At 54.3% G+C, this 112,705-nt stretch carries 120 protein-coding genes and 1 pseudogene (1 of these 121 cut by a window edge); 55 read left to right on the top strand and 66 right to left on the bottom strand.

The features are described 5' to 3' along the window. From PY793_RS10005 to PY793_RS09995, 3 genes are all read left to right on the top strand, one after another. Nucleotides 1-131 carry the final stretch of a hypothetical protein gene (locus PY793_RS10005; RefSeq protein ID WP_275177910.1) on the top strand. Its footprint begins 592 nt before the window's first position, so 131 of the gene's 723 nt are visible here — the last part of the coding sequence; the start codon falls outside the window, past its left edge; it ends in the stop codon at nt 129-131. Nucleotides 132-208: 77 nt separating this feature from the next. After that, nucleotides 209-526, top strand: coding sequence for a hypothetical protein (locus tag PY793_RS10000; RefSeq protein ID WP_275177909.1), 318 nt, complete (start codon nt 209-211; stop codon nt 524-526). Continuing rightward, nucleotides 510-854, top strand: coding sequence for a hypothetical protein (locus tag PY793_RS09995; RefSeq protein ID WP_275177908.1), 345 nt, complete (start codon nt 510-512; stop codon nt 852-854). Before PY793_RS10000 ends, PY793_RS09995 begins: the two co-directional genes overlap by 17 nt. 58 nt (nt 855-912) lie before the next feature. Here the strand turns inward: PY793_RS09995 and PY793_RS09990 are convergent, their stop codons facing one another. The 6 genes from PY793_RS09990 to PY793_RS09965 form a co-directional block, all read right to left on the bottom strand. Continuing rightward, a complete protein-coding gene (locus PY793_RS09990; protein ID WP_212348812.1) occupies nt 913-1,173 on the bottom strand; it encodes a DUF2312 domain-containing protein in 261 nt (86 codons plus the stop codon). A 649-nt stretch (nt 1,174-1,822) separates the two neighbouring features. Further along, complete coding sequence (locus tag PY793_RS09985) at nt 1,823-2,359, bottom strand: hypothetical protein (protein WP_275177907.1); 537 nt, start codon at nt 2,357-2,359, stop codon at nt 1,823-1,825. A gap of 39 nt (nt 2,360-2,398) precedes the next feature. Next, complete coding sequence (locus tag PY793_RS09980; RefSeq protein WP_275177906.1) at nt 2,399-3,046, bottom strand: HD-GYP domain-containing protein; 648 nt, start codon at nt 3,044-3,046, stop codon at nt 2,399-2,401. Between the two features lie 51 nt (nt 3,047-3,097). After that, the gene (locus PY793_RS09975; protein ID WP_275177905.1) at nt 3,098-5,119 is read right to left on the bottom strand and encodes an ATP-dependent helicase; all 2,022 of its coding nucleotides are present in this window, start codon (nt 5,117-5,119) and stop codon (nt 3,098-3,100) included. Further along, nucleotides 5,106-5,801 carry a hypothetical protein gene (locus PY793_RS09970; RefSeq protein WP_275177904.1) on the bottom strand — a complete coding sequence of 232 codons (696 nt, stop codon included), beginning with the start codon at nt 5,799-5,801 and terminating at the stop codon, nt 5,106-5,108. Before PY793_RS09970 ends, PY793_RS09975 begins: the two co-directional genes overlap by 14 nt. An 18-nt stretch (nt 5,802-5,819) precedes the next feature. Continuing rightward, nucleotides 5,820-6,785 (bottom strand): DUF3991 and TOPRIM domain-containing protein, encoded by a 966-nt coding sequence (locus PY793_RS09965; RefSeq protein WP_212348776.1) that lies wholly within the window; start codon nt 6,783-6,785, stop codon nt 5,820-5,822. 689 nt (nt 6,786-7,474) lie between these two features. On the opposite strand from PY793_RS09965, the gene PY793_RS09960 reads away from it, so the two are divergent. Together PY793_RS09960 and PY793_RS09955 are read left to right on the top strand one after the other, a co-directional pair. Further along, a complete protein-coding gene (locus tag PY793_RS09960) occupies nt 7,475-8,059 on the top strand; it encodes a hypothetical protein (protein ID WP_275177902.1) in 585 nt (194 codons plus the stop codon). 271 nt (nt 8,060-8,330) lie between these two features. Then, nucleotides 8,331-8,525: a WGR domain-containing protein gene (locus PY793_RS09955; RefSeq protein ID WP_253518906.1), complete on the top strand. Its 195-nt coding sequence runs from the start codon at nt 8,331-8,333 to the stop codon at nt 8,523-8,525. 229 nt (nt 8,526-8,754) lie between these two features. Here the strand turns inward: PY793_RS09955 and PY793_RS09950 are convergent. The 20 genes and pseudogenes from PY793_RS09950 to PY793_RS09855 all read right to left on the bottom strand — a co-directional run. Continuing rightward, nucleotides 8,755-9,021 (bottom strand): annotated as a pseudogene (locus PY793_RS09950) (HU family DNA-binding protein); the annotation flags it as partial. 25 nt (nt 9,022-9,046) lie between these two features. After that, nucleotides 9,047-9,292: a hypothetical protein gene (locus PY793_RS09945; RefSeq protein ID WP_212348785.1), complete on the bottom strand. Its 246-nt coding sequence runs from the start codon at nt 9,290-9,292 to the stop codon at nt 9,047-9,049. A gap of 3 nt (nt 9,293-9,295) precedes the next feature. Further along, nucleotides 9,296-10,186: a DNA/RNA non-specific endonuclease gene (locus tag PY793_RS09940; protein WP_275177901.1), complete on the bottom strand. Its 891-nt coding sequence runs from the start codon at nt 10,184-10,186 to the stop codon at nt 9,296-9,298. After that, nucleotides 10,183-10,416 (bottom strand): hypothetical protein, encoded by a 234-nt coding sequence (locus PY793_RS09935; RefSeq protein WP_095352006.1) that lies wholly within the window; start codon nt 10,414-10,416, stop codon nt 10,183-10,185. The genes PY793_RS09940 and PY793_RS09935 overlap by 4 nt, the downstream gene beginning before the upstream one ends. A 108-nt stretch (nt 10,417-10,524) precedes the next feature. Beyond that, nucleotides 10,525-11,049 (bottom strand): hypothetical protein, encoded by a 525-nt coding sequence (locus PY793_RS09930; RefSeq protein ID WP_275177900.1) that lies wholly within the window; start codon nt 11,047-11,049, stop codon nt 10,525-10,527. After that, the gene (locus PY793_RS09925; protein ID WP_275177899.1) at nt 11,046-11,447 is read right to left on the bottom strand and encodes a hypothetical protein; all 402 of its coding nucleotides are present in this window, start codon (nt 11,445-11,447) and stop codon (nt 11,046-11,048) included. Before PY793_RS09925 ends, PY793_RS09930 begins: the two co-directional genes overlap by 4 nt. Nucleotides 11,448-11,455: 8 nt before the next feature. Next, on the bottom strand, nt 11,456-11,914 hold the full coding sequence (locus PY793_RS09920) for a hypothetical protein (protein WP_275177898.1): 459 nt from the start codon (nt 11,912-11,914) through the stop codon (nt 11,456-11,458). Between the two features lie 240 nt (nt 11,915-12,154). Continuing rightward, entirely contained in the window at nt 12,155-12,478 is a 324-nt protein-coding gene (locus PY793_RS09915) for a hypothetical protein (protein WP_275177897.1), read from the bottom strand. A gap of 214 nt (nt 12,479-12,692) precedes the next feature. Beyond that, on the bottom strand, nt 12,693-13,376 hold the full coding sequence (locus tag PY793_RS09910) for an LPD29 domain-containing protein (protein ID WP_275177896.1): 684 nt from the start codon (nt 13,374-13,376) through the stop codon (nt 12,693-12,695). A 126-nt stretch (nt 13,377-13,502) separates the two neighbouring features. After that, on the bottom strand, nt 13,503-13,805 hold the full coding sequence (locus PY793_RS09905; RefSeq protein WP_275177894.1) for a hypothetical protein: 303 nt from the start codon (nt 13,803-13,805) through the stop codon (nt 13,503-13,505). Nucleotides 13,806-13,809: 4 nt separating this feature from the next. Next, nucleotides 13,810-14,283 carry a DUF3085 domain-containing protein gene (locus PY793_RS09900; protein ID WP_275177893.1) on the bottom strand — a complete coding sequence of 158 codons (474 nt, stop codon included), beginning with the start codon at nt 14,281-14,283 and terminating at the stop codon, nt 13,810-13,812. A gap of 175 nt (nt 14,284-14,458) precedes the next feature. Further along, on the bottom strand, nt 14,459-14,863 hold the full coding sequence (locus tag PY793_RS09895) for a DUF6876 family protein (protein WP_275177892.1): 405 nt from the start codon (nt 14,861-14,863) through the stop codon (nt 14,459-14,461). A gap of 229 nt (nt 14,864-15,092) precedes the next feature. Further along, entirely contained in the window at nt 15,093-15,473 is a 381-nt protein-coding gene (locus tag PY793_RS09890) for a DUF6915 family protein (protein WP_025828802.1), read from the bottom strand. Between the two features lie 15 nt (nt 15,474-15,488). Continuing rightward, nucleotides 15,489-15,932, bottom strand: a complete 444-nt coding sequence (locus tag PY793_RS09885) for a DUF6878 family protein (RefSeq protein ID WP_275177890.1) — start codon at nt 15,930-15,932, stop codon at nt 15,489-15,491. Nucleotides 15,933-15,996: 64 nt separating this feature from the next. Further along, on the bottom strand, nt 15,997-16,365 hold the full coding sequence (locus tag PY793_RS09880) for a hypothetical protein (RefSeq protein WP_275177889.1): 369 nt from the start codon (nt 16,363-16,365) through the stop codon (nt 15,997-15,999). A 167-nt stretch (nt 16,366-16,532) separates the two neighbouring features. Beyond that, complete coding sequence (locus PY793_RS09875) at nt 16,533-18,479, bottom strand: ParB/RepB/Spo0J family partition protein (RefSeq protein WP_275177888.1); 1,947 nt, start codon at nt 18,477-18,479, stop codon at nt 16,533-16,535. 322 nt (nt 18,480-18,801) lie between these two features. Next, nucleotides 18,802-19,131, bottom strand: coding sequence for a hypothetical protein (locus tag PY793_RS09870; RefSeq protein ID WP_275177887.1), 330 nt, complete (start codon nt 19,129-19,131; stop codon nt 18,802-18,804). A gap of 232 nt (nt 19,132-19,363) precedes the next feature. After that, nucleotides 19,364-24,493 carry a DEAD/DEAH box helicase family protein gene (locus PY793_RS09865; protein ID WP_275177886.1) on the bottom strand — a complete coding sequence of 1,710 codons (5,130 nt, stop codon included), beginning with the start codon at nt 24,491-24,493 and terminating at the stop codon, nt 19,364-19,366. A gap of 208 nt (nt 24,494-24,701) precedes the next feature. Next, entirely contained in the window at nt 24,702-24,962 is a 261-nt protein-coding gene (locus PY793_RS09860; protein ID WP_275177885.1) for a hypothetical protein, read from the bottom strand. Then, nucleotides 24,943-25,605 (bottom strand): hypothetical protein, encoded by a 663-nt coding sequence (locus PY793_RS09855; protein WP_275177884.1) that lies wholly within the window; start codon nt 25,603-25,605, stop codon nt 24,943-24,945. The genes PY793_RS09860 and PY793_RS09855 overlap by 20 nt, the downstream gene beginning before the upstream one ends. A 744-nt stretch (nt 25,606-26,349) precedes the next feature. On the opposite strand from PY793_RS09855, the gene PY793_RS09850 reads away from it, so the two are divergent. After that, complete coding sequence (locus PY793_RS09850; RefSeq protein WP_275177883.1) at nt 26,350-26,997, top strand: ParA family protein; 648 nt, start codon at nt 26,350-26,352, stop codon at nt 26,995-26,997. Beyond that, entirely contained in the window at nt 26,994-27,734 is a 741-nt protein-coding gene (locus tag PY793_RS09845) for a hypothetical protein (RefSeq protein ID WP_275177882.1), read from the top strand. Before PY793_RS09850 ends, PY793_RS09845 begins: the two co-directional genes overlap by 4 nt. A 41-nt stretch (nt 27,735-27,775) precedes the next feature. Here PY793_RS09845 and PY793_RS09840 read toward each other — a convergent pair whose 3' ends face one another. Continuing rightward, nucleotides 27,776-28,696 (bottom strand): replication protein RepA, encoded by a 921-nt coding sequence (locus tag PY793_RS09840; RefSeq protein ID WP_275177881.1) that lies wholly within the window; start codon nt 28,694-28,696, stop codon nt 27,776-27,778. Between the two features lie 404 nt (nt 28,697-29,100). Further along, on the bottom strand, nt 29,101-29,805 hold the full coding sequence (locus PY793_RS09835; RefSeq protein WP_095350465.1) for an IS6 family transposase: 705 nt from the start codon (nt 29,803-29,805) through the stop codon (nt 29,101-29,103). Between the two features lie 28 nt (nt 29,806-29,833). On the opposite strand from PY793_RS09835, the gene PY793_RS09830 reads away from it, so the two are divergent. Next, nucleotides 29,834-30,556 carry a phosphoadenosine phosphosulfate reductase domain-containing protein gene (locus tag PY793_RS09830; protein ID WP_275177880.1) on the top strand — a complete coding sequence of 241 codons (723 nt, stop codon included), beginning with the start codon at nt 29,834-29,836 and terminating at the stop codon, nt 30,554-30,556. Nucleotides 30,557-30,715: 159 nt separating this feature from the next. On the opposite strand, the gene chrA is transcribed toward PY793_RS09830, so the two are convergent. Then, the gene (chrA, locus tag PY793_RS09825) at nt 30,716-31,936 is read right to left on the bottom strand and encodes a chromate efflux transporter (RefSeq protein WP_039998682.1); all 1,221 of its coding nucleotides are present in this window, start codon (nt 31,934-31,936) and stop codon (nt 30,716-30,718) included. A 163-nt stretch (nt 31,937-32,099) separates the two neighbouring features. After that, the gene (locus PY793_RS09820; RefSeq protein WP_007397886.1) at nt 32,100-32,705 is read right to left on the bottom strand and encodes a cytochrome b; all 606 of its coding nucleotides are present in this window, start codon (nt 32,703-32,705) and stop codon (nt 32,100-32,102) included. Between the two features lie 157 nt (nt 32,706-32,862). Between PY793_RS09820 and PY793_RS09815 the strand changes: the two genes are divergently transcribed. The 6 genes from PY793_RS09815 to PY793_RS09790 all read left to right on the top strand — a co-directional run bounded on the left by PY793_RS09815 (nt 32,863) and on the right by PY793_RS09790 (nt 37,513). After that, nucleotides 32,863-33,558, top strand: a complete 696-nt coding sequence (locus tag PY793_RS09815) for a VIT1/CCC1 transporter family protein (protein ID WP_095350468.1) — start codon at nt 32,863-32,865, stop codon at nt 33,556-33,558. 77 nt (nt 33,559-33,635) lie between these two features. Beyond that, nucleotides 33,636-33,989: an ArsR/SmtB family transcription factor gene (locus PY793_RS09810; protein WP_007397884.1), complete on the top strand. Its 354-nt coding sequence runs from the start codon at nt 33,636-33,638 to the stop codon at nt 33,987-33,989. Then, nucleotides 33,986-34,408, top strand: coding sequence for an arsenate reductase (glutaredoxin) (gene arsC / locus PY793_RS09805; RefSeq protein ID WP_095350469.1), 423 nt, complete (start codon nt 33,986-33,988; stop codon nt 34,406-34,408). Before PY793_RS09810 ends, arsC begins: the two co-directional genes overlap by 4 nt. After that, entirely contained in the window at nt 34,408-35,703 is a 1,296-nt protein-coding gene (locus PY793_RS09800) for an arsenic transporter (protein WP_095350470.1), read from the top strand. The genes arsC and PY793_RS09800 overlap by 1 nt, the downstream gene beginning before the upstream one ends. Nucleotides 35,704-35,726: 23 nt before the next feature. Next, nucleotides 35,727-36,425 (top strand): arsenical resistance protein ArsH, encoded by a 699-nt coding sequence (gene arsH / locus PY793_RS09795; RefSeq protein ID WP_039998713.1) that lies wholly within the window; start codon nt 35,727-35,729, stop codon nt 36,423-36,425. Nucleotides 36,426-36,433: 8 nt separating this feature from the next. Further along, nucleotides 36,434-37,513: an ArsO family NAD(P)H-dependent flavin-containing monooxygenase gene (locus tag PY793_RS09790; protein ID WP_095350471.1), complete on the top strand. Its 1,080-nt coding sequence runs from the start codon at nt 36,434-36,436 to the stop codon at nt 37,511-37,513. Nucleotides 37,514-37,855: 342 nt separating this feature from the next. Here the strand turns inward: PY793_RS09790 and PY793_RS09785 are convergent, their stop codons facing one another. Next, nucleotides 37,856-38,878 (bottom strand): IS110 family RNA-guided transposase, encoded by a 1,023-nt coding sequence (locus PY793_RS09785; RefSeq protein WP_275177879.1) that lies wholly within the window; start codon nt 38,876-38,878, stop codon nt 37,856-37,858. Between the two features lie 361 nt (nt 38,879-39,239). Between PY793_RS09785 and PY793_RS09780 the strand changes: the two genes are divergently transcribed. Then, on the top strand, nt 39,240-39,797 hold the full coding sequence (locus PY793_RS09780; RefSeq protein ID WP_003618818.1) for a phosphate-starvation-inducible PsiE family protein: 558 nt from the start codon (nt 39,240-39,242) through the stop codon (nt 39,795-39,797). A gap of 48 nt (nt 39,798-39,845) precedes the next feature. On the opposite strand, the gene PY793_RS09775 is transcribed toward PY793_RS09780, so the two are convergent. The 13 genes from PY793_RS09775 to PY793_RS09715 all read right to left on the bottom strand — a co-directional run bounded on the left by PY793_RS09775 (nt 39,846) and on the right by PY793_RS09715 (nt 56,551). After that, entirely contained in the window at nt 39,846-40,187 is a 342-nt protein-coding gene (locus tag PY793_RS09775; protein ID WP_275177878.1) for a hypothetical protein, read from the bottom strand. Between the two features lie 78 nt (nt 40,188-40,265). Continuing rightward, nucleotides 40,266-40,748, bottom strand: coding sequence for an Hsp20 family protein (locus PY793_RS09770; protein ID WP_095351974.1), 483 nt, complete (start codon nt 40,746-40,748; stop codon nt 40,266-40,268). A gap of 721 nt (nt 40,749-41,469) precedes the next feature. Further along, complete coding sequence (locus PY793_RS09765; protein WP_212367863.1) at nt 41,470-42,732, bottom strand: cation:proton antiporter; 1,263 nt, start codon at nt 42,730-42,732, stop codon at nt 41,470-41,472. Nucleotides 42,733-42,986: 254 nt separating this feature from the next. Continuing rightward, a complete protein-coding gene (locus PY793_RS09760; RefSeq protein WP_042788997.1) occupies nt 42,987-43,670 on the bottom strand; it encodes a response regulator in 684 nt (227 codons plus the stop codon). After that, nucleotides 43,667-44,431: a sensor histidine kinase gene (locus PY793_RS09755; RefSeq protein ID WP_253518720.1), complete on the bottom strand. Its 765-nt coding sequence runs from the start codon at nt 44,429-44,431 to the stop codon at nt 43,667-43,669. Before PY793_RS09755 ends, PY793_RS09760 begins: the two co-directional genes overlap by 4 nt. Then, a complete protein-coding gene (locus tag PY793_RS09750) occupies nt 44,412-46,025 on the bottom strand; it encodes an ISL3 family transposase (RefSeq protein ID WP_075624942.1) in 1,614 nt (537 codons plus the stop codon). Before PY793_RS09750 ends, PY793_RS09755 begins: the two co-directional genes overlap by 20 nt. Nucleotides 46,026-46,189: 164 nt before the next feature. Then, on the bottom strand, nt 46,190-47,542 hold the full coding sequence (locus PY793_RS09745) for a sensor histidine kinase (protein WP_212367860.1): 1,353 nt from the start codon (nt 47,540-47,542) through the stop codon (nt 46,190-46,192). After that, the gene (locus PY793_RS09740) at nt 47,539-48,213 is read right to left on the bottom strand and encodes a response regulator transcription factor (protein ID WP_212367858.1); all 675 of its coding nucleotides are present in this window, start codon (nt 48,211-48,213) and stop codon (nt 47,539-47,541) included. The genes PY793_RS09745 and PY793_RS09740 overlap by 4 nt, the downstream gene beginning before the upstream one ends. Beyond that, complete coding sequence (locus PY793_RS09735; protein WP_212367855.1) at nt 48,213-51,284, bottom strand: efflux RND transporter permease subunit; 3,072 nt, start codon at nt 51,282-51,284, stop codon at nt 48,213-48,215. Before PY793_RS09735 ends, PY793_RS09740 begins: the two co-directional genes overlap by 1 nt. Beyond that, nucleotides 51,284-52,435, bottom strand: coding sequence for an efflux RND transporter periplasmic adaptor subunit (locus tag PY793_RS09730; protein WP_244983562.1), 1,152 nt, complete (start codon nt 52,433-52,435; stop codon nt 51,284-51,286). The genes PY793_RS09735 and PY793_RS09730 overlap by 1 nt, the downstream gene beginning before the upstream one ends. Continuing rightward, entirely contained in the window at nt 52,432-53,667 is a 1,236-nt protein-coding gene (locus PY793_RS09725) for a TolC family protein (protein ID WP_212367915.1), read from the bottom strand. The genes PY793_RS09730 and PY793_RS09725 overlap by 4 nt, the downstream gene beginning before the upstream one ends. 19 nt (nt 53,668-53,686) lie before the next feature. After that, on the bottom strand, nt 53,687-54,118 hold the full coding sequence (locus PY793_RS09720; protein WP_342356425.1) for a hypothetical protein: 432 nt from the start codon (nt 54,116-54,118) through the stop codon (nt 53,687-53,689). A 294-nt stretch (nt 54,119-54,412) separates the two neighbouring features. Continuing rightward, the gene (locus PY793_RS09715; protein ID WP_212367846.1) at nt 54,413-56,551 is read right to left on the bottom strand and encodes a heavy metal translocating P-type ATPase; all 2,139 of its coding nucleotides are present in this window, start codon (nt 56,549-56,551) and stop codon (nt 54,413-54,415) included. 75 nt (nt 56,552-56,626) lie between these two features. Here PY793_RS09715 and PY793_RS09710 point away from each other — a divergent pair, with 75 nt between their 5' ends. The 4 genes from PY793_RS09710 to PY793_RS09695 all read left to right on the top strand — a co-directional run bounded on the left by PY793_RS09710 (nt 56,627) and on the right by PY793_RS09695 (nt 59,107). After that, complete coding sequence (locus tag PY793_RS09710; RefSeq protein ID WP_212367843.1) at nt 56,627-57,070, top strand: MerR family transcriptional regulator; 444 nt, start codon at nt 56,627-56,629, stop codon at nt 57,068-57,070. Nucleotides 57,071-57,218: 148 nt separating this feature from the next. After that, nucleotides 57,219-57,596 (top strand): IS5 family transposase, encoded by a 378-nt coding sequence (locus tag PY793_RS09705; RefSeq protein ID WP_253518723.1) that lies wholly within the window; start codon nt 57,219-57,221, stop codon nt 57,594-57,596. Nucleotides 57,597-58,008: 412 nt separating this feature from the next. After that, on the top strand, nt 58,009-58,647 hold the full coding sequence (locus PY793_RS09700; RefSeq protein ID WP_095350432.1) for a DUF433 domain-containing protein: 639 nt from the start codon (nt 58,009-58,011) through the stop codon (nt 58,645-58,647). Then, nucleotides 58,640-59,107, top strand: coding sequence for a PIN domain-containing protein (locus PY793_RS09695; protein ID WP_218831238.1), 468 nt, complete (start codon nt 58,640-58,642; stop codon nt 59,105-59,107). The genes PY793_RS09700 and PY793_RS09695 overlap by 8 nt, the downstream gene beginning before the upstream one ends. Nucleotides 59,108-59,286: 179 nt before the next feature. Here the strand turns inward: PY793_RS09695 and PY793_RS09690 are convergent, their stop codons facing one another. The 5 genes from PY793_RS09690 to PY793_RS09670 all read right to left on the bottom strand — a co-directional run bounded on the left by PY793_RS09690 (nt 59,287) and on the right by PY793_RS09670 (nt 63,545). Then, entirely contained in the window at nt 59,287-59,922 is a 636-nt protein-coding gene (locus tag PY793_RS09690; RefSeq protein ID WP_275177877.1) for a hypothetical protein, read from the bottom strand. Beyond that, nucleotides 59,919-60,611: an HNH endonuclease gene (locus tag PY793_RS09685; RefSeq protein WP_143221944.1), complete on the bottom strand. Its 693-nt coding sequence runs from the start codon at nt 60,609-60,611 to the stop codon at nt 59,919-59,921. Before PY793_RS09685 ends, PY793_RS09690 begins: the two co-directional genes overlap by 4 nt. Then, complete coding sequence (repC, locus tag PY793_RS09680) at nt 60,608-61,954, bottom strand: replication initiation protein RepC (RefSeq protein WP_275177876.1); 1,347 nt, start codon at nt 61,952-61,954, stop codon at nt 60,608-60,610. Before repC ends, PY793_RS09685 begins: the two co-directional genes overlap by 4 nt. Before the next feature lie 378 nt (nt 61,955-62,332). Next, on the bottom strand, nt 62,333-63,109 hold the full coding sequence (locus tag PY793_RS09675) for a transglycosylase SLT domain-containing protein (protein ID WP_244896500.1): 777 nt from the start codon (nt 63,107-63,109) through the stop codon (nt 62,333-62,335). Beyond that, the gene (locus tag PY793_RS09670; protein ID WP_095350427.1) at nt 63,075-63,545 is read right to left on the bottom strand and encodes a hypothetical protein; all 471 of its coding nucleotides are present in this window, start codon (nt 63,543-63,545) and stop codon (nt 63,075-63,077) included. The genes PY793_RS09675 and PY793_RS09670 overlap by 35 nt, the downstream gene beginning before the upstream one ends. A gap of 134 nt (nt 63,546-63,679) precedes the next feature. Between PY793_RS09670 and PY793_RS09665 the strand changes: the two genes are divergently transcribed. Continuing rightward, on the top strand, nt 63,680-64,624 hold the full coding sequence (locus tag PY793_RS09665; RefSeq protein WP_275177875.1) for a DsbC family protein: 945 nt from the start codon (nt 63,680-63,682) through the stop codon (nt 64,622-64,624). Nucleotides 64,625-65,207: 583 nt separating this feature from the next. Here PY793_RS09665 and PY793_RS09660 read toward each other — a convergent pair. The 7 genes from PY793_RS09660 to PY793_RS09630 form a co-directional block, all read right to left on the bottom strand. Next, entirely contained in the window at nt 65,208-65,489 is a 282-nt protein-coding gene (locus PY793_RS09660; RefSeq protein ID WP_275177874.1) for a type II toxin-antitoxin system RelE/ParE family toxin, read from the bottom strand. Beyond that, complete coding sequence (locus PY793_RS09655; protein ID WP_275177873.1) at nt 65,486-65,665, bottom strand: CopG family transcriptional regulator; 180 nt, start codon at nt 65,663-65,665, stop codon at nt 65,486-65,488. Before PY793_RS09655 ends, PY793_RS09660 begins: the two co-directional genes overlap by 4 nt. Nucleotides 65,666-66,083: 418 nt before the next feature. Continuing rightward, the gene (locus tag PY793_RS09650; protein WP_275177872.1) at nt 66,084-66,554 is read right to left on the bottom strand and encodes a hypothetical protein; all 471 of its coding nucleotides are present in this window, start codon (nt 66,552-66,554) and stop codon (nt 66,084-66,086) included. Nucleotides 66,555-66,570: 16 nt separating this feature from the next. Further along, nucleotides 66,571-68,838 carry a DotA/TraY family protein gene (locus tag PY793_RS09645; protein WP_275177871.1) on the bottom strand — a complete coding sequence of 756 codons (2,268 nt, stop codon included), beginning with the start codon at nt 68,836-68,838 and terminating at the stop codon, nt 66,571-66,573. A 39-nt stretch (nt 68,839-68,877) separates the two neighbouring features. Beyond that, the gene (locus PY793_RS09640) at nt 68,878-70,272 is read right to left on the bottom strand and encodes a hypothetical protein (protein ID WP_275177870.1); all 1,395 of its coding nucleotides are present in this window, start codon (nt 70,270-70,272) and stop codon (nt 68,878-68,880) included. A 36-nt stretch (nt 70,273-70,308) separates the two neighbouring features. Continuing rightward, entirely contained in the window at nt 70,309-71,460 is a 1,152-nt protein-coding gene (locus PY793_RS09635; protein ID WP_275177869.1) for a hypothetical protein, read from the bottom strand. Beyond that, entirely contained in the window at nt 71,460-72,035 is a 576-nt protein-coding gene (locus PY793_RS09630) for a hypothetical protein (protein WP_275177868.1), read from the bottom strand. Before PY793_RS09630 ends, PY793_RS09635 begins: the two co-directional genes overlap by 1 nt. A 458-nt stretch (nt 72,036-72,493) precedes the next feature. Between PY793_RS09630 and PY793_RS09625 the strand changes: the two genes are divergently transcribed. Beyond that, entirely contained in the window at nt 72,494-72,823 is a 330-nt protein-coding gene (locus tag PY793_RS09625) for a hypothetical protein (protein WP_275177867.1), read from the top strand. A 152-nt stretch (nt 72,824-72,975) separates the two neighbouring features. Here the strand turns inward: PY793_RS09625 and PY793_RS09620 are convergent, their stop codons facing one another. Further along, on the bottom strand, nt 72,976-73,302 hold the full coding sequence (locus PY793_RS09620; RefSeq protein WP_275177866.1) for a hypothetical protein: 327 nt from the start codon (nt 73,300-73,302) through the stop codon (nt 72,976-72,978). Here PY793_RS09620 and PY793_RS09615 point away from each other — a divergent pair. From PY793_RS09615 to PY793_RS09605, 3 genes are read left to right on the top strand one after another with little or no spacing between them, the layout of a single operon-like run. After that, nucleotides 73,301-73,948: a DotI/IcmL/TraM family protein gene (locus PY793_RS09615; RefSeq protein ID WP_275177865.1), complete on the top strand. Its 648-nt coding sequence runs from the start codon at nt 73,301-73,303 to the stop codon at nt 73,946-73,948. The two genes, PY793_RS09620 and PY793_RS09615, sit on opposite strands and share 2 nt — an antisense overlap. A gap of 27 nt (nt 73,949-73,975) precedes the next feature. Then, on the top strand, nt 73,976-74,881 hold the full coding sequence (locus PY793_RS09610) for a DotH/IcmK family type IV secretion protein (protein WP_275177864.1): 906 nt from the start codon (nt 73,976-73,978) through the stop codon (nt 74,879-74,881). Next, nucleotides 74,874-76,148 carry a DotG/IcmE/VirB10 family type IV secretion system protein gene (locus PY793_RS09605; RefSeq protein ID WP_275177863.1) on the top strand — a complete coding sequence of 425 codons (1,275 nt, stop codon included), beginning with the start codon at nt 74,874-74,876 and terminating at the stop codon, nt 76,146-76,148. The genes PY793_RS09610 and PY793_RS09605 overlap by 8 nt, the downstream gene beginning before the upstream one ends. A gap of 301 nt (nt 76,149-76,449) precedes the next feature. On the opposite strand, the gene PY793_RS09600 is transcribed toward PY793_RS09605, so the two are convergent. Then, complete coding sequence (locus PY793_RS09600) at nt 76,450-76,614, bottom strand: hypothetical protein (protein ID WP_275177862.1); 165 nt, start codon at nt 76,612-76,614, stop codon at nt 76,450-76,452. 39 nt (nt 76,615-76,653) lie between these two features. On the opposite strand from PY793_RS09600, the gene PY793_RS09595 reads away from it, so the two are divergent. From PY793_RS09595 to PY793_RS09460, 28 genes are all read left to right on the top strand, one after another. Further along, nucleotides 76,654-77,391 carry a hypothetical protein gene (locus PY793_RS09595; protein ID WP_275177861.1) on the top strand — a complete coding sequence of 246 codons (738 nt, stop codon included), beginning with the start codon at nt 76,654-76,656 and terminating at the stop codon, nt 77,389-77,391. A gap of 14 nt (nt 77,392-77,405) precedes the next feature. Then, nucleotides 77,406-77,957: a hypothetical protein gene (locus tag PY793_RS09590; protein WP_275177860.1), complete on the top strand. Its 552-nt coding sequence runs from the start codon at nt 77,406-77,408 to the stop codon at nt 77,955-77,957. 29 nt (nt 77,958-77,986) lie between these two features. Continuing rightward, nucleotides 77,987-78,376 (top strand): hypothetical protein, encoded by a 390-nt coding sequence (locus PY793_RS09585; protein WP_275177859.1) that lies wholly within the window; start codon nt 77,987-77,989, stop codon nt 78,374-78,376. 194 nt (nt 78,377-78,570) lie between these two features. Further along, nucleotides 78,571-78,909, top strand: coding sequence for a hypothetical protein (locus PY793_RS09580; protein ID WP_275177858.1), 339 nt, complete (start codon nt 78,571-78,573; stop codon nt 78,907-78,909). A gap of 3 nt (nt 78,910-78,912) precedes the next feature. Then, nucleotides 78,913-82,002 (top strand): type IV secretion protein DotO, encoded by a 3,090-nt coding sequence (locus PY793_RS09575; protein ID WP_275177857.1) that lies wholly within the window; start codon nt 78,913-78,915, stop codon nt 82,000-82,002. Between the two features lie 41 nt (nt 82,003-82,043). Then, nucleotides 82,044-82,988 carry a TrbG/VirB9 family P-type conjugative transfer protein gene (locus PY793_RS09570; RefSeq protein WP_342803920.1) on the top strand — a complete coding sequence of 315 codons (945 nt, stop codon included), beginning with the start codon at nt 82,044-82,046 and terminating at the stop codon, nt 82,986-82,988. Beyond that, nucleotides 82,985-83,794 carry a toxin co-regulated pilus biosynthesis Q family protein gene (locus PY793_RS09565; RefSeq protein ID WP_275177856.1) on the top strand — a complete coding sequence of 270 codons (810 nt, stop codon included), beginning with the start codon at nt 82,985-82,987 and terminating at the stop codon, nt 83,792-83,794. Before PY793_RS09570 ends, PY793_RS09565 begins: the two co-directional genes overlap by 4 nt. Next, complete coding sequence (locus PY793_RS09560) at nt 83,791-85,527, top strand: pilus assembly protein PilN (protein ID WP_275177855.1); 1,737 nt, start codon at nt 83,791-83,793, stop codon at nt 85,525-85,527. Before PY793_RS09565 ends, PY793_RS09560 begins: the two co-directional genes overlap by 4 nt. Then, nucleotides 85,524-86,126 carry a hypothetical protein gene (locus tag PY793_RS09555; protein ID WP_275177854.1) on the top strand — a complete coding sequence of 201 codons (603 nt, stop codon included), beginning with the start codon at nt 85,524-85,526 and terminating at the stop codon, nt 86,124-86,126. The genes PY793_RS09560 and PY793_RS09555 overlap by 4 nt, the downstream gene beginning before the upstream one ends. Before the next feature lie 127 nt (nt 86,127-86,253). Beyond that, nucleotides 86,254-87,348, top strand: coding sequence for a type IV pilus inner membrane component PilO (locus PY793_RS09550; protein WP_275177853.1), 1,095 nt, complete (start codon nt 86,254-86,256; stop codon nt 87,346-87,348). A gap of 3 nt (nt 87,349-87,351) precedes the next feature. Beyond that, nucleotides 87,352-89,028, top strand: a complete 1,677-nt coding sequence (locus tag PY793_RS09545) for an ATPase, T2SS/T4P/T4SS family (protein WP_275177852.1) — start codon at nt 87,352-87,354, stop codon at nt 89,026-89,028. Then, on the top strand, nt 89,028-90,143 hold the full coding sequence (locus PY793_RS09540; RefSeq protein WP_275177851.1) for a type II secretion system F family protein: 1,116 nt from the start codon (nt 89,028-89,030) through the stop codon (nt 90,141-90,143). The genes PY793_RS09545 and PY793_RS09540 overlap by 1 nt, the downstream gene beginning before the upstream one ends. 33 nt (nt 90,144-90,176) lie before the next feature. Further along, the gene (locus tag PY793_RS09535; RefSeq protein ID WP_275177850.1) at nt 90,177-90,689 is read left to right on the top strand and encodes a type 4 pilus major pilin; all 513 of its coding nucleotides are present in this window, start codon (nt 90,177-90,179) and stop codon (nt 90,687-90,689) included. 5 nt (nt 90,690-90,694) lie between these two features. Next, a complete protein-coding gene (locus tag PY793_RS09530; protein ID WP_275177849.1) occupies nt 90,695-91,162 on the top strand; it encodes a type IV pilus biogenesis protein PilM in 468 nt (155 codons plus the stop codon). Further along, the gene (pilV, locus tag PY793_RS09525) at nt 91,163-92,296 is read left to right on the top strand and encodes a shufflon system plasmid conjugative transfer pilus tip adhesin PilV (protein WP_275177848.1); all 1,134 of its coding nucleotides are present in this window, start codon (nt 91,163-91,165) and stop codon (nt 92,294-92,296) included. Between the two features lie 28 nt (nt 92,297-92,324). Further along, nucleotides 92,325-93,032, top strand: a complete 708-nt coding sequence (locus PY793_RS09520) for a transglycosylase SLT domain-containing protein (RefSeq protein ID WP_275177847.1) — start codon at nt 92,325-92,327, stop codon at nt 93,030-93,032. A gap of 10 nt (nt 93,033-93,042) precedes the next feature. Beyond that, on the top strand, nt 93,043-93,480 hold the full coding sequence (locus tag PY793_RS09515) for a DotD/TraH family lipoprotein (RefSeq protein WP_212346471.1): 438 nt from the start codon (nt 93,043-93,045) through the stop codon (nt 93,478-93,480). Between the two features lie 205 nt (nt 93,481-93,685). Next, nucleotides 93,686-94,399 (top strand): type IV secretion system DotC family protein, encoded by a 714-nt coding sequence (locus PY793_RS09510; RefSeq protein WP_253518825.1) that lies wholly within the window; start codon nt 93,686-93,688, stop codon nt 94,397-94,399. Then, nucleotides 94,396-95,556 (top strand): secretion/conjugation apparatus DotM-related subunit, encoded by a 1,161-nt coding sequence (locus PY793_RS09505; RefSeq protein ID WP_275177846.1) that lies wholly within the window; start codon nt 94,396-94,398, stop codon nt 95,554-95,556. Before PY793_RS09510 ends, PY793_RS09505 begins: the two co-directional genes overlap by 4 nt. Then, on the top strand, nt 95,546-95,908 hold the full coding sequence (locus tag PY793_RS09500) for a hypothetical protein (RefSeq protein WP_253518829.1): 363 nt from the start codon (nt 95,546-95,548) through the stop codon (nt 95,906-95,908). Before PY793_RS09505 ends, PY793_RS09500 begins: the two co-directional genes overlap by 11 nt. Continuing rightward, complete coding sequence (locus PY793_RS09495) at nt 95,901-96,995, top strand: type IV pilus twitching motility protein PilT (protein ID WP_275177845.1); 1,095 nt, start codon at nt 95,901-95,903, stop codon at nt 96,993-96,995. The genes PY793_RS09500 and PY793_RS09495 overlap by 8 nt, the downstream gene beginning before the upstream one ends. 2 nt (nt 96,996-96,997) lie before the next feature. After that, nucleotides 96,998-97,246 (top strand): IcmT/TraK family protein, encoded by a 249-nt coding sequence (gene icmT / locus PY793_RS09490; protein WP_212346514.1) that lies wholly within the window; start codon nt 96,998-97,000, stop codon nt 97,244-97,246. Then, nucleotides 97,222-97,638, top strand: a complete 417-nt coding sequence (locus tag PY793_RS09485; protein ID WP_275177926.1) for a hypothetical protein — start codon at nt 97,222-97,224, stop codon at nt 97,636-97,638. Before icmT ends, PY793_RS09485 begins: the two co-directional genes overlap by 25 nt. Before the next feature lie 435 nt (nt 97,639-98,073). Next, the gene (locus PY793_RS09480) at nt 98,074-100,338 is read left to right on the top strand and encodes a type IV secretory system conjugative DNA transfer family protein (RefSeq protein WP_275177844.1); all 2,265 of its coding nucleotides are present in this window, start codon (nt 98,074-98,076) and stop codon (nt 100,336-100,338) included. 121 nt (nt 100,339-100,459) lie between these two features. Then, nucleotides 100,460-100,843 (top strand): LexA family protein, encoded by a 384-nt coding sequence (locus PY793_RS09475; protein ID WP_212346538.1) that lies wholly within the window; start codon nt 100,460-100,462, stop codon nt 100,841-100,843. Nucleotides 100,844-100,846: 3 nt separating this feature from the next. Further along, entirely contained in the window at nt 100,847-102,100 is a 1,254-nt protein-coding gene (locus PY793_RS09470) for a Y-family DNA polymerase (RefSeq protein WP_275177843.1), read from the top strand. Between the two features lie 54 nt (nt 102,101-102,154). Then, a complete protein-coding gene (locus tag PY793_RS09465) occupies nt 102,155-102,355 on the top strand; it encodes a hypothetical protein (protein ID WP_212346545.1) in 201 nt (66 codons plus the stop codon). Nucleotides 102,356-102,645: 290 nt separating this feature from the next. Further along, nucleotides 102,646-103,428, top strand: a complete 783-nt coding sequence (locus PY793_RS09460; RefSeq protein WP_275177842.1) for a hypothetical protein — start codon at nt 102,646-102,648, stop codon at nt 103,426-103,428. 173 nt (nt 103,429-103,601) lie between these two features. On the opposite strand, the gene PY793_RS09455 is transcribed toward PY793_RS09460, so the two are convergent. From PY793_RS09455 to PY793_RS09435, 5 genes are all read right to left on the bottom strand, one after another. Beyond that, nucleotides 103,602-103,922 carry a hypothetical protein gene (locus tag PY793_RS09455; protein ID WP_275177841.1) on the bottom strand — a complete coding sequence of 107 codons (321 nt, stop codon included), beginning with the start codon at nt 103,920-103,922 and terminating at the stop codon, nt 103,602-103,604. A gap of 15 nt (nt 103,923-103,937) precedes the next feature. After that, nucleotides 103,938-107,108, bottom strand: a complete 3,171-nt coding sequence (gene mobF, locus PY793_RS09450) for a MobF family relaxase (RefSeq protein WP_275177840.1) — start codon at nt 107,106-107,108, stop codon at nt 103,938-103,940. Beyond that, entirely contained in the window at nt 107,105-107,365 is a 261-nt protein-coding gene (locus PY793_RS09445) for a hypothetical protein (protein ID WP_212346598.1), read from the bottom strand. Before PY793_RS09445 ends, mobF begins: the two co-directional genes overlap by 4 nt. Before the next feature lie 70 nt (nt 107,366-107,435). Continuing rightward, nucleotides 107,436-107,819, bottom strand: coding sequence for a type II toxin-antitoxin system PemK/MazF family toxin (locus PY793_RS09440; RefSeq protein ID WP_212346601.1), 384 nt, complete (start codon nt 107,817-107,819; stop codon nt 107,436-107,438). Then, nucleotides 107,809-108,051 (bottom strand): hypothetical protein, encoded by a 243-nt coding sequence (locus PY793_RS09435; protein ID WP_249208575.1) that lies wholly within the window; start codon nt 108,049-108,051, stop codon nt 107,809-107,811. Before PY793_RS09435 ends, PY793_RS09440 begins: the two co-directional genes overlap by 11 nt. Nucleotides 108,052-108,476: 425 nt before the next feature. Between PY793_RS09435 and PY793_RS09430 the strand changes: the two genes are divergently transcribed. The 3 genes from PY793_RS09430 to PY793_RS09420 all read left to right on the top strand — a co-directional run bounded on the left by PY793_RS09430 (nt 108,477) and on the right by PY793_RS09420 (nt 110,965). Continuing rightward, nucleotides 108,477-109,352: a hypothetical protein gene (locus PY793_RS09430; RefSeq protein ID WP_275177839.1), complete on the top strand. Its 876-nt coding sequence runs from the start codon at nt 108,477-108,479 to the stop codon at nt 109,350-109,352. 68 nt (nt 109,353-109,420) lie between these two features. Continuing rightward, nucleotides 109,421-110,218, top strand: a complete 798-nt coding sequence (locus PY793_RS09425; protein WP_095350569.1) for a hypothetical protein — start codon at nt 109,421-109,423, stop codon at nt 110,216-110,218. A gap of 108 nt (nt 110,219-110,326) precedes the next feature. Continuing rightward, entirely contained in the window at nt 110,327-110,965 is a 639-nt protein-coding gene (locus tag PY793_RS09420; protein ID WP_275177838.1) for a hypothetical protein, read from the top strand. Nucleotides 110,966-111,247: 282 nt separating this feature from the next. On the opposite strand, the gene PY793_RS09415 is transcribed toward PY793_RS09420, so the two are convergent. From PY793_RS09415 to PY793_RS09405, 3 genes are read right to left on the bottom strand one after another with little or no spacing between them, the layout of a single operon-like run. Beyond that, nucleotides 111,248-111,379 (bottom strand): hypothetical protein, encoded by a 132-nt coding sequence (locus tag PY793_RS09415; protein ID WP_275177837.1) that lies wholly within the window; start codon nt 111,377-111,379, stop codon nt 111,248-111,250. A gap of 3 nt (nt 111,380-111,382) precedes the next feature. Then, nucleotides 111,383-111,664, bottom strand: a complete 282-nt coding sequence (locus PY793_RS09410) for a hypothetical protein (protein WP_275177836.1) — start codon at nt 111,662-111,664, stop codon at nt 111,383-111,385. A gap of 54 nt (nt 111,665-111,718) precedes the next feature. After that, nucleotides 111,719-112,396 carry a hypothetical protein gene (locus tag PY793_RS09405; protein ID WP_275177835.1) on the bottom strand — a complete coding sequence of 226 codons (678 nt, stop codon included), beginning with the start codon at nt 112,394-112,396 and terminating at the stop codon, nt 111,719-111,721. Nucleotides 112,397-112,705: the final 309 nt, after the last annotated feature.

Raw genomic sequence — 112,705 nt, 5'->3', positions numbered from 1 at the left:
TGGATGGCTGCACGCCCCAAAGCACGTGCCAGACCAGGATTCACTTGGGGGATACAGGAGCAGAACTGCTGCTGGGCATTCGAGCCAGCACCAGCAAGCCACCTGAATCACAGTCCCCATCCGTCCACTGAAATTTGTCCAACTGGACATCAGCCCCATTATACCTGTGGCTCTTCGCCACAGGCCTTATCACGTAAGGACCATGATCGTGGCAACACGTTCAAAGACTATCCCCACTTGCGACCCTCTCGACCGACTTTATCGCACACGTGATGGTCTGTTGCCGTCCCTGCTTTGCCTTCGCTTCAACGAGCAGGTACCTCCAGAAGCACGGATCGCGATGGATCAGGCGGGATGGCGTTATGATGCGGCACGGAACGAATGGCGTGTCGCATATCATGCCGCGCAGCGGGAGCAACGCGCACAGGAAATCCGGAACTTGATTGAACAATGGCAGTGCACGTTCTATCCACATTTCCCTCAAAGGCAGGCTACTCTGGATGATCTGTGTGAAAACTACGGTTAAAAACCTCAAGGGCCATCTCTGGTTTATCCAGCTTAGCCTCTGGCGTGCTCTTGTCGTGTTTGTTGCCGCGAAGCTGATCCTGTTTGTCGCACTAGGTTGTGCGGCCTATGCCGCCATGTTTCTGGCGGAAGCCAGAGCCAGCAGGCTCCTCCCATTGGCCTACTGCATGCAGCACTACGGGTTTTCACCCTTTCACTGGCTGGTTGTCCAACCAGGCACCCCGGCCTGGAACGGGATCAACGATCTGGCAATCTGCATCAGCGGGATTTATGTCGCATGGAGAGCGATCCGCTATTTCCCCACAAAACTCGCACTCTCAGCTCCTTGAGTAGTCTCTCGGCTCAGATGGCCTGCAAAGCAGGCCAGAGCTTTGAGGACAAAGATGCTTACATCCCAAGAGCGCGGCGGTAGATGTCCAACAGAGTTTCCTGCTCTTCCACTTCCGAGGGCTCCTGTTTGCGCAGACGGATAATCTGGCGGATAACCTTGACATCAAACCCTGCCGATTTGGCCTCGGTAAAAATGTCCTTTATGTCGCCTGCCAGCGCCTTGCGTTCTTCTTCAAGCCGTTCGACACGCTCGATAATACTTTTCAGACGATCTGCGGCAATGCCGCCAACTGCTGCGTCTTCATGCTGCTCTTGCATCACGTCTTCACCTACTGTTGCCAACATATCTCTGCCTTCTGCCTTAATTGAAGAAATTAGAAGATGCCACTGGAGAGGGATACGTCAGGTGTCCCAACTCCAGATAGCGCAACCAAAGGGATTCCTGTGTCGTAAGACTGCCGCCCTGAGCCAATGCCGCGCGGAAACGCGCACGGTTATGCCCCATCCGATGCACGGCCACGCGCTCCGAGCAGCCAATCACTAACAGAATTCTGTGGAACTCACGTCCCTTCATAGGGGGACGGTTCGTAGTATGGACCAGAGGCCTTGCCAGCGGTCTGGGCCAATCCTGATGCCATTTAGCCAAATCGGTGAGCCATTGGACAAATGGTGGATATGGCGCCTGTCCAGATAGCCAACGGCTGATCCTGTTCCGCCCGACCCCCGAACGCTTCTCTGCCTGCACAACTGTCCAGCCAATACATGCAAGGCTTCGACTGATCAGATCAGAGGCTTCAGATGGTGCAGACATGTCATGACTCACACTGCCCACATGTCCTGAGTGGAGTTCTCCACACGATTGTCCACCATTTCTGTGGATAAAGCCTTCGATACCATATGTCTGATCTCCTTCACTCACGCACCCGCTCCTTGCGTGAGCCCGCAGCTGGTGGGAAAGGTAATCCAGTCACCCATGGCGCACATCCGCAAAAATCCGGCCAGAGGCTCCCTGACGAATCTTTTGCGCCATCCGTGGACTGGCCAGACGATAGCGATGCTTCTGCCGCGTTTCCCGAATAAGGCCTGAGAGTTCCAGCGCCTCGAGCGCGCGACAGACATCATCTTTGGGCAAGATCAGGTCATCAGCCAGTTCCATGGCCGTCGCCCCCATCTTGATCGTATGCGACAAAGCTCCGAAGATGATGTCCTGTATCGCATCTGCACGCACAGGTTGCGTGACTGGCATCCATGGCACCTGCGCGTAAACGCTGTGCCCCATGGATGCGATCTCACCGGCCTTTATCATGCCATCAAGCACGATATGGAACGCCCCGAGATACTCTGGAGGCACACATGCTCTCAGCTCGAAAGCCGAATGGGGCCCTTTATGGAGCGTCTCCCTGATGAGTTTCAGAATAGTCCGTTGCGCGTTTTCGCGCTGCTTTTCAGACATGCTGGTATAGGGAACAACCCTCTCTGTCGTGGGTTTCCTGCCAGATACCATGGATTTTCCTCCCGGTTTTGTTCTGAGCATCAGTCTGGACTATCTGATTGTGAATGCTGAACGCGTATCAGCGCGCCATCGTGCCTGGATCAGTCGTTCCCAGATCAGCAAGGTGACCTCAGCAAGAGCGGGGTCGAACATCAACCCGCTTTCCCGGCCGACAAGATTCCTCACAATGGACATCGGAACCGCAGCTTTGTAGGAACGCGGTGAGGCCAACGCATCGATATAGTCAGCTATCGCTATGATGCGCGCAAAAAGAGGGATCCCCTCACCAGAGACCCCTGTCGGATACCCTTTCCCATCCCAGCGTTCGTGATGCAGCAGAACGCAGTCTGCAATATCCTGTGGCAGGCCCCTGACGGTCTGTTCGAGGAAATTCAGACCGCGGCGAGGATGCTCGCGCATCAACAGCCACTCAACCTGCGTCAGCCGCCGCGGGGCGTGCAGGATATTGAGGGGGATCTGTCTTTTACCAATGTCATGCAAAAGCCCCCCCAAAGCGAGAAGCACCCATTTATCGGTGTAATATCCTGACGCCAGTAGAATGAGCGGAACCATGCTGGCAACACGCCTGCCGTGTCCATCAAGTTCCTCACCAGCCTGTTTTGCCAGCTCCCACAACTGGCCTGACCGTGCACTGGGCGAGTTCTCAGCCCCATGCACGGAAGGGAAAATTACTGTCATGGCTACCATAGTAAGGTAGCCGGTTGTGAATACGGTCTGGTCCCGTTTTGTTCAGATCCCCAAAGCTGCGTCCTGTGCTGCTCTGGCAGCCTCACTCTGAGAATTCCTGTTCCCAGCGTTGCGCAGCCAACCTTTTGTCCAGACCGGCCTGGGCAGTTCCATCAGAAAAGGAGACGGCTGCGACTGGCGGCCATTCCGGTAGGAACACCATGTCACAGCCACCCGGCGGCGCCCGCGAGTCAATGCGACATATGCCAGACGCCGTTCTTCATCCTGATCAGCATTGGCATAACTTGGAAACATCTGCTCTTCCCAGCCCATGAGGAACACATGTGGGAACTCCAGCCCCTTGGAGGCATGGATCGTCATCAGCTTCACACGTCCCTGGACTGTGCTCCCGGCCGGAGTAGAACCCAGCGCTGCATGTTCGAACAGATCCTCAATGGCGGTGAAGTCGTTCATCAGGCCCAAAAGCTCATCAAGATTTTCTAGAGCAGAGTGCCCGTCCTCCCCTGCCAGCCGATACATCTCCATGTAACCTGTGCGTTCAAGCAGTGAGCGCATCCGTCCTGTAAGAGACGGATCCCCGGATAATTCTTCTTCCCGGATAACGCTCAGAAAAGAGCGGACTTTATCGACGCTCTTCCCTGTGGCCTCATGCACCAGCCGCTCCGCTGCGGCGAAGAGAGACAGATTCTGCTCCTCTGCCAGGGCCTCAATTTTGGCCAGTCTTTTCGCCCCAATCCCGCGCGCCGGCTGATTAATGACACGCCTGAACGCCTCATTGCTCTGGGCTTCTTCAGGCGCATTGGCCAGCCTCAGGAAAGCCAGCGCATCCTTGATCACAGCACGCTGCCAGAAGGCCGTATCATTGATCAGTTCATAAGGGATTCTGGCTTTGAGCAATTGCTCTTCCAAAATCCGTGAGAGGAAATTGTAGCGATACAGAACCGCCATATCATCGTAGCGAACCCCCTCATTGGCGCGGCGTCCCATTTCGGCAGCAAGCGCCTGAGCTTCCTCGACCCCGCCACTGCAGCCAATAATTTCCAGCTTCTCGCCGGGACCTTCTGAGGTGAAGAGGGTTTTCTTGAGCCTGTTCCTGTCGCCCGCGATGATGGCATTGGCTGCATCCAGAATGTGGCCGGCAGACCGAAAATTCTCCTCAAGGGCAATCATGCGCCCCCCCGGAAACTCCGAAAGAAAGTTCCGGATGAAAGCGACGTTGGCCCCACGCCATCCATAGATCGACTGTGCATCGTCACCGACTGCAAAGAGCTCCCCATGATCGCGCGAAAGAAGCTTGAGCCAGAGAAACTGAAGCCTGTTCACGTCCTGGAATTCATCTGCCAGCACCGCATCGAAGCGGTGTGCCCAATCCAGTCGGTATTTCTCATCGCGAAGCATGGTTATGGTTGGCCAGAGTAGCAGATCACCAAAGTCGGCCGTGTTCGTTTCGCGCAGGATCGCCTGATAGGCCGGATAGAGTGCCGCCGCCATTTCCCACGCCATGGCGTCATCAGGCTCCCCAGTCCCATGGCGGTCTTTAAATGTCTTGACCACGGCTGCGGCCTGCTCGGGGAGGACAAGATCATCCTTGAACATGGCGATATGATTTGTGATGGATTTGACCCGTTTTCCCAATTCATCGCCCGGGAGAGGGTCAAGAGCATCTTCTTCTATCGCCCTGAGTAGCAATCTGCGCACCAGGCGCCGACTGTCTTCTGCATCGCAGATATCAAACCCCGTACGCAGGAAGGCGATGTCCGGGTCTGATCGCAGCTGGCGACATCCGTGCGCATGGAATGTGCCGATCCAGGAGGGGGAACGCTCACGACCAAGAGCGAACCCAATCCTGTCGCGCATCTCCTGAGCTGCCTTGTTGGTAAACGTCACTGCCAGAATGCGATGCGCAGAGATGCCCCGACGTTCGATCCTGTCGACAACGCCACCGACAAGAGTGGAAGTCTTGCCAGTGCCAGCCCCGGCGAGCACCACAACAGCCCCTTCCTGTTGTGCAGCTTCCCGCTGGACCGGCGTGAGGCCATGCAGCACATCGTTAACGGATGACACGGGACTGATCTCCATCAAAGAGGATTTCCACCTTGCTGGCATTCCAGATATTGTGAGGCCGGTCATGACCAGAAGGGCTCAGCAGGACAAGATCCCCATCATAATCCCACTCCCCTGATGGCAGCCTGTCGCCATCAATGACCAGACCACGATAACGATCTGTGCCGTAGCAGAGCTCTATGAATGTCATGGGGGTTGTTCCCTTTCCCATACGCTCCAGCCATTCGTCTTGCAGACGCGGACTGGTCATCCATGCCTCAAGTGCTTGGGCATACTCCCGAAGCAAAACGGGTTTTTTAGGCTGACGCGGCCCAAATCCGGGCAAAGTCACGCTATGTCGGACATGATCTTCTCCAGCCTTGAGCGTGATGAAGGAGCCGATTTCTCCCAGCCATGCATCAAAAGCAACGACGTCCTGAGCGAGATCCCAGTTCTTGCCAGTCCAAAGACCACTGACAACTACGGCAGACCCTTTGCGACCATCCTGCTGGTACGTCACCGTGGTCCATGGAATTTCATAGCCCAGACCCACAGTCCTTTCGGTGCGCCCAAGAAACTCAGGATGCTCGTACAGAACAGTCAGATCATTGCGAAGTCCTTCGCCGGCACTGCTCAGGAGAGGATCTTCATCAAATTCTGCCCGACGACATTTCCGGGGATGGTTTTCTGATATCTGGGTCATCACGATTTTTCCTTCCGATCAGGCGGCCATACCGGCCATATTCTTCAGTGTCTGGTTAAAATCCTTGGCACGATCAGGTGGCAGGCGGCGCGCAAACGTCACGCCTGCATCAAAAGCGAACCCATACAACATGTCTGCAAAATGATTCCCGGCATCGTCATCGTCAGTGGCAATGACGAACAGACTTCCTTCGATCTGCGCCATATCAGCAAGATGCTCTTTCAAGGATGCGATGGTTTCTGGGCCCATAGCGCCCGCGATGGAGACATAAAGCGTGTCCGGCGTCCGTTCCTCATCAAGTGCGGCAAAAGAGAGAGCATCAATAGCGGCTTCGCAAACCACGAGGCGTTTGACCTGCGTGCCAGCTCCGGGTTTGAAACGGAACAGTGTCTTCACCGAGCCACCAAGACAGATATGCGTGTCAGGGCCACGGAGTTCAGCCCCACATACGGCACCGTTAGCATCAGTGTGCGCAAACCATGCGGCGTGATACCCGTCCCGAATGCAGCCCGCAGTCATGGCACGACGAACAACCCAGTCAGGGAGGCAGCGGTCTTTCGTCAGATAGTTCCAGACCTTGCCATTACGGTAGAGAGGCTTCTTTTCAGCCCAGCGCTCAGATGGCGCACGCAGATCTTCACGTTCTTTCTTCTGGGCAACATAGGCCGCACCTTCTGGTTCGATACCCACAAGGTTTCCCAATTCCACACAGACTTCACGAAACTTCAACTCAGGATTGAGCAGACGCATGAGATCAAACACATCACCCTTGCTCTGGTCGGCAATGCCGTAAACACCATACCAGCCACGATCACCATGGTTCACAATGATGATGTCCTGATTGTTGCGATACTTCAGGCATTTCCGGGTGCTTTTATCTTTGACCAGAAGATAACCGTGCCGCTCCAGAAGCAGAGCGCAGGACACACCATTGCGGATCTTCTGACGATCACCGTCGGTAAGTTCAAAACGCTGGTAAGCCATGTGTTCTCTCCGTCATTGAATAGAGAAAGAAAAGGGAAACCCTTGCCCCCGGAACATTACTCACAATACCGAAAACGCTAGGAAAACACAAGAAGAAAACGAAATATACATGCAATAAATAACAAGTTTTATTTGCCAAAATCCAGAGAATACCCCTTGATCAGTAAGTAAACATCGACTGTTTTACTAGACCATATCCTGCCGGGGTTCGGGGCGGCGAGCGCCCGAGGCGGTTCCGAGAGTGGAGGGGATGGAGGCGTTTTTCTGAGCCACATCCTGCCATCGGCCAAGACAGCGCTTTGACCAGCTCGTCAACACCGGAGCGTCCTGAACAAGCCGGTCAGCGTGCGGGCAGCGCGGGGCTCCTGCCCTGCGATGAACGCACGATGGCCCAGGTGCTGTGAGGGTCGCGCAGCCGCGACAGCGGGGGCCTTTGGCCCGTGTTGATGAGCTGGTCAAAGGGTTGTCATACTGAAGCTGGATGCTCGGCCGTAATCCCCGGAACGTGCCCCCCTGACGCGCTCTTGCGCGTCAGGGGGGTTGAGGAAACGCCCCGCTCCCCTAGCCCGCAGGATAATATCCGTGAACGGATGAACATTCATTCACAAGCGGATCGGAGAAAATAGGGAAGGTAATTTTGCCTGACGAAGATCCGGTTTCAAAACCGGCTCGGGAGACTACTGAATCTGATGTCCAATACTGATACCCCTGTTGAAACAGCCGATCTGAAAGCGATCGCCGAACTCCCAAGTGGGATCATCGTCGTTGTCGACAAAGACGGGAAAAACACTCTATCGACAATTAAGGATATCCTGCAACAACGCTCTGCTTTCATCCCTGAAGAGAAAATCTACCTTGTCGGTGACGGATTGAAAGCAGAAGATATCTGGCCACAGCAGATAGAAACAGACTCTCTGACAAGAGAGGCCGGCACGCTCATCATGCGCCAGAATTTCATTCTTTCTCTTGCTCAGAAAATGAACGCGGACATTTATGTCCTGATCCGGCTGCGTGATGAAAAAGAGTTTGTCTCCTGTCTGGAGTTAGCCATGTGCGGTCACTTCGTTATTCTGGGGGCACGATGGGAAAGCGGCACCCGGTTCCTTGAAGACATGACCCATCATATCAACCGGCAAGGCGACATCTCGGTTCTCGCTGCTTTCCAAAGCATGCTCAAAGCCGTGATAGAAGTCCAACCAGCAGCGGCGGAAGACCTAAACCCCAGAAAAACCATCGTGCGCAGGATACCGCTGAACACCCAACCTGATACCTGACAGCATCGGGGCACTCTGTCGCTTCCCCTCTGCTTGCGCAAAGGGGAAGCCCAGCATGCGAAGAGCCTCAACAGGCAGCGGAGATCTTCGCCGCAATGACATGGTTTGTGCCAGGCACTCTTAGCCTTGCATTGGAATAGAAATCAATGAGATACATCTCTGTAGAACAACAAAGTGGGTCCGCCCGACCGAGATGCAGTTCGCACTTTTCCCTGTCAGCCTGTACCTGCAACGCATCTGCGCAGAAAAGAATGAATGGCGGTATTATGCCATGAGCATTCAACCTGACCTTTTTGGCGGCGCATTCTTAATGCGCCGCTGGGGCAGGATCGGAACGGGCGGTCATTTACGCCTGGACCAGTATGCAGACGAAGGTGCTGCGACTAACGCCCTTGCTCATCTGGCCCAGAAAAAACTGAAACGCGGTTACAGGGTTATTGCGCAGGATGCGCTTTTGTTTTCGTAACGCGTTTTGAACCGGGTTTTGGCCCCGGTTTTTTGCGCGGCGGAGCTGCTGGCTGAAGCTCAGCTTCAACAACAGCAGGTTTGATTTTTTTGGGAGATTTCCGCTGCGGCTCCTGAACAGTCGCCATAAGCGTTTTACTCACCTTTGGCTGGCGTTCCGGTTTTTCGGCCGGTGCGGCGACTTTCACCGTTTTTCTGGCTACGGGCTGGCGACTACTGGTGGGACCTTCAACCAGTTTGCGCAGAACAGGAGACGCCTTGAAGCGCACAGTGGCATGATCTTCGACCATCACCTTTGCTCCGGTTCGCGGATTCAGGCGCTGACCACCTTTCGCTGTAGCCTTTTTAAACGTCCCAAAACTGGGGAGTGTGAAAAACCCTTCTTCTTTGATCTGCGATACGATGGCTTCAATCAGTTCATTCGCGGCTATATTGGCCTTCACACCGGTACACCCAATGCTATCCTGAAGAACGGCTGCGATAAATGCTTTGCTCATTATAATTTCTATTCCTGGTGAATAATCAAAATGGATTTTTCATCGCATGAGTTACCTCATCAGAAGCAACGTGAGATGGCAAGTGTTTTCCGGACAGGGTAGTAATAATGCTATCTATCTGTTCTTTAAGAGCAAGAAGGTTGTTAAGACTTTCCTGATCCTGCCGGATGTCCAGTTGACCATATAATGCGATCCTCGCACTCCCATTCTCCAGTGTGAGTCCACCAAAAGTGATACTTTCCCCCTGATCGTGGAAAGGGATAAACGACATGGTTTAATCCTCCATTATCTGCTTCAGCGCATGTAGGCCAAGACGTATTCCCTGTCTCTCGAGCCTGTTCTGATAAGACTGACTCTGCCGCGCTCGGTAAGGACTACTCTCAGGTTCGGGCAGGTCCATGGCGCGCGCCTTCATATCTGCGGGTAAGGACGGGAACGGATCAATACCAACCGCATGAATCAACGCCGCGACACTGACGATGGTGCAGGTCGGCGTATCATTATTTTTGCAGACATAAACCCCTGCCCCAGCACTGGCCGGATCATAGACAGCTTTCCATGTTGAACTGGGCACCAGAACATCATGTCCAATCCCGCGTGTACTGTCATGGAATGCTGGGCCTGTGACAACATACACGGCACCATCTCGTTGCGCGAGATGGCGGACTGCCATTTCCACACCTGTCCATATCCCTTCGTTGAGGGCGGCAGTCTGGGGCACGACATTTGCCAATGTAAACGTCTGTTCCTGTGCCTGAATAGTCGCCGCGTCCCCAGATGGCACCATGTGGCCTCGATCAAATCCAGATCGTCTGTAGTCCGACAGCACCGCGCCATCTCCTGCTGGAAGGCGTGCATCCGCATGAAATCGATTGGTCGTGCGCCCGATTGATGAGGCCGATGACACTGCACTGGCCGTGAGATATTCCGCAGACCAGAGTGGTTGATGCACCAGACCAGAGTTAAGAGACGCAAAGCCGTCATTGCACAACAAAGTTGTGCGTGGCGTCAGCTTCGGATTATCCAGCTCGGGCATAACGCCATCAGGACTGAACTGTGGACAGGATTGACTCTGTGCAATCGCTGAGGCTTCAGGCAGGAACCCCACACAGCAAACCATCAGAAACAGTGAGCCTGATTTACGAAATGCTGTAGCTCCGTTCATGCACGGGCATCCAGAATGAGACGGCACGCTGAACGCCGCGCCTTCAACGCCTGACGCCGCAATGATGCGCGCGCCGCATCACTCAGTGCATGATCACAGAGTTCGTCCGCCAGAACAGCCTCCTCCTGTAGATAGGTCCGAGCCGGACCAATACGTGGCACAGCAGAACTCCGGTGGAAAACAGGAGGAGCATACGTTGTGGTATCGAGGCGGGATAGAGATTCAAACATGGTCTTTTTTCCTGATGCCCTGGCGCCGCAGGCGTCAGGTTAATGTGACAGCGGGAAGTATCACCGCATTGGTTGTGAATGGGCTTACCCGCAGGATGCTGGCCCACCTCAGATCAGGCTGAGCTGCCGGGATCTACATGGCTGGGGTTGGGCAATAACCGGTGTGCTCGAAGTCTCCGGTCCTGTGTGATACTTCGCCATCAGGAATGCGAGCTGAGCACGCTCATGATGTTCGATGTCCTGTCTTTCCTGAAGCCTGTAAGCATCAGACAATCTGGCATCCCTGACACGACGCTGAATAATGGCTTCCACATCACACCATGTCCAACGCGGTGATCCGTGACAGCCAGCCCGTTCTATGGTCTCAAGAAAGCTGATACGGCCTTCTGTGCTGTTAAAATACCGCTCACCAAAACACTCCCGATTGTAATGCGCGATAAAGCCCCACATATTGGAAACCCGGCGATAAAGACGCTTGTTCCAACTCTGATGTGGCATTCCTTTTGCGATAAACCCAAGGATCGCGTTCCCCAGTTTCGCTTTCTCTTCCGCGCTGTCGTATTGTGTTGCCGTGAGGTCTGCCCCCTCTATGAGAGGCAAGCGCATTTTAAGGAAGCTGATGCCCTGCGTCATGCCGCCTCCTGATGTGGCATAACTCTGTAATGCCGATGAAAGCGTTGCACATCGGGCAGGTCCGGATAGTCCGTCCCACCCTGTTCCTCATCTAGGCAGAGGAGACGGGAAACTGAAATCTCCATTTCGAACCCATCCGACAGACGTCGTATGACAGCGGTATCTGATCGGCCTGAAATAAATCGATCCTGCCAGAAGCCTGTTTTGTGTTCGCGACAGGCTGCGGCATAAACGCCGTTTCGAAATGCGACCACAATCCATTTGAGGGGTGCATTGGACTGTCTGGCACGGTGCAACATCGATGGTAGCCGATAAATAGACCCCACACGGATCGGGCCAACACGCAGCGGATTGGAAGAGGGCGCAAACCAGCGCCCTGCATAATATTGTCTGAGCATGTTCTCTCCTAGCGTCCAGCCATGACAAACTGCTGCACCATCCGGACCGGATGATCTTCAGCGATGCCCGCGAGGAAGGTGGGCGCACACAAAATCATGACCATCGTCCCGGCAAGACCCAGTGCGCCGACTATAAACCCGGCACATTCGAGGTAATTTTTGGCTGCTGGCGACAGATGAATGTTTTTGCCAAGGTTTTTAGGCAGGCGTCTCAACCGGTAGCGCAGGGATTTTTCGGGATAGTCTTCTGCCGGAACGCTCAGAACCAGTGTTTCCCGATTGATCTGCATGAGGGTTTTCAGGCCCACTTCAACCAGATGTTCGCCTGTGACTTTCTGATACATCTTGCCACGCGGATTATGGGCAAGCCGGAAAAACGTGTTGATCCCCAGCATCCGGAACGGAACCGGTTTACGAAGGATTGTTCCATTGTGGATATTCGTATTTGCCGGAATGGTATCGGACATGACCGCATCTCCTCAGGTCTTTATTTATTTTCTGACCTGATCCGAGCCTCATGGGGCGATGGGCATGACAAGGGCGGCGCGTGCGCCGGGAGCTTGCGACGAACCCTTTTCATGCCCATCGCCCCATGAGAGCGATCCTTTATTTTTTTGTTTTTGTGTTGTTTTTGTTTTTTTGATTTCCGTCCAAATCTGCACGCTGAAGACCAACGTGCAGATTTGGACATTTCACTGACACGACAATCAGTGCGCCGGCACCAGATCAAATGGTGTCAGAATGGTCGCTCCAGTCCAGCCACAATGGTGCAACACCATGGGTACACCATCGACGACACTGTAATATCCGTGATTCTTTTTTCTCTGGATATCCTCTGCAGTTAACTTCGGGATGGCTCGTCGCACACCAAAATCAGATAATGCTGTGAGGCGATCTGGATAGGGGCCATGCCAACTGGTCGATAAAGGGGCGTCGTCCTGGGTGCGAATAAAGATACCGTTAGCCCCACATTTGATTTCAACACGTATGCCGGCATGCAAAATAAGTTCAGAGTTATTTGTATCTTTCACAACTCAATGCTTTCGTAAAACTCCCGCATCCGCGGGAGAACGGTTATACGCGCAGGAATAGGCCTGTTTAGCCACATTCTGCATTGGGCAGGGATCGTCCGGGATAAAGTCAGCAAGCCGTGCTGCAGGCACGGTGGGGGGATGCTGCTTCGCTGTGTAGGCTGCACTTAGTGCAGCCTGATCGGAAGAGTGGAAACTGCTCTGGAACCCGGGACTAAGGGCCATAAAGGCTGATATAACCAACTGAGCCGAATACTTCGGTCCACGGCGTAGAGACGTAGCGTTGACAATCAGATTGCAGGTCAAACTCTTTGTCAATGAACCGTGAGGTCCATTCTTCAACCTCGGAAGTCTCCGGACCATTCTCCCATTTAACAATCAGGCTGCCCCAGTGTGCCTTTCGGACACTGAATCTGGTTGCCGGAAAGTGCTTCTTGAGGAGTTTGCGAATGTTTTTCGCGGCAAGAACTCCCCCACTTTCTGTCCCCTGCTCCAGATCCACATACTCTGAACTGGTTTTCAACGCTTCAACTTTCTGGGCGAAAATGCGCGCTTTTTCCTGTGCCTGTTTTTCAGATTCCATCCTGATCTCTTCGGCATGATCCAGTAATTTCTTTATGTGATCAGCGTCCGCAAATCCCGCATCCGGATCAAAGATTGTCCACTGGACGCCATGCAGAATACATTCAGGAAGGCGTCTGGAAATGTGGCCGGAATCAAAAACAATATCAAACTCAGCCCGGCCTCCACTGGAGACCACACCCTGGCTCCAGGCACGGACAGTTTCAGGGCGTTGGTCACCATGGATATTAAACACATAACCGCGTCCACGATTGTAGAGGCAGGTTGAAACCATGGTTCCAATCGAAACATGAGGGCGGCTCACTGGATGGGACATCTGATCTTTCCTTTATTTTGATGATGTCCTTCGCGCGTTCATACATGCGGGGCCGGGTCAAAAGCGGTGGCTTGCCACCGGCGCTTGCGCTCCCTTTTGACCCGGCCCCGCATGTATGAGAGCCAATTATTTATCCGTTGGTGATTTCTCCATGATCGTTTTTCCGCTTTCAATGAAGATCTCGGTTTTATCGGGAAGTATCGCGACCAGATCAAAGGCATCAGGATCAACGTCGCAACCAGGTTCTGTGCTGCCAGACTGGATCGCATCCCGAACATTCGCTACAAAACTACGGAATGTATCACGCGCCTCATCAACGGTTTCAAATTGAAGTGCGATCTCATTTCCGGCATCATCTGTTTCGTGCCAGTTATTAAACCCGAGTTCGCGGCATTCGAATACTGTTCCAACAGGATACTGTGGTATCATTGGCTCAAATCCCGCTATTATCAGGTGCCAGTGATGGTGCAGAGATATACTGTGCAGTTACATTCAACCAGAATTTGCCATTCACCGTAGCTTCAAGTGCTTTACGAACGCATTCAGCGCTCAGGAATTCCGCGCCATCGTCAGCGCCAAAAGATGCCTGCTTCATGTCATACCAACCTTCGGGGTTGATCTGAGGATCGACTTCTTCAGCATACGCAACCAGATGATCGGTGCCCTTTTGCCCGGCGAGGCCCGGAGTGCCGTTTGACATGAGGTAGACACCGAGGTCGCCTACCAGCATCAAACCGGGTGGTATCTTCGTAAGGTCCAGATCTTCACTGGTGGGATATTTGGCCGTCACGCCTTCACGATGAAAGGTTTTGTCACACAACTGCGCAAAAGTTGGCGTGTGTTCTGTAGCCGCTTCTGCATGGGCAAGAAGGCGGGTGACCAGCGCGTGATCAAAATGCAATTTCATTGGTAATCCTTTGTATGTCCTGACATCAGGGCATAAAAAAAGGGTAGAGCATTCTACTGCCCCACCCTATTAAGATGTTCTGGTAAGCTGCCAATGTCCTGGCTGGTTCATGTGGCGACGGGTTGTGCTGAATTGTTTTTCATTTTTGACGGCACTGGCGTGGTATTGCTCTTGCTCAGTATTCGGATGTGAGCATGACGACCTTGCCGGGATCGCTATCGGCCACAACGTAAAGTTTCAGTTCTGCCAGAGGGAAATCCGTATAGCCTACAGGCTGGCGGTACAGGATGTTGGCCTCGCGCTCGCCGTTCCCGTCTGTGCAGACAACCTCGGCGCAGTGTTTGGTAAGATCCACCCTAAGCGTCCAGCACTCGAACTCAGCACGTCTGACGGCTGGAACCAGTCGCGCGCTCGCCACAATGTCCATCAGCCACGCCGCGCCATTTTTGGCCAGATACGCCGCCCCATCCGTCAGGATCAGACCCATTGTGTAGCGGTAATACCGGGTCGTGCCGATAAACTGCGCGAGCGTCTCGGCCGAGATTGTGTCAGGCTGAGTGTGTTCAAGTGTCGCAGACATGTCTTTATCCTTTATGGTTTTTTGACAGTCTGCTGCCTGCCGGGACGGCGGCCGTGCGCTCAAACGCGGCGCGCAGCGCCGGGAGCGAAGCCCCACCGTTTGAACGCACGGTCCCGGTCTGGCAGGCGCTCTTTGCTATTTTTGATGGGTTTTACTTGCTGATATTTTACTCAGCGCATTTGTGTCCATTGCTGCGCAGCAGTCGTCAGACACACGCTACACCAGCCAATTACGCAGCAATGGGCAAGGCCCCTATTGGAGAAGCAGACTGGACAGATGTTCCGTGCGGCGAACCACGCACCATCCATCGCGCAGGTGCAATCGCCCGCGCCCAGTCCGCGAAACTCGGGATATGGCCGAGGTCATCCAGAACATGCTGTTCGCCAATCAGGCGCACCGGAACGGTGCGCCCGGCCGAATTTGTGATGGTGACACCAAAAACCTGCTCGGCCATGAAAATACCTTCGGCATGATGGCGCAGCGCCCTGTGCCGCATGTCAGCCAGAATGGCTTTCGAACCATCAAACCAGTCATGGATTGCCTGATAATCCTCGGGAACGCCGCCCCATTTTTTTGCTGTAATGGATGCGTGGAAATAACTGTGCGCCATATCCGCCTGCCTGCCTCAATAAGTGTGCATGAAGTCTTCATGGGAAATATAGTTTTCGGTATGAGACACCGTGATCGTATCTGCGATCGGATCAAAGGCGACATTCCCTGAGCCTCCTTCGTTGTTTTCCCAACCACTATGCTCAACAGCCACATACTGCATGGCGAGTGTTTCCAATACCTCCCTTAACGGTGCTGTGTGACTGGTGGTCTCTGCCGACGACCAGTCAACGAGTTTTGTCTGCACAGGCACCGACAGGCTTTCCTGTCCTTGCCCACCTTCAACCCTGCATTCTTCCACACCGCCGGAATCACCATAACCATCGTAGCGGATAACGACTTTCGTGATGCCACACGCTTTTAGGGCCGCCATGACGGTCGCTCTGTCTTTAATCTGGCTTTCGCGTTTGAGGCGATTGTAGCGATCCATCTGTTCAAGCATCGTCTGTATTTCGCTCATGGTTTTCATTCCTTATTCTGTTTTTTCTGGATGCAGGCGGGCGGTTTGGCCTCCCTGCATTGGCTTAGGCAGCAAAACGACGGGCTGGAGGCGCACCACTCAGCACCGCGCGAGCGTAGGATGAACGGCTCAGAGAGAGCGTCAGGGGCTTGTCGTGGCGACCATCCCAGCTCAGCCCTTCACAGGGGATCAGCACCCCCGCCCTGCGCGCATCCTGATCACGCTGGAAGCATACGCGCTCGTTCCCGCCATCTGGACGGCGGCAGGGCTGCCCCGCAGGCGCTCCGCAGCCGCGACATGCCATCTGGTAGGCCGGGTCACCATCGGGCCATTCGTGATGGCAGCGCCGGCACGTTACGGAAGCATCCACACAGGCCCAGCGTGATGGAGCTGGCTTTTTGGGCGCAGGAGGCAGGAAGGTAATCGGACGCATGGCATTCTCCTTTTCTGAATACCTGCTGCCTGCCGGGACGGCGGCCGTGCGCTCAAACGCGGCGCGCAGCGCCGGGAGCGAAGCCCCACCGTTTGAACGCGCGGCCCCGTTCTGGCAGGCGCGCTTTTCGTCTGTGTTTTTGGGTTTTGGTCTTGAACCGACCGCCGTCAGGCGGCGATCCGCACCACCTCAAGATGGCTGTCCAGATGGGCTTTAATCGCGGCCCGCGCTTCCGGATCGGTATCGTCCGGCGACAGGACTTCGCTTGCCTGTTCAAGCAGGGCGGCTTTCAGGTCGGCTGTATCGTTTTCCGCCCCCCCAGACTCAGGGGTCTCGCCTGCGTCAGGGGTTTCCAACGCAATCCTCTCGGCCTCGTTCAGGTCGTATAGCTCACTTTCCGTTCTCCCTTCTTCGGTGGGAAGCAGATGCTCGAATTCGCCGTCCTCCTCATCGTCACCCGCAGGAGACTTATGAGCCTCTAATCTCCATGCCATACGTGCGAGTTTCGCTTTCCAAGCTTCAATCGCCGGCTCGAACCCTGCCTGTTCTGGTACCCAGCGCCCCTCAGGCCCTACATGCGCCATGATAGCGGTGCGCATCTCCTTGCCGGTGTTACGGGGCAGAAGGTTCAGCGCCTTGCCAGCCTCCATGATACCAGGCTTACTGAAGCATTTTAGGAAGTCATCAAAGGCCATGTTGGGCATCTGCGCATCGGCATCGAACAACAGTCCCATCAGCTGGGCCGTTACACCACTACCGCTGTGCTGGCTGGTCGTGCAGTTTGCAACATTCTTGAGAACCGCAACCGCTTCCTGCCGCAGCAATGCCGGGTCACGGATCAGCACCCCTTCGGGGAAGAGAGTAGCCAGAGCAGCGTCACGCTGCCCATAATGCGCATTTTCAGCGGTGTGTACTGAGACATTCTGGCCGCCAAGGGCCAGTAGCAGGGCAGCAACCAGATCCCACGGGTCTACGTCCTCAACAACAGCGTCGAGTGCTGCATGCAACGCCTGCGTACGGATTAGGCCCAGCATCGTCAGACCTGTGCCGGATATGGCTGCTCGCTCTTTAGGCGCAGCAACACTTGCGGGCGCGATGCTGCCCGGGGATGTGGTAACTTCCTGTTCTTCCTCCTCCTTCGGTCGCAACGGGATTTCGTCAATCTTCAGGGTGTTGGGATTGAGGAAGTACCCCATCACATCAGTCTCCTCAGCCTCTATCCAGTGCGGCAGACGGAGATAGCCCTCTGGGGTGGCCGCCCGTTCATACTCGCCCATTTCCAGCTTGACCCCGCCCTCGGGCAGACAATCAGCCAGCCACTGTTCCTGTGCTGCGGCATAAGCTGAACCATCCTCGGTAAAGCGGTTATCCTTCCCACCCTCGGCAAACAGGTCTTCGGTCCAGACCACGCCACAGGCTTTGGCCATGGCCTCATCAAAGCGGGCATCCACCGCCATATAGCGCGTCTGTTTCAGGAACCGGGCAAGATCACGCCAGGGCACAACGTCCTCGGGGTCTTCGGCATTCAGACGATACTCGGCCGGGTCAGCATCGTCCTCGACCATATCCTCAAACATTTCTGCCCATGCCGCGCGCTGCTCTTCCACCGGAGCTGCGGCGATCACCTTCAGATCATTGAAGTCCGGACCACGGCCCATATCGATGGCATGCAGGATCGGTTCGTGCAGACCCGCCAAAAGCGACAGCCGTTTCAGATAGGCAGGTGTAACCATCAGCGCGCGGGCAATCTGTGCGTCTGTATGCGATTTATCGCGGCGGGCCTTATCGACAAAACGCCATTGTTCGCTCTGCGTCATCGCCTCGCGGATGATGTTTTCGGAGCCTGCCGCCAGACCATCCAGTTTTTCGTCCGCGGACGTCACGATAACGTGCATTTCACGCATTTTCGCGAGGACACAAGCGCGACGGCGGCGATGGCCTGCCACGATCATCAACTGGCCGTCGGGCAGTTCGCGCACCAACGGGGCATGCAGAAGCCCCACCACCTTGATATTATGGGCAAGGCGTCGGTCGGCCTCGACATTGGGGGCTGAGGTGCGGGGGTTTTGGGGATTGTCGAGAAGGGTTTTCGGATCGACGACGCGCAGTTCCATGGAGAGGCTCCTGATCATGGGGAAAACTGGCAGGCGATTGCGTCTGAGCTGATCTGCTCTTTTTTCAATCTCCTGATGTTTTCCGCGCGGTCGCAGCTTGGGCGGGCGGGCAAGGCCGCGCCGTCAGGCGCGCACTGCCTGGCGCTTGCGCGCCCGCCCAAGCTGTGGCAGCCGTTCCTGTCTTTTTATATCTTGGTTATGTCTGCTTACGTCTAATTTATGTTTAAACAGTCGCTCCTAGAATAATCATGGCTTACCGATTCAGTCATTTTCACTCCATGGGCTTTTCTGGCCCGCCCTATTCACGAGCAAAATATCTTCTCTAAAACCATAAATAGGGAAAGTAGTCTTTTACGTATTTAAATCCACTTACAAATATTAAAATTATTATAGACCACAAAATAATAGCTAAGGCGCGTACATAGAATACGAGCTTTTTTTGTCCCTCTGTTATTCCGTCATTTTCAGGTTGAGTTATAGTTATATTTCGTGGGTTATATGGAACGCTATCAATATCCATATTTAGGTTTCGGGCTTTTTTCTTAAGGTAACGCATTTGGCTACGTGAAATGGGGTTTATACCCGCTCTGCCCATTCTGGCTTGAATATACAGCCAAAGAGCAAAGAAAAAAACCACCGCAATTATGTGCATTTTTTGTCTCTTACAAATATGTTTACCACTCTATAATATCAACTTCTTATTTCGGGACACCGAACAGAAAATTATTCCTGATACAAACTTTGTTGCCTTGCAATTGTTATTTCCCGTATAAATGATACTGAAGTATTTTATTCATTCCATCCTCATCCTCTTTAACAGCGTGTCATCCATTCCTGTTCCCATTGTGCCGTCCGACGTTGTGGCGCCGGACGGTCCGCGTGGCTCAGGCTGCGTCCCTGAGAGCGTTGGGGGCATCGTCCTCCTCTGTTATGGACGGGATGTCATCATTGGCCGGGGCCTCTTCCTCCCCTCCCCTGCTGGTGGCGGCAAGATCGGCTTCCAGCTCGGCCAGAGCGTTCCGCTTCTCATCGAGCAGCGCCTGATCGCGGAAGGGCGCTCCCAACCGGGCCTGATAGGCGGGCAGCCGTCGTGTAGCCTCATCACGGGTTTTCTGGGTGTCGGCCAGTTCCCCATCAAGACGCAGCACGAGGTTTTCGATGCGCGCGACCAGCCCCAGAGGTTTCGTGTCCTGATCCACGGTAATGTCCACTGTTCCATGCGCAAACGCCACGGACAGCCCCGCCTCAGTCACCACCCTGTCCTCTATGAAGCGCTGTCGGTTAATGGCATCCAGCGTCACGGCAAACCCGCCAATCCGCCCCAGCGTCCACCGACCTTCCTGCGCGTTCCTGACCGCCAGACGGAGCTGGGCCAGCAGGAACGCCCCCGCCTTCTCGCGCTCGGTGATCACACCGCGTTCGGTCTCGAAGCTGAAGGCCTCACCACGCGTGGGCACACGGGCCGCCAGATCAGCCTCGATCAGCGGGATCCGTGCCTGCGCCCATGCGATCTCGCGCTCAGCCTGCTGGACAGCCCGACGCACGGCGAACTGGTCATCGTAATGGGCCGCATAGAGACGTTCGAGCCGAGCGAGCTCTGCCTCCAGACCGGCTTTCTGCATGAGCCGCATATCCCCAGAGGCCAGCGCCTTGGCCATAGCGAACTGGTTGCCATCACTATCCAGATCTTCCACACGCCGGATGGAGCGATCACCAGACATGGCCATCGCGATGAAACGCAGCTTGCGTTCGAGGAGCTGCCAGTTGGTGGCGTCCACCGAGCCTTCCTGCGCATAGGCGTAAATCCGTATTTCGGGGTTCTGGTTGCCCTGGCGCTCGATGCGTCCTTCGCGCTGGATGATGTCGGAGACCAGCCACGGCACATCCAGATGGTGCAGGGCCAGAAGCCGCTGCTGGGCATTGACCCCCGTGCCCATGGTCTGTGTGCTGCCAATCAGGATACGCTTGCGTCCGGCGTTGAGGTCGCCGAACAGACGCTGCTTGGCTTCCGCCTTCTTGTAGTCCTGCATGAAGGCGATCTGCTCGCGCGGCACCCCCATGCGCACCAGCTCGTCACGCATCCACAGATAGGCGGAGAAGCCCCGCTTGCCTTGTGCTCCCACGGTGCCCAGATCGGAGAAAATCATCTGCACCGCACCGGGCAGGGCATAGGGTTGGCCAGTCTCTGGGTTGGTGTACCGGTTCTGCGCACTCTCCTCCCAGATGGCGAAGACGTTGCGGATCATCAGATCGAGCTTGCTGTCCTCCCCCTCCCCTGCCCGGCCCCAGCCGACAAAGCGCAGATCAAGAGCCGCATGACGGGCGTCCCCCATGACGGAGAGCAGGATGTCATCGCCTTTCTGGGGTTTGCCCTTGCGACGCTCGATCGCGGTAATCCGCTCGGCCAGCGTCTTCTGATAGGCACGGAAGCGGGCATGGACTGGTGCCACGACAATCTGGCGGTGCCCACCGCGCACGGCTGGCAAATTAACATAGCGGCGCAGATCGTCCTGCTGGACCACATCGGCGAAGTCACGATAGAGCGCCATGAGGTCGGCGACATTGACGAACTCGGTAAAGCGCGTGACGGGCTTGTAGAGACCACTGGGCTGCAATTCGAGTTCGGTCCGGGTCTCCCCGAAATTGGCGGCCCATGCGTCAAACTCATGCAGCCCACGACTACGCAGGGCATCAAGGGCCATGTAGCGCTGCACCGAATACAACTCGCCCAGTGTGTTGGTGATCGGGCTGCCTGACGCGAGCACCAGCGCGCGACCGGGATTGACCCGCTCCAGATACCGGGCCTTGACGAACAGGTCCCACGCGCGTTGCGAGCCTTCTGGGGCCACCCCCTTGAGATCGCCCTGATTGGTGGCAAAGCTCAGTTTGCGGAACTGCTGGGCCTCGTCCACGAGGATCTGATCAATCCCCAGTTCCCCCAGATGCAGCAGGTCATCCTTGACGCTCGCCAGCCCTTCGAGCTTCGCCTCCATGATTTCCTTCATGTGCTCGATACGCTTGCGCGACAGCCGGTCGTCTTTATCCATGTCGCAGAGCAGCGTGTCATAGGCGTCGATCTGTTCATCGATCATGCCGCGCTCAAAGGCCGCCTCTACGGCAATGAATTTGAAGGCGTCATGGGTGATGATGATCGCATCCCAGTTCCCCGTGGCCGCGCGGGCCAGAAACCGCTGGCGTTTGGCCTTCGCGAAATTCGTCTCATCGGCGACAAGGATTTTGGCAGTCGGATAGAGCATGAGAAACTCACGGGCCATCTGGGCCAGACAATGCCCTGGCACAACGATCATTGCCTTGCTGATCAGCCCCAGCCGTTTCTGCTCCATGACGGCGGCACACATGGAGAAGGTTTTGCCCGACCCCACGGCATGAGCGATGTAGGTGCTGCCCGCGGCGATGATCCGCCAGATCACACGCTTCTGATGTTCGCGCAGGGTGATGACTGTGCTTGCACCGGGCAGACGCAGATGATCGCCGTTGAAGGTGCGTGGCACCAGATTGTTGTAGGTATCGTTATACAGCCGCACCAGCCGGTCAGCCCGCTCAACGTCCTGCCAGACCCAGTTCTGGAACGCCTGACGGATAGCGGTCAGCTTTTCCTTCGCTGCTTCGGTTTCCTGCGTGTTCAGCACCCGGCTGTCGTTGCCGTTGGAATCCTTGATCGTGTCCCAGATTTTTGGCGAGGCCTGCGTGAGCGCGTCTTCGAGCAGTTCACCAGCGTGGCGGCGTTCCGTGCCCCAGACTGACGTCGCTTCGGCCCGCCCAAGAAAAGCACGTTTCTCGACACTCCAGCAGGCCACCTCGGCGGTATGGTGGATGACAGCCTCGACCCCCAATACCTCGCGGGTGAAGGCCATGATGTCGCTCACTGGCAGCCAGGGCGCACCCAGACGGGCGGTAATATCGGATGGTCTCAGATCCTCGGGCTGGGCCCGTTCCAGCGCTGCCGCCGTGCGGGCAAAACGCGGGTCGTTCTGTGCTGCGTCACGGGCTGCCGCAAGTTTGGTGCGCACGGCCCCTGAGAGCAGCTCGTCCGCCGCCACCCACACATCGCTGCCCGGGCACGAGGCCTCGGGATCGAGATAGACGGCCTCGCCCAGTGCGTTCAGGGCTGCCTCTACGGTGCAACCCGTCAGCTCGGCGATGAGGGGCAGATCGACACGCCCCACGTCATGCAGGCAGACCGCCAGCGCGTCATGAGCGGAGTGGATTTCGGGCTCTACCGGCGCATGGATAACACGCTCGGTAAACAGCGGCCCCGGCCGGGCTGTCTGGGTGGCCTCGTCATACTCTTCAATGGAGGAGACCAGCCAGACATCGGGATCATCATAGAACGGCTGAAGGTTGGGCCTGCGGCGGCTTTCGGTTTCTTCGCCCGTGGTCGGGTTCACCCTGACGGTCGTGTTGGTCAGATTGATCGGCCCGAACTGGCGGGTAAAACTCTGCCATGTCTGCCGAAGCCGATGCTGGTGCCGCCCGAAAGGCTGGTTGTCCATCTGGGCGCGCAGTACGGCTTTGGCCGCGTCCCGCACCGGGATCAGGGCTTCAATGATGCGTGCATGTTTCTGGAAGAGGCCTTCTTTCTGGTCCCCCTTACGGATGGGCACCTCCTGACCTGTGCCACCAACGATCTGATGCAGGGTGCGGTTGTGTAGATAGTAGCTGCCTTCCTTCAGATCAGCGCCTGAGGCCGCGGTGCCCACGCGCAGGCCATCCAGTTCGGGCCGCGTAATGCGTTGCTCTACAGGTGGGAGAAACCGGCTCTCGGGGGCAATGCAGGCCAGAGCGTCCGGCAACGCAGCCTGAAGGTCCACGCCCGCCACCGGCAGGCAGCAGTAATCCAGTCCGAACTGGCTGCTCGCCCAACCATGCCGCCCCAGAACCTGAGCGGGATTGTCGAGGAAATAACGGTTGATCCGCAGCGGCCCACGCCCTTCGTCACTGTCGGGTACGGGAGCTGTTTTCAGCCAGATCTGATCGCCTGGCATCTCGCCGATCATGCGCTTGCGGAACACCAGCAGATCGAGCACGACCTCGGTGCCGGCATCGGCACGCATGGCTCCTGCGGGCAGCCGCACGGCGCCCAGCAGGTCAGCCTCTTCGGCGATGTGCTGCCGTGCCTTCTGGTCAGTTTTGTCCAGCGTATGGCGTGACGTCACAAATGCTGCGAAGCCGCCCGGACGCAGGGCACCAACTGAGCGGGCGATAAACCAGTCATGAAGGCTGAACCCCCGCAGCTCACGATGATCCACCGCGTTGACCAGACGGTTGGAGAAGGGGGGATTGCCAATCGCCAGATCATAGGTGGTGGCCAGAGCGGACTTCGTGAAGTCTTCGTGCCTGATCCATTGTTTGGGGAACAGCTTGCGGGCAATCCGCGCGGCAATTCCATCGACCTCAATGCCGGTAAAGGCGATCTGGCCTTCGAGACGATCGGGCCTGAGGGCGATGAACTGGCCAACACCACAGCCGGGTTCCAGAACCGATCCGCCCTGAAAACCCCGTTTCATGAGCATGTCCCACAGCGCAGTCACAATGTATTCCGGAGTAAAATGCGCATACTGGGTGGAGCGGGCGAGGGCGGCATGGTCCGTCTCACTGCAGGCAGCCTCCAGTGCCTTGCCGATGCTCTCCCATCCTGAGCGGTAAGGCTCACCCGCACGGGGGAAGAGAGCGTTGGCCAGTTCACCCGCCCCAAAGCCAATAAACCGGCTCAGCACAGCCTGCTCGTCGGGGGTTGCATTACGGTCTTCGGTCTCAAGCGTTCCCAGGAGCTTAATGGCCGCGATATTATCCCGCGCGCGGTCTTTCCAGCTGGCGGCAAGCCCGCGGGTTCCGCTGAGGCGAAAATCGGTCTGGGGGATGACCAGCAGACTGTCTGAGACGGGGGAGGGGAGGGGGCTGTCTTCGCCTTCAAGCTCACCCCAGAACAGGTCTGCGGCACCGCTGAGGGAGGAAGAAGAGAACAGGCTGAGCTGATCATCGAACAGGGACATGAAAGGCTCCGGACAAACGCCGAACGCCGCCTGCGTCTGGGACGAGGCGGTGTTCGGGAGGATGGGACAACAGCAGGGAAGGGCAGCCTTTTAGTGGGCTTTCACCTATCCCCTGCTCTTTTCTGCAGGGAACGAGACAGTCGCGCGGGCAAGGCCGCGCCGCAGGCGCGCTCGGCTTGGCCTTGAGCGTGCGACCGCCTCGTGCCAGCTATTTTCTTGGTCTTGTGGGTTTGTTCTTTGCTGCGCTTACGCAGTTTCGTCGCGTAATACCTACTGAGGCGTCTCGTTGTCGGATGATCCCTTCGCTGTGTTGGTCCGTCTCGATCTGTTGGGGATGCTCAGTGCTCTCCATCGCTTCGAGAGCCTGGGCTTTCGCGACACTGACTGCTTCCGTGTCACTTCCGGCTTCGATATCGAAACCGTCGTAGGCACGCAGCCAGAAGCCGATCTTAACGCGATAGGCTGGCATTATGCGCCTCCCTCGGCGCGACGTACAAGGACGGCACACGTCGGAGAACTGGCACCCGGTCGTATTCTCTGCCGGACACTGTGGCCATATTGTAGACAGGCGTCTTGTCGAGATACCGAAACGCAAAAAGCAACGCTGCGTGCAAGGGCTCGTGAAACGGATAGAGTTTCCAGACCAGCACGCCATCGCTCTCGGCGGGCGACAAAAACGTGGTCAGTTGATCGATCTGTCGCCTCGTCCAGTCCGTCACGTCATCGGGCTGAACGGTAAGTGCCATCGAACAGGCCATCCCCGCCGCGCCGATGCCATCGGGCGTGAGACTAGACGCAAGGATGTTGCGGCACTTTCGGATGTAGGTTTCCGCCTGCGTACTGGCAGCGCCGGAAAACCGCATCCCGCCACCCTCGCATGAAGCGGCGAACCCTACGATTTCACGCATTACCTGCCAATTCTGGCCAATTCCGATCATGGACCAGGAACGGACGCGCGTGTTGCCGGTGCGGCCTGTATAAAGGTTGTTGTCGCCGCCAAGCTCAAAGAGCACGAGGTGGTCGGCATGAAAGCAATAATCGACAAGATGCCGCCGCAGCATTTCCGCCGGGAAACGCACAGCGACATGATCGTAGACGATACGATAGGACATAGCTCTGCTCCGGCTCAGTAGTGGCTGGTGAGGAGTCCAGACCTGGCGGCTGGCTCGTTACCGTGGAGGGTGGGCAAGGCGCGCCTGTCGAGCGGATAGCCGGAAGGCGGGAACGTCAGGCAACGGAGGACTCCGGCTGCAATGCCGGTAGGGAAGAGGGTTGAGAGCAGGCGAGGCTGAGAACCGAACAGGGACATAAAAGGCTCCGGACAAATACCGAACGCCGCCTGCGTCTGGGACGAGGCGAAGACCGGGGAGGGATGGATCACAGCAGGGACGGGAACTGAGCGCTGTCTCGCGTCAGATTTTCTTCTGCATGCTGTATCACGAACCGGGCCTGAGCGCCGCGCGCAAAGGCGGCGCCTGCGCCGGGATCGGGCTGGCTTCAGACAGACCGACCCACCCTTTGCGCGCGGCGCTCAGGGCTGGTCCTGAATCAGTTTTTATAAGGAAGTCATCTTTGATTTTCCTGCGGTCGAGGTAATTTTAAATTAAATGTTTTTTCTCATTCAGGCAGATGACATAGGAATCAAAGATAGTCAGTTCGAATTAACTTACCGTTCGATGCTAGCAAGCCAAATTGCGCGACTGACATTGCTATTTTTTACACGTGTAAAATTAGTCGTTTTGCCTATCCTTTGCATGGTTACGAGGTAGAAAAAATATATTTTTACACGTGTAAAAACTTGCATACCAACGGGAGAATAATGTACGCATAGCGAAGAATTTCATTAGGAGGCCATTGTGCTCGGGAAAACTATTCTGTTCGCCAGCGTAAAAGGTGGCACATCGAAATCGACGCTTTCTGAATGTATTTCTGTCTGCGCTGCCCGCGATGGCATGAAAGTTTCAGGGGTTGATTTTGACCCTCAAGCAACATTTCGTAACTGGGGGGACGCACGAGCGGCAACACAAAAATCCATCCCGTCGCTCACAAAAATTCCAGTAAAATCCTTATCATTATCGAAGTGGAAGGCTGTTGAAGATTATACTGACGAAAGCGATTTAGTCGTCATTGATACTCCGCCGGCTTTGGAAAATGACGCCGACGCTTTTTTAGGTCTTTCGCAACTCGCTGATGTGGTTCTTGTTCCGACGAGTGCTACACACAACGACATATCTAGTAATGCGCCGTATTTGTTGTCCCTAAAAAAGGCGGGGATTAGAGCTTTCGTCGTTTTTTCGAGAGTGAACAGACAAACTAAAAGCTTCAGAGAGGCTCGTCAGAGAGTTGCTAAATATGCGCGAGTTTTACCTGTGGAAATTCCGATCGCTGAGGATATGCACATTCATAATCATGGTGGATTGACGTCCGTTGATATTAAAGATGCGAGAGGGTCTAAGGACGTCGAGCTACTTTGGGATCTAATTAAGCACGAGATGGACTTATGAACGTAAAAATCTCAAAATCGCAGGCGAATAGAATTGCGTTGCGTGACGAGCCTCTGACTCAAGAACGTCAGGCGGCGCTCATGGCTGCAGATATTAGAAGTTCTGCCCAGAATGAATTACTCGAAATAGATGAAGCCCTATTAAACACCCTTAACGAAGTTTTTGGTGAAACGGAGCTTATGAGTGATCAAAAACGTCTTCAGACGATTGTCACTCAGAGAAAAATTATCTATCGAAATTTCGCACGAGCAGGGCACGCAGCCTTAGCTATGGGGAACGCGCTACTTGACATGGATGCGTCGCTCACTATTGGCGAACGAGAAAAACTCAAGCAAAGTGCCGATAAAATATTACCGTTCGGTGATACGGTGGCTTCAATGCTGAGGAGTGTTGCTCGTTTTGTGCAGACAGGGAAAGTTGCAGAAAACGATCTGCCAGCAAGTTATTCGGCAGCATACGTTCTGACGAATATGACAGACCCGGAACTCGATACCGCAAAAGAAGAGGGTTTAGTTCGGCCAGAAATTGGCCGAAGGAAACTGTTAAATTTTCGTAAAGATTATCGAGAGCGGACCGCCCCCAAAAAAGGGGAAAATGAGGCAATAGACCTAGAAAAACTAGAGAGCAAAAGGGATAAACTTCTCAATAAGCGAAAAAAACTTGCACTAGAATATTTTAAGTTGAGTCGTGAATTCCGTGAAATTCAAAAAGTTATACAGGCGATAAAAGGGCACTAATTTGGGTGTGAACTTTTAGGGCTCTTCACGCCTCATAAAACCTATTTTGTTATGGGCTTTATGAGGCGTGTGGTCTTTTGGGGCACTGGAGGTTTAGAGGCGTGTAAGATTAGGCCAACTTCTGTGGGAGTAACTTTTGCGTCAGGATAAACAGCCAAAGCTATTTTCAAACTCTCTAGAAAATTCTCTCTAAATTTCCTCAGTCGAGCATAACTTCGTCCGAATTGAGCATACAAAGATTTCCAAGTTATTTGGCAATCGCCAGTTAGCACATGTAAACGATAGGCGAGCCAACAATAAATATCTAATGCTTGGCTATTATTTGCTATGGCGCGAATTGCTGCATCTTGTAGCGGAACCGGATGTTTTTTTAACTGTTCAAAAAAACCTTCAGATAATTTAACAGTTTCTAATAGCCCCCCATTTTCATGGTGCATAAATAGCGCTGTATCAACAATGTTCTGATTCACAAATCCCGTCTGATTGCCTTTGGCGATTTGGAATGTCATTCTACACCGTGAGAGCCTTAGGGCTTGTTCACGTACATCTTTCATACTCTTTCCGCCAACAGAGACGCCTAATTTTTGAAGCCATCCTCGTAGGCTACGTCCAAGTGCAATTTCGCGGCTGTTTGTTTTAAGGGCCTCTGTTTGTAAATAGAGTAATATTAAACGGGCTCTGGACCCATAGGGAACTCCAATCCGGATTACGCCATCATCGGTAGCAACAGATCCAGGTTCAACCATTAGTTTAAGATGTTCTGTTTCAATAAGCCATATTTGGTCATCTGGTTGTTTTCGGTGTGGTAGAGCAGCTTGACACCATCCACTAAAGAGAAAACCAACACCGCTCTGTTCGTCCGACATGAAGTCGTAAGCAACTTCCACCTCTTTCCTATCATCTGAAAGAGCTAGCGCACCTTGGCGACCATGATCTTCGATAAGGCGGTGAATTCGTCCCATGGGCTTATTGATACGCTCTATGGGGTTCCAAGTCTCTGAGGACTTTTAGGGCGGAAAGCTATTTGTAAAGATATTAGAAGATTATAATAGTTTGAGCCCCAAAAGTCCCTAGCATAAAACGCACAACCCATTGAAAAAAAAGATTTCTTAAAAACGTGGCGCGCCCCAAAAGTTCCCGCTGGAGCCCCAAAAGTTCTCAACGAAATTGTTGGAGATACTACGCTCAGGCCGCCCTAAAAGTTCATAGATGCCGAGTCCATTAGGTCGACGATGGTTTAGACGTTCATGCGGATGTGAGGATAAGTAAAAAACGAGGACTTTTAGGGCGTGCAGCAAGCCATGGTCACAAGCCGGAGCTGTCACGTTAACTGTAGTGTGTTGAGTAACGCTCTGCCGTGAAGTTTTCAGGCTGTCAGCTGGGTGGCCTTGTTCCATTGGGCGAAGGCGCGGATACGATGGATGTGACGGTCCAGGGCGTTGTGGATGGAGGCTGGCGGGACGAAGAGGTTGCGGACCGCGGAGAAGACGGAGACGAAGCGCTGGCAGCCTCCGGGAGAGCGGAATTTCTGCATGACCCGTTCGCGTTTTCGCAGTGGCAGATGACTGTTCTCCGCCCTGTTGTTCAGTCCCTTGTGGGACAGATGCCTGAACGTGAGCTTCAGTTTCCGTCTGGCCGCACCGTAGGATCCCAGTTTGTCGGTGACCATGCGCGCGGGCCGGATACCCTGCTTTTTCAGCAGCCGCGTCAGCAGACGCCGGGCGGCTTTGGTGTTCCTGCGGCTCTGCAGGATCTCGTCAAGGATATAGCCATCCTGATCAACGGCGCGCCACAGCCAATGTGGCTGACCATGGATCACGATCTGGACCTCGTCGAGATGCCAGATATCACCGGCTCTGGCGGCCTTACGGCGCAGCGAGCGGGCAAAGGCCGCGCCGAACTTCTGGCTCCAGCGACGGATCGTTTCATACGACACAATGAGACCGCGTTCGAGCAGCATCTCCTCAATCAGGCGGAAACTCAGCGGAAACCGGAAATACAGCCATACCGCATGCGCGATCACTTCGCGTGGAAAACGATGCCTTTTGTAGCTCACAACCTCTTTGCTCATCACTCCTCTCTATCACACTACAGGTAACGTGACAGCTCCGCGCGATGGTGTGCCCACCGCCGCCGTGCTGTGCGAGACCCCCACAGGGCTGGTGCGCCGTGGCGGTGCAGGCCCAGTCGGTACCCGCCTGCGCTTTCCGCAGGTGAGTGCCAGCCTCAGCACACGCTATTGCAGTGCGACCGCCAAGATCGATGTGGCCGACATGGCCTTGAGGGGTCAGGACCGCTTTCTGGGAAGCCGGACGCTGTTTGTGACCGGGGAGCGGGCCGAGGAAAGCCCGAACCGGTCCCGTTACGCGGTGTTTGGACCACATCGCACCGACACACGCGACAGTCAGCGCAGGCGTCGGCATGTTGACCACTACAGGCCCGTACACGCATGGAGCGAAGCAGAAATCTGGGCCATCCTGCAAAGATATGGTGTTATTCCGGCACTCCCTTACCAGCTCGGTTTCGGGCGGCTTTCCTGCGCGTTATGCGTGTTCATGAGTGTGGATCAGGCAGCAACCCTGCGCCACATCATGCCCGAGCGTTTCGCCGCACTGGCTTCGCTGGAGCGGCAGTTTGGCTGTACCATGAAACGTGAATGCGACCTGAACCAGTATGCCGACAGGGGAACAGTCTATACAGCGACACTGGCCCGGCCGGATCTGGTGGCCCGCGCACTGGACCATCAGTGGCACGGGCCGGTTGTGACCTCACGATGGAGGATGCCCGCCGGAGCGTTTGGGGAAAGTGCGGGGCCGGGGTAGGCTGCTATGGGGGGGGTAAACTGCCTGTCCGTTTTCTGGCTGACTTACACAGGAAACGGCCGAAACATGGCCCTTATAACGACGCGCCATTATTGAAGTGTGCGTTGAAAAACGGTATGGCGATCACGCGTCGATGCACGTCGCTGACTGAACATTTCATTATGCCGCCTGCCCAATGACGACCCCTCCCAGCGCGCTGATACCGACTACCACCAGGGGTGGCGCCCGCCAGACGGTCAGCAGGACGAAACCGACCAGCACGATCCCGAAATCCGCCGCCGACCTGACCGCGCTCGTCCAGACCGGTGTATAGAGCGCCGCCCCCAGCAGGCCCACGACCGCTGCGTTGACGCCGCGCATCGTCGCCTGAACGGCCCGCTGGCTGCGGAAGGTGTCCCAGAAGGGCAAAGCTCCGATCAGGACCAGGATGCCCGGCAGAAAGATGCCGAAAAGACCGAAAGCGGCACCGGCAACACCGTGGGGAGATTGCCCGACGACCGCGCCGAGATAGGCCGCGAACGTGAAAAGCGGCCCCGGAACCGCCTGTGCCGCGCCATAACCGGCGAGAAAGGTGTCGTCGCTGACCCAGCCCGATGTCACGAAAGCCTCGTGCAGCAAGGGCAGCACGACATGACCGCCACCGAACACGAGCGCGCCTGACCGGTAGAAGGCGTCGAACAGGGAAACGCCCTCTGGTGCGCCATGGCAGGCGAGAACGGGCAGACCGAAGAGCAACGCCAGAAAGAGAGCCAGTGCGACGATCCCTGCACGATGCGATACGGGCACTGTAATATGCTCGCCATCTGACGTCTGCACAGAGCGGCAAAGCCACAAGCCGGCGAGGCCCCCGAGAACGATGGCCGCGATCTGGGCAAGCGGTGAGATGGCGAACAGAACGATGAGCGCGGCCGTGACCGCGATCGAAGCTCGCGTCCGGTCCGGACACAGCGTGCGCGCCATGCCCCATACGGCCTGTGCGACGATGGCGACGGCGACGAGTTTCAGTCCATGCAGAAGGCCTGCACCAGTCGGGCCGGCAAGCGCGTTCGCGCCATAGGCGAAGAGGACCAGTATAAGTGCCGAAGGCAGGGTGAACCCCGCCCACGCCGCAAGACCGCCTGCATAACCGGCCCGCATCAGGCCAATGGAAAATCCCACCTGGCTGCTCGCGGGACCGGGCAGGAACTGACACAGTCCGACGAGATCGGCATAGGCGCGCTCATTGAGCCACCGGCGTCGGACGACGAATTCGTCCCGGAAATACCCGATATGCGCGATCGGCCCGCCGAAGCAGGTGACGCCCAGCCTGAGAAAGATGAGGAGCACCTCAAGAGCCGACCCCGGTCTTTCTGGTCCCACGCCACGCGGCACGATCGTCATTGGGTCGTTACTTTCTTATTTTCCCGTTCGACAGGAGACAATTCCCATGAACCGGCATTCATGTGGAGCTGCTGATGACAACAAAAAATCATCACTTCTGGCTTGTTGGCGGCCCAGCATCACGGTGTGCCCAGTCATACAATCAGACAGGATACTGACCGCCTCACTGACGGAGCAAGAAACACTGCGGCAACATGCGCCCGAGAACTTTGTCCTTCAGGACGAACTGATGAAAAAGCGCCGCCGCGCCATGGCCTGTCGCAAAGCCCATGATCAGCCAGGCGTTCCACTCATGCAGCGTGTGAAGCCACGTCACGGTTTCCGCCGGGAACCGTGCAAACGGGGATGGGATCAGAAGGCCGAAAAAACTCATCGTCTGCCCGGCACCCCATCGCCAGAAGTAGCCCAGCAAAATTTCCGCCAGAAGCAGCCCATAGAGTGTGTACTCCGCCCCGAGAGCGCATACCCGGTCCACTGGACGGAGAAGGTCCGACAGATGCCGGCCTTTCGTCAGACGCCAGACTATGCGGAACGCCATGATCACCGTCAGCAGGATACCGACGGTCAGATGCGCGACGACCATCAGATGATGGACGGGTTTTGCCGGCCAGTTCCAGGTTTCGCCAAGAGCAAACTGAAGCAGCACCAGAAAGGCGGTGGTCCAGTGAAGGACGATCGTCGGCCTGTCGTAGCGCAGGGTGTCGGTAATGTCCGGCGTTGAACAAGGCATATGCGTCTCGGTGAAAAGGAACCCTGGATTCACTTCCATATCATGCTTACCTGACAGGATTCTGAACAGAGAATATTTTACGAAAATATAAATACTATTGAAAATAGCTCGCAATATCAGAATAAAATGCCTATTGCCGTGGCAAAAACAGGGGCCTAAATCTGGTTTGTATTTATCAGAAGCAACAGGTCACCTTATGTCGCGTCTCCATCCTCTGGCCGAACGCCATGCCGTCGAGAAACTGGGATGGCTGCGTGCGGCCGTTCTCGGCGCCAATGACGGAACGCTGTCGACCGGCAGCCTCATCGTCGGCGTTGCCAGCTCTCATGCGACACGCGGCAGCATTCTTGTCGCGGGACTGTCTGCGCTTGTCGCGGGCGCCCTGTCCATGGCGGCTGGCGAGTATGTCTCGGTCAGTTCCCAGGCCGATTCCGAACACGCCGACATCGCCCGCGAAAAACAGGAGCTGGCCACGGACTGGGAGGGGGAAGTCACCGAACTGGCTGGGATCTATCAGAAGAGAGGACTGGATGGAGACCTCTCGCGCAAGGTCGCCGTCGCCCTCATGAAGCATGATGCACTCGGCGCCCATGCCAGGGATGAACTGGGTCTGTCCGAGACCACGGCGGCAAGACCCATACAGGCGGCATTCGCCTCGGCAACCGCCTTTTCATCCGGAGCCTTGCTGCCCGTGCTCGCGGCGGTTCTGACCCCTGTGGCATGGGTGTCCTGGGGCGTGTCCCTGACGTCCGTCGTGGTTCTCGCTGTTCTGGGCGTCGTTGGCGCCATTGCCGGCGGTGCGGCGCCTTTGCGTCCAGCACTGCGTGTGACGTTCTGGGGTATTGTTGCGATGATCGTCACGGGCGGAATCGGCCGCCTGTTCGGCGTGTGACACCGTATTCCAGGTTTTGAACGAGGCATGTCCTCGGTAGTGTTGACTTCATCCAATATATCCACGATCGTCGATTCATGGATACAGAATCCGCCCTTGCCGCACTCGGCGCCCTGTCGCAGTCCACGCGGCTGGAGATCTTCCGCCTGCTGGTGCGCCACGAACCGGACGGCCTGCCGGCCGGAGATGTCGCGCGGCACCTCGATATGCCGCAGAACACGATCTCGGCCCATCTCGCCACCCTGACGCGCGCTGGCCTGCTGACCTCGCAACGCCATAGCCGACTGATCGTCTATCGCGCCTGTCTTTCTCGCCTGCACGACCTGATGCTTTTCCTCGTCAGGGACTGCTGTGCAGGCAGCCCAGAACTCTGTGCGCCCCTGATCGCGACCCTGTCCTCCTGCTGTCCGTCCCCGGAATCCTGCTCATGACCATCACGATCTATCACAACCCGGCCTGCGGCACGTCACGCAACGTGCTGGCACTGATCCGCAACAGCGGCGAGGAACCCCGGATCATCGAATATCTGAAAACCCCTCCCGGCCGTGCAGAACTGGTCGAGCTGATCGCCCGTATGGGGGTTCCGGTACGCTCGGTCCTGCGGAAAAAGGGCACGCCCTTTCACGAACTCGGCCTAGATAATCCGGCCCTGAGCGATGACGCGCTGATCGACGCCATGATCGCACACCCGATCCTGATGAACCGGCCGATCGTCGTCACCCCGCTGGGTGTTGCGCTCTGTCGTCCGTCCGAGGCGGTTCTGGACATCCTGCCCAACCCGCAGCGAGGCTCTTTCGTCAAAGAGGACGGGGAGAAGATCGTCGATGAATCCGGCAAACGGGTGTCCTGATGCTGGCTCTTCTGATTTTCGTTGTCACGCTCGTTTTTGTCATCTGGCAGCCTCGGGGGCTGGGTATCGGCTGGAGTGCAATGGCAGGTGCCGCCGTGGCCCTGGCGGCTGGTGTGATCCACTGGCACGACATTCCTGTCGTCTGGCACATCGTCTGGGACGCGACTTTCACCTTCATCGCGCTGATCGTCATCTCGCTGCTGCTGGATGAGGCCGGCTTCTTCCATTGGGCTGCCCTGCATGTCGTGCGTTGGGGCAAAGGACGGGGCCGGACGCTGTTCCCGCTGATCGTGGTGCTGGGAGCGGCCATTGCGGCGGTTTTCGCCAATGACGGCGCGGCCCTGCTGCTGACGCCCATCGTCATCGCCATCCTCACGCAGCTTCGCCTCAGTCCTGCTGCGGCGCTGGCCTTTATTATCGCCACTGGCTTCGTCGCGGATACCACCAGCCTGCCGCTCGTCATCTCCAACCTGGTGAACATCGTCATCGCCAATTTCTTTGGCATTGCGTTCGATCGCTATGCCACGATCATGGTGCCGGTCGATCTGGTGGCGCTGGGCGCGACGCTGGCTGTGCTTTGGCTGTGGTACCGGCGGCAGGTGCCTGCGACCTATCCCGTCGCCGAACTTCCGGCACCTGCGACCGCCATTCGTGACCACAATGTATTCCGGGCGGCATTTCCGCTGCTGGCACTCGTTCTGGCAGCCTATTTCCTGACAGCGCCGTTTCATATCCCGGTCTGTGTCGTAGCCTGTCTGGCCGCCGGAATCCTGTTGCTCGTCGCCGGATATGGCCGGGTGATTCCAGTTCGCAAGGTGCTGCGGGGCGCCCCGTGGCAGATCGTGATCTTCTCCCTGGGCATGTATCTGGTGGTCTATGGGCTGCGCAATGCCGGACTGACCGACTACCTTGCGACCGCACTGGTCTGGCTCGGTCATCAGGGACCGTTCACCGCCACGCTTGGCACCGGCTTTCTGGCGGCCCTGCTGTCCTCGGTCATGAACAATATGCCGAGTGTGCTGGTCGGGGCACTGGCGATCCAGCAGGCGCACGACATCACGCCGCTGACACGCGACCTGATGGTCTATGCCAACATCATCGGCTGCGACCTCGGGCCGAAATTCACGCCGATCGGCAGTCTCGCGACACTGCTCTGGCTGCATGTGCTGGCGTCCAGGAACCATCGGGTCACGTGGGGGCAATATATGAAGGTGGGTCTGGTGATCACACCTCCCGTCCTGCTGGTCACACTCCTGGCGCTGGCCCTGTGGCTGCCTCTAATCAGCCAGCCGTAATGCATGAATGGACCGATATCACAATGACCGAACCTGACTTGCCGGCCCTTCACCCCGAATATCTTGAACAGGTCGATCTCGCGCGGCTGGAACCGCAACCGCGTGTGGATCATCCGCCGCGTATCCTTCTGCTCTACGGCTCTTTACGCCCCCGATCTTTCAGCCGGTTGCTGGTGCTTGAGGCGGAACGCATCCTGAAGGTGCTGGGGGCCGAGACACGGGTGTTCGACCCGACCGGCCTGCCGGTAGCGGATTCCGTGCCCGCAACCCACCCGAAAGTGCAGGAACTGCGGGAACTCTCGATCTGGTCGGAAGGCCAGGTCTGGTGCAGCCCCGAACGGCACGGCAACATCACTGCCGTGTTCAAGAACCAGATCGACTGGTTGCCCCTGACCGAAGGCTCGATCCGCCCGACGCAGGGCCGCACGCTGGCGGTCATGCAGGTTTCAGGCGGATCGCAGAGCTTCAATTCCGTCAATGCGCTGCGGGTTCTGGGCCGGTGGATGCGGATGTTCACCATCCCCAACCAGTCCAGCGTGCCAGTGGCCTATACGCAGTTCGGTGACGATGACCGCATGAAGCCGTCCCCCCTCTATGACCGCATGGTGGATGTCATGGAGGAACTGATGAAGTTCACATGGCTGCTGCGCGACCGGGCCGACTACCTCGTGGATCGCTACAGTGAACGCAAGGCGGAATTTCGTCTCCCGGAAAGTCTGTGAGCCGGGCAATGGCGGAACCGTTCGATGTCGTGATCGTGGGCGGCGGTCAGGCAGCGCTCGCCGCGTCCTATTTCCTGCGCCGGACCGGGCTGACCTACGTCATTCTGGACAACGGGACGCAGGCGGGAGGGGCATGGGTCCACGGCTGGGACTCCCTGCATCTGTTTTCACCCGCGTCCTACAGTTCACTGCCCGGCTGGCCGATGCCCGACACGCCCGATGGCAGCTACCCGACCCGCGACGAGGTGCTTGACTATCTGCACCGCTACGAGGCGCGCTATGCGCCGCCGATCCACCGCCCCGTAATGGTCGGACGTGTGGAACGCACTGACCAGAAATTCCTGAATGTCAGAACCAGCGTGGGTGATTTCGTAAGCCGCGCGGTCATCGGCGCAACCGGCACATGGTCTGCGCCCTTCATCCCCGATTATCCGGGTCGCGAATTGTTTGTCAGAACGCAAATCCACTCCTCCCATTACCGCAACGCACTACCATTTGCCGGTCAGCGTCTGCTCGTGGTGGGTGGGGGCAACTCCGGTGCGCAGATTATGGCGGAGCTGTCCCTTGTCGCCCAGGCAACATGGGTCACGCAGCACGATCCTGTCTTCTTACCTGACGATGTGGACGGACGGGTGCTGTTCGAGCGGGCGACCGCTCGCGTTCTCGGCGGCCCGTCGGCCATGCCCACCGGCGGTTTTGGCGACATCGTCATGGTGCCGCCCGTGCGAGCCGCCCGGGAGCGGGGCGTGCTCCACGCGGTGCGCCAGTTTGTACGCATGACGGCGACGGGCGTTGTCTGGCCCGACGGGCGAGAAGAAGCCATTGACGCGATCATCTGGTGTACGGGCTTCAGGCCCGCGCTCTCTATGTTTGCGCCGCTCGACGTGATCGAGCCGGACGGGCTGATCCGCGTTAACGGGCAGCAGGCCGTCAGGGAGCCACGTCTCTGGCTGCTGGGTTATGGCTCCTGGTGCGGCCCCGCATCCGCAACCCTCCTAGGGGCGGGCCGCGTTGCGCGATCCATGGTCCGGCAACTGGCGGCCTGGCTTGCGTCACCGGCACAGGGTGTCCGCTTACCAAAACCTTGACCAGGAAAAAGACCAGGGATATGACGTCCTCATGCGTCGGGCGGCTGACCACCGGATTTATGATCGGATTTCTTCTGTGGTTGCCGTCCGTTATGCAAGAGTTTTCTGACCCATATTGACGTGTGATCGTGTGCGGTCTTCTGTAAGGCCTGTTGATGTGGCCTTTCAGAAGCCACTGGCCAGTATGGTGATCAGCGGATCAGATCCAAATCTCACAGGCGTGCTTTAAAGCACAGAGAAATCCACTGGTTTTTCCGATCCGGATCAAACGATCATGCGCCCATTCAGGTCATCGCCCTCTCACACCCCTACCGGTTCCATCCGCGGGAGCCGAGCCATCGCTCAGGCTGCCACGGACAGGGCCGGATCCCGATAATCCTCCTGTTTTGTTGCCATGGCCCAGATGGCTCGTGCCATCCTGTTGGCCAGCGCAATGGCTACCAGCATACGGGGCTTGCGGGCCAGCATCCGTGCCAGCCAGCTTCCCGGTGCAGGGGCCTTACGGCTGGCCCAGTTCACCTGGGTCATGGCGCCCATGATGAGAAGCCTGCGGATATCAGCCTGCCCGGCTTTTGATATCTTCCCCAGCCTTTCCTTTCCGCCAGATGAGAACTGACGGGGCACCAGCCCCAGCCACGCAGCAAAGTCGCGCCCGCGCCGGAAGCTCTGCAGGTCAGGCGCAAAAGCTTCAATCGCAAGAGCGGTCAGAGGACCCACTCCAGGCATGCTCTGCAATCTGCAGGTGTTTTCACTTTCCTGGGCAAGCATCCTGATCTTCTTTGTTCTGACATCAATCCGCACACTCTGCTCCGAAATCTGTCGCAGCAGATCAAGGCATTCCTGCTTCACAGCCTCTGGCAGAACCGCCTCATCCAGCATGGCTTCAATGTGTCTGATATGCGCAATCCCCTGTGGCACGACGAGACCGAATTCATACAGAACGGCACGCAGGGCATTCACCAGTTCCGTGCGCTGGTGCACCAGACGCTGCCGGGCCCGGAAAAGAACGCCATGCGCCTGCTGCGCTTCAGTGCGTGGTTCGACAAAGCGCATTTCCGGCTGACGGGCCGCAATGACGATCGCTTCCGCATCAGCAGCATCGTTCTTCTGGCGCTTCACGAAAGGCTTCACATACTGCGGAGCGATCAGTCTGACCTCGTGACCAGCTCCTGTCAGTTCGCGAGCCCAGTAATGCGCGCTCCCGCACGCTTCAAGAACGACCAGAGCAGGCGGCTGCGTGGCCATGAACTGCATAAACTGCTGACGACGCAGCTTTTTGCGAAACATCACCTCGCCCGCACGCGAAGCTCCATGAACCTGGAAAATGTTCTTTGCCAGATCAACGCCTATCACTGTATCCTTCATCTGCCGTCCTTTCGCGCAGTCGTTTCTTTCAACGACCATTCTGGCACATTGCGATGCCGTGCGGGGAGGACGGCAACCACCCCATCTCGCTGGAGAACCGCGTCTTATCCGGAAGTGACGACCGTCGCCGTGGTCCGAAAACTCCTGCCTGTCGCTGACCGCACGCACATGGCTAAGACCTTGGGTATGTCGTTGGGAGACCTCGAAAACCAGCTGACATTAGCCTTGCCAAAAGGCGTGCGAGACCATGCCAGAACATTGTCCTGTCGCCTGCCACGCTGGCAGCGGCTTTGAACCGGATGTGCGCCGGAAGGGCCACGACGTAGGAACTATAACTCAATTCATAGATGGGAAAACGGCTATGGAAGACCTCTCCATGAAACGTTCCTGGCAGAGCAGGGACTGGTCCCGCTTTATCAAGCTGTTCAGGGGCCTGACATTCTACGAGCGTTTTGAACAGGCGATCATTCTGACCCTGATTGCGCTCATCATGCTGGTCACCGCCATCGCGACGATTCATCTGATCGGCGCGGTATGGCATCTGGTCGTCGATGTCGGAATCGATCCGATCAACCAGACGATCTTCCAGGCGATTTTTGGCGCGATCTTTACTGTTATCATCGCTCTTGAGTTCAAACACTCCCTGCTGGTCGTTCTTGCCCAGCATGAGAACGTCATCCGGGTGCGGACCATCGTCCTGATCGCACTCCTGGCGATTGCCCGCAAATTCATCCTGCTGGATCTGCATGATGTGACTGCCATGGAACTGTTCGCTCTCTCGGCGGCTGTTCTGGCGCTGGGCATCGTCTACTGGCTGGTCCGCGAGCAGGATGCGCGTGTCGCGCGCGATGCCAGGGAACAGGCGCATCTCGAAGATAATCCTGCGGCCCGCTGTGAGCCTGAAGGGTCTTCATCCTGAAGAATCGAGGTAAAGGCGGTCTATAACGCCGCCTTTACTCAATCCCCACTACGTCCCGTGCGATGAGGACGTCTTCTCCGGCGTCTCTGGCCCTGACGGTGCCAGATGATCTGTGTCGATGGGCCGGAACGGCGGAATGGGTTGTCCGGGATAATAGACCGGCCCCTTGTAGTTCTGATCCAACTGGCTTGCGTTCAAGCTGTCGACCAGCATATCACCCGTGCCGTCTTCGTAATGAGTGCGAGCCCCGGTTTTGGGGATTGTGGACGTTCCCTCAGTCGCCCTCGCATCGAACGATGTTGCAGTCGTCCGGACAATATCACCAGCATGTGCGCCCGACTGGCTCAGTAGAGACAAGCTCAGAGCAGCGCACGACAGAGATATTTTCATCCTCTTCATGCTCATGACCTTTCGAGATTCCCCCCCCCCGGCCGGATGAATGGCCGGGGGAGAGTTTTCGTCACGCCATCAGGCTGCCTCTTTCCGCGCCTCAATCTGGGGCACGGCTTCCTCCGCACGTGCTGTAGAGGACGTAATCGCGATACGACGCGGCTTCATCGCTTCGGGTATCTCACGTTTCAGAGTAATGGACAGAAGTCCGTTCTCGAAGTGCGCATCGGTGACTTTCATATGCTCGGCCAGATCGAAGCGGCGTTCGAATTCTCTGCCCGCAATACCCCGATGGAGATATTCGGCGGCGCTTTGCGACTCCGGCGCCTTTCGTCCTGTCACGACAAGAGTATTGCGCTCCTGTGTGATCGTAAGGTCGGCCTCGGCAAGTCCGGCAACCGCCATGTCGATCCGGTAATCATCCTCACCGGTCTTGACGATATCGTAAGGCGGCCAGTTATCGACCGCTGGAATCCGGCTGGCGAGATCAAGGGCGTTGAGCATTCTGTCAAAACCCACGCTCGAACGGAACAGGGGAGCAAAATCAACGGTGGCTCTCATAGCCATATCCTCCTTTGAGCAACATGGACACAAGATCAAAACTGATAGTTCTGTCTGCCGACCCCTTTGGCGGCCGGCAGATTCAATCTGGGCACTCCGTGCATGGTGTCAAGAGGTATCAAAAATGCAGAAAGGCAGGTTTGGGCGTCCTCAATCGTTCGCGTGTTCAGAGTGGACCAGAACAATGCCTGATAGCATCGGATGGAAGTTGCTAGCCGCGGCATTCGCCGCGACCATGCTGAGTGCCGCTCCGGCGGAGGCCTGGCCGTGGATTTATGCTGGACCACCAATTGTCGTTCCACCACCAGTCGTGGTCGCGCCGCTAGCTGTCAGTTGGGGTGGGCGGTCTCCTTCAGAAGGTTTATCAACCGCCGGTATGGCACATCAATGCCGCAAGGAGGCCTTCCACCCCATCTGACAGGTCTTGTTCTATGATACGTTCTCAGAAGGGGCTGCTTTTATGCAGCCGAGCGGAGAATGCACTCGGGTGGGAGGAAACTCCATCAGCTCATGGTGATTGCGGACTGTCCGCTTAGGAGCTTGGCGAATGGGGGCTTGTATGTCCGGGATGAAGGCGACTGCCGCCTGTCTGCTCCTGTATCACTGAGCAGACAGGCGGATCAGGGGGGAAAGCGGAAGGTCCGCTATTTGTTAAAAAACATGATCAAGCTGTCATTATTTTCCTTCTTACGGAACCGCCCTTCAAATAATCAGAGCCGTATTATTGAGACCTAAGCGTAGAGGGCGGATAAAGTCTGCGGGCAACCCGCTCCATCGTTAGTCCCTGCACGATGATGGTGAACACGACGACGCCGTAACAGACAGGCAGCAGCAGGTCGCGCAAGTTTCCGGGCGGGAGTCCAAGCGCCAGCGAAACCGAAATGCCGCCACGCAGACCGCCCCAGGTCAGGATACCAAGAACACGACCTCGTTCCCATTGCCTGAGGTGAACCGGAAGCGTTGAAAACAGCACGCTCAATGCTCGCACGGCAATGGAGAGCGGGATCACGGCAAGTGTTGCCAGCACCGTAAACAGATGAGGCGTGATCTCCAGGATTTCAAAGCCGATCAGCATGAACAGCAGGACGTTCAGCACCTCGTCAATAAGTGTCCATGCGACGTCGAGTTCTTTGCGGGATACCTCATCGAAAACGGAATGGCTGTAGCTTGTTCCAAAGCACAGTCCCGCCACCACGACGGCAATCGCCCCCGACATGCCAAGCTGGTTGGCAATACTGAAGGTTCCAGTCGCCAAGGCCAATGATGTCAGCAAGTCAATGTGCGGGTCGCGCTGTCCTTTAAGCACACGGAGTGCAATCCATCCGGTCAGTGCGCCCAGCAGGCCGCCACCAATCGCCTCGCGGCAGAAGCTGAGAGCAATCCCGGAAGCGGTCACTCCCTGACTGTTCCCGGTCGCCAGTCCGATCGTGACGCCAAAAATTACCACGCCCACGCCGTCATTGAACAGGCTCTCCCCTGCGAAAACGGCCTGAAGGGGGCCGGGCAGTCCGAGACGTTTCAGCATACCGACAACTGAAACGGGATCAGTCGGTGCGAGGATGGCCCCAAGGACGATGCACCACGTGAAAGGAATAGCATGACCCAACAGGGGGAAGACATACCACGCCGCGATTGCCAGAAAGGCAACAGCCAGAACGGTTCCCAGAACAGAGAGAGCGGCCACGGAGGCAAGCTTTGCGCGCAGATGTCTGACATCTACCTGTGTGGCCCCGGCAAACAGAAGCAGGGACAGCGCGCCATTCAGAAGGGCCGTGGGAAGATTGATGGCTCCGAGCACAGATCGCGGGAGAGCCTGAAGGTCATAGGCCGGTATCAGCGGATTCAGGATCATGACCAGCAAGGAAGCCAGCAATGAGAAGACCAGCACACCGATCGTCACAGGAAGGCGAAACGTGTGGTGATTGAGAATGCTGAATCCTGCCGAGAGGGTCAGAAGCAGAGCGAAGAGGCTGATGGTATCCATGCCTTCACCGCTGGCCGCTGCCGTTCCCCACGTCAAGAAAAAACGGCAGTGTGTGCTTCCCGGAACCGATATGTTTTCTTCTGTGATAAAGATGAGGGTGGCTACCGCCTATCTACTTCATATTCCTTGAATGGACAGGCAGCATAAGGGGGAAGCAAGAATTTCAGTTTCCACATAACATTCGCTTGAATTAGGCTCAATTTATTTCAATTCATAAAATAATGTTGATGTGTGAAGAGGAGATCAGAAAATTTTTACAATTGAACCATCCGGTAACCGACGCCCGTTTCAGTGATGATATGACGTGGCCTCTCCGGATCGATTTCGATCTTCTGACGTATCTGTCGGATATAGACACGAAGTTGCTGGACATCTCCTGTTGCGCCCCACAACTGACCCATGATGGTCTGATGGGTCAGGACACGCCCTGTATAACGAACCAGCATGCGCAGAATATCCCATTCACGCGGTGAAAGTCGGATTTCACTTTCGCCACGAAATATCTGGCGACGCACGAGATCAATACTCAAATCTCCCGACAGGAACAGCGGGATGGTGCCTTCCTGCTGGAGTGCATGTCGCAATGCGTTACGCATGCGCGCGACAAGTTCAGCCATGCTGAATGGTTTGGTCACATAGTCATCAGCACCTGCTTCAAGTGCCGCGACCTTGCCCCGTTCGTCATCTCGAACCGAGAGGATTACGACAGGCAAAGTTGGATGAGCACTTCTCAGGCATCGAAGAACGTCCACGCCATCCATGTCAGGAAGCCCCAGATCAAGCACAACGATGTCCGGCACGACTTCCATGGCCATGTTCAGGGCCATTTTCCCCGTCCGGGCTTCCGTTACCCGCCAGGACTGACTGACGAGCGACGTTCTGAGAAGTCGACGAATGGCAGGCTCGTCATCCACAATCAGAACCGATGGATCACTCATTTTGTGTTTTTCTCACCCAAAGGAAACATCATAATCAACTCTGCTCCAGAGCAGTCCTTTCGATTGCGTGACACAATCTTTCCTCCCATGGCTTCAATGAAACCCCGAGAGATGGCAAGCCCTAAACCAGTTCCAGGACGAGACCGATCAGCAGATTTAAAACGTTTGAACTTACTGAAAGCGGTTTCCGGATCGTGAGCCGCAAATCCCTCGCCCTCATCTGACACACGAATAAGCAGAGTATCAGCAGCGATGGATGCCGTGACGACTATTTTCGTCCCAAGAGGCGTATATTTCCCAGCGTTGTCGAGGATATTGAAAAGTGCCTGTTCCAGAAGAACGTCGTCTAGAAGCGGCATTGGCAAATCCGGTTCAATGACCATTTCTGTCTCGTGATCAGATAGCAAACGAGCCGCACGGGAGAGAGCACTGGCGATCACTTCGCCAACATCCACACGTTCCTTACGAGGCTGGAGCGCTCCGGCTTCAAGACGGGTCATGTCGAGCAGATTGGCGACAAACCGATTGAGCCGCTCGGCTTCGTCATGAATGGTTGAGAGCAGTTCCTTGCGCGCTGTTTCGTCGAACTCCTCGCCATAACTTTCGAGGCTGGATGTTGCGCCCAGAATGGAGGCCAGAGGTGTTCTCAAATCGTGGGAAATCGACGTCAATAATGCCCCGCGTTGTTGATTTTCGTTGAGAACTGGGTTCTTCCGCACTTTTCGTGATGATGTTTTTTGATTATGCGGGCTGAAGGACACGCGCCCTGAGGAGTTCGAAGCCTGCTCTTCCGAACATGGTTCGCTTGATCATTTTCAGTCGGCTGATCTGTCCTTCAACCGGGCTGGTTGTCCAAGGTGTGACAAGAGACGCTTCAATGGCAGCCGCATCCCGTTCAAGCGCGGGAATCAGACGTGACAGCAGCGTCGTCTTTCCTTCTTCCAGCAGAGCCTTCAGATCGCCTCCCGTGCAGGTGTCACCCCTTTTACAGAGCAGGGTCTGCATTTTCCTGAGCCAGCAGAGTGTGACGGCAAGGTGCGGTTCAGCTTCCAGAAGGGCAGGAACCAGCAGTCCCTCCTGTCCGGCAGATAACGGATCCTCTGCGAGGAGAAGCCGCGCAAGTCTGCGTCCCCGAGGTGCAACGACATGCGCGGAAGGAACGGGTTTCGCGGAACATCCCTGTCGCGTCGCCACCCATTTCCAGACGGTGCCATATTGTCCTGCAAAGCCCTGCTCCAGGAGTTCCCGCCATAGCTGACGACTATTGCGACATCCTTCGGACCATCTCTTTTCCAGGTGGGCTGCGTAAGGCACGAGTATGCTGCGTAGCGGAACCGTCCTTTTCCATGGTGGTGCATGGCCCCGCTGAAACCAGCGCCGCACGGTTTTTCTCTCTACCCCGATCGTTGTGGCGATAGCCTGAATGCTGTGTCCCTCTGCTTTCAGGGCAAGAGCTTCCTTGAAAAGAATATCACGTCGTTCCCCAGAGGCTGACCTGACGACCGCCTGCGCCTCTTCTGGATGCGCTCTGATTGTTTCAGATATTTTGCTTACTGCCGTTGATACGTTCAGCTGTCGTGTCAGGGTCCTCACTGTTGTCGTAAAACGGTCCAGAATGCTGACAAAAGCGTCTGACAGGTTCTTCAGCAGATGCCAGCGGTCTGTCACCTGAAGAGCGGATGGTGCGCCTCTGCGGCATCCGTCTGCATAAGCACCGGCACGGTCTCTGGCAATGATTTCAATACCGGGATGGACCTGCAGCCATCGGGCAAGGGTATCAGCGTCCCGATCTGGCAGGAGGTCAATGACATCATTTTTCTCAAGATCAACCACAATCGTTCCATAGTGATGTCCCCGCCGCCATGCCCAGTCATCCACCCCCACCACACGTGTACGGGCCATGCCTTTTGTGGTGTTCTGCGCACGTGAGAGAAGACGGCGGACAAGAGTATCGGCGCTGATGGGGCAACACAGGCGCACGGTCATTCGTGCTCCAGCGGAACCGCCCAGGGTATGGGCGATATAATAATGAAGATCGGCAAGACGTGTGGTCTGTCTGCCATGACGCACGGTTATCCCCTCAAGGGGCATGACAAACGTCCGACGTGGACAAAGCATCGTCTGGCAGAAAAAGCGCGGCACAGAAACGATCAGCGTGGCTGGACGGCCCTGCCATGGAAGATCCGCGAGTTTTCTCTGATAGAAACTGTGAATGCGTCGTGTCGGGCACTGACAGTCCGGACACACTGCACTCCGCTTTCGCAGACTGACTTCGATCTCCACTCTGTTGTCCAGTGCAACAACACGACGAACGACGAGGGAACGGGGAAGATCAAGAGACCGAAGGCGTGACACTGGGGAATATCCATGAAAGTGAACGACTTTCTGGATTTCCCAGTTCCGGAACCTAAGTACAAGATACCCATCACGAAAAGTGCGGAAGAACCCAGTTCTCGGTGAAAATCAACAATCATGGTTACCCATAGAGTCAGAACTCAACACAAAATGCAACTGTAGTGCTAGTCGTCCTGATTATCAGTCTGGGTTTCCAGATCAGGAAAACGGATGGAAACACCAAAACCACGTGTTGTTCCGGCAAGAGGGGAACAGAGCGAGAGCGTGGCGTCCATTTGTTGGGCAATATTGCTGGCAATAGCCAGCCCCAGTCCGCTGCCATACACTGTATGGCTTCCACGCACAAATGGGTTTGTTAATCTGGCAAGAGTTTCAGGGGATAATGCGGCACAATCGTTCGTAATATCAATACAGCCGTCAGGCAGAATGGTTACAACAACGGGTCTTGCGATATTGCGGTGTAACAGGGCATTTTCCAGAAGATTACGGATTAGAATACCCGTTGCATCCATGTCTCCGTAGACAAATATTTTTGATATTCTGTTTGTTTTTAAAATAATATGCACGTCATCATAGACATTGCACGTAAGGTCATCGACCAGAACGTGTATGACAGCCAAAAGATCAAAACGGTCTCGGCGGAATGCAATGCCGGACGATGCGCGCGATAATTGCAGCAGTTTTTCTACAGTCCGGGCTAGTCTGCGGGTCCGGCTGGCTATGAGTTCCACCCGTTCATCCAGCTCCGAGCCAGCGGGGAGCATACGGCCGAGCATTTGCACCTGTGCCATAAGTGCCCCCAGTGGATTACGGAGTTCATGGGCTGCACTGGCGGCAAAAGCACGTTCAGTTGATAAAGCAGTTTCCAGCCGTTCCATAAGTGTGTTGACGGAGCGCTGGATGGGGAGCAGCTCATCTGGCAGGTTCAGGGAGAGAATGGGGCGCAGGTTCCCACTCCCACGAGCGCGCATTTCATCGTGCAGGCGGTCCATGGGGCGCAGGGCTCGGTATACAATCAAACGTACCAGCAACCAGATGACCGGCATAAAAAACAGCATCGGGACGATGGAAATCATGATGGCCCGTCGGACAGCTTCCTGTCGGTGGAATGTAGGTTCTCCCACAAGAACATGATAGTGATCAGTCGAAGGGGCCGCGACATAAACACGAAACTGCGCCACGTTGACAAACCCGACCTTGCCACCCTGCACAAACGGAGTGGTGGGGGCATTCTGTGAGCGCAGTACAATATGCCCCGTATCATCAAGCACCTGATACGCCAGTGTTCGGGGGCCAGCTTCTGGTAACCATGCGACGGAAACAGAGGTCTGGTTGCGCATTCGGTCTGCTACAACTGTCTGCAGGCGTTCGGAGACTTCCTGCAAGGAATTATCCAGTCTTTCCGTCACCTCATAACGGGTAAACCCACCCACGGCCGTGCTCAGCAGCAGCATGCCCAGCATGACCACCATCAAAATACCGCTGACAATGCGCGTTGAAAGCTTCCAGCTTTTCATGCGTTGTGTGTCTTGTCATTCAGGCAGTACCCACGGCCACGAATGGTTCGTATGGCCGTATTCCCTACCTTTCTGCGCAAACGGCTGATAAAAACCTCCACGGTGTTACTGTCCACCTCATGGTCGAGGGCGTAGAGTGCTGTATCAATCTGCTGGCGCGAATAAATCCTGCCCGGATTGCGCGACAGCAGTTCCATGATCGTCCATTCGCGGGCTGTCAGGTCCAGTCTCTGGTTATTGCGTGAGACAGATTGGTTTTCGCGGTCAATTGTCAGGTCATCCAGGTGGTGGATTATCTGCTTACGAGGAGCAACATATCTGCGCGCGACAGCCGCAATCCGTGCAACCAGTTCATTCAGATCATATGGTTTGACAATGTAATCATCCGCCCCATCAGACAGGCCGGTAATCCGGTCACTAATCTGGTCTTCTGCCGTGGTAATCAGGATGGCAACATTGCGCGATGTCTGGCGGATTTCACGCAGTAATTCGCGCCCATGGCCATCTGGTAATCCCATATCCAGCAAGATGAAGTCATACTCTACCGCATCGAGGGCTGCCCGGGCGTCCTCCAGTGTCATGAACCAGTCCACGGCATGCCCTTCCAGACCAATCCGTTCCTGTACCGCTGTACCCAGATCCTGTTCATCTTCAACGATAAGGATACGCATTAACTCTGCTCCTTTTCCCGCACGGTCCGGGCATATAGCAAGGGGAGCACCAGAAGCGTCAGCAGAGTGGAGGATACAAGCCCACCGATGACAACACTGGCCAATGGCCGTTCCACTTCTGCTCCGGCACTCTGGGAAAACGCCATGGGGAAAAATCCGAGGCTTGCCACAAGAGCTGTAGCCATGACCGGCCGGAAGCGCGACTGGGCAGCCCTGAAAGCAGCCTGGGCAACCTGCATGCCTCTGGCGCGCAAAGCTGATATTTCACTGACCAGCACAACACCATTGAGAATAGCAACACCAAATAGGGCAATGAACCCGATGCCTGCAGAAATACTGAACGGCATCCCCCTGAGTGTGAGGGCAATAACGCCGCCGGTTGCAGCTACCGGCAGGTTGATAAACACGAGCAGGGCCGGAAGTAGGGCACCAAATGCGAGGACCAGCAACGCAAAGATCAGCCCCAGAGCAATGGGCAGAACAAGCTCCAGCCGACGTGTGGCAGATTGCAGGTTCTGGAACTGACCCTGCCATTCCATTGTGTAACCTGCAGGGAGTTTGACCTCCTGCCTGACGCGGGCCTGTGCCTGCGCCACGTAGGAAGCAAGGTCCCTGCCCCTGACATTGGCCTGTATGACCATGCGCCTGCGCACCCTGTCCCGGCTGATGCGTGGTGGACCGTCCACCTCATGCACATGCGCAACCTGTGACAGCATGACACGCCCCAGACCATCGGCCCGCCGGATCTGTAGTGTGCTGATGGCAGCAATGGACGCGACCTGACGGGCATCAAACCGGACCTGGGTGCTGATCATGGCATTACCCACAGTCACAGGGCGCCCTATGTGGCCACCGACAGCTTCTACCGTATCCAGAATATCCTGCATGGCAACATTCCGGCTGGCCGCCTGAATGCGGTCCACGTCAATGACAATCAGCGGCACGGTGCCATTACCCGCAGGGGCTACGTCTGCTGCTCCCTGCACGCCAGACATGACCGCAGCCACCTGATCGCCTAATCTGGCAAGGGTTTGCAGGTTGTCACCATAAATGGAAACAGCAATCTGGGTTCTGACACCCGACAGAAGGTCGTCCATACGCATCTGGACAGGCTGGCTCCATGAGTAAAGCGCATCGGGAAGTTCCCGCCGCAGGGTTTCATCCATTGCGGCAACCAGTCCGGCCTGAGTGTGTGCGGTTTTCCATGTTGAAGGGTCATTGAGGAAAATAAAACTGTCTGTTTCATTCACGCCCATTGGGTCGGTTGGTATGGCGGAGGTGCCAGTATTGCTGACCACGGCTTTGACCTCAGGAAAACGGCGGAGGATCTGCTCCTGCAGAGAAACGGATGCAAGTACCGTGTTTAAGGATGCCGAAGGAAGGCGCGTTGTTGTTACTGTGAGCGCCCCTTCATCCAGTTGGGGAATAAACTCTCCGCCCAGCCGCATTGCCAATCCGGCGGAGAGCACCAGAATGGCCAGAGTGCCACCAAACAGAATGCGGGGATGGTCTTTCCCCCATTTGACCATGATGGCGTATGGCGCGCGCAGGGTGGTTATCAGATACGTCTCGCCTTTGGGGTGCACACGTCCCAGCAGCAAAACGGAAAGAACGGGAACACAGGTGAAGCAGTACAGCAGGGAAGCCAGAAGCGCCATAATGACAGTCTGCGCCATAGGGCGAAACATATGTCCTTCTATGCCCTGTAACGTCAGCACCGGCAGATACACCATGATGATAACAAGTATGGCAAACCCTACCGGGCGTATGACCTGTTGCACGGATGAGATAACCAGAGCCGTGAAGTCCACATCAGGTTCTTCTTCCCGTCGTGCGAGAATATGCTCGACCACAACAAGAGAGCCATCAACAATCATGCCAAAATCAATGGCGCCAAGGCTCAGCAGATTGGCTGAAATGCCAAAATACCGCATGCCAGCCATGGTTGTGACAAGAGCGACCGGAATAACGGATGCAATAACCAGAGCCGCCCGCCAGTTGCCGATCACGACAATCAGCACGCCCACCACCAGCACGGCCCCCATAAGCAGGTTGTCACGCACAGTGGCAATGGTGGTGTCGGTCAATGTGGCGCGGGTGTAATAGGGGTCAAGCGTAACGCCTTCCGGCAGGGATTGCCGGATGCGGGGCAGGGCGTCCTTTATGGCCGCCAGCGTTGCATTCGAGCTTGCCCTGCTTTCCATCATCACTACACCAATGACGATTTCACCCTGTCCATCGCGGGTGACTGCGCCAAGGCGGGTGCGCATTCCCATGCCAACGTGCCCAAGGTCACGCAGGCGCAGGATAGATCCATCGCTATTGCTTCGAACAGGAATGTTCCCAAAATCATCCAGGCCGCGCACCAGACCACGACCGACAACAATCTGCTGCTCCGCATGGTGTGTAATCCACCCACCACCAGATGCGGCATTGTTGCCATCTATCGCGCGGTAGACATCTCCAGCAGAAAGATTGCTGGCAACCAGTCGTGCCTGGTCCAGTGTGACCTCATATGTTTCCTCTCCACCCCCGTTCACGTTTACATCCACCACACCAGGCACCAGACGCATCTGGGGCACCACGACCCAGTTCATCAGATGGTTCAGTTCTGTAAGTGAATGCCCCGCTCCCTTGATCTGGAATTGCATGATCTCACCCATGCCGGTGGCAAGTGGCCCCATGCTGAGTGTAATACCGGGGACGGATATGGTCGTTCGGGCCTGCTGCATCCGTTCATTAACACGTGTGCGATCGAGGTTGATGTCCGTATCATCGGCAAACTGTGCGTAAACGACTGAAACCCCGCTGCGGGAAACAGAGCGTAGATCCGTCATGCCGGGAATGCCGGTCATGCTTGTTTCCACGGGGAATGTAATCAGTTTTTCCACCTCTTCGGTCGCAAGACCGGGGGCGACAACAGACACAAGGACCTGCTTGGGAGAAATATCGGGTACGGCCTCCACCGGCAGACCCATGACCACCATAACCCCGGCAGCCATGAACAGGCTCAGCCCGCCCATGACCAGCAGACGGCTGCGCAGCAATGCGTGCAGGTATTTGAGCACCATCAGTCTGCGTCCATCCCGGCCAGTTCCACAGCGGAGCGCAATGCAAAGCTGCCGTGGACTACAACATGTTCCCCTTCCTTCAGGCCTGTGTGGATAACGGCCTGCTCACCATTGTCCATGGCAACATCCACCACAACCGGATGGTAATGTGTGTTGTCTTTCTGGATAAACACAACGGACTGGCCAGCAATTTTCTGTATGGCTTCGGAGGGTACGACAAGCCCCTGAACTCCGTCTTTTTCAGAAAGTGTTCCATTGAGCACCATACCGGGCACTAGTGCGCCAGTTGGGTTGGGAACAATGCTGATCAGCCTGACCAGCCCCGTAAGGGCACTGGCCATTGCGCCCACCGTATTGATGTGTGAGATAATCGGTCCTGCTGTTGTTACCGTAATCTGCAGGGCACCTGGCTGAATATGCGCTGCCTGCTCCGGCGTCACATCGGAGACAACCCATACGCTGGAAAGGTCCACCAGTGTCATGATATCCTGTACGGGGGAAAGGTCTGCCGCAACGCTAACATCGAGTGTCTGCACCACGCCATCCACAGGGGCAATCAGGGTAGACGTTTCGTCCCGGCCTTTACGTGCGCCCTGTTCCGAAACCGAGTTGAACTCCTCCTTGAAGCGATGGCCCAGCGTATCGGCATCGGCCTGACGGGTCCGCACATTGGCATTGGCCTGCGCCAGCGCATCCTGTCTGCGGTGTAACTCGGCAATGGATACGGCCTGCCCCGCCAGCAGCTGTGCACGCTGTACAGCCTGTGCTGCATCATGCTGTGCTGCAATGGCAGCGGTCAGGGCTGCCTGTATCTGTGCATCCTGCAACTGGGCGGCGTGCAGGGAATGGTCCTGATAACGTAGTAATGGCTGCCCTTGGCGTACATGTGTTCCGGGCTGGACCAGCACCGCGAGCACCTTACCATTGCCTGCGGGGTGAATGTGCACAAGCCGCGTGGTGGCGGGCATGACCTGACAGACGACCGGTATGCTCGGAAAAACCGTGCCAGATGCAACGGGAAAGACCGTAATCCCTTCATGGCTGACCGCAGCGGCATCAAGGGAGATATCGGTCGGTAACGCCTGTTCTGCAGCATAGGCGGCAAACTGCGGGAAGGTGCTTGCAAAGCAAAGGAGCAGGAATTTTTTCATGGCACAACGCCCATGGCAAGCAGCATGCGGATGGTTGCAACACGCCATTCAATGTCTGCCCGCGCACTGGCCATCTGGGCGTTGCAGGCTTCCTGCCGGGCTTGCAGGGCCGTATTCAAGGCGACTTCACCAACCCGCCATGCCCGCTCCTGCGCTACGGCACGTTTTTCCAGACTGTCTGCGGCTGTGCGCATGGTCTGTCGGGCGGTTGTTGCCGCCATAAGACGCTCGCGGACCCGCGTAATTTCCAGATGCACCATGCGGCGCGCCTGTATTTCCTCACTATTGGCCGTGGCCAACCGGTTGCTGGCTTCGGACATCATGGGCGTATTGCGCACTTCACTCGGCAACGGAACGCTGAAGTTAATGCCTACACGGTCATCCCAGGGGCTGCCGTATTGTTTTTCATGGATGGCATCAATGCCAATTTCTGGGTTAGGCATAAAAGACCGGCGCGCCAGCTTCATGTTTGCTTCCGCAGCTTCAACATTATGGCGCACGACTTTTATACGTGGGTCGTTCTCTTCCATATCATGCGGATCCACAAAACGTGCATGTGCCAGCCCATCACCACTGTTAAAGTCCACTTCACTGGCACGCCCCAGCAGGACTTCCTGCTCGGCAAGGGCATTATTCCTGGCCTCTTGCGCCAGTGTCTGTTCATTACGGGCGTTTTCCAGTCCTGCCTGTGCCATCTGGCTGTCCGAAAGAGCCAGTTCGCCTGCGTGCACCGCGTGCGTCACATTCTGGTTGATCCGGCTTGTGGCGCTGTACAGCGCGTTTGCTACATTCAGGCGCGCCTGCGCGATCTGCAATGCTGCGGCAGCTTCCAGCACTTTGATCGAAAGCACCATATGCTCGACGTTAAGCTGCTCATTAATGGATTCAGATTCCGCCCCCGCGACCTCGCGGGTAGCGCTACCTTGCCCGGGCAGCCAGAGCGGTACGGACAGACCGCCCTGATAGGTTGTGTATCCCTCATTACTGCCTATGGCATGGTCATCCATATACTCACCCGAGAGTGTTGGCCCGCCCGCAAACCAGGAACCAGCCGCACTGACACGTGCTTTAGCGGAATGATGCCCCACCTGAAGTGCCTTACGCACGGGGTCAATGCTCCAGGCCACGCTGACTGCATCATGGAAAGACAGCGCTTTTTGCGGTGTCTGGGCCTGAAGGGAGGGCATGCCTATGCCCCAGCAAGCCACACTTAAAAACAGGACAAGCCGCATTGGATGACTCACGTCCCAATCATTGAGGAATAATTGGCTTGTTATGCGTCACGCGCGCCGCCAGATCGTTCCATAAATTCGTGGTCACGAGGTTTATGTCTGCTTTGACTGACGAGGGGGATTGTGTACGAGAGAAAAAGGAGAGGGACATCCGCTCGCCAATCACAAATCGTCCTTGGGCATACAGCATGGCGGAGATTGTTCCCTGCCGCCCTTGCCCCAACGGTCGTTTGACGGTGATCCGCATATGTGGAGGTGGGGCTGCTATAGTCTCAAATGCCTGCACTTGCAGGGCGCTGGAAGGACAGGCCACCCCACCCAATACTGCTTCACGCAATACGGAAAATGGGTACCCACCATAGGTGCCATCAATATGCAGGCTAATGCCTTGCCCGATAGTTTTGCAAATATCTTCTGTAGCATCGTCTGCATGGGCCAGTCGGGGGCTCATGCAAACCAGACTCAGGATGATTACCCCATAACGGGCGAGCTGGATTGCGCTGTTGGTCTGTTCTCGTTTGTTAGTCACGTTCATGTCATCCTGTTGAAAGTCATAACCTTCATAACAGAGGAAAATGACGTGAACCTGAACGGCAGGGAAAAGGTAGAAAATCAGGCTCGCAGGGTATAGCGACTGTTTGCCTATGTCAGGCATGAGAGTGTAGGTCGACGACCCTTGCTCTCATGCCTATTTTGCCCCTTGCCTTTTGTTGCTGGAGCATCAAAGGGCAGGGGGCAGGCTCTCCTAACTTTTTTGAGCAAGCCCTGCGGGTTTTGTGCGTAAAAGCCGCAGGGCGTTCAGGGTTACAAGAACAGTGGCGCCGGTATCGGCCATAATGGCCAGCCATAGGCCTGTCATGCCAATAATGGTTGTTACCAGAAAAACCCCTTTCAACCCGAGTGCGATGGATACATTCTGCCGGATATTGCCCATGGTGGAGCGGGCAAGGCGAATAAGGGCCGGAATGTCTGTAATACAGTTACGCAGTATGGCGGCGTCCGCGGTTTCCAGCGCAACATCTGTTCCCGATCCTATGGCAACACCAACTGTTGCCTGTTTAAGGGCTGGGGCATCGTTAATGCCGTCCCCCACCATCATAACCGGGCCACGTGCTGCCAGTTCGCGGATGGTCTGCTGTTTCTGCTCCGGCAGCAGTTCGGCTTCGTAATCCGTGTGCAGCAGGGCTGCAATGGCTGCGGCTGTGCGTTGGTTATCTCCTGTCAGGATAATGGGCGTGACCCCAAGGCTGCGGAGTTGCCGTATTGTTTCCTGCGCATCCTGCCTTGGTTCATCCCGTAATCCGATCAGTGCCAGAGCCGTGCCGGTATAAAGGACAACAACCGTTTTGCCTTCACTTTCCATGGCAGTGGCCTGTGCCGCGGCTGTGCTGGACAATGCGCCATCCTGCATTGCATGCCGGGGGCTGGCGATTGTTATGATCTGCCCATCAAGTATGGCAGACACACCCTTGCCCGCAATGGCGCGGCTATCCTGCACAGTTGGCAGCGCCATGCCTGCCGCCTTGCGTACAATGGCCTGAGCCAACGGGTGGTTGGAGGCTTTTTCTACTGCTGCGGCAAGAGCAAGAACTTCGGCCGTAGAGTGCTGATCCAGGCAGAGAATATCCGTTACCTCGGGCTGGCCCATGGTTAGGGTGCCTGTTTTATCCAGTGCAACCGTTTTGATTGCCGCCGTGGCTTCAATAACGGCACCGCCCTTCATAAGCAGGCCGTGCCGTGCCCCAGCGTATAGAGCCGATGCAATGGCGGCAGGGACCGAGATAACCAGAGCGCACGGGCACCCAATAAGAAGCAGGGACAGGCCACGATAGACCCAGACCGACCACGCCTGTCCAAAAAACAGGGGGGGAATAGCTACAACCAGTGCAGACAGAACTACAATGGAAGGCATGTACCAACGGCTGAAGCGGTCAATAAACCGCTGTGTTGGTGCGCGTGAGTCTTCCGCCTGCTCAACCAGCCGGATAATCCGGGCAATGGTATTGTCTGCTGCTGCACGCGTTACCTGTATCCGCAGGGCTGTTTCGTTATTAATCGCCCCTGCAAATACCGGGTTGCCCGGCCCACGAGTTACGGGCATGCTCTCACCTGTTACGGGGCTTTCATCAACACCGCCAGTGCCAGAAATGATTGTGCCATCGGCAGGGATACGGTCCCCCGGCCGCACAATAACAATATCGCCGGGCACAAGTTCTGCTGCTGCGACGTCTTCAAGCATGTCGTTCTTTTCGCGCAGGGCCGTTTTGGGTACCAGCGTGCTTAACGCCCGAATGCCGTCGCGCGCATGGCTTACAGCAACACCTTCAAGCAGTTCGCCCACTGCAAACAGAAAGACAACCAGAGCTGCTTCCTGCGCGGCGCCAATAAATAGCGCACCTGTTGCGGCAATGGTCATCAGTGCTTCAATGGAAAAAGGCTGGCCTGCACGGATGGCGGCAAAAGCCCGTAAGGCAATGGGGATAAGGCCCGCAAGGCACGCCACAATAAAAGGCCAGTTCCCAGAAGCCGGCAGCAGAAGTGTCAGCCCCCATGCCACCACAAGCAAGGTTGCGGTGAGCTGAACCAGATGCCCTTTTCCTGTTCGATACCAAGGCGCGGCGGTTTGTGTGGTGTGCTCGTCAGACTCAGTGCGCGCACCGCCGGCCTGTGCAATGGCTTCAATACCGTAGCCAAGGTTTTTTACCCGGTTTTCAATGTCTGCCGGGGATGTTGCATGCGATGTTGACGTAACCCTGAGTTTTCGGGACATGAGAGATATTTCAACCGCCTCAATGCCGGGTAGCTGGGCGACGGCTCCCTTTATTTTTGCAGTGCAGGATGGGCAGTCCATCCCTGTTACGAACCATTCATGTGTATCCGGCATTTTATCCTCCTGTCCCAACGAGAGAGAATGAGATAGCTACATCCTCTAGTAGCTAGAGGTTCAAGAGGATTCTGCATGTTAAGTATCGGAAAACTGTCTGAGCTGACTGGTGTAAAAGTGCCAACCATTCGGTACTACGAGCAGATCGGGCTGCTCCCCAAGCCGGAACGGAATGAAGGTGGGCAGAGAATTTACAATAATACCAGCCGCGAACGTCTGAATTTTATCCGCCATGCGCGCGAACTAGGGTTTCCGCTGGACGATATTCGTGAATTGCTGGCTCTGTCGGACGACCCCGACCAGAGCTGTGACGCCATTGACGCCATTGCTAAGCGCCAGCTTGCGGAAGTGGAGCACCGCCTTGTAAGGCTGAAGGCTCTGCATAAGGAACTTGAGCGTATGATAGTACAATGCACCTGTGGCACAGTGCAGACATGCCGGGTTATTCAGGTTCTGGGTGATCATGGCCTATGCGTGGCTGATCATCAGAAAATCATGTCTCATGATATGGGCCAGTAATGCGGCAAATGCCTGGCCGTTCGAAGCGTCTGATGCTTGATGCAACACATCTCAAGGCACACCGGACATAGGCGTCCCCGCTCAAAAAGGGGCTTTTCCTCACCTTATCGGACGGACAAAAGGCGGCCTGAACTCAAAACTTCATGCCGTGTGCGATGATCAGGGCCGAGTTGTCCGCCTTCATCTGACTGCTGGACAGGTTAGTGATTTCAAAGGCACTGATGTTCTGCTGGTGGACCTGCCGGATGAGACAGAGCAAGTCATCGGTGAGCGGGGATACGACAGCAATAAAATCAGACAGTCTCTCACAGACCGGAACATCACCTCCTGTATTCTGCCGAAGAAGAATCGGAAATCAAAGCCACCTTACAATTCGCATCTGTATAAAAAGCGGCATCTGATCGAAAACATGTTCGCAAAGCTGAAAGACTGGCGACGGGTGACAACGCGATACGACCGCGGCACTCATACATTCATGTCCGCAATCCACATCGCAGCAAGCTTCATCTTCTACCTCAAAGAATGAGTCCTGAGCCTAATCAATACCCCCTATTTTGTTGGCATAAGATATATTACGCGATTAATATGTACCCGGGCAAAGTTAGAATTTTCACCCTCAAAAAAGCAGAAATGTTCTATTTGACGTTCTCCCCCTTAATAGAATGTACCAACTTAATTTGTATTATGGGGTAAATTCTGGTGCCGACTGTATGGTCGAGGTTGGGAAGCATCGATTAGCCTCGTGCATGGCTTGTCCGATTACCGTGGCGACCTCGTTTGGCAATGGGTTTGGTCCTGATGATCTGATTGTTGCTTTGCCGATTGAAACGTTTCAACCTTTACCCCGGTGATAGTTCGCGGTGGCTCATTGCCTGTTGCTACATTCGACTTGCAAATCTTTTAATCAATCCCTATTTTGGGATTGATTGGAGGTACAGATGGTAGATATCCAGCCCGTCACCGTTCGCGAAGCGCAATTTCTGATCGACATGTCCGAAAAGGAAATCAACCGGGCCATTGATCGCGGTGAGGTCGAAAGAGTCAGCGATCCCGCAGAAACGCGGCACACTCTACGCTTACGACGACCAGCTCGGAAAATCGGCATGTCCGAGCTTCTGTTTCTGGCCTTGGAAAAGCAGATGCACGCGGATTTAACGCCAGCAGGGCGCAAGAAACTATATCAGGCATTCAAGAGAAAGTCCGCAAAACAGCAGACCATAGAGTTTGGTCTGTTCAAAGTCAGTCTCACGGATATTCAGAAGGGCTTTATTGACAGATACAAACAGCTCCATGACGCCAAAAAAGAAATAATGGAGCAGGATGGATCCGATCCTGTCATCAAGGGCACGGACATTTCGGCTTATCGGATCGCCGCTCTGACGCAAGGGCAGACTCTAGAACATATTCTGGCGGATTATCCGACACTCTCCAAAGATCAGGTTCAAGCCGCGATCGCCTACGCAGCGGCCTATCCGAAAGCAGGTCGTCCGTATCCGTCCCGGAGCTTCCGGCGGGCCGCTGACTCATTGGCGGATATGGGTGTTTTTGACGTCATAGAGACTGGGTCTGATGCCTGAGTTCATGTCGCGGCTTCTGTATCTTATTGACACAAACGTCTTTAGCGCAATGGGCAGCAAAGGGAATGCCAATGTCAAGGCATGGTTGGACACAGTAGATGACGATCAATATCGGATTAGTCCGATCGTCTATCAGGAGATGCGGCACGGGCGGGAAAAACAACTAGCCGACCTCATTAGAAAAAATCAGGATACATCACAGGTCGCCAATTATCTTGCAGCTTTGGACCGGTTCGAGCAAGATTTTGAGGACCGGCAAGTGCCGATCACAATGGCAATATCTGCCGAGGTTGCCCGTATGTTGGGCGCCAAGAGCAAAAACTACTGTGATGTAGTGCTTGCAGCAACCGCACGCATTCACGGTTTGATTGTCGTAACGCGCAATGTAAAGGATTTTACCGGTCGGGACGTAGACTTGCTCAATCCATTTGATCTGAATCCACAAGTCCAGCACGTATGACCCGAAGACTTACAAATAGCGACACTCGATTGAAATGCTCCAATGACCACTACTGATCAGTTGCAAATAATTGGGATAATTAAAAAACTGTCCATCACGCATACCCTCTATCGGTCTCCGTCCCATCGACAAAGTTCCAACATTAGTATGCAAGGCTCACTTGTGAATGGACGAAAATCCTATTCCGGCTGTCCCGTCGACAAAGCTTGTTTCCATGCGGCCAGCATCACCACGTTTTCACCTGATGAAACAAAAGGTTTTGTCGCATGGGAAGCCGGGCCTAAACGCGCAGTCTCTGTTGACCTCTTTCGCTCTTTTTCCAGCGCACCAGTACAGGCCTCCCATGCGCCAGTGACCCATTGTCCGGCAAACCAGGCCTGATCCAGCATAAGCCCGGCCGTCTTTCTTTTTTCCCGAAAACTCACATCACCAAGGCGCTGCTCAATACTGGTCTGAGCCGTAATCTGCTCAACCTGAAACACTTCGTCTCTGGCAGATGTCATCATCTCCAGCGAAGCATCAACGATCCCCTGAAGATCCGCGCGTAGCCAGATCTCCATCTCTTCAGCATTCTCAACGTCATACCCGGCGATAAGAACCTTGATCGCCTGACGCGCACTTCTTTGTATCCCGGCCGCAGATCTGGGCTTGCTAATCCCGGCATCTTTCAGGAATGCGGCCACCGATTCATAAGACGGCGCAAGCTGGATGACAGCCTCAACAGTTTTCTCCTGCTGGCGTTCGCGCCCCAGGCGGCGAAGGGATGTTCCCAGAGTAGAAACCTGATCCGACATGAATCCTCTTTTCTGCATCACGAACGAGAATAGGTCCGTCGCGCCAGTTGTTCCAGCGTCTTCTGGGCAGAGCCGGCATTCGCTGGTCCTTCTGCACTGATCGTAAAACCAAACTGCCGTTCAACCCAGCTCACATCGCACGTCCATTTCCACCGGCTACGTTCCTGCCACTGCTTTAGAGCGAGTTGTGCGCAGCTCTGTGCCTCGGAACGGCTCCAGCCATTGATGGTCATCATCCACTCAAGCCCCTGCTCTTCCCGACCGGTGGCCATTGTTCTTCCCCAGTGGCGCACTTCATGGCAGCGTGGGCAAAGTCCAATCACCCCTTTGAGGGTCTGTATCTTGCGGTTGTCATCATAAGCCCAGCCTTCATCCGCCTCGACAGGATGTTTTTCACCCTGAAGGCCGCAGATACGACACCGATGTCCACTGCGCTCATAGGCCCAGCGCCGGACCACATCCCAATTTCCCCGTGCCAGTAATGCGCGAAGGTTCCATCCCCATAAAGGCTGCGGTACCATCCATGGACGAACATAGGGTGGATGCCGATCCGAGCGGTAACGATAGGGAAGATACTCACGTAGAGCGTCAATTTCCTGAAACGCTGGAGATACGGCATCCACCACGAGACCGCCGATTTCGTGGTTCCAGAACGCACCAAGAGCTTTCAGTCGGCCAGCATGGCCTTTTGGGATGCACAGAGGAATCATGGTCTGACATCTCCTCGTCTTCCAGACTTCAGGCGCTGCATTTTTGGGGGCACTGGCGCCATGTCCACTCGCTCGACACCATGGATATCACGGAGCGCATACAGACTGCGGTCAAGGAACAGTGTGTTGCGTGCCCCTCTATCCACGAGCGAGCGGAAATACGCGTCAGGGTGGCGGATACTCTCACCATGATCCCGGCGCGCTGCCATGACAATAACGGCGACTGCGGCTTCAAATTTACCCAGAATGGCGCACCCAACACGCCATGACTGGAAGCTGATGCCGATCTGACCGGAGAGCTGCTCGGCAGCATCTGCAAGTTCGTCTCTGTTCGGTGTGGACGTTGGACATAAGTCACGCAAATCCGGACAGACGGATAGATAGAACATTGCAGTTCCCCTGAAACCACGCAGCGCCGATCTCTCACGGTTCTCTCCCAGGTCAGTCGGAGCCTCCTGCCCTGCACACCGCATTGTTTCAATGCGATTGCGCCTTTTGGGCGCTACTACATCAACATCTAAGGTTTGATTGTTTTTTCTCTCTGTATAGTGGGTGCCAGTCTGAGCATCCATGGGTGCCACTTCTGGGGTACATTTTGAAGCATTATGGACAGGTTCAGAGCTGTTTTCCGGCACCTTATCCACAGGTTTGCCCGCCATCTGAACATTCGCGAATAGAGCCTTCATGGCATCATAATAAGCAGTCAGGGTCTCGGTCTGCTCAGTACCACGGCGTAGGCGCATGATCCGGGCAGCTTCCATGGCTACTGCCTGATCTCCTGACGCATCGGCCGACTGGCGAACCGTTTCATTCAAATCAGCAATCGCATCACGCAGAAAACTCACCTGAGAGCGGCGGCGCTTCTCTTCCTCCAGCTTTCCCAGAATACCCGGCCAGCGGTACCGCAGCGCGCCAAGATTGAAACCGACCTGTATTTCCCCTTCAGCTCCTTGCCAGCGCTTGCCTCTCTGCCCATTCCGGCCGTCACAGGGCACGAGCATCTTGGCCTCGGCCAGCTCCCGGACCGCACGACGCAGAGCCGTGAGCGAGAGCCCCGTCCAGGACATCAGAGTGCTGTTGTGGGCATAGATGAACGGTGTTTTGAGCATCTCCCAACTCTCCGTCGGGGTCTTCTCCACCATGCGTAACAGCAGAAGATAGGCATTCCGGCTCAAGCCGAGCGCACGGGGAAGCGCACGCAGCACGTTAAGGAGCGCGTACTTCTCCGGGCAGTCCGGTGGAGGCTGCATCAGCTCGTCTCGTGCCTCAAGCATGGCAGGCGTCAGAGTGCGCTTGCCGCGCCTGCGGAGCACGCAGGGGGTCTCAGTATGAAGTGGAAGCACTGGTCGTGGCTCCAGCAATGTGGGTTAGATCAACACCTCATGCCGATGACACCAGACAAACCTTCCCCGTTCGCAATTTGCTTGCGTTCAAAAACGGGTGGCGCTATAAGGGAGGTAATTGGTTTTCCCCCTTATAGCTGAGTGTCTTTGGTGCCCTGGCTTTTCCGGTTTGCCGACCGGGAGAGGCAGGGTTTCCTTTTTGGTGCTTACGTCATCTGAACGGCGGCCCTCTGTTATGCCTGTGGGACTCTGACTCTGAGCCCGCGCAGACCAATAGACACTCATGACCTAAATTATTGATATTGCACAGACTTGACCGCGCTGATTTGGTAAAAATCTTCACGGAGTCTGTGTGATGCGTGATCTGCGGATAGGACATCATGATGTTGTGACCGCTTCAGACGCACCCGTACCCATTCTCTGAGAGACGGTTGCGTAATACTGACCAACGGTCCAGTTGCTCATATTGTTGGCGGCAAGGGTTTTGGCAGAAACAAAGTCGCTCAACGGGCGGGAAGAGTTAGACTCAACCGCCATCTGTGACCCGGCGGATGGCCCGAACATATAAGCACCATAGGCCTGAGCCCCAGTCACAGAGTTATGGGTGCTCCGCGAGACAGATGTCGCATAGTCACTGATAATGGCACTGGCCACTTTTGCCTGTGCCGCGGGATCATTTCTCTGCGCATCACTCACGCCGGCTTTCGCGGCATATTCCTCCCAGGTGCCGTTAGTAATCTGCCACACACCCTGAGCTGAAGACGTCGCATTCCCTGTATTCTGATAGTGACTTTCTATCTGTCCAAAGGCTGCAAGTGTGTCGGGGTTAATCCCGGCCGCCTTTGCTGCTGCAACAGCATCTGAACCGTAAGTCTGCTTCAAAAGGGACGCCATGGCGTCAGTATCGCCCCACGCCCCGGTATAGCTGGAGGTCTGGGATGTCGCACTGGCCTCGCCTGATGTTCCGCCACCGCCAGAGTACACAAACGTAGGTGCTCCTGTTTCGCGTATGCTTGGGACAATCTGCTCATATCCGCTTGCTCTGGCGGCATGCGACAAAGCACATACCACCAGCAGCAACGCAGGGCCTGCCATGCGTGCAGGGTGCATAAGAATGATCTTACTGGTCGGGGTGGGTGAAGAGGACTGTCCCATCAGCCCGTTCCCCCGTCACGACACAGCCCACGGGGTGTTCAGGATTCAGGGGTTTGTATGGACCAAGTTCCGATGACGGTATCCATGCCGTATGAATCCCATTGAGGAGAACCTGTCGCCAGCCTTTGACTTCGTTGTCGGTCACTGCCAGCTGAAAACCAGCCTGCCCCACTTTCCTGGCATGGACGTTAGGAGCAGCATACAGAGGGCTCGTCTCACTTGCCGGACTCATGCAGGTGGCGGGCATGGGGAGAGGTTTCTCCGTGCTGGCCTGTGCTGGTGGGTTTACAGGTGGTCCCCAGTTGCGGGTACCAATGTCCTCCTGTCGCTCCTGTGACAGGCGATCGAGATCTGTTGCGGAAAGATGTTGGGCAAAAGCAGGCGTACTGAACCCCAGCACTCCAATTGCGGCTGCGATCCTGATGTATCCATTCATGACTCGTTGTCCTTCAATGTTGTCAGTCGTCTAAGACCATCATCCCATAAGCATATGTGAATAAAGATATTCACGTTTTGTTCTTTCCGCATTCACAAACGCATCTGACAGAATGGTCTTAAAGGAGATATCCCATGAGACACTTTCTGTTGGCCACCTCTTTGCTTCTTGCGCCCCACATCGCAATGGCGGGTCAATGTCCAGCACCACCGCCTGTGGAACCGCCCTCTCCTACGGCCGTCATCGTGCCAGAGCATAACACGCAGGCTCAACCACGGCGGTTGAGCGCAGAGGATATCGGCAGAAGCCCTGCGTTACAGCGAATTTCGAGCAATGGCGCCGCACTCTGGGAGATCGGTGACGCGATGTCCAATCACGGGCTCCGGGGAATTTTTGCTAAAAAAGGCCAGACTTTCAGAACCTTTTACCTGACCCCAGATATGCAGGCCGAAATCGGTGGCGTGATGTGGGATGCCTCGGGCCATAACATCACGCGGGATACGGTGGCCATGATACAGGGGGTTATTCCGACCATTAACTGGCAGCCTGGACATACCAACACGGCGAACCCGGGAGTTGGACAAACTGAACATCCGAATGCGGCGCATACCGATGCGACAAACATTGTCGCGTCCGCCAGTTACGGTCTTTATGGCCACGCGGATGCTCCTCGCCTTTACATGATTGTCGATCCTCTTTGCCCCTGGTCAATCAGGTCCTTGCAGAGCCTTCAGTCCTATGTAGACAGTGGACAGGTCCAGATCGCCATCGTCCCGATCTCCATCAATGACTATGAAAACAATCATGCCAGTACACCTGCGGCTCAGGCTATGTTGAGCGTTGGACAGGAGCAGATGATTGATATCTGGCGACAGATCATCGTTCAGAACCACGCGCCCTCAGATCTCACTCTGACAGAGGCGTCAGGGGCCAAGCTCCAGCTCAACCTGCAAAAAGCACATATGATTGGTCTGAGAGGTACACCGACCATCGTATGGCAGGACAAGCAGGGGACTTCGCATGTCCAATCGGGCCTGCCTGATCATCTAGACCAGTTTATCGCGAGCCTTAAGTCATGAAAAACAGCAAGCCGCGCAAACGGATCAGCCGTATGATCGTTTGGCTGTCCTACCCTCTTTATTCACCGCTAGCCCGAGGCATCAGCCTCTTCCGAAGTGGCTCTGAACTGGTGCGACATCTGCCAGAACACGCAACTGAAGCAGATACGACATCCCCGCAAGCTATCCTGCAAGATCAGACACAAAGAGGAGCCGCACGATACAGAACCCGTAATTACGGCATATTCTGCGGGTCATTGTTGATGATGTTCGTGACAATTTGGTTCTATGAGGTTTTCTGGGAAGGACAATCCATACTCGGCCCGGTTTGCATACAGATCTCTGCTTTGGTCTGTATGCTGAGTGGGCAGTTTGTTTTTTTCAGTTTTTCCAATTGGACAATCCGTAACGGCCGCCCCGGGTCCTTCTCAGAGTATATAGCCGATGGGCGAAACCTCTGGCCTCGATGAAATCACAACTGAACCAGAGGCTGAGACGCTAAGATTTCCCTTGGGAGTGGCGCGTTGCAGGATGCTTCTGGATATGCCCATGTTTGAGCCGCCTGACGCTGGCTCAAACATGAGGCCCAGAGTGGTCAACATTCTTAACGGTCCTGGGCACTATGCCAGATCCGCAGGATTTCGACGGAAGAGCAGGAAATGCGATAGACGATCACATATGGCCAGCACGAAACCAGCTCACGCGTGCCAGAGACGAGGCCGGGGCGGCCACGCTCTGGAAGGTATTCAAGGCGGTCGCATGTAGCGACAATCTGGATAGCAACCCGGCTTGCTGCTGCGGGGTTTTCTTCGCCTATGTGGCTTTCAATCCGCCGAATATCATTGAGGGCACTGCGGGTGAACTGGATGGCAAACGTCGTGCTCATTCGCAATTGGGGGGTGGCTTTTTGTGTTCAGTCCCCCAGGACAGGAGCCATTCCCGAACGGCAGAATATGGAACCGTATGACCTGCATCTGCGTCGGCAATACCTTCCTGCACAGCTTCTATGAAAGCCGCTGTTTCAGCATCATCATCATGATGTGTAATCGGGGCGGGACTCATGAGGTGGTTCCTTTACGAGCTGCCCGGCTTTCTCTCTGCCGGAAGGTGAGAGTATCAGTTTCTGTATCGAAGATCATGCGGTAATCCGTGAGCGCATGAGGATATCGGGCTTAACCGCGCATTGTAGCTCAGAAAGTTCCGGCCTGCTGGACTGAATGTTGGACACTCCATTGAGCATGTTCGTAATCCGGCCGACCGGACTGATCTACAGGATCAGCAGGTTTTACGATGGATCCGTCATATGTTCCTGTAGATGGCGCCCAGCGGGCGGGAGTGGATCCATACGGTGCATATGGGTCGTAGAGCGACTGAGCAACTTTGGGTGGTTTTATCGGCCGACTGGAGCCGGTATGAAGGTTGCCATGTGCGCAGCCCGCCAGCGAACACAAGACCAACGATAACAGAACAACGCGATGTGTCATACGCTCTGGCTTTTCTTCAGTGCGTCAAGTTCGGCCTGCAAAGCTGCATTTTTCTGTTCAAGAGCAGCTTTCTCCGTTCGGAGAGTTTGGTTCTTGTCCAACAGTGCGTTGTGTTTATCAACTAACTCGTTAAATTTCGCCCGCAAAGCATTACACTTATCAACTATCTCGTTGTATTCACGCACCTGTTTTTTAGAGAGTTCTTTCCAAGCAGCCTCACGGCGTTGTGTCGCGGCTTCATATTCTGCAACGCGATTGTACACATCATCTAGGTTTCTTTCGAGCCTATCCACACCCGCAGCATATTCATCCCGGTTAGCTGTCATGTTTGCCAGATTGATCTGCAATGACTGATTTTGCCTGACAACATGGGTGTAGTCAGCCACAGAAACGCTATTGCGGCCTTGCTGTTGAATAGCATTCCGGATCTGGCCGAGCTGGAGCGGGATGATTGAGTTACTACTCATGAAGATAAGCCTCCACTCAGGCGTCTCTAAAAGATGACGTGCTCATTTGAGCGGCAGTTGTTGAATCCATCGCGGGTGCACCACCGGGAGGAGGGGGAGGGCCATCGTTGGGACCACCGCCACCTCCATTAGGAAATGTGTTGTCACTTTTAATGATATCCCCAAGTGAAGCAACACTTGATTTGGCAGGTTCTTGTGACGATTGGACATACGCATCACTATCCACGCGGCCAACCGCCCTGAAACCAGCCATATCAGGCAGATGATGGGGTAACGTGGAGATGAGGCGGAACGACAGTGTGGCAGTTGTCATTTCTGCACCCACATACAGACACATCAGAACCAGAATGCCGATCAGGTTATTGATCAGATAGCCATGATCAAACACAAAACCAGCGGCGACAACAAAACTTTTCATCCATATCCACGACAAGCCGGAAAAGATCGAGTAGCTGCAGATCATGCCAACCACCATTATTGATGGCCTGAAGATAATGGAGAAAAGAACCTCATAACCCCTGATGCCTTTACCGTGCACACCGTCCCCAGCAAAGGTCATGTGCGCCAGAAACCAGATGGGAGCAGCCACCAGGGCCTCAACCACAATCACAAGCCATCCGGCCACCCCTGCATACCAGAACAGGCAAGGGGTCATTGGAAGAATATACGCAAGTGTCACCCCCGGACCCAATAAGAGAAACGCTCCGGTGAAAATGGGAATCAGAAGCGCTGAAACAACACCGCTGAGCCCCGCAGCGGCAGTACCCGCGGCAGCACCTGCGACATCCCCTGTCAGCAGACTTGCAGCCCCTGCCGCGAGAGAAGCCGTGGCACTGGAGGCAATGGCAGATGCTCCGATTACGAGTAATGCGAGATCAATCAGGAAATGTCCCAGCCCGATCATGCTACTCAAAGGGTCTGTCCACCCTGACCCCGAACTCGGCATGATCAGGTAATTCATAATCGCCCGGAATGTCGCTTCTGACAGGCCCATATACCTGAGTACCTTATCCAGTAGTCCCATGGGTTCCTGAGAGATTGTCGCGTTTTCAAACATTCTGGGGGATGCCGATGGCGCATAGGCCTCGTCGCTCGCCGCCAGCATCTCATCCTGCTTGGCCATATATCCGTTTATGGCCATAAAAAACGGGGTAAGATCACTCTGCAGGTAGGACCCCGTGCCTTGCCACGACGGACGTTGTGTCGACGGTGTGATGGCAGCAACGGACTGGACTTCAGAGTTCAGCCTCGAAATTTCCAGATAGTAGGCGCCCAGACCAGTCCAGCCCATGTTTTTGAGCAATGTAACGCCGGAATCATTGTTCCCGCTATTACTGCCTGCCTGTCTGATTTTGGAAACGGCCGAAGAGGCGATCGCTGTGAGCTGAGCGGAGAAAAATGTGCTTTGGTTCGTGAAAACACTATCCAGAGATTTGAGGACAGTCATATCCCGAGTTTGCCACATCGAAGTGGCGATACGATCAACACTGGGACGAATATGGCTGATAACCTGCCGCAGGGCAGAAAGCTGCATCGCCCCTTCTTCAGAAAAATCAATGGTTGTGAGATTGAACTGTGGCGATAAAGCTCTGTTGGGTGAAGCCATGGATATTTTACCACAAACAGGAACGTTAAAGGAATCTCCATAGGCCATATCGTAAGTGACAGTAACGCGGTCGGTCATACCCTCTCCCCCCGTGATGGTGGGCTCGGGAACAAGGTTGCTGTTGTTTGAGGCCTTGTTGATCAGACTGCGGCATAATTCACTGTTAATGATCCCCTGAACAATCTGACGCGACCCAGGGATGATCGGGGTGGATAACGGCAGTGCTTTTGGCCCGACATTATCCACCACAACATCTTTGAGCGTTCTGGCCATGCCGATGCTTGCTTTGGCACTGCGCATGATCAGTGTCTGGCCAAGAGAGTAACCACCGTTTGACGTGACCGGGAACATCATGATGATGGCGCCAATCACCCGGATCGGGACCCATCCAGAAAAACTGGCTGAGAACACTTTTCCACTCTCAGCCGTTTTATGGATTTGAATGATAATCGAGTAAAAAATCCAAACAGACGCAATTAATGCAACATAGGCCGTGAACCATTGCAGCATCAGCCCTGTGGTCGTTTGCGTGGTCCCATCCATAGGGAAAATACTGTCCAGTATCTGGGCAGTAATATCGTCATTCGCCTGAAGCGTTGCCCATGAAACGCTGGAAAGGTTCACCTCGGCATGAGCCGAGGCGGAGAAAACACACACAAACGGGAGCAGGCCGAGCAAAAGCCCGACCCACCGTGTCACGAGAACATTACGCATGCCTCAATCCCTATTTGGTGGTATTATATCATTGTCTATTCCCAAAAAAACTTTTGCCTTTTGCACCAGTTTTTCAACAACTTCACCGATGGACTGGACGAGGTTCTTACCAGGCTCAAGCCCTGGCACGTCTTCCACCTCCAGTCCGAGTGCTCCCGCCCGTTGTTCGGCCATTTTGACTGCCGGATCCTCAGACGCGTTACGTTGCCCGGCCTCTGAACGCAGCGAGAGAATATTTTTCGCCATATCGCTCAGCGAACCGGTCAAATTCTCATAGACCTTTCGGACCTCAGGATTATTGTTTCTTTCCTTATAGAATTCCTGCCCCAGGTCTTCGTGTTTGCCGCCCGGTCCCGTTTCCATAAGAATGGCCTGAACAGTAGTTTGTTCCTGCCTGGCTGTCTTTTCCAGTTTTTCAAAAAACGGAGCTGCCTTCTCTTTGAGGCCCTGATGATAGGTTCTGGTCTGAGAGATATTCGCATCAATATCCCGAACCAGTTTATCTATCCGCCGTGCGTCGGCCTTAGCTTGCATTCCACCAGTCCAGTTCGCAAAGCGGCTGGCTGTTTGTGACATCAAAGATCCCTGAGAGGGAGACACCGGACCGCCGGGTGCTGGTGCTGAACCCTGTTGAACCGGTTGCGCTTGTTGCTCGCTGCTTTGTTTGTTTGCTGCTTGCGGTCTGGAATGCTCCTGACCCTTTTGCTCATCTCCACGCTGTGGTGGCGTTGGAGGAGTGTCAATGACAGGTTCTTCCTCTTCTGCCTTTCTCGAATTGTTGGCGTCCTGGTCTCGTGTTGCGCGATCTTCCTGCTCACTCAGGGTTTTATTCCCTTGTTCTGGATTGTCCTCGCTATGTGCCTGTTCCTGTTGAGCGCGATTTCCCTGAGTTGATGGATCCGGGCTGTTCTGTGAGGGAGGCGGCGCCTCAACCTCCAGTTGTGTTCCAGCTTCCATAACACGGTTAACAAGATTTGCTGTGGCCATCCCTACCAGCGTGGCTGCCTGCGTCTGTGGAGACATGCTGGCCACCTCCATCGCTGTGCTTCGAATATCCGAGACAAGTCGTTGGTCATGCATGTCAGGCGTGTGTGCAAGCAGCTGACGCAGGTCATTGTTCTCAAGACCGGGGTAGTGATTGGACATCTGTTGCAGCCCGGCCTGCAAGACGGGGGACAACGCTGGGGTCTGGTTCGTTCCACTAAACTTGGACCAGTCCTGAACCAGCCATGCAACCTGCGTCAGATAGGCGTGATCGGATTCAAGTGCAGGGTTGGCTTCGAGTTGGGTGCGCAAATTCTCCAGTTCCCTGGCCAGACCACGCTGGTCAGCAGGAACCTGTTCTTGCTGCTGGTGGAGATTACCCAGCAAGGCAGAAATCGAGGTTGAAGGTGTCATTGACAGTGTTCCGGACATTATGATCCTCCAGTAAAATTATGGATTGGGGACAGGTAGGGGGGTGAAGCGCTTGAGGCTGGCATCCGCCTCAAGAGCAAGGCGTTTTGCGGACACGAGCGCGGTCTTCTGCTGGAGCTTTAACTGCTGCCAGAGGAGCCAATTGCGCTGTGAGTCCAGCAAAGCGATCTGGATCAGGACAGACTTCTCACTGGGCATGGCCTGCAGGTCAGCCTGCCAGTCTGTTCCCGAGTAACGACGGTTGACTTCCAGCTCCGTGGCTTCCCACAAGCTTCCCGTGTCAGTCTGGGAGATGCCTTCTCGTTGGGCTTCCGCCTTCTGGGCAGCGGTCAGGGTGACAGTGCCAGCCCGCCAACTCAGCACATCATTGCCAATGTCATGAGCAAGGGAGATGGCGGCATTATAACTCCGCCGCCCCGGCATGGCCTGCTGGCCTTCAGGGGTAGTAATGGCATTGCCGCGCATGGCGGCCGGCACCACTGGCTGGATCAGGGTCGTTTCGTAATCGTTGGCCCGATCAATGGCTTTCTGATCAGTGTAGACAGGCGGTGTCAGAAGGCTGCTGGCGTCCTGATCCGCCCCTTTGAAGGCTGTATCGGCCAATGAGCACAGACCGGCCTCAGCTTCCGCATCATCACAGTATTTGGAAAAATGCAGGGAATTATTCGCCTGAGAAGCCTGCCCTGCCCCGGTCCATGATGGCGTGTTTCTTGCGGCCCGTGTTCGTGCATCCTTGGCAACATCAAGGGCCAGCTGAACGTCCTCAGCCTTTCTGGCTGCAACTATCGTGGCCTGCCCACCCTCAAGATTCAAACAGTCCTGACGGTTAACCGCATGTTCATCCATGATGTGCGCGTTGATCACGTCACGCTGCAGGCGGGCATTGACCATGTTGTTGGCATCAGCAATCTGTTCGTTTGCCCCGACCTGAGCCTTGAGGTAGTTCGTGATCTGGGAAAAGCCGCTCAAAGCAGAGAAGTTAATTTCAACCAGGGCTGCATCAAGAACGCCCTGCATTTCGGCAATCACGCTGTTCATAGCGCCCTGAAGCGCTGTAATCGCGCCGACAATTGCTGCGGTATCCACGCCAAACATGGCGTAAGCAGGTTGGGGCGCCACCGCTGTCCACAGGAAAAGACCAAACACAAAGGCCGCAGCGTAATTGCGCATCAGCTTCCTCCCGTCAGGCCGAAAGCCTGCGAAGCATCGCCAAGCGAATAGCCATCAGGAAGCTGGAGGCTCCCGTTAACGTCGTATGTGTTTGGATTGTCGGTGTAGCTATTTTTACCGTTAGTATTGACCCCTGTATTGATGAGTTGATCACCGCCGCCGCCAAAGTTCAGCGTTGGACATATGGACCCAAGACCCAGACCCAGATTGAAATTATCATCGAAACTGGACACATTAAGTCCGCACTGGGCCGCACTTTCCAAAGTCAGCCAGACGTTGGTCAGCTCCATGCAAACTTTGCCCATTGCGGCCTGGGCAATGGCCGCCAGGTTCAGACCATTTGTTAAAATATCAAGACCAATGCCGTTAAAGAAACCATCCAAACACGTGAACTTGGTCACGGACTCAGGTTGCTGGATCATCGCGTCATCTGTTTTAATCTGCGCTGCTTTTCCAGTAGCCGCAGCCTGTACCAAAGCCTGACATCCCGAACTGGCAGCCCCGGCCTGTATTGGCAGGAGTGCCAGGATGGTCATGCAGAAAAAGGCAGAACACAGCCTTGGAGATTGTCTCATTGCCCGCCTCCTGAAGCAGGGGGGCGGGCTTGTGTCGCATGCTCTTCTTCATGTGGCAGTCTGATTGCAAGAAGCACATCCTGTGCATACTCGCGCGTCAGCCACTCTTTCGGGCTCCGTGCAGTTTTGGACAAAGTCTGACTTTGTGACACCTGACATATTCCCTCGTTATGAACATGTCAGACAGAATAAAGCCCCCATATGTGAATACGGTTCGACGCGACAAACCCGCGCAAAGACCAAGTTCAGAAGTGGGATTTTTGTGATTCCGCCATGCGCCGGGTACATGGCGACCATACCAAAATGGTGGCCGAAACAAAAAACGGTACTATATCAACAACTACAGAAAACGGACTGTATTGGTGCTCCATTGCACAATGGCAAAAATATGGTGATTTGCCCCTGATACCTATGATACGGGGAAAAGATATTCCAGATGCGCAGAGCAGGAGCCAACCATGTTCAAAGCTGCCGGAGCAGCCAAGAGAGGGATTTTCCCTCGTCCTTTCTCAGGGACGGCAAGCTTATTCCAGTCTTTTTGGAAAACATCCGGCACGGATGAACAGAAGTCCCGCCCACGCTGGAGCCGCGATGAGGAACTTTACCTTGCGCGTGATTATGCAAGAGGGACAGAAGTTGGCTTTATCGCTGGACTGATCGGACGTCCGATTTCAGCCGTGCGGCGCAAAGCACTCCGTTTGGGTGTACATCGACCGCGTAGCGGTCGGGCGGCTAAAGCCGCCATTGCAATGAACGCCCCCCCCCCCCCCCGCACATTTCTGAACTAGAGGCAACCCTTTACCGAGGGTTCTCTTATCTTCTTTCTCCTGCTTCACGGTCAAAATCAGGCCGAATAATCTGGACAAATGACGCGATTGCCACTCTCGCTGGCCTTTGGAAGCGTCTTTACTCTCCCACCTGCATTGCACAGTTCTTCGGTTTAAAAACGACCGCAATCGCTGAGGCCGCACGGCGTGCGGGCATGCCTGATCGGCGTGGTCTGCCAATAATAAGCTCCAGCAAACATAGAGACCCTTTTGCTGAACCCGAAAACCAGACACTCGTCGGGATGATGGTTCAAAAACTGTGCCGCCTCACCAAAAAACTCTTTTTTGTACGCCCACGTGACACGCGCACTGTACACTACAGTTTTCAGGGCAGAATTGCGCTCAATCGAAGAGAGACCAAAATGGATGACTGGTCCATTGGTGGTTCGGTCTCGAATACTTCCAAAGATTTCCTGACCAAAATCAGTTTCATCTGACATGAAAAACACATATGCAGCGATTACACGCAGGTTGAATGACCCGGCATTCGCGCGGCAAGTCATCAAATGCATAATGATCGGTTTTTCCTGTTCACTGGGCGTGAACTGCCTTTTGGGATTCATCATTGCGTATGAAGTGACCCACAGGCCCAGTGTCAAATACGTTTATCATGACTCTTTTGGAAAACCACGCGAACTCATTGTTACGGATCAAGCATATTTCAGCGATGCAGAGATCAACAGATGGGCTGCTGATAAAGTAACCAGTCTCTACACCATGAACTGGCTGGACTATGCAGGACATCTGGATCATGCCTCACGCGATTTCACGGTCGCAGCCTGGAACTCATGGGGTAGCGCCTTTAGAGACCCCGGGAATATTGACTTCATCAAGTCAAAACAGGTGATCCTGACGGCTTCCCTGAAAAGTGCAGCACTTATTGTCGAAGAGGGAAAAAACAGACAGGGCGATTATGAATGGCATGTCTCATTCCCCATGTACCTGCGTTGGGTAAATGCTTCGGGGGAAAAGACCGATATTCTGTCAGTAAAAATTACAATCTCGCGGACCAATGATCCCCTTCATCCTGATGGACTGATCATTTCAGAGCTTAACGCCCCTCGTGCGACAAATGGCAGTGAATAAATGCGATGTCACATCCGTCAGGCCATCGTGAGCATCAGCTGCGCCTTAATCTGGCCCTGCTATGCTTTGGCACAACAGGATCAAGAAAACCCACGTAATCAGGTTGATCCTCTCTACACAAGCCTTCCTGCGCCGCCAGGTGCGATGAACAGCCTCTATGATCGCTTTGATGCCGGTCAAAAGGCCCTTGATGGTGCTGATGACCCTCATCGATTGGTCAGTCCGGTATCTCGTTCAGTGACCATTTCATTTTCATCCGGAGCACAGGTCAACATCGTCAGGATTGCGCAGGATTACCCGGCTTCCATTTCTTTTGTTGATTCCACGGGCCAGCCATGGCCCATCGCATGGGACATCACAACCAAGAAAAACGGGGGATGTGATGATAAAGGGGATGGCCATAACGCTTCGGTCAGAGCCGTGGGCATAAGTGCCTGTGTGCCTGAAGCCGGGTCTAATGTGCTACAACTGACGCCAATATCCAGATACGCACATGGCGGCATTCTTGTCAGCCTGAAAGACGCTCCAAAGCCGGTCAGCTTTCTGATTGTTGCTGGTACGGGATCTTATGATGCGGACATGACGGTCCGTATCAATAAGCGCGGGCCAAATGCGAAAGATATCGTCAGCACAGACCCGGAAGCACCCTCAACCGGCTCAAGCCTGATGGGAAACATTCTGGATGGCACGCCGCCAGCTGAAGCTGTCCCGATGCTTGTATCGGGGGTTAGTCCTGATGATTTGAGGGCATGGAAGATCGCCAACAAAATCTATCTCAGAACAACCTACCAGCTCGCGTCCCCCGCCTTTTCTGATCATCAGAGCCTTTATGAGACAACAGCTTATGAGATCCCTCTGACCTCACGGCTTCTGGTTTCTTCCCCAAGCAGGCAAGGCATCCCTGTATCTCTCAAGGAAGATACTCATGAGTGAGAAACAAACGCCGGAGAATATATCTCCTTTGCGTGCGAGTTTTGATGACTCTCGTTCACTCATAAAATATCTGGTGCCGCTCGTACTCCTGATCATGGGCGTCTTCTATTTTCTCACGCACAGCTCTGCTCACAAACCCCAGTCTACGGCTTTGACAACGCCCACAATGGTGAGCCCCGCAGGTGGTGGGAACCACATCAGGAAGCTGGACGAGCTGGCAACCCAACAGGACAAAAAGGCTGCATCCGATGCTCTGAAGGCAGGAAAGTCCTACACCGCATCCCTGACCGGCAAGGACCTGCCCGCGCCAGCCGTGCGCGAACTCGGTGATACGCCATATACAACAACACCCTCGGCACCACCTTCTCCTCACGAGGCTGAAACCCCGCCTGCATCGGATCGTTCCCCGCCTCCTCCTCCTCCACCGCCAGAACCTACTCCAGTCGCAGATCCATTCTCTGCCTCGGTGGAGACCCACCCACCAAAAACGACCAGAATGCAGCGGAGCTCACCAACTCCAGCGGCAGGTTTGTCCACACAGGCAGAAATGGAGTTACTTGCAGCATGGACAGGACATCCAGCGACGATCGAACGCATTGCCGCAACACAGGGAAACACCACAGGGTTGATAGGTGGACATCGGCAAACTGCGTTGGACAAAACCGACACAACTGCATCGGGGGATAGTGCAGCGGCGAAAACGCCCTCACAGAACGCACGAGGCAGAGTGTTGCTTCCCGCTGGACGGGGTGTGTACGGACACTCCGTCATCACCTCCAACAGTGACCTTGGCAAGGAAGTCCTCCTTGAAGTGGACACAGGGCCATTCCGCAAAGCGCGCATTAGCGGAACCTTCACGATGCAAAATGAAAGGCTGGTCATCCGGCTGACTTCACTGATGATCGGCGCAAAAGACCCGATTTCTGTTTCTGCTTACGTTGTTTCCCCCGAAACCGCGGAAACCGGTGTCGCCTCTGAAGTGAACGAGCATCTGGCAACACGAATCATACTGCCCGCAGCAGCATCTTTTGTGCAGGGATTGGGCAATGCCATGATGAACTCCAATACAAACAGCTACTCAGGAGGATATGGCATGACATCCTTCACACACCTCAATCTCGGGCAACAGATGGGAGCCGCAGCCGGGACTATGGGTCAGGAAATCGGGCAACTGCTGCAAAAGCAAACGCCACAGACCGCCACAGTCAAACTCCTGAAAGGCGATACGGTCGGAATCCTGTTCGATCAGCCTGTCTATAGCCAGTAACGGCATTCACAACCTGATGCGTCACAATAGGAAAAACAACAGGAGTTTTTCCATGCGAGGTAATGTCATGTCCATCCAGCAAGACACTTCAGGTGTCACCATGTTGCGTACATCTGGAGGAAATATTCAGGAGACTGCAAAGCCAGAGGCCCGGCCTGACGTGCAAGATGTCAGCCACGCTCCCAGTGAGGACAAAAATCAGACAAGAACGCGTCTTTCTCAAGAGGAAGACATGCCTCAGGCCGCAAACCTATCCGGCCGCTTCGCAAAATATCGCAAGCCTGGACTTCTCCTTCTTGCGTCAGTCGCAGTCGTTGCCTTCGGGACCTATCAGGCGGGTTTCACGCCACCCTTTATGGGTCACAACGCCACAAAACCCACAATGATCGTTCCAAAAATCCAGAACACCTCTTCTGGGCTCACGCCACCGGACCTTGTGACGACTGCCAGCAACGAAGTAACTCATAACCCCGCTCTTGTGGCCGGGACCCAGAATAACACTCCAATGCAGCTTCCTTCCGTTGCACCTATCCCACAGACACCGGCTTTGCCAGCAGTATCCATAGCAAACCCGCCGGCAATCGAGGCAAAAGCGGCTCCTGAACCCGCATCAACACCCGGCACATCTGCCGATGTCCACTCGATCACCGATACACACATACAGGACCGGATGGCGATGGCGTCCAGTCTGAACGATGTGCACGATACGCAGGCATCACATCAGGACGTCGGCAGCGACAGGCTGTTCATCGAGATGCATAAGCAGTTGGACATAATGTCCAATCAGATGAAAGAGCTTCAGGACAGGCTCGAAAGCACACAGCAAGCCCTGAATGAGCGGGTTTCAACCGGTCTGGGTAAGATAGATGGGAGGCTGGATGAATTACAGCACCGTGAAGACCTCCTTGAAACCCAGAAAAAAACCGAACCTCAACCCGGTGCAGCTCCAGTGCAGAGCAAAGTCAGCACACCCGTCGCGGAAAAAAGCAAAGATGTCACACCTGAGGTAGCCGAACACCATTCCGCGAAAAAAAGCACCAAAAGCCCAGCACCGGCTCCAGCCCCTCTGCCGCATTATACCGTGCAGGCGGGCGCTCCCGATATTGCCATTCTGATGGACAGTTCTGGCACGCCTTTGCGCGTACAACCTGGAACCAGTCTGGATGGTTGGGGCAACGTCCTGTCTGTCTCTGCATCTGGTAACGGTTGGGTCGTTAAAACAGAGCACGGCACGATCCGATAAGGAGCTGAACAGCGATGGAAGCTCTTTTTGCTTTTGCGCAGTCCATCGGCAATGCGCTGGCGTATCTGTTGCCAACGCTTTGCTATGTCACTGGTGGGTCATTCCTTCTGGGCAGTGTTTATGGGCTCTACGGGCGGGGCAAAGGTGAGAACGGTCCTGTAAACAATCCTCTTGTCTGCTTCGGTCTCATCTTTGTTGGCGCCTCCCTCTTGTCATTCCCGGAGTTCCTGAACATGGGCAATGCGACACTAGGGTTCGCAAGCAATGCGAGCCTTGGGTCAGCAGGAAGCGCTCCCATGCGCTTTTCCTCGGACGATATTCAGACTGCAATCAATAAAGGCCCTACCGCCCTTCTGATTTCGTTCATGCACCTCTTCAGGATGTATTTCGCCTGTTATGGCGCTTTGCTTGTCTACTGGGGGCTGGTCCGACAGATCGGCAGCATGAAAGGCAAGAACAACTCGTCCACCTCTCTTAATCTCATAATCATTATCTGCTCGTTCATTCTGATGAACGCAGAAACCTTTACCACGGCAACTTGCCGCAAGCTTGGACTCATCCAGTGAAAGTATCCATTTTTCATACTGAGGTAATCATGACCAAAATTCTGACAAACCGCCGTGTCGGTATGGTGCTGATCGCGATTGTTCTACTCGCGCCGTTACTGATCGGACACGCGCATGCTCAAGCTGCAGATGAAATTGCAGAAGCGGCTACCAATCGCGCCAACAGAGCAGTCGCATATCTCATTAACGCAATATGCTTCAGTGGCGGTGCTTTTCTGCTACTTTCCGGCATTACTTCTTTATATCAGAAACATAAAAATAATAATGCCGGGACAACAATGTCCAAGATTGGTTTTGCATTCTTTTGCGGAACAATGCTGATCGGCTTTCCTTTCCTTGTCCGGACAGCCAGTCTTTCACTCTGGAATGAAGGTCCTACAGTCACTGGCGAACAGCGCATGATGACGTTTGACCGATAATGACGGATCTCATTCAGCATTGTCGCGCATCCTCAGGGACATTGACCCTGACACATGAGGCTCTGGATACACAGTCCTGTTGCAGTTGCTGCGGCATCCATGGTGTCAGTATGACCGTATCGGGACAAAAATTCTGCACTGTATGCGCTCCAGCATACAGTGTTGATGAACCCGACATTGACGCAGTCTGTGCTTTGATCTGGCTGCCTCATATTGATCAGGGATTCCTGAGCAGATTATTGCGGGCAGCGTATGCTGCCCGTTATGTCTCAACCGACCCGACACCGCTTCAGCTGTCGATGGCCTCCAGCGCCAGCAATCTTCTGATTGAACTCGAAAAGCTACGCTCTAGCGCAAAACGGATGATCGGTACGGATCAGGTCAGCGCATTACGCAGCGTTGCCCCGAAAATTCCCCAATACAACCTGTTTCTGCGCCTTAAACGTGTTTCCGGCTTACGCATTCTCCCGCTTGAACCCTGGTTCGACTTGCACGGAGAGGATTTCAAAGAACTCATCACCTTTCGGGAATAGCCAATGTTCAGGTTTCCTTTTCTGACACCGGTCAAAAAAAAAGACCTGTCTTCAACATCATTCAAAGATGTCACATCGTCTGGTTTCAAGCCATTTGAGACATTTCTGCGGGCCTGTGCATGGATATCCGAACTGTCCGGGAAAGACCTGACCTCATTTTGTAATCTGGCAACGGCTGATGATAAATCTCTCATTACGTATGAAGGGGATTATGTCACACTTGTAAAAATCAGCGGAATGAAGCGTCTTGCCAGCCGTGACGAAATTCAGACGGCAGCCCAACAGCTTCAGATTGATCTTGGCGCATCCTTCACTGATCCCGGTCACGCCCTGCAGTTCACTTATGTCTCAGACCCTGACGCCTCAGTCTTCATGCAGGATAATCTTGCTGAAAGACGGACCATAGCTCAGGCTCTTCAGGCAGATTTTGAAGATATATTCACTGAACGTGAGCGTGTTCTAACGCCCTATATGCGCCAGGAACGGATATGGCTCGTGCTGTGGAGCCGAACAGGCTGCCTCTCCAAGGCTGAAGCCGCATCTGCCAATAAAGCCCGTAAAAAAGCAGCTCGGGGCCTACCCAACCTCGGTGATGCGCAAAATCCCACTCTTGGCTCTCAGGAGCTTGCAACAATTCACGGCGCGTTCGTTGGACATGTCCTGAAGGTGTTTGAAAGCCGAGGGGTTATTCTCTCAGAACTCCCACCCAAAGAAGCGTTGTCAGTCATCCGCACCGAGATCTACCCCGAAACGGCTTCGGGGAAATGGTCCCCAATACTCCCCTCAGATCCTCCCCTGAATATCATACCTGACAAAGAGCGGCCGGAAGACATCAGCGATGCACTCTGGCCACCTGTGCGCGAGCAATTATTCAAAGAAGACGCCTTTACCCCGGACTTTCAGACCGTAAGGCTGGGGTGCCTGGACTGGACTCCAGTTGACATGACCATGGCGTCCAATGACGTCAGGCCGTTTACTGAACTGACCTCCCATCTGGCCCCCTACCGGCTACCATGGCGCATGACCATGCATATTGAAGGGGTCAGACCGTCATATATGGCCTGGAAGGAGCATGTTTCGACCCTGCTGCGGTTCGGCAAGAACCGCGCGGTCTACGATGCCTTTCAACAACTCGCCCATATGCGCGCGTTACGTCAGGCTGTGGTCAAACTCCGGGTTTCTTTTGCGACATCTGCTGACGCAGGTGATACTGACAGATTACGCAACCGTGCCTCCAGACTTGAGCAGGGCATTAACGGATGGGGAGGGGCACAGGCGACGCGGCAATGTGGAGATCCCCTCGAAGGCACTCTCTCCTCTGTCCCCGGCATTGCACTGGCATCGACAGCACCGCCTACAGCTGCGCCACTGGACAAAACACTGACTATGGCTCCATGGGCGCGTCCTGCACGACCCTGGGAGCATGGCGCCGCCCTGCTTCGGGCCGCAGATGGTCGGATTGTCCCCTTTGATCCGGCTGGTGAAGGACGGGATGCGACATTGGATCTTTTTGTCGCACCCTCACGGCGCGGGAAATCCATGCTTGCCAATGCGCTACTACTGGCCACAGTCCTGAGCAGTGCAACATTGACTGACACTGGCGTCAAGCTCCCTCTGATCGGGAAGTTGGACATCGGCGATGCGACAAGTGGCTTCATCGACCTGATTGTCCATGGTCTACCACGCGAACATGCACATCTGGCTGTGTACATCCCGTACGATTTCATACCCGAACATGCCTACAATATCTTCGACACCGAAGCCTGCTGCCGGCGCCCCTTCAAATATCACATGGGATTCCTCAAGAACTTCCTGTCACTGGTTTGCATGCCCGAGGATAAATCCACATTTGAAGGGATGGATCAGATCATCCATGCAGCCATTGAAGCTGCCTATGATCTGGCCGAAGACAGCGTGTCTGGCAAACCGAAGCCTTACAGAAAATCGGAAAACAAGACTCTGGACGCCGTACTGGACAAGCTCGATGTCTCATTCCCCCGGCATGCGTCATGGTGGCAGGTAGCGGATTACTTCGCTGAACGAGGAGACATCCGCCACGCCCGTATGGCGACACAACACGCAGTACCCGTTATTCATGATCTTCTGGAGGCAATCCAGGAAGACCGTGTCTGGGGGAATTACGGGACCAATACGCCTACGGCCGGCCAGGAAAAAGGACTGGAGATATTCCGCCGCTACATTACCTCCTTCATCGATAAATACCCCACACTCAATAAGCCCACCCGTCTGGATCTAGGTGACGCCCGAATTGTCGCATTGGACATCCACCGGGTCGCTCCCGAGGGGGCGGCAAATGAGCGTCAGACAGAACTCATGTATCTCATGGGTTTCCAGATTATCTCGCGCAATTTCTTCCTTGACCCCGAAGATGCAGAACAGGCTCCAGAATGTGTCCGCAGCATCCATCGCGAGCGATTCAGGGAGTTCCGGGAAAGCTTTAAACGTCTGGAATGCGACGAATTCCAACGCACAGTCAAAGCTCCTTTCATTCGACAACAGTTCGAAGAGGCAGCCCGTCGTGCCGCTAAGCTCAATGTCAGAATCGGCCTCACCAGTCAGAAAATCACCGATTTTGGCGAATATCTCACCCAACACTCAACCGCACGTTTCATTCTGGGTGTCGCAAACCCCGAAGAAGCAACCGAAGTGTCCAATATCCTTGGCTTGAGCAATGCAGCTCGCAACATTGTCCACCATGGCCTGAAAGGACCGAACAGAGATGGGACAGGATCACCACTCATTATCCAGATATTGGTCCACAATCAACTTTATGAAATGTATCTGCTGAACATGCTCGGCCCTATCGAACTCTGGGCTTTGTCCACTAACCCTGAGGATGTCGCATTGAGGCGACGCGTCTACACCGCCATTGGATCCAGTGAAGCGCGCCGTAGGCTGGCACGCATTTTCCCCAAGGGTTCGGCGTCAGACGAAATCAACCGTCGTCGCGACGCAATGATCAGAAACGGTGCGACGGATTCAACACAGGCGCTTGGTGGCGTGATCAGTCAGATCAGCAAGGAAATCTGTAATGCCGAGGGTATCGGAGCTCTTCTGAGGGAAGCCGCCTGAGGCCTGCGCGTATTCACAAGCAGGTATTGGATACTGGGCTTATGAAACGATGCTCAGTATTCCTCATGATGACCATGTCACTCTCCGGTTGCGGATCGGCACACGATACTGATCCCGTGACCGTTGCCACGCCAGGCCTCCCTTCCCCGGAGAAGGCTTTGCAGGAAAGCCTTGATCGTGTGCATGCGTTCATGGCGAGCCTGAACGATCGTCTCGATAAACACGTGCCGATCAATATTCCACAAGTTCAGACTAAGCTGGCTGTGGCTGCATCATCCCCACTTCCACCACAGCCATCTGTCCAATCTGATCCGACACATCGCGTGGCAGTCCCCTTACCGGGGAAAGGGGGGGTCACATGGTTCGGATTTGGTGACGGCACACCCACCATAAATTGCCGTTACCCAGACATCTGCATCCTTCGGCTGGACCGAGGGGAAACTGCCGTGAAGTCAGGCCTCGAACTGGGCGACAGCGCGAACTGGCATGTCGATCTGGTCCGGGGGGGTAAAGGCATCCATCAGGGTTGGGCTGTAGCCATCGACCCCGGTGCGCAGGCAGCCCAAACAGACATGACGCTCAAAGGCAGCCTGCATACTTATAATATGATCCTGTCAGCTCAGGGAGAGAGCATGAGAACCATCGCGTTCACTCATGCACCCGGAGAACCTCTCTCCCAACCTGAAATTATGCCCCAACACGGCATGACCGGCACACCGGATTTTGCATATCACATGACCGGTTCTGCTCCGTGGAAACCCATGCGGGTCTACCGCGAAGCCGGCCACACTTACATCCAGTTTCCCCCCGGCGGGATCAATGCTGCCCCAAGGCTGGTCGTCATATCCCCCAAAGCCACCAACGCACAGGATTACGCAGTTGTTGGCGATTCCTACGTCGTTCCACGCCCTGTTGATGACGCTCTGCTCATCGGTAACGGAGCACAAGCTCCTGAAATCCACATAACCCATGGAGGTACGGAGTGAGCCGCCTCACCCGCCAAATTGCTACAGGTGTGCTGTTAGTCATGGCTTCCGGCTGTGCTGATCAGACACCTGCCACAACATCACATGTCGCTGGCGCCACATTCAGGGATGCTTCGGCTTTGACGGTCTTCATCGCTGACATTCTTGCCAACAGTATGGACGGACCGAAGAGCATTATACGCCTAGCGGCCTACGATGGACCGGACCCTAACCATACGGCCGTCCTGCTCACTGATACCCTACGCGAACGTGGCTTTGCGCTGTCTCCGGACGGAATGTCTTACCCTGGTGCGCATACAGTTCGTTACGCAGTGAGCCCTGTGGGGCAGAATCTTCTTCTCGAACTTGATGTCGATGACGCCGAAGCAACATGTTTGTATGGCCATAACGCAGAGGGGGCACTCGAGCGTGCTGGAAGTTGCACCATCCATAATGGCCAGCAACTCATCCTCAAAATTCCAAATACCGATCAGGTCAGGACGATTCCTCTTAAGCCGGCCGGAACCTCAGGCAAGCAACTGCCTGTCGTAACACTCAGGCCACCTGAGGAAGAATGGACACTTATCGAAGGCCAGCCCATCCGCGAGCAGATGATTGCGTGGGGAGATCGCGCTGGATGGATTGTCCGTTGGCCGCACGACCTGAACTGGATGGTACCAGCAATGACCTCTTTCCATGGCGATTATCAGAAAGTGATGAGTGAGATCATTCACACGATTTCCGATGAGGGGAAATCCATTCAGGCTGAGTTCCACACACCCAATCATACATTGGTTGTCACCAGCCCTGGGGGGCGGAGCGAATGAAGCTCACATCAGCCTTACTCACAACAGTCTCGTGCCTGACACTTCTGACTGGATGCGCAGATTTCAATGAAGTGCGCAAAACAGAACGAGACGCAGAGGCCATTGATCGAGACTATAAAATTCCACAAAGACCGGTCGTGACCGTCTCAGACAAGCCCTGGCTACTGGGCGACACAGTGCATGAAGTGAATAAAGTTCCGGAAATACTCCTTCATCCGGCAGGTATTACACTCGCACGCCCCGTTTCGTTGCGGGACGCTGCCATTATTGCCAGCCGTGTCACACACATCCCTGTCAGTGTGGCACAGGATGCAGAGCAGGACATGCCCGCGTCTGGTGGAAACACCGGTTACAATATAGCGGACCTCCCTCCTCCCCCGGGGGCTGGCAGTGGATCTGCAGTTCAGACACATCCTATCAATTCGGGCGGAATAGAACGGTCTTATGGTCGCCCTACCCCTCAGGTCGCGTCATCAGCATCTGGCATGTGGTCTGGAGTTGGATTGTGGCTTCAGTATCAGGGAACACGTGAGGGCGTATTTCAGACACTCGCGACACGATTTGGCGTTTGGCAGCGCTGGGTTGACGGCAAAGTGGAATTTTATCGCACACTGACAAAAACCTGGTCGATCCCGGCATTTTCGGGCGACACGACGTCAGATGCTTCAATCGTAGCCTATACAGGGGGCGGGAACGGTTCGTCTGGCATGGGAGGTGGAAGCTCCATGATGTCTGGCGGATATGGCGGATCTGGCGGATCTGGCGGTGGTGGGGGGAGCGGCGGGTCGTCCGGACAATCCTCCGGGATGGCTTCGATCATCGCTCATAGCAAAACCAACAAATGGCAGACAATCCAGAAAACAGCGTCAGTAGTTGCTGGTGATGCTCAAGTCGTCGCCGATGAAGGACTAGGCACTGTGTCTGTAACCGGCACCCCAGATCAGATTGCCCGCGTGGGTGAGTGGGTCGAGGGGTTACGTGATGACATGCTTAAACAGGTTGCGATCGAAGTACACGTTTACACGGTCAAGATTTCTCACGAAAGCAACTACGGTTTCAGCCCGACATTCTCCTTCGCCTCTCATGGTGGCTTGCTTGGACTGACATCAACACCAGCCTCCATCCCGCAATTGCAGACAACGGATACTCCCTTCTCTTTCGGGGCTTCCATTCTCGATACGGGCAAAGGAACAGGGGGGCTCTTCTCTGGCTCGAAAGTCGTCGTGCAGGCATTGCAGCAACTCGGCAACGTGACAGAGCAATATGACCGCTCGGTGGTGACGACCAACAATCAGACCGCGCCATTCCAGAACGGTATCAATACCACATACCTTGCTAATAGCTCGTCGGTTCTGGCCACAAACTCGGGCAGCTCCAACTCTTTGTCCCCTGGCGTCGTGATGTCGGGATTCATGGGGTCTGTAACCCCCAAAATTATCGACAACCGGATCATGCTGCACCTGAACTTCCTGTTGCAGACACTTCAGGCCATTACCACCATCACCAGCGGCTCATCCTCCATACAGGCCCCAAAGACATCCAGCACGTCTTTGGACGACACCGTTTCCCTGCAAAACAACAGCACTCTCGTCCTCAGTGGCTACGTCGATGATGCGACATCGCGCAAACGCAACGGCGTTGGCTCTGCGCTGGACTGGGTACTCGGCGGCGGCGGAGACGCAACAATCGACAAAACACATGTTGTCGTAACAGTCGAGGCGCACACACTATGAAAAAGCTTGTCCTGCTTTCTTGTACAACAGGTCTTCTTATTCCTGTCTTCGCTCAGGCTGATGCGCCGAGCTGCACGCAACACCTCCAGGAACCCGGTCCTGGAGGACGCCTGTCTCAGGAGCAGATTGATGCCAACAATGCCTGTGAGACCGTTGTCGAAACACAAAAGAAAATTTCGGAAGCTCTGGCTGCCATTGCTGATAACGAACGCAGGTCAAAAGGACAGATGGCATTTCCGACTGCGGGCGGTCGGAATGATCTGATCCCGACAAGAATGCCATACCTACAGCCACAGCAAACGGCACCAAACATGCAACGCCCGGCAGGTCTGAACGTGCCGGATCATCCACCAGAGGAGGCGCCAACTGCAAGCGTGGACGGCGTTCTTTGGGAGGGCGGAACTGTACTGACCGGTATGCTTCGTATGCCCGATGGACAGTCTATTGAAGCGATAAAAGGCACGCGGCTGCCTGATGGAAGCATTGTGAGCTCCATCACGCAAAACGGGAGTGTGGTCGTCACTCGGAATGGCAAACCCTTCATTTTGCCATCGAGCAAAACCTCGCAGCAGTCCTCCACATTTGGCAACCCTCTGTAAGAAGAGCTGAACAATGGCGATTCTCGTAACCGATGCAACAGGGCAGCGGGCTTTTTTTGGGGGGCTACGCTGGGTGCCCTATGCCAGAAGGCCGTCATTACCTGCTGTCCGGCAGGAAGCTCTGAAAATGGGCATGACCCATTACATCCGGCCGCGTCACCAGCAAAACCGGATTGGTTATCTAAAGATGCTCGCTGATACAGCATCTGGCGGGAAAGCAGCGAAACGAAAAACAGAAAGCCTTCTTCTGGCTGTACTGGCCCAGAGTGAAGCCCTGACTTATGTGGAGTGTGACTTTGGTCCTCCCGGCACATGGGTTATGGCCACGGATGAAAACGCTCTGCCTTTGCCGGGATCTGATAGTTTTTTTGATGATGACGATCTGCCCGGTTACAAATCTTCTCTTGAAGGGTACAATTTTAAAAAAACGCTTACTATTGAAAACGAGTGTGTTGATGACTTCCTGAAATCTTTGCCTGCCGCACCCATAAAAATCCACTCGATTTCTTTCAAGCCATATTATGTGGCTGCTGGTGTATTTGCCCTATGCGGCCTGATTACACTCCAGAGCTTCCATGTTCTGCATGAACGTAATCTGGCCCGACTTCAAGAAGAGGCACGACGCAGCCTCCTTTTGCAAAGACAGAAGGCTCAGGCTGCCATACACGATGACCCCTCGGCCGCCGAGTGGGTCAGGATATGTATGCATCATGCATATGCTCTCCCTCCTTATAAAGACGGGTGGACATTAACAAACTGGGAATGTGCGGGACGCTCCTTGAGTGCCATCTGGCAGCGGACTGGAGGCACACTGGCGCAAGCCCCGATAGGGTTGATGCTCAATAATGGCAATTCAGTGCGATCAAGTTATCCCCTGATGCCTTTTGAAAAAATCCATGGGGTACCACACGATGCGACAGGTGACGCCAGGGCGTTCATCGCCTTCATCCAGCAGTCCGAAACCAATCTGTCCATCAAGACGACCAACCTTGTGCAGGGAGATCATGGTCAAAACCATAGTGCTTATATGATCAGCTTTCCATGGCAGGGAGACCCCAGAGAAATACCATGGGACGCATTTCAAAATATCAGCGTCGAACGTCTTGGTCGCGAGATCAATGCCGGCGTGCAGGGTGGTTCACAAAGCACAGATTACCAGATCCACGTCGCCATGAAAGATGGGCCCGCCTTGTCCTTATCCTCAGACAAGGGAGCGCGTTAAATCATGAGCAACATCTGGTCACGATTGATGGGCGGGTCGGTCAAAGATAATGATCATGACCTGACCGTGAATAAAACGCAGGTTGTCATCGATATACCTAGAAGTATGGAAGGGCAGCTTTATATTGAAACCAATGGTGAGGAAAAAGTTGTCTTCGTTAACAGGCAGCTTCAAGGTCGTCTGTACTTTCTGCAATGGCTTGATAGCCTACGATACGTAGAAGGGTTTCGTGGCGTTAAAGTGAAATATGTTCCTCTAAGTTATGTCACTGAGAAGATGGAACACGCTCACCAGAACTCAGCCATCATGGAAACACCCAAAGAAGACGTGGAAGTCCGTGACCGGGCCCTGGCACTTCTCACGGAGATCGGTGGTTATAATTCATCTGATATCCGCATCAGGAGACTCTCAAAGCATACTGAAGTCGCCTGTCGTATCAACGGACGATACATGATTGCCCATGAATGGGACAATCCCTTCGCAGATCGCCTGATGCGCGCCATGTACCGTCTGGGGTCCTCACAGGCTGCGTCTGTTACAGATAGTCAGTTTCAGGACGGCGGTATCTCAGGGGAAATCCTCAAAGGTACAGGTCTGGATAACGTCCGTATCGTGCGTGGTCCATGCGCCCCTCTCTCAGAGGGCGGATGGTTCATGATCCTGCGTCTGCAGTCCATCAAAAAAGGGGTCAACAGACGCATCCGGGGAAATTACAGCAACCTGCACCAGATGAAGCCACCGCGAGGTCACCTGCGTCTGAAGGACTATGGGTTTAGTCAGCCCCAGATTGACCGCCTGATGGGTATCGCAATGTCTCCATCTGGTGCTCTGGTTTTTACAGCACCAACCGGACACGGCAAAACAACTACTCTGTACGAAATCTGGGCAGAAAAGGCCCGCGTACAGCCCGGCCGGAATATTGTCACGATTGAGCAGCCCGTTGAACTGGATATGCCATGGGCTATCCAGCTGGACATTCCCAATACTGACAATGAAGAAGAGAACGGTCGCGCACTGCGTGAGCGCCAGCGTAATACACTTCGTATGGATCCTGACGACATTGGTCTGGGCGAAGTGCGAGACGTCGATGGCGCATTAACCTGTATTGCGGCCGTTCAGACGGGTCATTTTGTCGCATTTACCTGCCATGTGGATGATCCGTTTGGTCTGCCACTTCGCCTGCAGCTCATGGACTTCACACGCCTCAGTTTTGGTACGACATGTAACGTATCACTCATCCGAGGCATTGTATCCCAGCGCCTCGTCCCCGTTATCTGCCCTCATTGTGCTGTCCCATGGACAAAGGACGACCCACGGCTTCCCACAATCATCAATCAGGCCATCCCTTCATGGTGCCCGGACATGACGCTGGTCAGACGCATAGGGACAGGTTGTGAGCACTGTTATGGCACAGGCATCTCCGGCCGGACATGCGTTGCCGAAGTGATCGAAACCGATGCCGAACTCATGACTGATTTCGTCAGGTATGGTGAGAATGTTGCACGTCACCGGTACCGCTCGCGACCGGATGCCGACCCATCTCTTCTGGAAACGGCGATGCAACTTGTCGCTGAAGGCAAACTTGACCCATTTGACGTCAACACCATCGTTGAACGTATCAGGGATAAGGAAAAGGTGCTTGAGGAACGTCGCAATGGTGCAGTGAGGGAGAAACAGTAATGTTGATCCGGTATACTGACATCGACTATGAGCGTCAGCATCGTAAAAACTCATTGTGGTTCAGATTGAACGCTCTGATTTTTTTCAACTGGAGAGCCCGGTCAACGCTCTACCAGATGCTGGCGATAAGACTGCGTATCCATATCTCGGAAACAAACATCCTACGCATGTTTGCAGCGCAGTCCGCTCGTAAGAAGCAGAAAGTCATCCCGCGTATTATCGATGACATCATCTATCATCTGAATCATGGTGAAATGCTGGTCGATGCCTTTCGTCCGTATGTACCTGATGACGAATACATGCTGATGTACGCCGGAGCAAAGGCTGGAACGCTCCCAGAGGCCCTGCAGCTGCTCTGTGAGGCCAAGGGACGGACCAGTGCAATGGTTCAGGCCTCAATGAAGGCTATCACTCAGCCGCTGATGTACCTTGTGATCATCTATGCCTTCCTGAGAATACTGGGAACACAGATACTACCAAGTCTGGTTTCTGGGCCTATGGCCCCGAAACACCCCAGCTCCAGCCAACAGATACTGGTATTCGCCTCCAATCTGGCAACAGGGTGGTACGCTCCGATCTCCTTAGGGCTACTCCTGCTGCTCGCCGCAGCCATCTGGTTCAGTCTGCGGCGCGCAACCGGACATGTCCGGGTTGTCCTCGAACGCTTTCCTCCGTGGTCCATGTACAGGGATGTTCAGGGATACGTCGGGATTACCGCGTTTCTGGCACTCGTCCTTGCGCAGGTTCCGGACAAAGAAGCTCTACGGATACAGGCATCAGCCGCGTCACCGTGGCTTAAAGAACGCCTTGAGGCGATCCTGACCAACCTCACGGTTAATGGTCTGACATTTCCCGATGCGCTCTTGTCAACAGGTTTCGAATTTCCGTCTCCACGCATCATTGATGACGTGGAAGCCAACTGGGTCAGCAAGGAAGGCTATATCCGGTTGCATGAGACGGCAACGATATGGGCGACTGCAACAGAGCAACGCACCATCGCTTTCGCAAATAAAGCCGAACAGCTCTTCATCCTGATCATGATCAGCCTTGTCGTCATTCTTGGCGCTGCCTGTGACAACCTCGGCGCGGATCTCTCTCACTCGATGTCTTTCTAAATCAATATTTTCCTCAATTAAGGATATCCCGTTATGGATCTTATCGTTTCCATTCTCTCCAAATATGGTCTTCAGGCCTTGGCTCTGGTTCTCGTCATGGCTGGTGTTTACGAAGCTTTTCATAAATCCAACAGTCAGACTGCTGCTGGTTGGGAAAGCGAAATGGTCACCAATATTGATGGGTTTTTCCAAGGCGGCCTAACCGCCAAAAACTTTAGTGGACTCAACAATTCTGTCGCAATCAAAGCCTCACTGGTCCCCAAAGGCATGCTGAACGGTGATGGAAGCACAATCAAAGGTCCATGGCCCAACTCCTACGTCACATTAGCACCTTCGGGGAATGGAATGGGCTTCATCGCCACATGGAGCGCAGTCTCCAGCGATGACTGCGCAACTTTTGCCCGCTCACAAAGTGCCAACATGTTAAGCATCAACGGCAGATCAATTGACCCCACAGACAGCGCAGCCGCCTCCAGTATCGCACTGGCCTGCGACGCCGGCTCCTCGGCTTCAACCACAACAATTATCTTCGAACACGACAGCTAATTGTCATGGCCTACATCATTCTTGCCTTTGCTCTGCTTCTTGGAATTTCTGCTCAGGAAAAAGAACTGATCGTTCTCGCCCTACAGGAAAATATCCATGAAGAAACAGACAATCCGGCACAGAGATGGCTGGCCTACAGGAGTGCCGTGCAATTTTTCGTTGAACGGCACCCCAACGTCTCTGGCTCACTTGATATGGCTGATATTGGAATGTCTGAGGATAAACAGTTTCTACCGAATGTAGGAAACTATGTTTCCAAAAATGGGAGCGGCACCACGATCGTAACGTGGATACCTCTGTCCGCTAACGTCATTTCTGACACGATCAGGCTGGCCGATGGGGACCGGAGTATCGGGATTGCACACGGAACGTCCTGGTCCTCACCATTCTATGGGAACATGGGGAACCTGCCGATCTCTGTCCCTGAAGGGGATATTGTTTCAGTCGTCACGTTTACTGGTCCGAGGTTTTAAATGCCCTCCATCATTGCCGCGCTTGCGGCCATTATGCTGGCTCTGTGGCCGACAGCACAATATTTCAATATGGTTCAGGATGGAAACCGGCGTTCTGTTAATGCCGTTACTTCCGGACAATTCTCAATACTACTTGGCGGTGTAAAAAAATATATCCGTGCTCATAGTAATGATCTGATCAACGGAATACCAGTCGGCAGTTCTACAACCGTTTCACTTGCCACCCTGATCAACGAACACGATCTGCCGGTTGGTTTTACAGCCACCAACCCATATAACCAGACATGGGTTGTCTACATCTCCCAGTCAGCGAGTGGTGTACTCGATGGTCGCGTCGTCTCGTACAATGGACAGACCCTCTCAGCCAAGGATGCTGTGGCCATAGCCCTGAAAGCCGGGGCGCAGGGCGGGTATGTTCCGCCAAACGGATTGCTCAACGGTCTTAATTCCAACATGGCAGTCGGGGCCAGTGGCACATGGTCTCAGGTCATTTCCGGCTTCCCCAATCCCGGTGAAGGGCATTTGATCGGACTGTTGGCTTCTGCTGATGATGCCAATAACAATCCCAACTATCTCTATCGAGACGCCATCGCTGGACATCCTGAGCTAAACACAATGGAAACAGATCTGAATATGGGCGGTAACAATATCGATAACGCTGCTGACGTGCATGCTTACGGCACGGTCAGCTCAGGGAATGATACCAACAATAATGCTGTCAACGCCTATATGAGTAAAGACGGCAGGATTAATGCTACAAAAGATATTCGTGGTCAGGTTTTCCGGCCCAACTATATTGCTCAAAGTGGGACACCCTGTGAAGGAGTGGTCATCAACACCGGTGTTATGGATGAAAATTCTTCCAATAATTCCAGTGATAATTTTATTCTACAAAATGGCGATATTGCCCGAGATTTGTCAGGGAATTTATTATCCTGCGCCAATGGCGCATGGAAATCTCAGAAAGCTACAATATCTTTTTATGTTCCCCCGACAACTAACGGTTGGAATAATTATGCGTCGACTAATCCCATCACAGGAACTTATTCGTGCCCAGCAGGGACATCAGATATTCCGGCTACAGTATTATGGTTTGGCGATGCTGGTTATACCATTCAACACACTTGTTATTAATGTGATCTCTAATTTTCGAGACTAAAAAATGACATTACCACCAGTGTGCCTTCATGAGATCGCCAATTTCTATCACCTATCCGATGAGGTGCTTATAAGAATTATACATAAAGAACACTCCAATGATATTGGTCTTATGGGCATTCAGGAAGGCTGGCTACCTATACTTGAAAAAGCTGGTTTCCGACAGGATATGATCCGCAACGACGTTTGCACCAACATTGCCGCAGGCGCATGGATTCTATCATATGTCGCGCAACACAAAAAGGAAGAGACCCCTTCCAAAACGCCAGACTTTACCAGCCCACCATTGCAGCAGGATCACCTATCAGGAAGCCTGCGCTCATGCGCCATAGACGCGGCCAATCAGTATCGGATTTCTGTTCCGCTCTTTCTGGGCATCCTCGCTACAGAAGGTGGTCGCGTTGGCCAAACTGTCCGCAACCACAACGGTACATATGATATGGGCCCGGCCCAGATTAACTCGTCCCACTTACCTGAACTGGCAAATAAGGGGATAACCCGCGATCAGATCGTCAACGATGGATGTCTGAACGTCCATATCGGCGCGTGGATACTCGCGCGCGAACTGGGAAGCGAAACCCCACAACACCCTAAGGAATTCTGGCAGCGTGTAGGGAATTATAACTCACGCACGCCAGAATATAATCAGGCTTACCAGCTCAAGGTCTGGAAGCACGTCATCAGCCTGCCGCATTCACAACCAAATGGCTGATTATGGAGGTATGACAATACCTTCTCACGCTACGGCCATATTACTGACAGGCGCTCTCTTTCTGGGAGCCTGCCAGCACAAACCAGTACCTGACGCGCATCATCAAGCTGTTTCGCTCGAAATGTCCAACCTGCTCGGGCGGATGGACACGTTAGGACAGGTTCGATTTCCAATGCAGCGCCCAGGTTCTGTTCTTCCTTCTGAGATGAACAGGCCATTGCGATGGGATTGGACAGGGTCGCTTGACGAGGGCGTCAGACAAATCGCCCGCACGGTCGGATACAACGTCCTGTCTAAACCGATACCTGACAGCCCCATTGTCTCTATCCATCAGGCAAGCTCAACGGCTGGGGAGTTGTTGAATCAACTGGCCGCCGCAGGGAACCCCGACATGGAAGTCGATATCGACATTCTCCACCATTCAATCCGGGTTTACCGCCATGCGTAAAATCTCGCTTCTTCTGGCCTCTGTCGCATTATCCAATCCGATTGGAACGCTCCGTGCTCAACAAGTCCAACCCATTCCTCTTCCTGTCCCCGCTGTCCCAGAGCAGCACATGGGCGCAGCAAACCCCCTCGATAACCCCATTGGAGGATCATCAGAACAACCGGGCCTGACCGACATCACAAGACCACCTTCTCTGGAATCTCTCATGGCCGTCCGCCCTGGGTATTCACCCCACGTGGAAAGCAGTAACGGGCGGGATGAAGCTATCAAACAGGCTGCATGGGCTTATGGAGCACAGGGAGGACTGGCCGCCCGATCATTTGCCATCAATGATATGCTGCGTCGTTATGAAGCGGTGCTGGATCGGGAATTCGATTTCCGGACAGTCGTTCTGCCAGCAGGCAATGGACAAACGCTCATCCGTCCTCCAGTCGTCACCGAGGCACAGATGGCATTCGCTCTGGATGACAGTGGACAAACAGCACGCGAGACCCGTCAGGTGTATCGGATCACCCGACAGGCGCAGCTCGTTTCCTTGCCGCCGCAATGGCGAACATGGCTGGTCAGATCCGTATCACCCCCAGATCCGCCGATAGATGCACAACGGCCCCGCACACGCCATGAAGTCGAGATATGGCGCGAAGCTGTCGCCCGGGGCTGGGCCGCGGGAGAACGACAGGCCGTAGAAGTGTTCCTTGATGATCTTGGACGTCTTCAGCGTGATCTTATCGGTATGGCCCGTTACCGGGTCTTACTGAAAGCGGGGAAAGTTGAACCGCCTGAAGTCGCCTTCCTGCATCGCGATACACAAGGTGGCCATGACCAGCTGCGTGTCGATGATACGGAAATCCGTATTCGCTCCCAACCTGGACTGGACGCCAACCGGGCTCACTGGCATGCCGGGGAGGAAACACCATGAGTGGTGCACGCCAATCCACAGGCCGGGACACAGATCCTGACCACGTGCTTCTGGCGATTATCGGGGTCATCCTGGTCATCGCGTGCCTATGCTTACTGCTCTGGTATGAATTCCATGCGCAGATTGCGACCGTTCTACTGACATTCGCTGGCATGGAACTCCATGTGGTCTCCCTCTTCACGCATCAGTACGACCACATACTGAACAGCCTTACACATGCGAAACCAGATAAAGTGTCCGCACAAACACTGTGGGACCTGAATACCATAACAGGTCGGATCATTCTGCTTCCGGCTTTGGCTCTTTTCGCTGTTCTGGGTTTCCTCTGCGCCGTCAAGGCACCGCGTGCCATCTACCGTCATCGGTTTGGTCTTAATGATATGACAAGGATGCTGGCCGCTATTCATCCCATCGGTCAGGCATGGGTCGGCGGAAACCCGAAACTCTCTCCACCCCAGCCCGCCGGGAAGCCATTACTACCTATGGATCCTCCCCTCACCCCAGACGAGTGGTTGCTCCGCTACGCGCCCGGTTCTGTCGATGAGCCTCAGACCATCCGTCTCGCCTATGATGCTTTGAGCCAGCAGCTGGGAAGAGTCTGGGAAGGTCCGGCCCGCCTCTCTGGGGTTGAACTCTGTCTCTTCATGACATTCAGCCTGTATCACGCAAGACAGAAGGATCAGGCACAGACACTGCTCGAAAAACTGTCCGCCGCATTATCCGGGCAATGGAAAAAGGGAGAAATCCGCCATTTCATTCAATTGGACAAAAAATTTAGCCAGCAAATGCAATCCCTCTATGAGGCGGGCAACTGGACAGTCGGCATCGAAATTGCAGCCAGACATGCTTACGTTCGTCCCGCACTCATGTCTCTCCTTCAGGAGGCGAGACGCAAAGCTGGTGTTGTAAATCCTAGCCTGTTCTCAATTGTCCAACTGGTTGATCGAGATCTGTGGCTCATTCTGTGCGCCCTGCCCTATCCCATGCCCGGGCGCCCTCTTCATGCCATCGTCACCACCAGCTGCACAGAGGCCGAAGGCGTCATGGAACACTGGCGGGCAGAATGTCTGTCAGGGACACCCTGTCCGGCCCCTCAACTTGAGCGAACCCTCACAACCCTGATGACGACCGAGGCAAACACACGTCATGCGAACTGATGACCAGACGCTTTGCGTTTATTTTCTGGCCGCCAGAAGTGCAGCCAGTGATCTGCGAGTATGGGTCCTCAAACGCTATCTCCTGCGGGACAGCCAACTCGACAGCGACATGACAACCACCCTGCGACAACTTGATCACGTCACGCGCTCCGAAACATTCTATGGCTACGATATTTCGCAGGCTCCGGCGTCTCTGCGTGAGCCTGTCCAACACTATATCCATTTACTCTGGAACGGTCATAAAGCCTCCGCAGAACTGGATATACCGAAGCGTTTGCTGCGCCTGCACAAACGTATCGTTGAGCTGACAGACGCTGGTCCAATGCACAGCCGGAGTAAATCCAATGGATAAACTGCCTATAGACATAGACCTGAATGCGCTTTTGATTCACTGCGCGGACCTTGGAGCCTCACGCATCCAGATCCAGACAGACCAACCCGTGGAAATTCGTGTCCACGGTCGGAACTCAGAAGTGACGGAAGATCGTCTGGGAAACCATTGGGTTCAACACGCTCTACGTCAGATGTATGGCAGCGAGACCGCTACCAGTGTGCTGACACAAGGCGGAACCGTCGATCTGTCTTACACAATTTGGCCCGACAAAACGAAACCCCGTTATCCATTCAGAATTAACGCGGTTGCCGCGACCATCGGTGCTGAACGCGGCATCAACATGACGATCCGCCCACTGGCATCTAATCCTCGCCCCCTGAGCGAACAGAACATCGAACCCAGGCTCCGTGAGGCGTTGGAAGGCGATAATGGTGGATACTTAATATGTGGTGCCACAGGGAGCGGTAAAACAACCCTCATTGGCGGTATCAATCGAGATCGGCTGGAAAATCCTGACTGCCACTGCAATATCGTGGAAGGCTCAGCACCTCTGGAAATTCTTTATGATCTGGTAGAACGTAAAAACGCCACCATCAGCCAAAGTGAAGTTCCGCGTCAGATCAAATCTTTTGCCGAATTCATCCGTGCCGCCATGCGACAGGAGCCCACGGACATCGTTGTCGGAGAATGCCGAGACCCTGAGACGATGGAAGCCGCCATTCAGGCCATGATTTCAGGTCATCGCCTGATCTCCTCTGTCCATACATTCGACCCTCCTTCCACAATCCGCCGGATTGAAGCGTTATGCCCAGCAGATCAGCGGGATAGCCTGACAATCGCGTTTGTCGAGAATGTGCGGCTTATCGTCAATCAACGTCTCCTACCTTCTGCGGATGGCACCCGCACACCAATCAGGGAATTTTTGCCCGTCACCCGTGCGTTTCGTAACAAATTACTCGATGCGCCCCGGAACAGATGGCCTTCCCTGACCCGTGAAGCCGTTGAAGATCATGGGCAGACGTATCTCCAGTCCATCACTCAGGCTCTCAACGAGAAGCGCATCACCGAAGAAGTCGCCCGTAAAGCCAGAGATGTGGAGATGTAACCATGTGGCGTTACTCCTCAGAACCCGTTCATCTCTTCATTCTGGACTGTCGATCCCTCATACCAATGGTGATCTGGCTGGGCCACATGCGGGAATGGACTTTCATTCTCGCCGTCATCAGCATCCTCATATTCGGATGTATGGCCTGGTTTGGGCTCACCCTGCCTGTTGCTTACCGCATGGCCCGTGTCCTCTTCGCAGGATCCCGGAGACCAAGGTTGCCAGCATGGAAAAAAAGAAGATTTGCATGATCAATCTTGAACGCCTGATAGATGCTCTATCAGCCTTATTCACCATGCGCTCCTATCGGATTGTCGTTGGACAAAAACAGGACGCGTGGACACTGCGCCGCCTACTCGCCCCTGATGCACTCCTGCCGGTTATCGTTCGTATGGCAGAAGAGCAATGGACATCCGCATCCGGTCCGACAAACTTTGGTCTGAGCATTGATTATGAAGAAGATGCCCTCTGCGGGCATGTTCTCAATGCCGTTCACTATGCGCCGATCTGTATCATTGTGCTCTGTGTGGACCATGTTTTCCAGCAACTGGTGGATCAGGAGGGAGCCGTCACTATTGAAGCAATGGAAGCATATGCGCGTAAAGTGTGTCCTATGCCGTATTCACAAGTGGTTCCGTCATGATGATTCCATCATCATCACAGGAGCCCGCGATGCTTATCTATCTTTCACCTCAGGATCGTCCCATCACCATCCACTCCGGCTCTGAAGGAGTGGTGATTCTCAGCTCGGATCATCCAGCAGAGCAGGCCTTATCCGTTCCCCCTCAGACATTACACGCGTCTGCAGGCAACAAGAGGAATGGAAGCATAGCCACGCGTTATGCCAGACAAATTGTACCCCTTGTGATTGTTGCCGCCTTTGCTTTCTGGGGAGGACGACATCTGTCATCCGGTCGTGAAGCCCCGTCAGCACCGTCCGCTCAGATCCTCCGTCCAGACCTTCCAAAATACAATACCCGTGACATGCCACGCGCTCCTACTGATATGGCACGACCACAGCCCATCCAACCCACACCACAGGACAACCCCAACTCGGCATTTGGATTGAATTAAACCCATGGCCATGATCCGCCGTCGTATCGACGGACCGCAAGACCACCACGAACAGCGGGGCGGCATTGCCTATCGGGACACCAGAACGCTCGGTACGCAATTTCAGGAGGCCCTTACCTCTGAAATTTCAGCGGCCGGGCCGCTCACATTTGCAGCTCTTGCCTTTACCATGCCCGCCCTGACACCTCTTCTGCTGCCAATTTCGCTGGCCTACACTGGCTATGTGCTCAGCCGGCCGACTATTATGCCGTTGCGCATTCCTGCGTGCTCATCGCGTAAAGACTACGGCAATCCAGTCCCCAACCCCAAACGCCCCGGTGCGGAAATGCCTGGCAAGGCAGAAGGGGACTGGCTTCTTGGCTGGGACGAAAATACCGGTCAGCAGGTCTGGGTTGCGGGTGGCGATCTGACAATGCACGGCTTGCTACCCGGGGCTACAGGGTCTGGGAAAACCCAGTTCATCTATAGCCTGTTATGTAGTGCTCTGGCCCAAGGAACGGGCTTCACCATTATTGACGGGAAAGCCTCCAACAATCTTGTTTTCTCACTGCAGGCCTTGCAGAGAAAATGGGGCGTGGAGGCCAACATGCGGGTCATCAACTTCCTCGTTTCCAGTGGAGACCGCAAAACCAACACGTGGAATCCCTTCTCATCAGTCAATGCTGAGGGTATGGCAGAACTCCTGCGCACACTTTTTCTCCCCGAAGAAAAAGGAGGAGGGAATTCCGCCCATTTCAGAGATAGGGCGGAAGCGTTATTTGGCAGCGTCTCACAGATTTTTGTCTGGATGAGAGATCATGCAGGCATACCCATCACGGCCGCCACCATCCGCGCCAATTTTTCCAGCATCCAAAGCCTCATTGATCTGGTGAAGACGCAGGATACGAAAAACCGGCACCGTCGATTTTCTTACTTCGATTTCAGGCAACAAAAAATTCGGTCCATCCCGCTGCCAGAGCATTTCCCTGAAGCTATGCTCCAGCCCGTTCGGTCCTATGTTGAAGAAACCGGGGGATACTCAGCCGCCAAAGGTGATGCGGCCAATCAGGATAAGGTGCGCGAGCAGCATTCTTATGTCGTCGGTGGGTTCGCAAAAACCTTCACCATGATGACGACGACCTATGGTCATATCTTCAATTGTGAAGTGCCTGATGTTGATTTAACCGATGTCCAGTACAATCGCCGCAATCTGATTGTTCTGCTGCCCTCTCTTGAAAACGACCGCAGTACAAATGCCGCCATCGGGAAGACTTTCATTACCGCACAGCGGTACGCCATGGCTGCCGCTCTGGGGGCTTCCATCGAAGGCGATTACGAGGACCTGGTAACAAACCGCCCGTCATCGGCGAAAACGCCCTATCTCCAGATTTATGATGAGTTCAATTATTTCGCCACAAAAGACGTCAACGTGATGCTGGCGCAGGCCAGAGAACTCAACATGAGCATGTTTCTCTCCTTTCAGGAGGTGGGTTCGCTATATGCGACCCTTGGCAAGGATGATGCAGCCCCCCTGCTGGGCAACCCAAAACTCAAGATATTCGAAAATATTGAAGATTCCGGGCCGACCAAAGAATGGGTCGAACAGGCCGGTGGCACCATGCAGGTCAGCGTGCTCTCTGGCTACGATAACGCGCCAATCGCTGGCGTCTATGATGATCAGATGAGGGCTGATATCCGAGAGGTCAAACGCATCTCCTGGAGTGATATTCAAAGTCTGCGTCAGGGGCAGGCGATTATTCTCTTTCGAGGAAAGAGAATTTACACGCGTCTGTTTTATGCTGGCGTCAAGCCATCAGGCACGAACAGGATCTATACGCCATTGGTGATGAACACCTCAAGCCGGTACAACGCCACAAGCACTGGCTCGCACTCCAGCAGTGATCATCAGGAGGTGCTCGATCATTTATGTCAGGGGGATGATCTGGTGGACACGACGAACCTGCCAGCTCTCAACGGCGGTTTAGCTGAGATTTATAATCGACTGGCCAAAATTGCAGGAGAGAATGCCCAGCCAAGAGAAGACATGCTTTCTCTGTTTGGGAAGCCGCTTCCCTTACCACCATACCTACCCTTCGCGTGTCTCTTTCGTAACCGGCCTGCCCCACTGCCAGTCAACCAGAGGCCCGGGGTCGTCATGATCAGTCCAGATGTGGACAAGACCCTCTATGAAACTCTCGTCAATTTCGAAATACGCACTGGAGCGCAAGAAGCCGCTGCACGAAATATGGTGTCTCAGGCACTAAACCAGATTAACGCGTCGCCCTCATAACGACAGCCGGACGCGCATCACCCTTTACGCATAGCTTGTCGAAGTCTGCCCAGACGGGACGAATCTCTTGACAGGAAGCCCCGCCTTGTTCTCTTTATGTTCCCATACTGGGAGGATGAACATGCCGGGGCACTATGCAGGTGACAGGACGACAGGGTTTGCAAGTCCCGCCGCCGACTCAATTGAAGGGCCGATTGACTTGTCGGAGATACTCTCCTTGCGCAAACCCAGCCGTTATCCTGTGCGGGTGCAGGGTCTAAATTTTGTCTCACGCGGTGTCCTGAGCGGAGACATCCTAATTGCTGACACGGCAGGTGATCCTGTATCTGGTGCGCTCGTCATTGCATGTGCAGGCGGGCAGATACTGCTGGCTGAACTCCAGAACCGTAACGGACACTGGTTTCTCGTGTCCGGCAACGATGCACAGCAGCCATTACGTGTTGATCCCATGCGAGACGTCGAAATCTGGGGAAGTGTCACAGGACTGGTCCGAACTGAGGTCTGAATCATGTATGGGCTCATCGACTGCAACGCATTCTATTGTTCCTGCCAGCGCACTTTTGACCCTACCCTGAAGCATAAACCTGTCGTTGTGCTCAGCAATAATGATGGGTGCGCCATAGCAAGAACAAAAGAAGCAAAAAACCTTGGGATTAAAATGGGCGATGCATGGCATCTCATTAAAACCCAGAGAAATCTGAAAGACGTGGCCTGGTATTCAAGCAATTATCCGCTCTATGCGGACATGTCTCGGCGTGTCTACGAAGTCCTTCTGGATCATGTGCCACGCGTAGAAGCATACTCGATTGATGAAATGTTTCTTGATCTGGCCGGTTTCTCCGGTGATTTGGCGCAGCGCTGTGACCAGATACGCGCCACAGTTGAGCAAATAACAAAAATACCAACGTGCGTGGGATGGGGACCGACGAAAGCCATAGCCAAGCTGGCCAATTATATCGCAAAGGATCGTCCTGAGCTGGAAGGACTATGTGATCTGAGTGATCCGGCGACACGGCAGAGATACTATCGTAATCTGCCGGTCAGTGAAGTGTGGGGGATCGGTCGCCGCTTGGTGCCGCGCCTTGAGGAAGTCGGCATCCGGAGCATCCAGCAGTTTGTCGAAGCGGATGAGGCCCTGATCAGAAAGTTAATGATGATTACGGGGGTACGTCTTCAGGCCGAACTCCGGGGTGACAGCTGCATGGCCCTTTCAGAAATTATCGAACAGCGGAAAGGTATGACCTGTTCACGTTCGTTCGGACAGCCCGTCACCGAATACACCGACATGCGTGAGGCCATTACGACCTTCACCTCCCGAGCTGCTGAGAAACTCCGTGCGGAAGATCTGGACACGGGCCATATCGCTGTTTTTATCCAGACCAATCCTCATAGACGACAGGATGGTTGGTACGCACCCCAGATTTCGATATCCTGCGAGCCAACAAACGACACGTTCGCACTGGTCGCACACGCGACCCGATTGTTGAAAGTCATGTGGAAGAATGGGTATCGCTATGCCAAAGCAGGAGTCAGTTTCAACGATCTGGCACCAACATGCCGGCAGAATACCTTATTTGCGACAACCAATGAGCGCACACGACAAGCGACAAAAGCTATGGATGCCGTGAACCAGCGTTTCGGAAAAGGCACCATGAGCCTCTTGAGTGCGGGGCTACAGAATAAATGGCAGCCCCGGCAAGGTATGCTTTCGCAGCGTTATACCACCAACATCAACGAGATTATGGAAGCCAAAACTTTCTGAGGAAGGATTCAGGTCCTCATCGTCTACAACGCAAAGCCAAAGCGGATAAAAACCATGACAAACACTAAACCCAATAAAATAAATCGAGCTGCGGCTCTTGTAGAAATTAACGGAGAAGTAATGCTCCTAAAATTATCCACGCATGCCTGGCAGGAAATATTGGATATCGCAGCCCGAGACGCAGGAGGTGAACTGGTAGTTTCGAAAGTGCCCAACCAGAATGTGCTTAATGATATTTCAACACTATCTGTGTGAATGGAAAGAGGGAGATATCCAGAGCATCGAAACCTCAGGGAAAGCTTGCTTATTTCCGCACAGAGAATGATCAAGATATTTTTGTCGAAATCCTAAATTTCAACGAAATTTTTCATTAATCGTCAGTCTAACCAGCCAAAGTAGGTCTTATCTTTATTTGGTAGGAATCCTATATCTAAGGTACATCATGATAGGTGGGAGCGATCTACACTGACAGTAAAATGAGAGAGCGATGATCCTGCCTCATTTTAGCACATGAAACAACATCGACAGAGAATAGGTTGAGCCAAATGATCAAAGATAAAGAATTGGAAAAAATGAAAGGTGAGTATGATAATATCAAAAAATCATATGAAACCTTCATTGTTGCGTGGCAGCAAGCCAGAAAAAAATATTCTGCTTGGAGATTGATGTCAAATAATAAAAGTAATTCTGAAAGAATTTTCTCTGAAAAGAGAAATTTTTGCCGCTCAGGGTACAATATAATTGTAGAATGCGTAATAAATGATTTGCTAATTTCTTTATTGAAGATGTTCGAGGTTAGCAAGATTGAATGTGGTAAAACGCAAACAGTGAGGACACTATCTCTATTTTATATTTTCCATTTTTTATTTGATGACGACATTGCCTCAAAAATTAAGGAAAAACACAAAGAATCACACTCATGTGATGGTCCAGAATTTGATATTATTATGTCTAAGCTGAAAAAAATAAAGTCGATAATAAAAAGTCGAAAATTTAAAAATATTATAGATACGAATAGGGAATTTAGAAATAAAATTACCGGACACTATGACGTGAATACAATTCTCGAGCTATCTAAGATTGAGAAACCCCCCTATGTTGAAATGAAGTATATGTACATAATTTCTCTCTGGTGCCGAAGATGGTTGGGATATTTGATTGAGGGTGAATTTATCACGGACCTCGATTTAAATAATAAGGGGCACGACTTATCTTTGTTATGCTTTTGTCTCGGCATTAGAGTTGAAAATAACGATGAAGAGAAGTCCTTCAAAGACCAGCTTAACAAAAAAATCAGAATTGAAAATATATCATTTCCTCAACAATGAATACTAAAGTTTTTGTATCAGAAAGCAGCCTATCGATAGGAAATAAAAACTCTTATTCTCTTTGATCGTGAGCATCGTCAAGCCTGCCTGAGTGGGCTTGACGGTCTGCTCGAAGCATTTTTCGGGATTGTGAATTAAGACTCACCTTCACAAAAGAGTCTTTTTGGATGTGATTAGCTCATCCAGCCTCTCTGCCATCGCCACGCCTTGTTGACTAAAGATGTCAGAACCCCTTGATCAGTTTTAGAATTGACCAGAGCAGAATGCTTGCTGAGAAAATAATAGGCTGACTGCATATCTGCGATACCCCAGCTCGGCCGGTCTTCAATAAATTGCCTCAATCCTTCAAGAGCAACCTGATTGACATCTTCAATCCTTCGCCGGAAAGCTTGGTATTCCGCGATATTCTGACAATTTTCCGCTTCACGCTCCAGCGCGATCAGCGGAGCCAACATCACAATCAGCTGCTCCATTTCCATCACACTATCATCCACAGCGTTGTTCTCCCTTTACAAATCTGGCTCAGCGTTGCGACTTCTGCCTCTGTCACGCGACTGCTCCTGTTGTCGGGCGCGCATTGCTTGCTGGTCATGTTTCAGCCCATCAACTGATTTCTTGATCGCCTCAGCCACATTCTGTGTCTGATAGGCCTGACGTCGAAGTTTGCGGCTCACATCATCCCACTGTTCTGGCGTTATCGTGCGCAGTCCACGACTGGCCTGTCGTGCTCTTTGCTTCTCACCGGGGGACTTCCCTGCCTGCCTTGCCTTCTCATTGACATGCGCCTGTGTAATCCAACGACGAAGATCGTTCTGATACTTTAGCTCAACACCTTCCAGATCGATTGCCAGAGCCTTGTATGGGTGTCTCCCCATGTCACCAGCAATACGATTCAGAATATCCTCAATCGTTACAGGGGTCTTATCTCCTAATGGACGGGCAAAGGTTTCTGCCTCTGTGACCGGGGCTTCAGCGATCTTCGTCCAACTGGTCAAAACGTGACGGCTCTCAGCGACATAGGCTGTAAACCCCGTAATTGCTGTCGTTCCCCGGGGCATGGCGTTAATATGTTCATCAGAGGTGATGCCCTGAGCGGCATCAATCGTCATGGCGTGACCGAAGCCTAACTTGATCCGTCCCGTTTTCTGGTCCGCCAAACGCTCCCATGGGACAAAACCTTCAACGCCCTTACCATTCCGCAGGACGATACCGTTGTCGTTCCATCCTTTTACGTCGACAAAATCACCATTGTTCCCCAACTGGCGCCAACGGCTCCGATCGTTTGATCGCGTGAGGCAATTTGTCCTCGAAAAAAGGCGCACCCTGTCGCCAACAGAGAGCGGTAAATCATATTCCTCTTCTCTTTGATCTATGGCCGCCCGAACGATCTCTTCTTTTCCAATTTCACCCCGAACACGCAGCCTTTCACGCACAGCAATACTGAGGGCCATGACGTCTTCGTTGGTAGGAGCTGACATTGTAATCCCACGTTTTGACCCGGCCGCCGTCAGCATGTCACGACGTTTAAGATAAAAGTCCGCGATGTTTTCCACGACCTGTGTGTGATCGCCGCCGACAAGACTGAACGTACCGTCCTTACGCTTCATGTCGATCGCCTGTCGCGCACGTTGAGTATCCTGCTCTTTCTGCTTTGCCTCAGAAAGTGTCAGGTCTCGGCCGGGGCTCCGAAACAAGCCGGCGATTTCACGCCCGCGGACTGTTTTCTGACGAACGGTGCTAAGAAGAGCAGGCTGCGCTTCCTTGGGAAGGACACGCATAAGCAGTTCCACAGCGTCACCTGCTTCAATCGCCTGAGCCTGTTCACGGTCGGCCAGAATGCGTAAGGCAAAGCCTGCTTCGCGCTGGTAACGCAGGATCTGTAACATCTGACCTGGTGCAATCTGGCTCCCTTCATCCAGAACCAGAACGCTATCTGAGTCGAGACTAAGGCTCCCATCTTCAATTTTTCTCAGAAGGGGCGCAAGAGCATAGCGCTCTTCGATACCCGCGTCCGACAGGGCGTCAGCCTGACGCCATGCCAGTGCTGCCCCGACCATCCGCCGCCCATCATGTTTCCATGCATCCACCAACGGCTGGAGCAAGGTGGTCTTACCAGCCCCTGCGACACCCGTCAGGAAGGCAAGCTGGCCAGCCTCCCCCATCGCATAAATGGCCGCGAGCTGTGCCTTGCCATGATCTGGCTCGCGCTCAAAATCCAACCCTGAACGCGCAATAGCCGCCGCGATCTGCTCGCTCGGCAACACGCCTGTCTGCGTTCTCGACGCCAGGCCAGCCAACTCCGCCATTTCCTCTTCAAGCGCCACCTGAGCTGTTGTCGCAATCTGAACCAACCGGTCGCGCTCTTTCTCAACGAACAGGACCATCTCTCCATTCATCATGATGCCCCGTTCTTCAATCATCTCCGCAACACGGTCTATGTCTGCACAGGACGCTATCCCTGACGCGATCAGCCCATGGGCTGCGTGTACCCGGAACATGTTTTTATCCAGCACCGCAGCAGTGCGAAACTCCTCTGCCAACAGTTTGGCCGCGACCTCATAAGCTTTCTCGAAACGCTCCTGCTCCGAAAGCTCTCTGGGCTTTTCATCAGTGAGAACAGTCTTATGCTCCCAGCCCATTTCCCTGGCCTGCTCGCGCCATATCTCCCGATCATTCGTGCCATCATATTTTTTGGAACGGTAAGCCAGATTGGCCTGATGCAACACCTGAAACTTCTGATCGGCCGTCATGGTATTCCAGTCGCCACCCTGACGTTTTACAAAAGCCTTTGCCTGCTGCTCGGCCTGCCTCGACCGCTTGGAAAACGCCTCACAGGCCTCTCTGGGGATAGCCTCAATAACAACCGCCTTACCACGCGCGTCAGGCGCAACCTGCACGCCAAGTTTTCGCAGCTCCTGCGCCAGCTCAGCCTGAAAATACGCACCATAAAGATGAGCCGTCACTTTGGTCAGACGCGCGCTGTCTAGTGATCCAACATGCCCACTCTCTGTCGCCACCGCATTGAGCATAACGTTATGGATGTGGGCTTGCGGATCACCCGGCACAGGGATTTCCACTGAAGCCGTGGCCCCAGCTTCACCATCCTGAATATGTAAGGCTGGTCGAGCTGTATAATGACGAAAAGAAACCCATGCCACCTCGCCTTCTTCTTCGAAGGCTTTATCTCCAGACCCTCTCCTGGCAAGGCCTATTTCCGAACCTATCAAACGAAGCGCACGGTCATTGGCAAGATGAATTGCCTGCCAGATCAGAGCCTGTTCTGCTTTAGTCGCCGCAAACTCAGCTGCTAGCGTGACAGACTTATCTGGCGAAGCTGTGAAATCAAACCCGGATATCTCACGTTTTCTGCCAGTATTTTTCCATGCCACTCCTGTGTCAGCTCTTGTCGCTTCAAAAAGCCTTGCCAGAGCCTCATCCGTCGGCGGTTTAGTTGTATCAATACCCAAAGCGTCAGCAATATGAGCCCCAATATTAGGAGCCCATGCCCCTTTCCCTTCCCGGCCAGTATAATAAGAGTTCAGCCGCTCTCCATTTTCCGTGTTTTTGTCCAGATCACGATCAGTACGAACATCATTTTCTGGCTCTAATTGATGTTCCCTCAAATAAGCCACGATGAGCTTTCCGGCCCCATTCGCTGTTAATTTGCGAAAGGTGATCATGCCAGTCCTCCTGATCTGGCAACTCTGACCAGTTCATCGACAGACGCCTGTACACCATTCAGTGTGTCAGATAGCCCAGTAATGGCGTTAGCCATCTGAGACAGCGCCTCAGAGATTTTAGCACTTTCATCGTCATCATCTGCTGGGCTGAGCAACTTCAGGATATCTTTGATATCCGTCCCCATGACATCGCTCTTTGACAGGAGCGTCACCAAAATATCTGCTATTTTTTGCTGACTTGTATCGACCACGCTCATCTCTCCCTTCCATTATGAAAGCAAGAGTATGATGCGTGTAGTTGTGAATACGGTTTGTCAGCGGAAGTCGTTAAATATCTGCCCCGATGAGAAATGCGATCTGTTTACGCATCATCTCCAGCTGTTCAGACCGAACTGAACTATCCGTCGGCACAACACGCAATTTGGACGTTGTCGTAACAAGCGCACAAACAGCCCAGCAGACTTTGGAACAACCATTCTCTGGTGAGGGATCGAGCCTGACACTCAGGTCGGGGATGACCAATCCCTCATCATCAGTCAGTGGGACAAGAATGACATTCGGCCACTCGGCCGGAAACAGATCATCTTCCACAACGACAGCTGGACGACGCTTATTGGGTTCTTTCGGAAGCGCATCCCCACGCCAATCAGCCAGAACGATCTGACCAGGACGAAAGATCATCGTGCTGGCAACTGGCCGATCAGACGCCATTGCTATGGGCTCCACCTGTCTCTTCAAAGAGAGCCAGCCGTTCTGGCGTTTCCGAGGCATAATGGGCAACCCGAGCACTATCCTGATGAATACGTTGCCGTTTGGCTGCTCTGGCTCCTGCACTCAGGATGTCTCTCACCAGATTGCTCAGCGGGATACCCTGAGAGCTCGCCTCCTGTTCCAGATCCCGCCGCAACCTGTCGTCAAGACGTATGGATAATGGTCCAGCCATCACTTCCTCCTTACATAATGTAGAGACATTATCGTATTACGATTTGGTATTACAACTAAAAACATACGCTCAATAAGGGTCATAGAAGGCTGCATCCGTTCTTTGTCGAGTGCCGCATTCAAGCGGATTTCTACCTCGCCTTGCCCCGGATGTCGTGACAACGACAGTCCCTCATGGCGATAGCGCGAAGCGCAAACCGAAAGGTTTGCATTTGTATATGGAAAACGCTTTCTTACTGTCCCGCTTTTGTCGCGTTATTTCGACAGAAGCGGGATGGTATTGTCTCGGGAAAAAGAATCTGATAGGCACGAAATGCGCAGCAGAGAGGCGTCAGATGGTCTCTGCCAATATTTTCGGTTTTTTGATGTCTGACGCCCGCGCCTGGTTTCTGGTGCTATGAGGGGGGGTTCAAAATGAGTGGATGCATGGCACCCGATATCAACAGCATGTTGTCATTAGTGGGCGGTGGAGTAGGACACTCGCCATTGTTTAGTTTTCTCCGGCTTCACCATGACAGCATTGTTGCCAAAGCTGCTGGAGACCGGATGAACTGGGAAAAACTATGTCAGTGGTTTGCTCAGGCGGGGTTAACCAATGTTCATGGCGAAATCCCCACTAAAGATTGCGCGAGAAAGACATGGTACCGCGTGAGGAAGACCATCTCGGCAGCCACCAAGAAGTTGGCAGCCGTTGATAACAGCAAGCGTGTTGCTCTTGAGGCGCAGCGGGTTGAGGCTTTAGAGAACAAAAAGGCTCTGGAAAGTGACCGCGAAGCTTTGAAGATCGCTATGCTCAAAGCCGACGAAGGTGTCCAAGAACGCCGCCTTGCAGCAAGCCGTGAGCGTAGCCAATCCGTCCTTTTCCCTGACATGGCGGCACCGCAAACCGCGCCGCATTCTGACACACACAATACGTCAAATATGTCTGCTCCCCCCTCAGTAACCATCGGTCAGGTTGCTACGCACTTCACGATGAAAAAACAGGCGCCCCGGTATGGGGACGCCCGGAACACGCCATTACCTGCCCCCTACGTTGGACCACGTCCTGAAGGAATGCCCGCAAACCTCCCACTGGAAGCCTTAATGCCTCTATCGGCAACCGGGCGCAGACCGGACGGGAATATTGATTTTGAGCAAATGCCGGGCCTGCCTCGGAGATCATTTTATGAAACTGATCGAGAATGGGCGCTTGATTGCATGCCCATGCTCGAAGCAATCCCCCATGCGACCAGAACGAACGTGATCAAAGCGATGATTTCATGGATGCAGATGAAACTAGGTAACGGTTACAGGTCCAAATAACCGTATTCACAACCACCCCGCGTATCCTTGTTCCATTGCGCTTTGCAATGAAACAAGGATTAACTGAGATGACTAGAAAAACAGACCAGTCACCTGTGGCTGAAGCGGTTCCAGCCAATCCGCACATATCAGCGATCAAAGCAGGTCGAGGCAACCTTGGCGGTTCCACGATACTCGGCCCGCTCAGCGAACGGGCAATTTATGCGGGACGCTCGGTTCTTCTGGCTGACGGGGATGTGCGCAATCGTGGCCTTTCCCAATATTCGACAATCTTTGACAAATACGGCTTTCCCCGTCCTGCCAGCGAAGAAAGTGGGGAACTGAAACGCTGGTACACTGACGCTTTTAGTGCTGCGATTGAAAAAAAGGCGTCTCTGATTGTTGACGTTGGTGGTGGGGATCGTACGCTCGAAGAATGGGCCAATGAGGACAATCTTGTTCAAGCAGCTGATGCCATGGGTCTTCCCGTGACAGGCATATTTATGTGCGGCCCCCAACCGGGCGACATTGAATATCTCTTGAGCCTCTGGGAAAGCCAGATGTTCAAACCGCGCAGGGGTATCATTGTCTTGAACGAGTGGGCTGTCCCAGTTGGACATAAACCCGATAATGTATTTGCCCCGCTTTATACTGACAGCCGTTTACTCGATGTTGACGGTATGGATGTCGCATTCCTGCGCATCCCAAAACTTACCTGCATGCGTGATGTCCAACTGTCTGGCTTGTCGTTTCATGATGCTGCGGAAGGTAAGAACGGCATAACTGGTAAGCCTCTAGACCCCATGCGGCGGTGGCAAGTTCAAAACTGGCTTGAGGTCATCGAGCAGAACATTGCTACTGCCAATATTACGACGTGGCTTCCTTAATTGATAAGGAACTGCCGAAATATTGAACCTCCTTTTTTCTATCCATTTTGAACCAGATTTCGCTGCATGGACATAAAGTCCCTATGCAGCGGCTGGCCGGGAATAATAATGTCACCTGACCATGACAATTCCGAGATACACGCTCTATTAGAAGCGGGTAAATCGCTAGAACGCGCTGCTCAGTTGGAAGGGATTGATGCGCATACTCCGCTTGGCCAATGGATCATCTCTGTGCGTGCCGCGATGGATGCCCACGCAAGGCTGGTCCAATCGTCTTCAGCTCGCATGGAATCTTTTGAAGCTCAGCTCAAACAGATTATTGAGATATCTAGGAAAGACACTGAGCGCCTGTGTGAGTTACTCGATAAAGGCTGCCAGAACATCCAAGCCCTGCAAAACACTGGGGAAGCCCGCCTGAAAGAGCAGGAGCTGTCACTCAAACAGGATCAGCAGGCGCTATTCAGTCATTTCATGCTGTCATTGGAGAAGGGGCTGAAGGATCAGGTTTTCGAGCGTATCCGCGAGCGCCTGCCGACGCAGGAATACACGTTTTACCGTGAAGCCCGCTGGCATGGATATGTCCGGCTTGTCCTTATGGCATGTGGTCTGATTTTTTTGGGAGCACTCGGCCCCCTCATAGCGACATGGGACCAGAACAGTCGGGGCCGTTACTGCCTTGCACACACGTATCATGATTCCAAAACTGGTCAGATATGGTGTGACCTGAACGATGTGTCTTCTCCCTGAGGATGTGGTGTTCAGCCCGTTCCGGCCTGTCCAGTCCAGAGCGACCTGAGCCTGACGGAGTGGCCTGCGTCCAGGGCGGGGCTATTGCCCTGCTCTGGGGGCGGGCCACTCCGTCCTGGCGAGGGTTGCGCCGCCGCGTAGCGGAGCCGAAGGCTGACTGGACAGGCCGGAACGGGCGATACGCTTATGGTTAAGCGGACAAGATACGCATAAGGCGGCCGAGGCCGCCTTATTCTGTTTGGCGCGTAAAGAGGGGCAGGTCTGGCCTGCCCGTCTACTCTATTAAGACCGTTCGAGAGACTGCCGTAATTTGGCCAGTTTATTTGCAATAGGACCAAGAGCCAGCCCGATAAGAGCCGTGATCAGGCAAAAAGGAACAGCCAAAGTCAAAATGACGCGTGTCATATCGTCCATAACTCAACCCTCCTCGGTATCATTATACGGGATGTAAAGAAGGAAAAGCAAAGACAAGATTTCCAGAGTCGAGGCGAAAACCAGAGCGCTCCACACTTTCTGGGGTGTGATCGTCTGGGGAGCGTTAAATATTGGCGTGATCAAACCCACAGCGACAATTGATAAGGCCACGGTTTGGAAAGCTGCCGCTATGGCTTTAAGTCGATCTTCCTTATTTTTTTTCCTTTGAGGCGGTGGCAGGATCGCCCGCAAGAACGGGTGAGAATGTTTGTCGTGATCCGTCATTAAACTCTGTCCAAAACTGCACGGAGTGCCGGGGCGATAGCCCCGGCTTGGTTTTCAGATACCCAGCGCGTCCAGCATGGCGGCTGTTGCTTTCTCGTCAACGGGCTGCTTGCTGCGTGTGTTCTGGTAGGCTTTCCATTCTTCGCCCATCAGTTCGGCATAAGCCCGGCAAGCCCCTTCTGCTACGCAGGTCACGGAATAGGCTTTAACGCCGTTTTCGGCTGCAATCCGGGCCAATTTAACAACCTGATTTTCGCCACCATCAACGCCCATACGGTCCTGATCGCGGTGTTCATTTGCAAACTGGTCTTTTGCGTCTCTTGCGATCTGACGGCGGGTTTCGTAGAAGTTTGCGGCCCCGATAGCGGAACGGACGAGAGCGTCGACAATGCGGTCAAGGTGCATCTTGAGGGCTGTCAGGTTGTCGTCACCACGAATCTGGTTGACCAGCACGGGGTAAAGGATATTGAACTGATCGCGCACAATGGCGTCCCCTGTCCCGATCAGTTCATCTGTATCGGCAGTTTCAATCGCGAAATGTGACACAATCTGTGCAACCCGGGTTTCATCGGGGACAATATCTTTTGCGGCCTTGAGTGTGGGAACCTCCATAGCGGCTTTACGTGCCTGCGCTTCCTGAAAGCGGCGGACCTGTTCGGGGGAAGCCTTACCGGCTGCATCACCCTTGCGGGGAGCGGATTTCTGAGCGATTGTGTTTTTACCGTCGGACATGAAACTTGCCTTTCTGTTCTACGCAGTCCCGGTCTGGTGTTCGAGCACTGACCGGGGCGCTTTGTTGTTTGGGCCTATTCCCTCTCAACAAGTAAAGAATAGTACAGACCGAAAATAAACGCAAGCAATAAAACCGAAAAAGTGGCCAATAACCGCCTTTTTTATTTTCATTTCTCCAAAGAATAATGGTTGCGTGGCAAGTAAATATCGACTGTTTTACTAGACCATATCCTGCCGGGGTTCGGGGCGGCGAGCGCCCGAGGCGGTTCCGAGAGTGGAGGGGATGGAGGCGTTTTTCTGAGCCACATC

The organism is Acetobacter fabarum (assembly GCF_029069195.1).
Taxonomy (GTDB): domain Bacteria; phylum Pseudomonadota; class Alphaproteobacteria; order Acetobacterales; family Acetobacteraceae; genus Acetobacter; species Acetobacter fabarum_A.
Note: the sequence above shows the minus strand (reverse complement) of the source record. Positions and strands in the feature narration are given on the sequence as shown.

Excerpts from the sequence above, each read along its gene's own strand:
- PY793_RS09990 (WP_212348812.1), bottom strand. The coding sequence starts at position 1,173 with ATGCAAGAGCAGCATGAAGACGCAGCAGTTGGCGGCATTGCCGCAGAT.
- PY793_RS09985 (WP_275177907.1), bottom strand. The coding sequence starts at position 2,359 with ATGGTATCTGGCAGGAAACCCACGACAGAGAGGGTTGTTCCCTATACC.
- PY793_RS09980 (WP_275177906.1), bottom strand. The coding sequence starts at position 3,046 with ATGACAGTAATTTTCCCTTCCGTGCATGGGGCTGAGAACTCGCCCAGT.
- PY793_RS09970 (WP_275177904.1), bottom strand. The coding sequence starts at position 5,801 with ATGACCCAGATATCAGAAAACCATCCCCGGAAATGTCGTCGGGCAGAA.
- PY793_RS09965 (WP_212348776.1), bottom strand. The coding sequence starts at position 6,785 with ATGGCTTACCAGCGTTTTGAACTTACCGACGGTGATCGTCAGAAGATC.
- PY793_RS09960 (WP_275177902.1), top strand. The coding sequence starts at position 7,475 with ATGTCCAATACTGATACCCCTGTTGAAACAGCCGATCTGAAAGCGATC.
- PY793_RS09955 (WP_253518906.1), top strand. The coding sequence starts at position 8,331 with ATGAGCATTCAACCTGACCTTTTTGGCGGCGCATTCTTAATGCGCCGC.
- PY793_RS09945 (WP_212348785.1), bottom strand. The coding sequence starts at position 9,292 with ATGTCGTTTATCCCTTTCCACGATCAGGGGGAAAGTATCACTTTTGGT.
- PY793_RS09940 (WP_275177901.1), bottom strand. The coding sequence starts at position 10,186 with ATGAACGGAGCTACAGCATTTCGTAAATCAGGCTCACTGTTTCTGATG.
- PY793_RS09935 (WP_095352006.1), bottom strand. The coding sequence starts at position 10,416 with ATGTTTGAATCTCTATCCCGCCTCGATACCACAACGTATGCTCCTCCT.
- PY793_RS09930 (WP_275177900.1), bottom strand. The coding sequence starts at position 11,049 with ATGACGCAGGGCATCAGCTTCCTTAAAATGCGCTTGCCTCTCATAGAG.
- PY793_RS09925 (WP_275177899.1), bottom strand. The coding sequence starts at position 11,447 with ATGCTCAGACAATATTATGCAGGGCGCTGGTTTGCGCCCTCTTCCAAT.
- PY793_RS09920 (WP_275177898.1), bottom strand. The coding sequence starts at position 11,914 with ATGTCCGATACCATTCCGGCAAATACGAATATCCACAATGGAACAATC.
- PY793_RS09910 (WP_275177896.1), bottom strand. The coding sequence starts at position 13,376 with ATGTCCCATCCAGTGAGCCGCCCTCATGTTTCGATTGGAACCATGGTT.
- PY793_RS09905 (WP_275177894.1), bottom strand. The coding sequence starts at position 13,805 with ATGATACCACAGTATCCTGTTGGAACAGTATTCGAATGCCGCGAACTC.
- PY793_RS09900 (WP_275177893.1), bottom strand. The coding sequence starts at position 14,283 with ATGAAATTGCATTTTGATCACGCGCTGGTCACCCGCCTTCTTGCCCAT.
- PY793_RS09895 (WP_275177892.1), bottom strand. The coding sequence starts at position 14,863 with ATGTCTGCGACACTTGAACACACTCAGCCTGACACAATCTCGGCCGAG.
- PY793_RS09890 (WP_025828802.1), bottom strand. The coding sequence starts at position 15,473 with ATGGCGCACAGTTATTTCCACGCATCCATTACAGCAAAAAAATGGGGC.
- PY793_RS09885 (WP_275177890.1), bottom strand. The coding sequence starts at position 15,932 with ATGAGCGAAATACAGACGATGCTTGAACAGATGGATCGCTACAATCGC.
- PY793_RS09880 (WP_275177889.1), bottom strand. The coding sequence starts at position 16,365 with ATGCGTCCGATTACCTTCCTGCCTCCTGCGCCCAAAAAGCCAGCTCCA.
- PY793_RS09875 (WP_275177888.1), bottom strand. The coding sequence starts at position 18,479 with ATGGAACTGCGCGTCGTCGATCCGAAAACCCTTCTCGACAATCCCCAA.
- PY793_RS09870 (WP_275177887.1), bottom strand. The coding sequence starts at position 19,131 with ATGCACATAATTGCGGTGGTTTTTTTCTTTGCTCTTTGGCTGTATATT.
- PY793_RS09865 (WP_275177886.1), bottom strand. The coding sequence starts at position 24,493 with ATGTCCCTGTTCGATGATCAGCTCAGCCTGTTCTCTTCTTCCTCCCTC.
- PY793_RS09860 (WP_275177885.1), bottom strand. The coding sequence starts at position 24,962 with ATGCCAGCCTATCGCGTTAAGATCGGCTTCTGGCTGCGTGCCTACGAC.
- PY793_RS09855 (WP_275177884.1), bottom strand. The coding sequence starts at position 25,605 with ATGTCCTATCGTATCGTCTACGATCATGTCGCTGTGCGTTTCCCGGCG.
- PY793_RS09845 (WP_275177882.1), top strand. The coding sequence starts at position 26,994 with ATGAACGTAAAAATCTCAAAATCGCAGGCGAATAGAATTGCGTTGCGT.
- PY793_RS09840 (WP_275177881.1), bottom strand. The coding sequence starts at position 28,696 with ATGGGACGAATTCACCGCCTTATCGAAGATCATGGTCGCCAAGGTGCG.
- PY793_RS09835 (WP_095350465.1), bottom strand. The coding sequence starts at position 29,805 with ATGAGCAAAGAGGTTGTGAGCTACAAAAGGCATCGTTTTCCACGCGAA.
- chrA (WP_039998682.1), bottom strand. The coding sequence starts at position 31,936 with ATGACGATCGTGCCGCGTGGCGTGGGACCAGAAAGACCGGGGTCGGCT.
- PY793_RS09820 (WP_007397886.1), bottom strand. The coding sequence starts at position 32,705 with ATGGAAGTGAATCCAGGGTTCCTTTTCACCGAGACGCATATGCCTTGT.
- PY793_RS09815 (WP_095350468.1), top strand. The coding sequence starts at position 32,863 with ATGTCGCGTCTCCATCCTCTGGCCGAACGCCATGCCGTCGAGAAACTG.
- PY793_RS09810 (WP_007397884.1), top strand. The coding sequence starts at position 33,636 with ATGGATACAGAATCCGCCCTTGCCGCACTCGGCGCCCTGTCGCAGTCC.
- arsC (WP_095350469.1), top strand. The coding sequence starts at position 33,986 with ATGACCATCACGATCTATCACAACCCGGCCTGCGGCACGTCACGCAAC.
- PY793_RS09800 (WP_095350470.1), top strand. The coding sequence starts at position 34,408 with ATGCTGGCTCTTCTGATTTTCGTTGTCACGCTCGTTTTTGTCATCTGG.
- arsH (WP_039998713.1), top strand. The coding sequence starts at position 35,727 with ATGACCGAACCTGACTTGCCGGCCCTTCACCCCGAATATCTTGAACAG.
- PY793_RS09790 (WP_095350471.1), top strand. The coding sequence starts at position 36,434 with ATGGCGGAACCGTTCGATGTCGTGATCGTGGGCGGCGGTCAGGCAGCG.
- PY793_RS09785 (WP_275177879.1), bottom strand. The coding sequence starts at position 38,878 with ATGAAGGATACAGTGATAGGCGTTGATCTGGCAAAGAACATTTTCCAG.
- PY793_RS09780 (WP_003618818.1), top strand. The coding sequence starts at position 39,240 with ATGGAAGACCTCTCCATGAAACGTTCCTGGCAGAGCAGGGACTGGTCC.
- PY793_RS09775 (WP_275177878.1), bottom strand. The coding sequence starts at position 40,187 with ATGAAAATATCTCTGTCGTGCGCTGCTCTGAGCTTGTCTCTACTGAGC.
- PY793_RS09770 (WP_095351974.1), bottom strand. The coding sequence starts at position 40,748 with ATGAGAGCCACCGTTGATTTTGCTCCCCTGTTCCGTTCGAGCGTGGGT.
- PY793_RS09765 (WP_212367863.1), bottom strand. The coding sequence starts at position 42,732 with ATGGATACCATCAGCCTCTTCGCTCTGCTTCTGACCCTCTCGGCAGGA.
- PY793_RS09760 (WP_042788997.1), bottom strand. The coding sequence starts at position 43,670 with ATGAGTGATCCATCGGTTCTGATTGTGGATGACGAGCCTGCCATTCGT.
- PY793_RS09745 (WP_212367860.1), bottom strand. The coding sequence starts at position 47,542 with ATGAAAAGCTGGAAGCTTTCAACGCGCATTGTCAGCGGTATTTTGATG.
- PY793_RS09740 (WP_212367858.1), bottom strand. The coding sequence starts at position 48,213 with ATGCGTATCCTTATCGTTGAAGATGAACAGGATCTGGGTACAGCGGTA.
- PY793_RS09735 (WP_212367855.1), bottom strand. The coding sequence starts at position 51,284 with ATGGTGCTCAAATACCTGCACGCATTGCTGCGCAGCCGTCTGCTGGTC.
- PY793_RS09730 (WP_244983562.1), bottom strand. The coding sequence starts at position 52,435 with ATGAAAAAATTCCTGCTCCTTTGCTTTGCAAGCACCTTCCCGCAGTTT.
- PY793_RS09725 (WP_212367915.1), bottom strand. The coding sequence starts at position 53,667 with ATGCGGCTTGTCCTGTTTTTAAGTGTGGCTTGCTGGGGCATAGGCATG.
- PY793_RS09720 (WP_342356425.1), bottom strand. The coding sequence starts at position 54,118 with ATGAGCCCCCGACTGGCCCATGCAGACGATGCTACAGAAGATATTTGC.
- PY793_RS09715 (WP_212367846.1), bottom strand. The coding sequence starts at position 56,551 with ATGCCGGATACACATGAATGGTTCGTAACAGGGATGGACTGCCCATCC.
- PY793_RS09710 (WP_212367843.1), top strand. The coding sequence starts at position 56,627 with ATGTTAAGTATCGGAAAACTGTCTGAGCTGACTGGTGTAAAAGTGCCA.
- PY793_RS09700 (WP_095350432.1), top strand. The coding sequence starts at position 58,009 with ATGGTAGATATCCAGCCCGTCACCGTTCGCGAAGCGCAATTTCTGATC.
- PY793_RS09695 (WP_218831238.1), top strand. The coding sequence starts at position 58,640 with ATGCCTGAGTTCATGTCGCGGCTTCTGTATCTTATTGACACAAACGTC.
- PY793_RS09685 (WP_143221944.1), bottom strand. The coding sequence starts at position 60,611 with ATGATTCCTCTGTGCATCCCAAAAGGCCATGCTGGCCGACTGAAAGCT.
- PY793_RS09675 (WP_244896500.1), bottom strand. The coding sequence starts at position 63,109 with ATGGGACAGTCCTCTTCACCCACCCCGACCAGTAAGATCATTCTTATG.
- PY793_RS09670 (WP_095350427.1), bottom strand. The coding sequence starts at position 63,545 with ATGAATGGATACATCAGGATCGCAGCCGCAATTGGAGTGCTGGGGTTC.
- PY793_RS09665 (WP_275177875.1), top strand. The coding sequence starts at position 63,680 with ATGAGACACTTTCTGTTGGCCACCTCTTTGCTTCTTGCGCCCCACATC.
- PY793_RS09660 (WP_275177874.1), bottom strand. The coding sequence starts at position 65,489 with ATGAGCACGACGTTTGCCATCCAGTTCACCCGCAGTGCCCTCAATGAT.
- PY793_RS09655 (WP_275177873.1), bottom strand. The coding sequence starts at position 65,665 with ATGAGTCCCGCCCCGATTACACATCATGATGATGATGCTGAAACAGCG.
- PY793_RS09650 (WP_275177872.1), bottom strand. The coding sequence starts at position 66,554 with ATGAGTAGTAACTCAATCATCCCGCTCCAGCTCGGCCAGATCCGGAAT.
- PY793_RS09640 (WP_275177870.1), bottom strand. The coding sequence starts at position 70,272 with ATGACACCTTCAACCTCGATTTCTGCCTTGCTGGGTAATCTCCACCAG.
- PY793_RS09635 (WP_275177869.1), bottom strand. The coding sequence starts at position 71,460 with ATGCGCAATTACGCTGCGGCCTTTGTGTTTGGTCTTTTCCTGTGGACA.
- PY793_RS09630 (WP_275177868.1), bottom strand. The coding sequence starts at position 72,035 with ATGAGACAATCTCCAAGGCTGTGTTCTGCCTTTTTCTGCATGACCATC.
- PY793_RS09625 (WP_275177867.1), top strand. The coding sequence starts at position 72,494 with ATGTTCAAAGCTGCCGGAGCAGCCAAGAGAGGGATTTTCCCTCGTCCT.
- PY793_RS09615 (WP_275177865.1), top strand. The coding sequence starts at position 73,301 with ATGAAAAACACATATGCAGCGATTACACGCAGGTTGAATGACCCGGCA.
- PY793_RS09620 (WP_275177866.1), bottom strand. The coding sequence starts at position 73,302 with ATGTCAGATGAAACTGATTTTGGTCAGGAAATCTTTGGAAGTATTCGA.
- PY793_RS09605 (WP_275177863.1), top strand. The coding sequence starts at position 74,874 with ATGAGTGAGAAACAAACGCCGGAGAATATATCTCCTTTGCGTGCGAGT.
- PY793_RS09600 (WP_275177862.1), bottom strand. The coding sequence starts at position 76,614 with ATGAGTTACTTCGTTGCTGGCAGTCGTCACAAGGTCCGGTGGCGTGAG.
- PY793_RS09595 (WP_275177861.1), top strand. The coding sequence starts at position 76,654 with ATGCAGCTTCCTTCCGTTGCACCTATCCCACAGACACCGGCTTTGCCA.
- PY793_RS09590 (WP_275177860.1), top strand. The coding sequence starts at position 77,406 with ATGGAAGCTCTTTTTGCTTTTGCGCAGTCCATCGGCAATGCGCTGGCG.
- PY793_RS09585 (WP_275177859.1), top strand. The coding sequence starts at position 77,987 with ATGACCAAAATTCTGACAAACCGCCGTGTCGGTATGGTGCTGATCGCG.
- PY793_RS09575 (WP_275177857.1), top strand. The coding sequence starts at position 78,913 with ATGTTCAGGTTTCCTTTTCTGACACCGGTCAAAAAAAAAGACCTGTCT.
- PY793_RS09570 (WP_342803920.1), top strand. The coding sequence starts at position 82,044 with ATGAAACGATGCTCAGTATTCCTCATGATGACCATGTCACTCTCCGGT.
- PY793_RS09560 (WP_275177855.1), top strand. The coding sequence starts at position 83,791 with ATGAAGCTCACATCAGCCTTACTCACAACAGTCTCGTGCCTGACACTT.
- PY793_RS09555 (WP_275177854.1), top strand. The coding sequence starts at position 85,524 with ATGAAAAAGCTTGTCCTGCTTTCTTGTACAACAGGTCTTCTTATTCCT.
- PY793_RS09550 (WP_275177853.1), top strand. The coding sequence starts at position 86,254 with ATGGGCATGACCCATTACATCCGGCCGCGTCACCAGCAAAACCGGATT.
- PY793_RS09545 (WP_275177852.1), top strand. The coding sequence starts at position 87,352 with ATGAGCAACATCTGGTCACGATTGATGGGCGGGTCGGTCAAAGATAAT.
- PY793_RS09540 (WP_275177851.1), top strand. The coding sequence starts at position 89,028 with ATGTTGATCCGGTATACTGACATCGACTATGAGCGTCAGCATCGTAAA.
- PY793_RS09535 (WP_275177850.1), top strand. The coding sequence starts at position 90,177 with ATGGATCTTATCGTTTCCATTCTCTCCAAATATGGTCTTCAGGCCTTG.
- PY793_RS09530 (WP_275177849.1), top strand. The coding sequence starts at position 90,695 with ATGGCCTACATCATTCTTGCCTTTGCTCTGCTTCTTGGAATTTCTGCT.
- pilV (WP_275177848.1), top strand. The coding sequence starts at position 91,163 with ATGCCCTCCATCATTGCCGCGCTTGCGGCCATTATGCTGGCTCTGTGG.
- PY793_RS09520 (WP_275177847.1), top strand. The coding sequence starts at position 92,325 with ATGACATTACCACCAGTGTGCCTTCATGAGATCGCCAATTTCTATCAC.
- PY793_RS09515 (WP_212346471.1), top strand. The coding sequence starts at position 93,043 with ATGACAATACCTTCTCACGCTACGGCCATATTACTGACAGGCGCTCTC.
- PY793_RS09510 (WP_253518825.1), top strand. The coding sequence starts at position 93,686 with ATGGCCGTCCGCCCTGGGTATTCACCCCACGTGGAAAGCAGTAACGGG.
- PY793_RS09505 (WP_275177846.1), top strand. The coding sequence starts at position 94,396 with ATGAGTGGTGCACGCCAATCCACAGGCCGGGACACAGATCCTGACCAC.
- PY793_RS09500 (WP_253518829.1), top strand. The coding sequence starts at position 95,546 with ATGCGAACTGATGACCAGACGCTTTGCGTTTATTTTCTGGCCGCCAGA.
- PY793_RS09495 (WP_275177845.1), top strand. The coding sequence starts at position 95,901 with ATGGATAAACTGCCTATAGACATAGACCTGAATGCGCTTTTGATTCAC.
- icmT (WP_212346514.1), top strand. The coding sequence starts at position 96,998 with ATGTGGCGTTACTCCTCAGAACCCGTTCATCTCTTCATTCTGGACTGT.
- PY793_RS09485 (WP_275177926.1), top strand. The coding sequence starts at position 97,222 with ATGGAAAAAAAGAAGATTTGCATGATCAATCTTGAACGCCTGATAGAT.
- PY793_RS09480 (WP_275177844.1), top strand. The coding sequence starts at position 98,074 with ATGGCCATGATCCGCCGTCGTATCGACGGACCGCAAGACCACCACGAA.
- PY793_RS09475 (WP_212346538.1), top strand. The coding sequence starts at position 100,460 with ATGCCGGGGCACTATGCAGGTGACAGGACGACAGGGTTTGCAAGTCCC.
- PY793_RS09470 (WP_275177843.1), top strand. The coding sequence starts at position 100,847 with ATGTATGGGCTCATCGACTGCAACGCATTCTATTGTTCCTGCCAGCGC.
- PY793_RS09465 (WP_212346545.1), top strand. The coding sequence starts at position 102,155 with ATGACAAACACTAAACCCAATAAAATAAATCGAGCTGCGGCTCTTGTA.
- PY793_RS09460 (WP_275177842.1), top strand. The coding sequence starts at position 102,646 with ATGATCAAAGATAAAGAATTGGAAAAAATGAAAGGTGAGTATGATAAT.
- mobF (WP_275177840.1), bottom strand. The coding sequence starts at position 107,108 with ATGATCACCTTTCGCAAATTAACAGCGAATGGGGCCGGAAAGCTCATC.
- PY793_RS09445 (WP_212346598.1), bottom strand. The coding sequence starts at position 107,365 with ATGAGCGTGGTCGATACAAGTCAGCAAAAAATAGCAGATATTTTGGTG.
- PY793_RS09440 (WP_212346601.1), bottom strand. The coding sequence starts at position 107,819 with ATGGCGTCTGATCGGCCAGTTGCCAGCACGATGATCTTTCGTCCTGGT.
- PY793_RS09435 (WP_249208575.1), bottom strand. The coding sequence starts at position 108,051 with ATGGCTGGACCATTATCCATACGTCTTGACGACAGGTTGCGGCGGGAT.
- PY793_RS09430 (WP_275177839.1), top strand. The coding sequence starts at position 108,477 with ATGGCACCCGATATCAACAGCATGTTGTCATTAGTGGGCGGTGGAGTA.
- PY793_RS09425 (WP_095350569.1), top strand. The coding sequence starts at position 109,421 with ATGACTAGAAAAACAGACCAGTCACCTGTGGCTGAAGCGGTTCCAGCC.
- PY793_RS09420 (WP_275177838.1), top strand. The coding sequence starts at position 110,327 with ATGTCACCTGACCATGACAATTCCGAGATACACGCTCTATTAGAAGCG.
- PY793_RS09415 (WP_275177837.1), bottom strand. The coding sequence starts at position 111,379 with ATGGACGATATGACACGCGTCATTTTGACTTTGGCTGTTCCTTTTTGC.
- PY793_RS09410 (WP_275177836.1), bottom strand. The coding sequence starts at position 111,664 with ATGACGGATCACGACAAACATTCTCACCCGTTCTTGCGGGCGATCCTG.
- PY793_RS09405 (WP_275177835.1), bottom strand. The coding sequence starts at position 112,396 with ATGTCCGACGGTAAAAACACAATCGCTCAGAAATCCGCTCCCCGCAAG.